This window comes from Streptomyces sp. NPDC050658 (assembly GCF_044457025.1).
Lineage (GTDB): Bacteria > Actinomycetota > Actinomycetes > Streptomycetales > Streptomycetaceae > Streptomyces.
The window spans coordinates 510,761-622,915 of sequence record NZ_JBITGM010000004.1 but is presented as its reverse complement, the minus strand read 5'-3'; the positions used below and the strand labels follow the sequence as shown (position 1 = coordinate 622,915).

101 protein-coding genes (1 of these 101 running past the window's edge) are annotated in these 112,155 nt (G+C 71.6%); 46 read left to right on the top strand and 55 right to left on the bottom strand.

Annotated features, from left to right (window positions below; genetic code table 11):
• Positions 1–140, bottom strand: partial view of a CGNR zinc finger domain-containing protein gene (locus tag ACIBKX_RS18385; RefSeq protein ID WP_363274212.1) — the beginning only. 382 nt of this gene lie to the left of the window's left edge; only the first 140 of its 522 coding nucleotides appear in the window; its start codon is at positions 138–140; its stop codon lies off the left edge, out of view.
• A 26-nt stretch (positions 141–166) separates the two neighbouring features.
• Between ACIBKX_RS18385 and ACIBKX_RS18380 the strand changes: the two genes are divergently transcribed.
• Complete coding sequence (locus ACIBKX_RS18380; RefSeq protein ID WP_363274211.1) at positions 167–646, top strand: GNAT family N-acetyltransferase; 480 nt, start codon at positions 167–169, stop codon at positions 644–646.
• A 43-nt stretch (positions 647–689) separates the two neighbouring features.
• Here the strand turns inward: ACIBKX_RS18380 and ACIBKX_RS18375 are convergent, their stop codons facing one another.
• Entirely contained in the window at positions 690–2,045 is a 1,356-nt protein-coding gene (locus ACIBKX_RS18375) for a dipeptidase (RefSeq protein WP_363274210.1), read from the bottom strand.
• A gap of 135 nt (positions 2,046–2,180) precedes the next feature.
• Between ACIBKX_RS18375 and ACIBKX_RS18370 the strand changes: the two genes are divergently transcribed.
• A complete protein-coding gene (locus tag ACIBKX_RS18370; RefSeq protein ID WP_363274209.1) occupies positions 2,181–3,383 on the top strand; it encodes a geranylgeranyl reductase family protein in 1,203 nt (400 codons plus the stop codon).
• A gap of 81 nt (positions 3,384–3,464) precedes the next feature.
• On the opposite strand, the gene ACIBKX_RS18365 is transcribed toward ACIBKX_RS18370, so the two are convergent.
• Positions 3,465–3,953 (bottom strand): nitroreductase family deazaflavin-dependent oxidoreductase, encoded by a 489-nt coding sequence (locus ACIBKX_RS18365; RefSeq protein WP_363274208.1) that lies wholly within the window; start codon positions 3,951–3,953, stop codon positions 3,465–3,467.
• Positions 3,954–4,133: 180 nt separating this feature from the next.
• Between ACIBKX_RS18365 and ACIBKX_RS18360 the strand changes: the two genes are divergently transcribed.
• Positions 4,134–4,829, top strand: a complete 696-nt coding sequence (locus ACIBKX_RS18360) for a TetR/AcrR family transcriptional regulator (RefSeq protein ID WP_363274207.1) — start codon at positions 4,134–4,136, stop codon at positions 4,827–4,829.
• 24 nt (positions 4,830–4,853) lie between these two features.
• Here ACIBKX_RS18360 and ACIBKX_RS18355 read toward each other — a convergent pair whose 3' ends face one another.
• Positions 4,854–5,699 (bottom strand): AfsR/SARP family transcriptional regulator, encoded by an 846-nt coding sequence (locus tag ACIBKX_RS18355; RefSeq protein ID WP_363274206.1) that lies wholly within the window; start codon positions 5,697–5,699, stop codon positions 4,854–4,856.
• A 133-nt stretch (positions 5,700–5,832) separates the two neighbouring features.
• Here ACIBKX_RS18355 and ACIBKX_RS18350 point away from each other — a divergent pair, with 133 nt between their 5' ends.
• From ACIBKX_RS18350 to ACIBKX_RS18340, 3 genes are read left to right on the top strand one after another with little or no spacing between them, the layout of a single operon-like run.
• A complete protein-coding gene (locus tag ACIBKX_RS18350; RefSeq protein WP_363274204.1) occupies positions 5,833–8,019 on the top strand; it encodes an MMPL family transporter in 2,187 nt (728 codons plus the stop codon).
• A 53-nt stretch (positions 8,020–8,072) separates the two neighbouring features.
• A complete protein-coding gene (locus ACIBKX_RS18345; protein WP_363274203.1) occupies positions 8,073–9,317 on the top strand; it encodes a sensor histidine kinase in 1,245 nt (414 codons plus the stop codon).
• A complete protein-coding gene (locus tag ACIBKX_RS18340) occupies positions 9,314–9,979 on the top strand; it encodes a response regulator transcription factor (RefSeq protein WP_363274202.1) in 666 nt (221 codons plus the stop codon). The genes ACIBKX_RS18345 and ACIBKX_RS18340 overlap by 4 nt, the downstream gene beginning before the upstream one ends.
• Here ACIBKX_RS18340 and ACIBKX_RS18335 read toward each other — a convergent pair.
• Positions 9,940–10,215, bottom strand: coding sequence for a DUF6332 family protein (locus ACIBKX_RS18335; RefSeq protein WP_363274201.1), 276 nt, complete (start codon positions 10,213–10,215; stop codon positions 9,940–9,942). The genes ACIBKX_RS18340 and ACIBKX_RS18335 overlap by 40 nt on opposite strands.
• A gap of 76 nt (positions 10,216–10,291) precedes the next feature.
• Positions 10,292–11,782 (bottom strand): MFS transporter, encoded by a 1,491-nt coding sequence (locus tag ACIBKX_RS18330; protein ID WP_363274199.1) that lies wholly within the window; start codon positions 11,780–11,782, stop codon positions 10,292–10,294.
• Between the two features lie 89 nt (positions 11,783–11,871).
• Here ACIBKX_RS18330 and ACIBKX_RS18325 point away from each other — a divergent pair, with 89 nt between their 5' ends.
• Positions 11,872–12,276, top strand: coding sequence for a MarR family transcriptional regulator (locus tag ACIBKX_RS18325; RefSeq protein ID WP_363274198.1), 405 nt, complete (start codon positions 11,872–11,874; stop codon positions 12,274–12,276).
• Positions 12,277–12,306: 30 nt separating this feature from the next.
• Here the strand turns inward: ACIBKX_RS18325 and ACIBKX_RS18320 are convergent, their stop codons facing one another.
• Entirely contained in the window at positions 12,307–13,035 is a 729-nt protein-coding gene (locus ACIBKX_RS18320; RefSeq protein ID WP_363274197.1) for a maleylpyruvate isomerase family mycothiol-dependent enzyme, read from the bottom strand.
• A 302-nt stretch (positions 13,036–13,337) separates the two neighbouring features.
• Here ACIBKX_RS18320 and ACIBKX_RS18315 point away from each other — a divergent pair, with 302 nt between their 5' ends.
• The 3 genes from ACIBKX_RS18315 (at position 13,338) to ACIBKX_RS18305 (ending at position 16,332) form a co-directional block, all read left to right on the top strand.
• A complete protein-coding gene (locus ACIBKX_RS18315; protein WP_399375826.1) occupies positions 13,338–15,011 on the top strand; it encodes an alpha-L-fucosidase in 1,674 nt (557 codons plus the stop codon).
• A gap of 118 nt (positions 15,012–15,129) precedes the next feature.
• Entirely contained in the window at positions 15,130–15,744 is a 615-nt protein-coding gene (locus ACIBKX_RS18310; protein WP_363274195.1) for a hypothetical protein, read from the top strand.
• 114 nt (positions 15,745–15,858) lie between these two features.
• Positions 15,859–16,332, top strand: coding sequence for a YbaK/EbsC family protein (locus tag ACIBKX_RS18305; RefSeq protein ID WP_363274193.1), 474 nt, complete (start codon positions 15,859–15,861; stop codon positions 16,330–16,332).
• A gap of 28 nt (positions 16,333–16,360) precedes the next feature.
• On the opposite strand, the gene ACIBKX_RS18300 is transcribed toward ACIBKX_RS18305, so the two are convergent.
• Positions 16,361–17,113, bottom strand: coding sequence for a methyltransferase domain-containing protein (locus ACIBKX_RS18300; protein ID WP_363274191.1), 753 nt, complete (start codon positions 17,111–17,113; stop codon positions 16,361–16,363).
• A gap of 222 nt (positions 17,114–17,335) precedes the next feature.
• On the opposite strand from ACIBKX_RS18300, the gene ACIBKX_RS18295 reads away from it, so the two are divergent.
• Positions 17,336–17,950 (top strand): TetR/AcrR family transcriptional regulator, encoded by a 615-nt coding sequence (locus ACIBKX_RS18295; RefSeq protein WP_363274189.1) that lies wholly within the window; start codon positions 17,336–17,338, stop codon positions 17,948–17,950.
• The gene (locus tag ACIBKX_RS18290) at positions 17,947–18,306 is read left to right on the top strand and encodes a DoxX family protein (protein ID WP_363274188.1); all 360 of its coding nucleotides are present in this window, start codon (positions 17,947–17,949) and stop codon (positions 18,304–18,306) included. Before ACIBKX_RS18295 ends, ACIBKX_RS18290 begins: the two co-directional genes overlap by 4 nt.
• 9 nt (positions 18,307–18,315) lie before the next feature.
• Here the strand turns inward: ACIBKX_RS18290 and ACIBKX_RS18285 are convergent, their stop codons facing one another.
• Both ACIBKX_RS18285 and ACIBKX_RS18280 read right to left on the bottom strand, forming a co-directional pair.
• Positions 18,316–18,819, bottom strand: coding sequence for a hypothetical protein (locus ACIBKX_RS18285; protein ID WP_363274187.1), 504 nt, complete (start codon positions 18,817–18,819; stop codon positions 18,316–18,318).
• Positions 18,820–18,911: 92 nt separating this feature from the next.
• On the bottom strand, positions 18,912–19,622 hold the full coding sequence (locus tag ACIBKX_RS18280; protein ID WP_363274186.1) for a DUF4232 domain-containing protein: 711 nt from the start codon (positions 19,620–19,622) through the stop codon (positions 18,912–18,914).
• Positions 19,623–19,831: 209 nt separating this feature from the next.
• Here ACIBKX_RS18280 and ACIBKX_RS18275 point away from each other — a divergent pair, with 209 nt between their 5' ends.
• Positions 19,832–20,482: a hypothetical protein gene (locus ACIBKX_RS18275; protein WP_363274185.1), complete on the top strand. Its 651-nt coding sequence runs from the start codon at positions 19,832–19,834 to the stop codon at positions 20,480–20,482.
• Between the two features lie 28 nt (positions 20,483–20,510).
• Here the strand turns inward: ACIBKX_RS18275 and ACIBKX_RS18270 are convergent, their stop codons facing one another.
• Both ACIBKX_RS18270 and ACIBKX_RS18265 read right to left on the bottom strand, forming a co-directional pair.
• Entirely contained in the window at positions 20,511–21,014 is a 504-nt protein-coding gene (locus tag ACIBKX_RS18270) for a GNAT family N-acetyltransferase (protein WP_363274184.1), read from the bottom strand.
• Between the two features lie 71 nt (positions 21,015–21,085).
• Entirely contained in the window at positions 21,086–21,979 is an 894-nt protein-coding gene (locus ACIBKX_RS18265) for an NADP-dependent oxidoreductase (RefSeq protein WP_363274182.1), read from the bottom strand.
• A 70-nt stretch (positions 21,980–22,049) separates the two neighbouring features.
• Between ACIBKX_RS18265 and ACIBKX_RS18260 the strand changes: the two genes are divergently transcribed.
• Positions 22,050–22,625, top strand: coding sequence for a helix-turn-helix domain-containing protein (locus tag ACIBKX_RS18260; protein WP_363274181.1), 576 nt, complete (start codon positions 22,050–22,052; stop codon positions 22,623–22,625).
• Between the two features lie 58 nt (positions 22,626–22,683).
• Here ACIBKX_RS18260 and ACIBKX_RS18255 read toward each other — a convergent pair whose 3' ends face one another.
• Positions 22,684–30,774 (bottom strand): type I polyketide synthase, encoded by an 8,091-nt coding sequence (locus tag ACIBKX_RS18255; protein ID WP_363274180.1) that lies wholly within the window; start codon positions 30,772–30,774, stop codon positions 22,684–22,686.
• A 118-nt stretch (positions 30,775–30,892) separates the two neighbouring features.
• Positions 30,893–31,735 (bottom strand): NAD(P)H-binding protein, encoded by an 843-nt coding sequence (locus tag ACIBKX_RS18250; protein WP_363274179.1) that lies wholly within the window; start codon positions 31,733–31,735, stop codon positions 30,893–30,895.
• 92 nt (positions 31,736–31,827) lie between these two features.
• On the opposite strand from ACIBKX_RS18250, the gene ACIBKX_RS18245 reads away from it, so the two are divergent.
• The 3 genes from ACIBKX_RS18245 to ACIBKX_RS18235 all read left to right on the top strand — a co-directional run bounded on the left by ACIBKX_RS18245 (position 31,828) and on the right by ACIBKX_RS18235 (position 33,668).
• Positions 31,828–32,199: a winged helix-turn-helix transcriptional regulator gene (locus ACIBKX_RS18245; RefSeq protein ID WP_399375825.1), complete on the top strand. Its 372-nt coding sequence runs from the start codon at positions 31,828–31,830 to the stop codon at positions 32,197–32,199.
• A 145-nt stretch (positions 32,200–32,344) separates the two neighbouring features.
• Positions 32,345–32,947 (top strand): GPP34 family phosphoprotein, encoded by a 603-nt coding sequence (locus ACIBKX_RS18240; protein WP_363274178.1) that lies wholly within the window; start codon positions 32,345–32,347, stop codon positions 32,945–32,947.
• 55 nt (positions 32,948–33,002) lie between these two features.
• Positions 33,003–33,668, top strand: a complete 666-nt coding sequence (locus ACIBKX_RS18235) for a nitroreductase (protein ID WP_363274177.1) — start codon at positions 33,003–33,005, stop codon at positions 33,666–33,668.
• Positions 33,669–33,719: 51 nt separating this feature from the next.
• Here the strand turns inward: ACIBKX_RS18235 and ACIBKX_RS18230 are convergent, their stop codons facing one another.
• Complete coding sequence (locus ACIBKX_RS18230) at positions 33,720–34,556, bottom strand: tetratricopeptide repeat protein (RefSeq protein ID WP_363274176.1); 837 nt, start codon at positions 34,554–34,556, stop codon at positions 33,720–33,722.
• Between the two features lie 149 nt (positions 34,557–34,705).
• Here ACIBKX_RS18230 and ACIBKX_RS18225 point away from each other — a divergent pair, with 149 nt between their 5' ends.
• Positions 34,706–35,218 (top strand): hypothetical protein, encoded by a 513-nt coding sequence (locus tag ACIBKX_RS18225; RefSeq protein WP_363274175.1) that lies wholly within the window; start codon positions 34,706–34,708, stop codon positions 35,216–35,218.
• A gap of 129 nt (positions 35,219–35,347) precedes the next feature.
• On the opposite strand, the gene ACIBKX_RS18220 is transcribed toward ACIBKX_RS18225, so the two are convergent.
• Positions 35,348–35,632 (bottom strand): hypothetical protein, encoded by a 285-nt coding sequence (locus tag ACIBKX_RS18220; RefSeq protein ID WP_363274174.1) that lies wholly within the window; start codon positions 35,630–35,632, stop codon positions 35,348–35,350.
• Positions 35,633–35,872: 240 nt separating this feature from the next.
• Entirely contained in the window at positions 35,873–37,063 is a 1,191-nt protein-coding gene (locus tag ACIBKX_RS18215) for an MFS transporter (RefSeq protein ID WP_363274173.1), read from the bottom strand.
• A 160-nt stretch (positions 37,064–37,223) separates the two neighbouring features.
• Here ACIBKX_RS18215 and ACIBKX_RS18210 point away from each other — a divergent pair, with 160 nt between their 5' ends.
• On the top strand, positions 37,224–38,468 hold the full coding sequence (locus ACIBKX_RS18210; RefSeq protein WP_363274172.1) for an ROK family protein: 1,245 nt from the start codon (positions 37,224–37,226) through the stop codon (positions 38,466–38,468).
• Positions 38,469–38,496: 28 nt separating this feature from the next.
• Here ACIBKX_RS18210 and ACIBKX_RS18205 read toward each other — a convergent pair whose 3' ends face one another.
• The 6 genes from ACIBKX_RS18205 to ACIBKX_RS18180 all read right to left on the bottom strand — a co-directional run bounded on the left by ACIBKX_RS18205 (position 38,497) and on the right by ACIBKX_RS18180 (position 44,090).
• A complete protein-coding gene (locus ACIBKX_RS18205) occupies positions 38,497–39,591 on the bottom strand; it encodes an alanine racemase (RefSeq protein WP_363274171.1) in 1,095 nt (364 codons plus the stop codon).
• 68 nt (positions 39,592–39,659) lie between these two features.
• Complete coding sequence (locus ACIBKX_RS18200) at positions 39,660–40,907, bottom strand: MFS transporter (protein ID WP_363274170.1); 1,248 nt, start codon at positions 40,905–40,907, stop codon at positions 39,660–39,662.
• Positions 40,908–41,079: 172 nt separating this feature from the next.
• Complete coding sequence (locus tag ACIBKX_RS18195) at positions 41,080–41,676, bottom strand: TetR/AcrR family transcriptional regulator (protein ID WP_363274169.1); 597 nt, start codon at positions 41,674–41,676, stop codon at positions 41,080–41,082.
• Between the two features lie 140 nt (positions 41,677–41,816).
• On the bottom strand, positions 41,817–42,749 hold the full coding sequence (locus ACIBKX_RS18190; protein WP_363274168.1) for a phosphotriesterase: 933 nt from the start codon (positions 42,747–42,749) through the stop codon (positions 41,817–41,819).
• A 59-nt stretch (positions 42,750–42,808) separates the two neighbouring features.
• Positions 42,809–43,393 (bottom strand): DUF4865 family protein, encoded by a 585-nt coding sequence (locus ACIBKX_RS18185; protein ID WP_363274167.1) that lies wholly within the window; start codon positions 43,391–43,393, stop codon positions 42,809–42,811.
• Positions 43,394–43,520: 127 nt separating this feature from the next.
• Entirely contained in the window at positions 43,521–44,090 is a 570-nt protein-coding gene (locus ACIBKX_RS18180) for a TetR/AcrR family transcriptional regulator (RefSeq protein ID WP_363274166.1), read from the bottom strand.
• Between the two features lie 241 nt (positions 44,091–44,331).
• On the opposite strand from ACIBKX_RS18180, the gene ACIBKX_RS18175 reads away from it, so the two are divergent.
• The 3 genes from ACIBKX_RS18175 to ACIBKX_RS18165 are packed head-to-tail and all read left to right on the top strand — an operon-like array spanning position 44,332 to position 47,968.
• Complete coding sequence (locus ACIBKX_RS18175) at positions 44,332–44,631, top strand: SHOCT domain-containing protein (protein ID WP_363274164.1); 300 nt, start codon at positions 44,332–44,334, stop codon at positions 44,629–44,631.
• Positions 44,628–45,401: an ABC transporter ATP-binding protein gene (locus ACIBKX_RS18170; protein ID WP_363274162.1), complete on the top strand. Its 774-nt coding sequence runs from the start codon at positions 44,628–44,630 to the stop codon at positions 45,399–45,401. Before ACIBKX_RS18175 ends, ACIBKX_RS18170 begins: the two co-directional genes overlap by 4 nt.
• A gap of 5 nt (positions 45,402–45,406) precedes the next feature.
• Positions 45,407–47,968: an ABC transporter permease gene (locus ACIBKX_RS18165; RefSeq protein ID WP_363274233.1), complete on the top strand. Its 2,562-nt coding sequence runs from the start codon at positions 45,407–45,409 to the stop codon at positions 47,966–47,968.
• A 77-nt stretch (positions 47,969–48,045) separates the two neighbouring features.
• On the opposite strand, the gene ACIBKX_RS18160 is transcribed toward ACIBKX_RS18165, so the two are convergent.
• A complete protein-coding gene (locus ACIBKX_RS18160) occupies positions 48,046–48,579 on the bottom strand; it encodes an ATP-binding protein (protein ID WP_363274161.1) in 534 nt (177 codons plus the stop codon).
• A gap of 201 nt (positions 48,580–48,780) precedes the next feature.
• Positions 48,781–49,110 carry a hypothetical protein gene (locus tag ACIBKX_RS18155; RefSeq protein ID WP_363274160.1) on the bottom strand — a complete coding sequence of 110 codons (330 nt, stop codon included), beginning with the start codon at positions 49,108–49,110 and terminating at the stop codon, positions 48,781–48,783.
• Between the two features lie 326 nt (positions 49,111–49,436).
• Here ACIBKX_RS18155 and ACIBKX_RS18150 point away from each other — a divergent pair, with 326 nt between their 5' ends.
• Complete coding sequence (locus ACIBKX_RS18150) at positions 49,437–50,534, top strand: PLP-dependent cysteine synthase family protein (RefSeq protein ID WP_363274232.1); 1,098 nt, start codon at positions 49,437–49,439, stop codon at positions 50,532–50,534.
• A gap of 24 nt (positions 50,535–50,558) precedes the next feature.
• Here ACIBKX_RS18150 and ACIBKX_RS18145 read toward each other — a convergent pair whose 3' ends face one another.
• On the bottom strand, positions 50,559–51,038 hold the full coding sequence (locus tag ACIBKX_RS18145) for an SRPBCC family protein (RefSeq protein ID WP_363274159.1): 480 nt from the start codon (positions 51,036–51,038) through the stop codon (positions 50,559–50,561).
• Between the two features lie 83 nt (positions 51,039–51,121).
• Positions 51,122–52,012: a DeoR/GlpR family DNA-binding transcription regulator gene (locus ACIBKX_RS18140; protein WP_363274158.1), complete on the bottom strand. Its 891-nt coding sequence runs from the start codon at positions 52,010–52,012 to the stop codon at positions 51,122–51,124.
• 351 nt (positions 52,013–52,363) lie between these two features.
• Here ACIBKX_RS18140 and ACIBKX_RS18135 point away from each other — a divergent pair, with 351 nt between their 5' ends.
• Positions 52,364–54,694, top strand: a complete 2,331-nt coding sequence (locus tag ACIBKX_RS18135; RefSeq protein WP_363274157.1) for a hypothetical protein — start codon at positions 52,364–52,366, stop codon at positions 54,692–54,694.
• Here the strand turns inward: ACIBKX_RS18135 and ACIBKX_RS18130 are convergent.
• The 4 genes from ACIBKX_RS18130 to ACIBKX_RS18115 all read right to left on the bottom strand — a co-directional run bounded on the left by ACIBKX_RS18130 (position 54,654) and on the right by ACIBKX_RS18115 (position 59,289).
• Positions 54,654–57,068, bottom strand: coding sequence for a right-handed parallel beta-helix repeat-containing protein (locus ACIBKX_RS18130; RefSeq protein WP_363274156.1), 2,415 nt, complete (start codon positions 57,066–57,068; stop codon positions 54,654–54,656). The two genes, ACIBKX_RS18135 and ACIBKX_RS18130, sit on opposite strands and share 41 nt — an antisense overlap.
• 153 nt (positions 57,069–57,221) lie before the next feature.
• Positions 57,222–57,827, bottom strand: coding sequence for a hypothetical protein (locus tag ACIBKX_RS18125; protein WP_363274155.1), 606 nt, complete (start codon positions 57,825–57,827; stop codon positions 57,222–57,224).
• Positions 57,828–57,969: 142 nt separating this feature from the next.
• Positions 57,970–58,794, bottom strand: coding sequence for an MOSC N-terminal beta barrel domain-containing protein (locus ACIBKX_RS18120; RefSeq protein ID WP_363274154.1), 825 nt, complete (start codon positions 58,792–58,794; stop codon positions 57,970–57,972).
• Between the two features lie 57 nt (positions 58,795–58,851).
• Positions 58,852–59,289: a DUF6643 family protein gene (locus ACIBKX_RS18115; protein ID WP_363274153.1), complete on the bottom strand. Its 438-nt coding sequence runs from the start codon at positions 59,287–59,289 to the stop codon at positions 58,852–58,854.
• 316 nt (positions 59,290–59,605) lie between these two features.
• On the opposite strand from ACIBKX_RS18115, the gene ACIBKX_RS18110 reads away from it, so the two are divergent.
• Positions 59,606–60,892, top strand: coding sequence for a TerD family protein (locus ACIBKX_RS18110; RefSeq protein WP_363274152.1), 1,287 nt, complete (start codon positions 59,606–59,608; stop codon positions 60,890–60,892).
• Between the two features lie 9 nt (positions 60,893–60,901).
• On the opposite strand, the gene ACIBKX_RS18105 is transcribed toward ACIBKX_RS18110, so the two are convergent.
• Positions 60,902–62,092, bottom strand: coding sequence for a glycosyltransferase (locus ACIBKX_RS18105; protein WP_363274150.1), 1,191 nt, complete (start codon positions 62,090–62,092; stop codon positions 60,902–60,904).
• A gap of 73 nt (positions 62,093–62,165) precedes the next feature.
• Here ACIBKX_RS18105 and ACIBKX_RS18100 point away from each other — a divergent pair, with 73 nt between their 5' ends.
• Together ACIBKX_RS18100 and ACIBKX_RS18095 are read left to right on the top strand one after the other, a co-directional pair.
• Positions 62,166–62,936, top strand: coding sequence for an aspartate/glutamate racemase family protein (locus tag ACIBKX_RS18100; RefSeq protein WP_363274231.1), 771 nt, complete (start codon positions 62,166–62,168; stop codon positions 62,934–62,936).
• A 104-nt stretch (positions 62,937–63,040) separates the two neighbouring features.
• Positions 63,041–63,595, top strand: a complete 555-nt coding sequence (locus tag ACIBKX_RS18095) for a hypothetical protein (protein ID WP_363274148.1) — start codon at positions 63,041–63,043, stop codon at positions 63,593–63,595.
• Here the strand turns inward: ACIBKX_RS18095 and ACIBKX_RS18090 are convergent.
• Positions 63,552–64,640, bottom strand: a complete 1,089-nt coding sequence (locus tag ACIBKX_RS18090) for an O-antigen ligase family protein (protein WP_363274147.1) — start codon at positions 64,638–64,640, stop codon at positions 63,552–63,554. The genes ACIBKX_RS18095 and ACIBKX_RS18090 overlap by 44 nt on opposite strands.
• A 217-nt stretch (positions 64,641–64,857) precedes the next feature.
• On the opposite strand from ACIBKX_RS18090, the gene lnt reads away from it, so the two are divergent.
• The 8 genes from lnt to ACIBKX_RS18050 all read left to right on the top strand — a co-directional run bounded on the left by lnt (position 64,858) and on the right by ACIBKX_RS18050 (position 74,805).
• Positions 64,858–66,465 carry an apolipoprotein N-acyltransferase gene (lnt, locus tag ACIBKX_RS18085; RefSeq protein WP_363274146.1) on the top strand — a complete coding sequence of 536 codons (1,608 nt, stop codon included), beginning with the start codon at positions 64,858–64,860 and terminating at the stop codon, positions 66,463–66,465.
• A 9-nt stretch (positions 66,466–66,474) separates the two neighbouring features.
• On the top strand, positions 66,475–66,948 hold the full coding sequence (locus ACIBKX_RS18080) for an NUDIX domain-containing protein (protein WP_363274145.1): 474 nt from the start codon (positions 66,475–66,477) through the stop codon (positions 66,946–66,948).
• A gap of 272 nt (positions 66,949–67,220) precedes the next feature.
• Positions 67,221–69,668, top strand: coding sequence for a nitrate- and nitrite sensing domain-containing protein (locus tag ACIBKX_RS18075; protein ID WP_363274143.1), 2,448 nt, complete (start codon positions 67,221–67,223; stop codon positions 69,666–69,668).
• Complete coding sequence (locus ACIBKX_RS18070; RefSeq protein ID WP_363274141.1) at positions 69,665–70,084, top strand: roadblock/LC7 domain-containing protein; 420 nt, start codon at positions 69,665–69,667, stop codon at positions 70,082–70,084. The genes ACIBKX_RS18075 and ACIBKX_RS18070 overlap by 4 nt, the downstream gene beginning before the upstream one ends.
• A complete protein-coding gene (locus ACIBKX_RS18065; RefSeq protein WP_363274140.1) occupies positions 70,081–71,304 on the top strand; it encodes an ABC transporter substrate-binding protein in 1,224 nt (407 codons plus the stop codon). The genes ACIBKX_RS18070 and ACIBKX_RS18065 overlap by 4 nt, the downstream gene beginning before the upstream one ends.
• A complete protein-coding gene (locus ACIBKX_RS18060; RefSeq protein WP_363274139.1) occupies positions 71,304–73,331 on the top strand; it encodes an ABC transporter permease in 2,028 nt (675 codons plus the stop codon). Before ACIBKX_RS18065 ends, ACIBKX_RS18060 begins: the two co-directional genes overlap by 1 nt.
• The gene (locus ACIBKX_RS18055; protein WP_363274138.1) at positions 73,328–74,104 is read left to right on the top strand and encodes an ATP-binding cassette domain-containing protein; all 777 of its coding nucleotides are present in this window, start codon (positions 73,328–73,330) and stop codon (positions 74,102–74,104) included. Before ACIBKX_RS18060 ends, ACIBKX_RS18055 begins: the two co-directional genes overlap by 4 nt.
• On the top strand, positions 74,083–74,805 hold the full coding sequence (locus ACIBKX_RS18050; protein ID WP_363274137.1) for an ABC transporter ATP-binding protein: 723 nt from the start codon (positions 74,083–74,085) through the stop codon (positions 74,803–74,805). The genes ACIBKX_RS18055 and ACIBKX_RS18050 overlap by 22 nt, the downstream gene beginning before the upstream one ends.
• Positions 74,806–74,848: 43 nt before the next feature.
• Here the strand turns inward: ACIBKX_RS18050 and ACIBKX_RS18045 are convergent, their stop codons facing one another.
• The 4 genes from ACIBKX_RS18045 to ACIBKX_RS18030 form a co-directional block, all read right to left on the bottom strand.
• Positions 74,849–76,078 (bottom strand): monooxygenase, encoded by a 1,230-nt coding sequence (locus ACIBKX_RS18045; protein ID WP_363274136.1) that lies wholly within the window; start codon positions 76,076–76,078, stop codon positions 74,849–74,851.
• A 140-nt stretch (positions 76,079–76,218) separates the two neighbouring features.
• Positions 76,219–77,781: a GMC family oxidoreductase N-terminal domain-containing protein gene (locus ACIBKX_RS18040; protein WP_363274134.1), complete on the bottom strand. Its 1,563-nt coding sequence runs from the start codon at positions 77,779–77,781 to the stop codon at positions 76,219–76,221.
• Positions 77,782–77,830: 49 nt separating this feature from the next.
• Positions 77,831–79,384, bottom strand: a complete 1,554-nt coding sequence (locus ACIBKX_RS18035; RefSeq protein WP_363274133.1) for an APC family permease — start codon at positions 79,382–79,384, stop codon at positions 77,831–77,833.
• Positions 79,381–80,850 (bottom strand): aldehyde dehydrogenase family protein, encoded by a 1,470-nt coding sequence (locus tag ACIBKX_RS18030; protein ID WP_363274131.1) that lies wholly within the window; start codon positions 80,848–80,850, stop codon positions 79,381–79,383. The genes ACIBKX_RS18035 and ACIBKX_RS18030 overlap by 4 nt, the downstream gene beginning before the upstream one ends.
• Before the next feature lie 279 nt (positions 80,851–81,129).
• Here ACIBKX_RS18030 and ACIBKX_RS18025 point away from each other — a divergent pair, with 279 nt between their 5' ends.
• A complete protein-coding gene (locus ACIBKX_RS18025) occupies positions 81,130–82,332 on the top strand; it encodes a methyltransferase (RefSeq protein ID WP_363274130.1) in 1,203 nt (400 codons plus the stop codon).
• Positions 82,329–83,018 carry an alpha-ketoglutarate-dependent dioxygenase AlkB gene (locus ACIBKX_RS18020; protein WP_363274129.1) on the top strand — a complete coding sequence of 230 codons (690 nt, stop codon included), beginning with the start codon at positions 82,329–82,331 and terminating at the stop codon, positions 83,016–83,018. The genes ACIBKX_RS18025 and ACIBKX_RS18020 overlap by 4 nt, the downstream gene beginning before the upstream one ends.
• Here ACIBKX_RS18020 and ACIBKX_RS18015 read toward each other — a convergent pair.
• The 4 genes from ACIBKX_RS18015 to ACIBKX_RS18000 form a co-directional block, all read right to left on the bottom strand.
• Entirely contained in the window at positions 83,008–83,565 is a 558-nt protein-coding gene (locus ACIBKX_RS18015) for a DUF1097 domain-containing protein (protein WP_363274128.1), read from the bottom strand. The genes ACIBKX_RS18020 and ACIBKX_RS18015 overlap by 11 nt on opposite strands.
• Before the next feature lie 81 nt (positions 83,566–83,646).
• Complete coding sequence (locus ACIBKX_RS18010) at positions 83,647–84,900, bottom strand: amidohydrolase family protein (protein WP_363274127.1); 1,254 nt, start codon at positions 84,898–84,900, stop codon at positions 83,647–83,649.
• Positions 84,901–84,931: 31 nt separating this feature from the next.
• A complete protein-coding gene (locus ACIBKX_RS18005; RefSeq protein WP_363274126.1) occupies positions 84,932–85,990 on the bottom strand; it encodes an acetamidase/formamidase family protein in 1,059 nt (352 codons plus the stop codon).
• A complete protein-coding gene (locus ACIBKX_RS18000; RefSeq protein ID WP_399375824.1) occupies positions 85,990–86,994 on the bottom strand; it encodes a carbamate kinase in 1,005 nt (334 codons plus the stop codon). Before ACIBKX_RS18000 ends, ACIBKX_RS18005 begins: the two co-directional genes overlap by 1 nt.
• Positions 86,995–87,164: 170 nt before the next feature.
• Between ACIBKX_RS18000 and ACIBKX_RS17995 the strand changes: the two genes are divergently transcribed.
• Complete coding sequence (locus ACIBKX_RS17995) at positions 87,165–88,745, top strand: PucR family transcriptional regulator ligand-binding domain-containing protein (protein ID WP_363274123.1); 1,581 nt, start codon at positions 87,165–87,167, stop codon at positions 88,743–88,745.
• On the opposite strand, the gene ACIBKX_RS17990 is transcribed toward ACIBKX_RS17995, so the two are convergent.
• Positions 88,706–90,052 carry a cytosine permease gene (locus ACIBKX_RS17990; protein WP_363274122.1) on the bottom strand — a complete coding sequence of 449 codons (1,347 nt, stop codon included), beginning with the start codon at positions 90,050–90,052 and terminating at the stop codon, positions 88,706–88,708. The two genes, ACIBKX_RS17995 and ACIBKX_RS17990, sit on opposite strands and share 40 nt — an antisense overlap.
• A gap of 185 nt (positions 90,053–90,237) precedes the next feature.
• Between ACIBKX_RS17990 and fdrA the strand changes: the two genes are divergently transcribed.
• Genes fdrA through ACIBKX_RS17975 form a run of 3 tightly spaced genes read left to right on the top strand, consistent with a single transcriptional unit; the run spans position 90,238 to position 94,087 of the window.
• Entirely contained in the window at positions 90,238–91,767 is a 1,530-nt protein-coding gene (gene fdrA, locus ACIBKX_RS17985; RefSeq protein ID WP_363274121.1) for an acyl-CoA synthetase FdrA, read from the top strand.
• A complete protein-coding gene (locus ACIBKX_RS17980) occupies positions 91,767–93,236 on the top strand; it encodes a DUF1116 domain-containing protein (protein ID WP_363274120.1) in 1,470 nt (489 codons plus the stop codon). Before fdrA ends, ACIBKX_RS17980 begins: the two co-directional genes overlap by 1 nt.
• Positions 93,236–94,087 carry a DUF2877 domain-containing protein gene (locus ACIBKX_RS17975; protein WP_363274119.1) on the top strand — a complete coding sequence of 284 codons (852 nt, stop codon included), beginning with the start codon at positions 93,236–93,238 and terminating at the stop codon, positions 94,085–94,087. The genes ACIBKX_RS17980 and ACIBKX_RS17975 overlap by 1 nt, the downstream gene beginning before the upstream one ends.
• Here the strand turns inward: ACIBKX_RS17975 and ACIBKX_RS17970 are convergent.
• From ACIBKX_RS17970 to ACIBKX_RS17930, 9 genes are all read right to left on the bottom strand, one after another.
• On the bottom strand, positions 94,059–94,556 hold the full coding sequence (locus ACIBKX_RS17970; protein WP_363274118.1) for a peptidylprolyl isomerase: 498 nt from the start codon (positions 94,554–94,556) through the stop codon (positions 94,059–94,061). The two genes, ACIBKX_RS17975 and ACIBKX_RS17970, sit on opposite strands and share 29 nt — an antisense overlap.
• 234 nt (positions 94,557–94,790) lie before the next feature.
• Positions 94,791–95,201, bottom strand: coding sequence for a hypothetical protein (locus tag ACIBKX_RS17965; RefSeq protein ID WP_363274117.1), 411 nt, complete (start codon positions 95,199–95,201; stop codon positions 94,791–94,793).
• Positions 95,202–95,283: 82 nt separating this feature from the next.
• Entirely contained in the window at positions 95,284–95,505 is a 222-nt protein-coding gene (locus ACIBKX_RS17960) for a hypothetical protein (RefSeq protein ID WP_363274116.1), read from the bottom strand.
• Positions 95,506–95,832: 327 nt separating this feature from the next.
• The gene (gene mmsB, locus ACIBKX_RS17955) at positions 95,833–97,062 is read right to left on the bottom strand and encodes a multiple monosaccharide ABC transporter permease (RefSeq protein WP_363274115.1); all 1,230 of its coding nucleotides are present in this window, start codon (positions 97,060–97,062) and stop codon (positions 95,833–95,835) included.
• 9 nt (positions 97,063–97,071) lie between these two features.
• Complete coding sequence (gene mmsA, locus ACIBKX_RS17950) at positions 97,072–98,667, bottom strand: multiple monosaccharide ABC transporter ATP-binding protein (RefSeq protein WP_399375823.1); 1,596 nt, start codon at positions 98,665–98,667, stop codon at positions 97,072–97,074.
• A complete protein-coding gene (gene chvE / locus ACIBKX_RS17945) occupies positions 98,664–99,806 on the bottom strand; it encodes a multiple monosaccharide ABC transporter substrate-binding protein (RefSeq protein ID WP_363274114.1) in 1,143 nt (380 codons plus the stop codon). The genes mmsA and chvE overlap by 4 nt, the downstream gene beginning before the upstream one ends.
• A gap of 3 nt (positions 99,807–99,809) precedes the next feature.
• Positions 99,810–100,778: a hypothetical protein gene (locus ACIBKX_RS17940; protein ID WP_363274113.1), complete on the bottom strand. Its 969-nt coding sequence runs from the start codon at positions 100,776–100,778 to the stop codon at positions 99,810–99,812.
• Between the two features lie 136 nt (positions 100,779–100,914).
• Positions 100,915–101,943, bottom strand: a complete 1,029-nt coding sequence (locus ACIBKX_RS17935) for an alcohol dehydrogenase catalytic domain-containing protein (protein ID WP_363274112.1) — start codon at positions 101,941–101,943, stop codon at positions 100,915–100,917.
• The gene (locus ACIBKX_RS17930; protein ID WP_363274110.1) at positions 101,940–103,115 is read right to left on the bottom strand and encodes a mandelate racemase/muconate lactonizing enzyme family protein; all 1,176 of its coding nucleotides are present in this window, start codon (positions 103,113–103,115) and stop codon (positions 101,940–101,942) included. The genes ACIBKX_RS17935 and ACIBKX_RS17930 overlap by 4 nt, the downstream gene beginning before the upstream one ends.
• A 245-nt stretch (positions 103,116–103,360) precedes the next feature.
• On the opposite strand from ACIBKX_RS17930, the gene ACIBKX_RS17925 reads away from it, so the two are divergent.
• Positions 103,361–104,128 (top strand): IclR family transcriptional regulator, encoded by a 768-nt coding sequence (locus ACIBKX_RS17925; RefSeq protein ID WP_363274109.1) that lies wholly within the window; start codon positions 103,361–103,363, stop codon positions 104,126–104,128.
• Positions 104,129–104,160: 32 nt separating this feature from the next.
• Here the strand turns inward: ACIBKX_RS17925 and ACIBKX_RS17920 are convergent, their stop codons facing one another.
• A complete protein-coding gene (locus tag ACIBKX_RS17920) occupies positions 104,161–104,613 on the bottom strand; it encodes a helix-turn-helix domain-containing protein (RefSeq protein WP_363274108.1) in 453 nt (150 codons plus the stop codon).
• A 124-nt stretch (positions 104,614–104,737) separates the two neighbouring features.
• Here ACIBKX_RS17920 and ACIBKX_RS17915 point away from each other — a divergent pair, with 124 nt between their 5' ends.
• Positions 104,738–106,051, top strand: a complete 1,314-nt coding sequence (locus ACIBKX_RS17915) for an MFS transporter (RefSeq protein ID WP_363274107.1) — start codon at positions 104,738–104,740, stop codon at positions 106,049–106,051.
• On the opposite strand, the gene ACIBKX_RS17910 is transcribed toward ACIBKX_RS17915, so the two are convergent.
• Positions 105,990–106,493, bottom strand: coding sequence for a methylated-DNA--[protein]-cysteine S-methyltransferase (locus tag ACIBKX_RS17910; protein WP_363274106.1), 504 nt, complete (start codon positions 106,491–106,493; stop codon positions 105,990–105,992). The genes ACIBKX_RS17915 and ACIBKX_RS17910 overlap by 62 nt on opposite strands.
• 178 nt (positions 106,494–106,671) lie before the next feature.
• Between ACIBKX_RS17910 and ACIBKX_RS17905 the strand changes: the two genes are divergently transcribed.
• The gene (locus ACIBKX_RS17905) at positions 106,672–108,693 is read left to right on the top strand and encodes an NADPH-dependent 2,4-dienoyl-CoA reductase (RefSeq protein ID WP_363274105.1); all 2,022 of its coding nucleotides are present in this window, start codon (positions 106,672–106,674) and stop codon (positions 108,691–108,693) included.
• Positions 108,694–108,734: 41 nt separating this feature from the next.
• Complete coding sequence (locus ACIBKX_RS17900) at positions 108,735–109,274, top strand: PadR family transcriptional regulator (RefSeq protein ID WP_363274104.1); 540 nt, start codon at positions 108,735–108,737, stop codon at positions 109,272–109,274.
• Positions 109,275–109,440: 166 nt separating this feature from the next.
• On the opposite strand, the gene ACIBKX_RS17895 is transcribed toward ACIBKX_RS17900, so the two are convergent.
• Complete coding sequence (locus ACIBKX_RS17895; protein WP_363274103.1) at positions 109,441–109,956, bottom strand: hypothetical protein; 516 nt, start codon at positions 109,954–109,956, stop codon at positions 109,441–109,443.
• 189 nt (positions 109,957–110,145) lie between these two features.
• Positions 110,146–111,147, bottom strand: coding sequence for a fibronectin type III domain-containing protein (locus ACIBKX_RS17890; RefSeq protein WP_363274102.1), 1,002 nt, complete (start codon positions 111,145–111,147; stop codon positions 110,146–110,148).
• A gap of 209 nt (positions 111,148–111,356) precedes the next feature.
• Here ACIBKX_RS17890 and ACIBKX_RS17885 point away from each other — a divergent pair, with 209 nt between their 5' ends.
• Complete coding sequence (locus ACIBKX_RS17885; protein WP_363274101.1) at positions 111,357–112,136, top strand: glycoside hydrolase family 75 protein; 780 nt, start codon at positions 111,357–111,359, stop codon at positions 112,134–112,136.
• Positions 112,137–112,155: the final 19 nt, after the last annotated feature.

Genomic DNA, 112,155 nt, shown 5'->3' with positions numbered 1-112,155 from the left:
TCCCGTGACGTGACCGGGTGTTCCAGCGTCAGACCGGCCGCGCGGCAGCGGTCCGCCAGCTCCTCGGGGTCCACCGGGCGGCGATTGGCCAGCTCCGCGGCCAGATTGACGGCATCCTCGCCGTAAGGGTTGAGGTGCATAAGCCCATTACAGCAGGCTCGTCGGCATGAGACATCGCATCCCCGTACGCGAAGCCGTCGAGGACGACATCGCGGAACTCGTACGCCTCAGGGCCGGGCTCTTCGAAGACCTCGGCGGCGACTACTTCAACCCCCCGTCGGCGGGCGGCGACTGGCGGCACGCCCTGGCCGTCGTACTGAAGGAGAAGCTCGCCTCGGACGACGCGCGGATCCTCGTCGTGGACGGCGAGGACGGGCTCGCCGCCTGCGGCATCGGCACCGTCGACCAGTGGTTCCCCGGCCCGCACTCGCCGAGCGGCCGGGTCGGGCATGTGATCGGCGTGGTCACCGAACCGGCCTACCGGAGGCGCGGGTACAGCCGGGAGATCATGCGGGGCCTGCTCGACTGGTTCCGGGAGCGGGACGTCTCCCGCGTCGACCTGTACGCCTCGGAGGAGGGCGAACCCCTCTATCGCGATCTCGGGTTCGTCGACCACCCCGACCCCGCGCTGTACTGGCGCCCGTGACGGCGGGGGGCGGCCGCGAAACGGAACCGCCCCCGCCGGACGATCAGCTCGCCGCGTACTTCTGGAGGAACAGCGCCTCGGCGACCGAGAGACGCTCCAACTCCTCGGGCGACACACTCTCGTTGACCGCGTGGATCTGTGCCTCGGGCTCGCTCAGGCCGATCAGCAGGATCTCCGCCCGGGGGTAGAGCGCGGCGAGGGTGTTGCACAGCGGGATCGATCCGCCCTGACCCGCGTACTGCATCTCCTCGCCCGGGTACGCCTCGCCCATGGCCTCCGCCATCGCCGCGTACGCCGGGCTCGTGGTGTCCGCGCGGAACGCCTGGCCCTGCCCGATCTGCTCGGTCGTCACCTGCGCGCCCCACGGCGTGTGCGCCTCCAGGTGCGCCTGGAGCAGCTTGGTGGCCTCGGCCGCGTCCACGCCTGGCGGCACCCGCAGGCTGATCAGCGCCCGCGCGCCCGCCTGCACCGACGGTGTCGCGCCGACCACCGGCGGGCAGTCGATGCCGAGGACCGTGACGGCGGGGCGCGCCCAGATGCGGTCGGCGACCGTGCCGCCACCGATCAGCTCCACCCCGTCCAGGACGTTGGCGTCCTTGCGGAAGGCGGCCTCTTCGTACTGAAGTCCGTCCCACACCTCGTCGCCGGTGAGCCCGTCGACCGTCGTCGAACCGTCCTCCGCGCGCAGCGAGTCGAGCACCCGCACCAGCGCGGCGAGCGCGTCCGGGGCCGCGCCGCCGAACTGCCCCGAGTGCAGATTGCCCTCAAGCGTGTCGATCCGGACGCGTACGAGGGTCATGCCGCGCAGGGTCGTGGTGACCGTCGGCAGGCCGACCCGGAAGTTGCCCGCGTCGCCGATCACGATCGTGTCGGCCGTCAGGAGGTCCGGGTGCTGCTCGGCGTACCGCTCCAGACCGCCCGTGCCCTGCTCCTCCGAACCCTCCGCGATCACCTTGACGGTCACCGGGACGCCGCCGTTCGCCTTCAGGGCGCGCAGCGCCAGCAGGTGCATGATCACGCCGCCCTTGCAGTCGGCGCTGCCGCGGCCGTACCAGCGTCCGGCGCGCTCCGTCAGCTCGAACGGCGGGGTCGTCCACGCCGCCTCGTCGAGCGGCGGCTGCACGTCGTAGTGCGCGTACAGCAGCACGGTGGGCGCGCCCTCGGGGCCCGGCAGTACGCCGTACACGGACTGCGTGCCGTCCGGGGTGTCGAGCAGTGCCACGTCCTGGAACCCCTCGGCGCGCAGCGCGTCCGCCACCCAGTTCGCGGCGGCCTCGCTCTCGCTCCTGGGGAACTGGTCGAAGTCCGCCACCGACTTGAAGGCCACCAGTTCAGTGAGCTCCGCCTTCGCCTTCGGCATGAGCGAGGCGACGGTCTCGGCGATCGGATTCGGCGACATGGGCACGCTCCTCGTAGGTGCGACGTTGTACGTGTGTGGGTGCTGTGATCCTCCCACAGGAGGGGGCCGCGAGTGCCCGCCGTAGGATGCCTTGGAAAGCGCGGCCAACAGCTGGATCGGGAGCGGTAGACCAACGTGAGCAGCGAGAACACAGCGGACGACGCGCAGTACGTGTGGGACGTCGTCGTGGTGGGAGCAGGGCCCGCGGGGGCGTCGGCGGCCTACGCGGCGGCGGTCGCGGGGCGCAGCGTCCTCGTCCTGGAGAAGGCCGAACTGCCCCGGTACAAGACGTGCGGCGGCGGCATCATCGGCCCGTCGCGCGACGCCCTGCCGCCCGGCTTCGAGCTGCCCTTCCGGGACCGGGTGCACGCGGTGACGTTCTCCCTCGACGGCAAGTTCGCCCGCACCCGCCGCTCCAAGCAGATGCTCTTCGGGCTCATCAACCGCGCCGAGTTCGACCAGCAGCTGGTCGAGCACGCCCAGAAGGCCGGCGCCGAGGTGCGCACGGGCGTCACCGTCGCACGCGTGGAGCAGCACGGCGCGGCGGTGCCCGACCGGCGCACGGTCGCGGTGGTGCTGCAGGGCGGTGAGACGGTCCTCGCCCGCGCGGTGGTCGGCGCCGACGGCAGCGCGAGCCGCATAGGAGCGCATGTCGGCGTGAAGCTCGACCAGGTCGATCTGGGGCTTGAGGCCGAGATCCCGGTGCCGCCGAGCGTCGCCGAGGACTGGGCGGGCCGGGTGCTCATCGACTGGGGCCCGATGCCGGGCAGTTACGGCTGGGTGTTCCCCAAGGGGGACACGCTCACGGTCGGTGTGATCTCCGCGCGCGGTGAAGGCGCGGCCACCAAGCGGTACTTGGAGGACTTCGTCGGCCGGCTCGGGCTCGCGGGCTTCGAGCCGAGCATCTCCTCCGGCCATCTGACGCGCTGCCGCAGCGACGACTCGCCGCTGTCGCGCGGCCGGGTCGTGGTGTGCGGTGACGCGGCGGGCCTGCTGGAGCCGTGGACCCGCGAGGGCATCTCCTTCGCGCTGCGCTCGGGGCGGCTCGCGGGGGAGTGGGCGGTCCGGATCGGCGAGGCGCACGACGCGGTGGACGCCCGCCGCCAGGCCCTGAACTACGCCTTCGCGGTCAAGGCGGGACTCGGTGTGGAGATGAGTGTGGGGCGGCGCATGCTGGCCGTCTTCGAGAAGCGCCCCGGCGTACTGCACGCGGCGATCACCGGCTTCCGTCCCGCGTGGAACGCGTTCGCGAAGATCACGCGGGGTTCGACGACGCTGGGTGAACTGGTGCGCCACCACCCGGTCGCGCACCGCGCGCTCTCCGCGATGGACCGGTAGGCGGGCAGCAGCAGACACGGACTGTGCGGACGCGGATCGGAACTCCGGGGCGGGGCCCGGCTGCCTTCGGGCGGCCGGGCCTCACTTCGCGACGGTGATCCGGAAGACGGGGTGGTCGGCCGCCGCCGCCTCGATCTCCGCGTCCGTCGACTTGGCGGTGACACCCTTGAAGTACTGGTTGACCTCCCAGCCCCACTTCTCCAGGTAGCCGCGCAGCACCGGCAGCTTCTCGGCGTCGGGGATCTCCACGGCCGTGAAGGTGCGCACCTTGCGCCCCACCCGCAGCTCGCCGCCGCCGGCCGCCCGCATGTTGCGCACCCACTGCGAGTGCCCGCGGGCCGAGACCAGATACTGCCGCCCGCCCTCGTGCGTGAACGGGTTGACCGGTACGCGCTGCATCTGGCCGCTCTTGCGTCCGCGCACGGAGAGTTCGGCGGACCCCATCAGGCTGATGCCGTGCCGCGCGAGCCAGCCGATGACCCCGTTGAGGCGGACGTTCAGCGGGCTGCCCTTGAGGTAGTAGGGGGAGGACGAGCCGTGCGACGAGGGCGACGAAGACGACGAGGACATGGCGACCGCCTAGGGTGAGGAAGATTCCGTTTCCGAGAGCACTGCTCTCGCTTTAGAGCAGTGTGCACCGGATCGGTGCCCCAAAGCAAGAGCAGTGCTCTCGGAAATGAACAGTGCTCTCGAAAATGAACAGCGCTCTCGATTCAGTGCACTGCTCCGAATCCATGGCACACTGTCCGTATGAGCAGTGCCACCAGCGGAGCCAGGGCCCGCGCCCGAGTAGAAGTGACCGCGGCGATCAAGGACGAGGCGCGCAGACAGCTCGCCGCCGACGGCGCCGCCAAGCTCTCCCTGCGCGCCGTGGCCCGCGAGCTGGGCATGGTGTCCTCGGCGCTCTACCGCTACTTCCCCAGCCGCGACGACCTCCTGACCGCCCTGATCATCGACGCCTACAACTCCCTCGGCGAGGCCGCCGAGACCGCGCACGCGAAGGTCGCGTCGGCCGCCCCCGTGCGGCGCTGGACGGTCGTCTGCGAGGCCGTGCGGACCTGGGCCCTCGCGCATCCCCACGAGTACGCCCTCATCTACGGATCGCCCGTCCCCGGCTACAGCGCCCCCAGGACCACCGTCGAAGCGGCCGCGCGCGTCGGGCTGCTGCTGATCGCCATCGTGCGCGACGCCCACCGGACGCGCGGCGTCGCCGTGCCGAAGCTGCCGGGCGGGCTGCGCACGGAGGCCGAGCGGATGGCGGCGGACCTCGCGCCCGATCTGCCGGCCGCGCTGGCCCCGGCGCTGGTCGCGGCCTGGTCCCAGCTGTTCGGGCTCGTCGGTTTCGAGGTGTTCGGGCAGTTCAACCGCGTCGTCGAGGAGCGTCCGGAGTTCTTCTCGTACGCCGCCACTCGACTCGCCCACGGTGTGGGGCTGTTGGAGCAGTAGCGGCGGGGGCGAAGGCGGTCGTCCTCAGGCGGCGGACGCCGGCCCCGTCGCCAGAAGCTCCGGGTCCTGGCGCAGGATCCGCTCATGCAGCGCCCGCAGCGCCGGTCCCGGATCCGCGCCCATCGCCTCCGCGATCCGGCGGCGCGCGTCCTCGTAGGCGAGCAGCGCGTCCGAGGAACGGCCGGTGCGGTACAGGGCGTTCATCAGGAGCTCGACGAGGCGTTCGCGCAAGGGGTGCGCCGCGACCAGCCGGATGAGTTCATGGACGTACTCGAAGGAACGTCCCAGCTCGATCTCGCCCGCGATCCTGGCCTCCAGGACGGTGACGCGCTTCTCGCGCCAGCGCAGTCGCTCGGCCGCCAGATACGGGGCACTCAGTCCCTCGGCGAACTCGCCGCGCCACAACGCCTCGGCCCGGTCGATCAGTTCGCCCGCCCTACGCAGCTGCCCCGCGTCCCGTGCGGCGAGGGCCGCGTCGACGATCCGCCGGCGCTCCCGCAGGTCGTCGACGCACGCACCGGAGAGCCGATAGCCACTGCCGGTCCACGCCAACTCCGGCCCCGGAGCACCAGGAGTACCCGGAGCACCAGAAGCCCCCGGAGTACCTGAAGCACCCAGAGCACCCGAGCCCTCCGCGAAAGCCCGCCGCACCCCCGAAACGTACTTCTGCACGAGATTGCGTACATGGACCGGCGGCTCATCGCCCCACACCGCCTCGACCAGAGCCTCGTACGAGATCGGGCGCCCCTCCTGCAACAGCAGCACCGCGAGCACCGCCCGCTGCTTCGGCGGCCCCAGCGGCACCTCGGTGCCGCCGCGCAACGCCCGCAGCGGACCCAGAAGTTCGAAGCGCATCCCCTCACCGGCCATGGCCCGAGCGTAACCCGGCGCCCGCCTTCCAGTGGATCTTCCAGTGGGTCTTCCAGTGGGTCTTCCAGCGGTGGCCGCGACCCTGGCGGCACCGGATCCCGCACGGGGATCCCGGGAGAGAGGCAGACAGCGAATGCTGACCCGGCTCGGCCGTTTCGTGGTGCGGCACAGCCGCGCCGTACTGATCGGCGTGGTCCTGGCGTTCCTCGGCCTCGGCGCCTACGGAGCGGGCGCCCAGGCCGACCTCGACCTCGCGCGCTGGGACTCGCCCGGCACCGAGTCCGTGCGCGCGGCGGACGTCCTGCGCGAGGAATACGGCACCGGGAACCCCAACCTCGCCCTCCTCGTCACGGCCCGCGACGGCGACGTCGACTCACCCCGCACGACGGCCGCCGCGCGCCGCCTCGCCGCCGAAGTGCGCGGCGTCCCCGGCGTCACGGACGTCAGCGCGTACTGGACCGGCAAGAGCCCCGCCCTGCGCGCCTCCGCCGGCGACCGCGCCCTGATCCTGGCCCGCCTGGAGGGCAGCGCCACCGAGACCCGCGAACGGCTCGCCACCGTCTCGCCCCGACTGGCCCGCACCACCCCGGAGTTGACCGTCGCCGTCGGCGGCCAGGAGGAGATCTCCCGGCAGGTCGGCGAGCAGGCCCGCACGGACTTCCTGCGCGCCGAGGTCCTCGCGCTGCCCGCCGTGGTGCTCCTGCTGATCCTCGTCTACCGGCGCACGGTCGCGGCGCTGCTCACCGTCGGCGTCGGCCTGCTCTCGATCGTCGGCACGCTCGCGGGCCTTCGCGCCCTCGCCCAGTTCACCGAGGTGTCGACGTTCGCGGCCAACCTCGGGCTCGTCCTCGGCCTCGGACTCGGCGTCGACTACAGCCTCTTCGTCATCAACCGCTACCGCGAGGAGCGGCACGCCGGGCACGCGCGGGAGGACGCCGTCGTCCGCGCGACCGCCGCCGCCGGACGCACCGTGATCTTCAGCGGGGTCACGGTGGCGGTGTCGCTCTGCGCGCTGCTCGTGTTCCCGTTCTTCTTCCTCAGCTCGTTCGCGTACGCGGGTGTCCTCGTCGTGGTCACCGCGGTGGCCGGAGCACTGCTCCTGCTGCCCGCCGCGCTCGCCTGCTGGGGCCACCGGGTCGAGCGTCCGCGGACCGACGCGGGCGGCTTCTGGCAGCGGACGGCGGGCGCCGCGATGCGCCGCCCCGTCGCCGCGGGGGCCGCCGTGGTCGGCGTACTGCTGCTCGCCGCGTCGCCCCTGCTCGGCCTGCGCTTCGGCCTTCCGGACGAGCGGACGCTGCCTGCCGACGCCTCGTCGCGTACGACATCCGAGACCATCCACAAGGAGTTCCCCGCCGAGCCGACCGACACGGTCCAGGTCGTGCTCCGGGAGCCGGCGGGGAAGCGGGGAACCGCGGGCGAGCGGGAAATCCAGGAGTACGCCGCCGAACTCTCCCGCATCCAGGGCGTGTTCCAGGTCGACGCGGTCACCGGCAGCTACCGGGACGGCCACCGCACAGGCCCCTCCACCATCAAGCCGAAGGAGAGCGGCGGCTCCCGCCTCGCCGTCATCCCGACCCAGGCGGCGATGTACGGCGACGTACCGGCCTTCGTCGAGCACATCCGCGACACCCCGGCCCCCGCGCCCGCCCTCGTCGGCGGCTACCCGGCCGAGACCTCCGACTTCCGCGCCACGCTTCTGGACCGCCTCCCGTACGCCGTCGGCCTGATCCTCCTCGCGACCTTCGCGGTGCTCTTCCTGATGACCGGCAGCCTGCTGCTGCCCGTCAAGGCGACCGTGCTCAATCTGCTCAGCCTGTCCGTGATGTTCGGCTGCCTGGTGTGGGTCTTCCAGGAGGGACATCTGTCCGGGCTCCTCGGCTTCACCCCCACCGGGTCGATCGAGCCGAGCATTCCGGTGCTGATGTTCTGCGTGGCCTACGGCCTGTCGATGGACTACGAGGTGTTCATGCTGGCCCGCATCAAGGAGGAGTACGAGCGGACCGGCGACACCGAGGCCGCGGTCGTCACCGGCATCCGGCGCAGCGCACCCCTCATCACCGCGGCCGCCGGGATCCTCGCGCTGTCGTTCCTCTCGTACGCGACCGGCGGCGTCGTCTTCCTCAAGGAACTCGGCGTCGGCACGGCCCTGACGATCCTCGTCGACGCCACCCTCATCCGCGTGGTGCTGCTGCCGGTGGCGATGCGGCTCGCGGGCCGCGCCAACTGGTGGGCGCCCGGTCCGCTGCGCAGGCTGCACCGCCGCGTCGGCCTGCGCGAGGCGGCGCCGGAGCCCGTCGTACTCCAGCGGGAGTACGTGTGATCGCCACGCCCGGCTGACGCCCCGCGCACGCCCCGCGGTCTAGCGTGGCCGCCATGGACGAGCAGCGGGAACACGGGCGACTGCCCTGGGGCGGGCCGCCGATGTGGCGGCACGGGCCGCCCTGGTGGCATCAGCGGGACGAGGCAGCGGGGGCCGGCAGGCTGCCCTGGCTGACGACGCTGGCGCTGACGGTGTTCGTGCAGATCGGCTCGAAGTACGCCTCCGAGGGGCAGCTCGACCGGGTGGACCTGGACATCCCGGCCCGGCTGCTGCTCCTCGCGGGGACGGCGTCGCTGCTGCTGCGGCACCGCTGGCCCGTCCCGGTGGCGTACTTCACGGCCGGGACCGCGCTGGTCTATCTGGGCGCGGGATACGCGTACGGCCCGGTCCTGATCACGGTGGCGGTCGGCTGCTTCGCGGCGGTCGTCGCCGGGCACCGGCGCGCGGCCTGGGGCGCCGTCGGGATGCTGTGGGCCGGGCACCTCCTCGTCGCGCACTGGCTGTACAAGTGGCTGCCGCCGGACGGCGACGACGCGCGCACCTGGGGGGAGGAGACCGTCGTCGCCGTCTGGGTCGTCGCGATCATCGCCGTCTCCGAGCTGGCCCGCGTACGCCGTGAGCAGTGGGCGAAGGAGCGCGCCGAGCGGGCGCAGGCCGCCAAGCGGCGGGCCGACGAGGAGCGGCTTCGGATGGCGCGCGAGCTGCACGACGTCCTCGCGCACAGCATCTCCGTCATCAACGTCCAGGCGGGCGTCGGCCTCGCGCTGCTCGACTCCGACCCCGAGCAGGCGCGCACCGCGCTGACCACCATCAAGGCCGCCAGCAAGGAGGCGCTCGGGGAGGTCCGCCAGGTGCTCGACACGCTGCGCGCGCCCGGCGACGCGCCGCGCGCCCCGGCGCCGGGCCTCGACCGGCTGCCCGAGCTGGTGCAGCAGGCGGCGAGTACGGGCCTCACGGTCGAGGTCGAGACGCGGGGCGCCGCGGTGAAGCTGCCGCCCGGCGCCGATCTCGCCGCCTTCCGGATCGTCCAGGAGGCGCTGACGAACGTCGTACGGCATTCCGGTTCGCGCCGCGCGCACGTGCTCGTCCGCCACGAGAAGGCCGCGCTCACCCTGCGGGTGGACGACGACGGGCCCGCCACCGGCGCGGACGCGGGCGGCAGCGGCAACGGTCTTGCCGGGATGCGGGAGCGCGCCGCCGCCCTGGGTGGCACGATCGACGCGGGACCGCGCCCGGACGGAGGCTTCCGGGTCACCGCGGTACTGCCCACTCGCACCGCATCTCAGGAGGACGCGTGATCCGCGTACTGCTCGCCGACGACCAGTCCCTTGTCCGGGCGGGCTTCAAGGCGCTGCTCGACGCCCAGCGGGACATCGAGGTCGCGGGGGAGGCGGCGGACGGCGAGGAGGCGGTCCGCATGGTGCGCGAACTCCGCCCCGACGTCGTCCTGATGGACATCCGCATGCCGGTGCTCGACGGCCTCGCCGCGACCCGCAGGATCAGCGGGGAGCCGGGCCTGGACGAGGTCAAGGTGGTCATGCTGACCACCTTCGAGCTCGACGAGTACGTCTTCGAGGCGATCCGTTCCGGGGCCTCGGGCTTCCTGGTGAAGGACACCGAGCCCGAGGAACTGCTGCGGGCCGTACGGGCGGTGGTCGACGGCGACGCGCTGCTCTCGCCGGGCGTGACGCGCCGTCTCATCGCCGAGTTCGCCGCCCGTTCCAAGGAACCGGCGGCGGCCGAACCGCTCGGCGAGCTGACCGAGCGGGAGCGGGAGGTGATGGCGCTGGTCGGCATCGGCCTCTCCAACGAGGAGATCGCCCGCCGCCTGGTCGTCAGCCCCCTGACCGCCAAGACCCACGTGAGCCGCACCATGGTGAAGCTGGGCGCCCGCGACCGGGCCCAACTGGTCGTCCTGGCCTATGAGTCGGGACTGGTGCGGCCCGGCTGGCTGGGCTGACGCGTCACCCGCCGATGGCGTACGAGGATCGTCACCAGGGATACGACGAAGACGACGGCCCCCGCGATCACGCCGGCCCGGACGAGTGTGCCCTCGCTGGGCGACGTCACCCCGAAGAAGAACGCCGGTGATGCCACGGCCAGGCTCGTGAAACCCCCGAGGGACGTCGCGGCGAAGAGCGCGAAACCGATCTCCACGGTGTCCGCGTCGCGCTCGGCCTGCGTCCTTCGCCCCATCGTCAGAGTGTGCGGTGCGCGCTCCCGGCGGGCAAGCAACTGCGCGCCGGGAGCGGTCCGTTGATCAGCTGGGCGGTCAGTCGCGGACGGCCACCGGCTCCTTCTCGACGGCCTCTTGGGGTGTCGACTTGGTGACGACGACCGTCTCCTGCGTACGCCGCTTCCGTACGCCGGTGAGGGTGATCAGCAGGCCCGCGACGGCGATTGCCGTGACCACGATCAGGCCGGGGCGGTAGCTGTCGAGCACGGCCTGCGGCGAGGAGCCGCCGCCGTCGGCCGACGCGGTGACCACGGCCGTGACGATCGCGAGGAAGATCGCGCCGCCCACCTGGATCGAGGTGTTGAGCAGGCCCGAGACCATGCCCTGCTCGTCGTCGTCCACGCCGTTGGTGGCCTGGATGTTGAGCGACGGGAAGACCAGGGCGCAGGCGAAGCCGAGCAGGATCATCGAGGGCAGCACCATCGACGCGTACGACGGCGTCAGGCTGACCCGCAGGAACAGTACGTACGAGGCGACGAGCAGCGCGAAGCCCGCCACGATGACCCGCGGGGTGCCGAACCGGTCGATGACCGAGCCGACCTTCGTCGAGGAGAGCGCGACGAGCGCGCCGGCCGGCAGGAAGGCGAGCGCCGTCTCCAGGGCCGACCAGCCGAGCAGCGTCTGGAAGTACTGCGTGGCGAGGAACTGGAAGGAGACGTAGCCGCCGAAGAACGTCATCGCGCCGATCTGCGCGCGGAGTTGGGGCCCGGAGCGCAGCACGCCGAGGCGGATCAGCGGGCTCGGGGTGCGCAGTTCGATGCGTACGAAGACGGCGAGCAGCACGGCCGCCGCGAGGAACGAAAGGAGCGTGCGGGCCGATGCCCAGCCGACCTCCGGGGCCTCGACCACGGTGAAGACGAGCAGCAGCATCGTCGCCGTGCCCGTGACGGCGCCCGGCACGTCGTATCCGCCGGTGTTCTTCTCGCGGGCGCTGCGCGGGATCAGCTTGAGCCCGGCGATCAGCGCGATGACGGCGATGGGCGCGGGCAGCAGCATCGTGAGCCGCCAGCTGGCCTCGGTGAGCAGTCCGGAGAGGACCAGGCCCATGGAGAAGCCGGTCGCGGCGCAGGTCGTGTAGATGGTGAGCGCGCGGTTGCGGACCGGGCCCTCGGCGAACGTCGTGGTGATGATGGAGAGACCGGCGGGCGCGGTGAACGCGGCGCTCAGGCCCTTGATGAAGCGGCTGGCGATGAGCAGCGGGCCGGAGTCGACGAATCCGCCGAGCAGCGAGGCTAGCGCGAAGACGGCGAGCGCGATCAGGAAGACCCGCCGCCTGCCGAGCAGGTCGGCGGCGCGACCGCCGAGGAGGAGCAGTCCGCCGTAGCCGAGGATGTAGCCGCTGACGACCCATTGCAGGGTCGAGGTGGAGAGGTTCAGTTCGGAGCCGATGGAGGGCAGGGCGACGCCGACCATCGACACGTCGAGCGCGTCGAGGAACATCGCGGCGCAGAGCACCAGCAAGGTGCCCCACAGACGCGGGGACCAGCGCTCCGGGGACGCGGAGTCAGCTGTGAGCGGTGAAGTCATGCGGAGCAATCTACATGCACATGCATTGACTGCAAGCGCATTTAATTCCGATGCAACAATGGGGGCGTTCTCTGTTATCGTGCGATGTCATGGCGGCGAAGAAGGCCGAGCAGGAGCTCGTGGACCAATGGCGCGACATCCTCGCGGTGCACGCGCGCACTCTGTGCGAACTCGACCGCGCCCTGCATGAGCACGGTCTCGGGGCGAGCGACTTCGAGGTCCTCGACGTCCTCTCCGAGGGCGCCGCGGAGGACGGGAGCGACGCCTATCGCGTCCAGGAGATCGCCGGCCGGGTCCATCTGAGTCAGAGCGCGCTGTCCCGCCTCGTCGGCCGCCTGGAGAAGGACGGCCTCGTCGAGCGCGGGATGTGCAGCGAGGACCGGCGCGGGGTGCGGGTCTGCCTCACGGACAAGGGCCGCACGCTGCATACGCGCGTACGGCCGCTCCAGCGTGAGGTGCTCGGGCGGATGCTGACGGCTCCGGGCGCCCAGTAGTCCGGTGACCGGGCGCCCGGCTCTGCCTGCTCAGACGCCCGACGATTCCCGCCACAGCGTGCTGAGCGCGCTGTCGCCGGTGACCTGCGGGAACGGCGCCCGGTTCCACAGCGACAGATAGAGCTGCTCCGCCGGACCCGAGATCTCGCACTCGGCCTCGCCGGCCTCGCCGCGCTCCGTCACGGGCGGCTCCTGTGTGAGGCGCACCGTCCACACGTCACCCGTGTCCGTCGTCCGTACGCGCAGCGTGCGCGGCTTCTCGGTGCGCACCCTGCTGCGGTCGCGGGCGTGGAACCCGGTCAGCAGCTCGTCGACCCCGTCCGCCGCGAACTCCGCGCCGATCGGAGACGGCTCACCGCCGAGCGCGGACTCGGCGTCCACGCGGTGGATCGTCGTCTCGTTCGCCTGGCGCCGCGCCCAGAACGCGAGCGGCGACGGCGCGGGCAGAAATGCCCAGCACTGTACGTCGGGTGAAGCGTCCCGGAGTGTGGCGACGAGACCGGCGTGGGCCTGCCGGTACCAGTCGACCAGGGCGGCGCCGTCCAGTTCAGGCTCCTCGCCCGGCGCTCTGGGCGAGGTATGCCCCTCGGCGACGAACGCGGCGGCCCACCGGTGTACCACCCCGGTGTGCCGCAGCAGATCGCGCACCTGCCAGTCGGGGCAGGTGGCCACATCGGCGCCGGTCCCGGCCGCTTCGGCGGCGCGGGCCAGCAACTTGCCCTCGGAATCGAGGATGTGAAGGTACTCGGAGATCTTCATGTGGGCATTGTGTCGGATGGGGTAGGGGGGTGAGCGGTGGGTGCTCGCTCCTTGGATAGATGGGATCTTTCCCGTCCCCGCCTGCTGAACTCCCGTATTCCTCAGTGGTATTGACATCAGTTGCCCCGCGCATCGAAGCTTTCGTCCGATGTCTGATGGTGTCTGTGATGTCTGATGATCTCTGACGGTCTCTGATGGTGTCTGAGGGTGAGGGAGTCGGCGTGAGGCGATTGCTTGGACTGAGGACTCTGATCCTGGGCGTGGCGCTCCTTGTCACCCTCGTCGGTGCGGGAGCGGGCTCAGTGGCCGCTGACACGGCGAAGCCCGTGCCCAAGGGGATCCCCGGCGAGATCCCCCGCTCCGCAGACCCCCGCGTCGCCTCCTGGCAGAAGCTGCAGTACGGCATGTTCATCCACTGGGGCCTCTTCTCCGAACTGGGCGGAGTCTGGCAGGACAAGCCCGTCACCAAGGGCTACAGCGAGCAGATCCAGATGTGGGCGAACATCTCGCACACCGACTACGCGAAGGTCGCCGACCGCTTCCGCGCCGAACGCTTCGACCCCAAGGCGATCTGCGGGCTCGCCAAGGACGCCGGCATGAAGTACGTCGTGATCACGGGCAAGCACCACGACGGCTTCTCGATGTTCGACACCAGGACCACCGACTACGACGTCGTCGACCGCACGCCCTACGGCAAGGACCCGCTGAAGCTCCTGGCGGACGAATGCCGCAGCCAGGGGCTGGAGTTCGGCGTCTACTTCTCCCTCGTCGACTGGCACGCGGGCCACGCCTTCGATCCGGACAACAACAATCCGGTCCCCGCCTCCATGGAGCCGCTCATCAAGGGCCAGCTGCGCGAGCTGATGACCGGCTACGGGCCGATCTCCGAGGTGTGGTTCGACATGTCGTCGCCGAACGCCGCGCAGAGCCGCGAGTTCGCCGGGATCGTCCGCGAACTCCAGCCCGACGCGACCGTGAACAGCCGCGTGTGGAACAACCAGGGCGACTTCAGGGTCATGGGAGACAACCAGGTGCCGGACGTCGCCCTCGACGGCGCCTGGCAGACACCCGCCTCCGTCTACCACGAGACCTGGGGATACCGCAGCTGGCAGAAGCGCGAGGACATGCCGGGGAAGATCCGCGACCTGGTGACCGGACTGCTGAGCGTCCGCGCCCGTGGCGGCAACTACCTCCTCAACATCGGCCCCCGCGGCGACGGTTCGGTCGTCGGCTTCGAGGCCGACGTGCTGCGCGGCATCGGCGCCTGGCTCGACCGGCACCCCGGATCGGTCATCGGCGCCTCGGCCACGCGCCTGGGCGGCCAGCCCTGGGGCGAGGTCACCGTCGACGGGCGGAACCTGTACCTGCACGTGACCAAATGGCCCGAGGACGGGAAGCTGCGGCTGCCCGGACTCGCCACCCGCGTCACGAGCGTGACCGCCGACGACGGACGGCGGCTGCCCTGGCGGCAGGAGGGCGCCGACCTGGTCGTCGACGTACCCGAGAAGCCGACCGACTCCGTGGTGCCCGTGCTGCGTGCGCAGTTGCGCGGCCAGCTCCGCGTGATCCCCGCGCACACGCTCACCCCCGGCACGGACGGCGGCTGGACCGCGAGCGGCGATGCGCTGCACAGCGGGCACGGCTATGCAGACCAGGGCAGCTACTACTCGCAGAAGCGGACGACCGTGCGGATCAGCGCGTACGTGGTCTCGCCCGGCCGGCGCGTTCCGGCGGCGACGCTCAGGGTGGCGGGGGAGGCCGACCCGGACACGGAGTACCGCGTGACGGTCGGCGGCCGGTCCCGCACCGTCTCCGGCAACGAACTCATCGGCAGGGAGCTCGGGCCCTTCCCGGTGGCGCGCGACGAGGTCACCGAGGTCACGATCACGCCGGCCGGACCCGCCCACGAGGGCGAGGACCTGAAGGCGAAGGTGGCGTCCCTGACCCTGACGCCCGCGGCTGTCGCCGAACAGTGACAAAAGGTAGGGCAACGGACGCGCGGGTTCGCGGGTCGTATGAGGCGTGAGGGTGAAAGGGCGGCTCCGGCCGCCCTTTCGTCCCGGCCGATCCGATGACCTGGGGGAACCTGTGAAGATGAACGTACGCATGAGCAAGGCGAAGAAGGGTCTGTTCGCCGGGGCAGCGATGGCCGCCACGTCAGCGGTGGCCCTGGCGGCGGTTCCGGCCGCCGCGTCCGACGGCCCGCGGTTCCTCGAGCCCTCCGAACTGCCGCCGCACAAGGCGTCGGAGTGGTTCGCGGGTCCGGTGACGGCCGGTCAGCCCGACCCGCTGCCGATGTGCGTCGGCGACGGTCTGCCGTCGACCTCCGTGCACCGCGCCTACCGCACGGACTACGACACCGGCGCGCTGCAGGTGACCGTGGTCGAGCGCAGCGAGCAGCGGGCCAAGGACTTCGCGGCCCTGCTGCGCAAGAAGCTCGACGGGTGCGCGGCGAAGGTGATGAAGGAGGATCCCGAGACCACCGCGAAGCAGAAGTACTACGGCAAGGTGAACGCCGAGGAGGGCGCCCACGTCTACGGAGTCCACACCGTGACGTCCTGGGGCGCCTCCGACATCAACCTCTTCTCGGTGGGCCGGGACGGCAACACGGTCACGCTCGTGACGTGGGGTCAGATGGGCGGCTTCGCCGACGCGCAGGTCGGCGACTTCAAGAGGACGACCGCGAAGGCCGTCAACAAGCTTTACTGAGGCCCGCCGGGCGCGGGTGCGGGTGCCGTCGACGGAGTTGATCGGAACTCCTGGGGTGGCCCAGACTTTCGGGGAGGCCCGCACCCGCCCCGAACCGAAAGCGGCAGAACTCCCATGAGTACGATCCCCGAGCCGTCCTGGCTGGCTGTGCTCCGCGCGGACGGCGGCGCGTACACCGTCCACGAGCACACCGCCGCGTACAGCGTCGCCGAGCGCCAGGCGCTGCCCTTCCCCTGGTCGCGGGCGGTCAAGACGCTCGCCTTCACCACCGGGGAGATCCCGCTGCTGCTCGTGGCGCTGTGCTCGCAGGACCGCGTGGACTACGCGCGCCTCGCCGCCGCGGCCGGCACCGGACGCTCCCAACTGAGGGCCGCCGACGCCGACTTGCTCCGCGCGGAGGGCCTTGTCCCCGGTGGCGTCCCGCCGATCAGCCACCGGACCGGAGTGCCGTGCCTGATCGACACGGCGGTCGTCGCATCCGGTGAACCGGTGTACTGCGGCGCCGGATCCGCCGACCGTACGCTGCAGGTGTCGCCACAGGTGCTCGCCCGGCTGCCCCGCGCGCAGGTGACGCTCCTGCGCCGGTAGCAGCCGGACCGGACGCCGGGCTCCGCCGTCAGGCGCGGCAGCGCAGCATCTCCAGCGGGGGGTTGGCCAGGGCGTCCGCCCAGTACTCCGCGCCGTGTTCACGCACTCCGGCGTCGGACACCTCCAGCGGCACCCACGTGACGTCGCTGAACCCGGCCGCCTCCAGGCACTTCTCGTAGACCTCGCGGCGCGGGCAGGTGGCGACGAAGCTGATCGGCCCCACCGGCGCTTCGAGCAGTGCCGTCGTGCGGACCCGCGGCCCGCCCTCGGCCTCCTCGCCGGTCAGTTCGGTACGGAAGCCGTACTTGTCCAGCGGCGGCCCGTCGAAGAGGTAGTCGGGGTTCTGGCAGAACACGAAGAACTCGCCGCCGGGCACCAGGCTCCGGTGCACATTGCGGCACATCCGCTCCATGGCGGCGATGTCCTCGGCGTAGTTGAGCAGCTGGACGGCCGCGACGACGTCGTACTGCCGTCCCAGGTCACGCAGTTCGGACGCGTCGCCCACTTCGTAGCGCACGCCCAGCGGGTCGCCCTCCTCCAACGCCTGGGCCACGGCGACCATTTCACCGGAGATGTCGATGCCGAGTACGTCGGTGGCGCCGCGCCGCTTGAACTCCCTGCTGTAGAAGCCGGTGCCGGACGCGAGGTCGAGGACCGACTTGCCGCGCACGTCCCCGACCATGCCCAGGAAGCTGGGCACCTCCCCGTACTGCACCAGCGGAAGGGCCTTGAAGCCCTCGAACGCCTCACCGATCTCGTCGTACTGCTGCGTGCTGCTCATCCTGCTGTCCTCCCCGTGCTCCGTGCTGTCCGTGCTGCGTGCTGCGTGCTTCGTGCTGTGCGCCTCGTGTTTCTGGCGTGCAGTCTTCCCGCGCCCTGCCCGCCACTCGTACTGGCAGAAGCCACGAAGATCCGGACATCGCACCAGCCTTCCGTACGGCGGAACGCGTCGTCGCACAAAGGATCTTGCGCCGCAGAGGCGCCCCGGTATAGCTTTCTGAACATGTTCACTGAACCCGTTCAGTCACGTGCGGCGAAGCGCGAGGCGACGCGACAGAAGGTGCTCGCCGCAGCCGAGCGGCTGTTCCGGGAGCAAGGATTCGGGGCCACGACGGTCCGTCAGATCGCCGCCGACGCGCAGGTCAGCACCGGGACCGTGATGTCGGTCGGCGACAAGGACGCGCTCCTGGTCGCCATCTTCGACCGGTGGATCGACGCCGTGCACCAGGAGCGGTCGAGCGACGACGGCGCGGCCCCCGGCCAGTTGGTCGCGGGCCGCGCCGTCGACACCGTGATGGCTCTCTTCGAGCCGTTCATCCGCTACTTCGCACTCGACGAGGAACTCTCGCGCGAGTACGCGGCGATCATCGTGCGGGGAAAACGCGACTCGGAGATCTTCCGGAACCTCGCGCTCTCGCTGATCTCCGAGATCGACGGGGTGCTCGTACGGACGGGCCTGACCGGCGTCGACGCCGGCCGTGGGGCGCGCGCCGTCTACTTCGCGTATCTCGGCATCCTCATGACCGTCTCCAACGGCGCCATCGGTGAGCAGGACGCAATGGAACAGCTCCATGAGGTGATCTCGGTCGTGATCGCCCATGAAGGAGGAAACGAATGATCGACACGCCCCACCACTGGTGGCTCACGGCACTGCTGGCGCTCGTCCTGTTCGGTGACGCCGTCCTGTCGGTGCGCCCGCCCGTCTTCATCCAGCGGTGCCTCGACGGGGTCCGCCTGCCGCGCGACTGGTGGTGGGCGCTCATCGTCACCAAGCTCATGGCGGCGGCCGGGCTGATAGCCGGCCTCAAGTACCCGGGAGTCGCCTTCGCGGCGAACGCCGGTGTCATCGGGTACTTCTTGTGCGCGTCGTACGCGCACTACCGGGCGCGGTTCCTCAAGCAGGAGTTCTGGGTCAACTGCCTGGGAATGCTGGGCCTGTCGGTGGGAGTCCTCGTGGCGTGCTACGCCGTGTGAGGGAGGCGGCTACTCGATCGACGAGGTGAAGTACCTGACGGTGAGCGTGTCCGGGCCCGGAGTGGCGGGAGACTCGACGCGCTCCACGAAGGCGCCCCCGAAGTGGTACTTCTTTACGACGTTCTCCATGGGGTCGAGCATCTCGACGGTGATGTCCTTGAGGCGCCCCTCGCGTCCCGCAATCGCGTCCTCGATCCAGCGGTCGACCGCGGCACTGCGGGTGCTGCCCCGCATCAGGGTCACCGAGTGGTTGTCGGTGTCGATGCCGGAGACCTCGGTGAGGTACTCGACGGGGGCTCCGTCCATCCGCAGGCGGTAGTTGTGCGCCGACAGGCCGTTGCCCGGATCGAGTTCGGCCGTCGAGACCGTCTCCGTCTTCTTGGCCGTGGTGGTGGGGTCGGCCGACGCGGGGTCGGCGACCGCCGCCGCGGTGGTGCCCGCGAGGGCCAGTAACAGGGCGCCGCCGACGCCCGCCCAGCGAACGGCCCGGCGCCTGGCAAAGGATCCACTCATGACATTCCCCTACTGAAGAAGTGAAGACTGAAGTGCTGCTGGATTTGATGGGGCCAGCGGTGGCCAGCGGTGGCCAGCTTGGCCGGTGTGGTTCAGTCGCCCTGGCCGGCGCTGCCGATCGGGTGGACGTTCACCGGGGAGCCGGAGCCGTCGGTGACGGGCAGCGTCGCGGCGCCCGGCCAGTCGAGGGTGACCGACTTGGTCTCGCCGGGCGGGGTCACGACGAGACCCGTGACGCGGACACCGGAGCCGCCCGAGTCGTTCATCGGGTAACTGATACTGAAGGACACGGACTTGCCGTCCGCAAGGATCATCCGCTCGGCCGGGTCGCCGCTGCGCTGCGCGGACAGTGCTCCCTCGCTGGTCTGCAGGTCGACGCCCGCGAACCCGGACATGGCGCAGTCCCGGCCGCCGCCGTTCTTGAAGGTCACCGCGACGGAGCCTTCGTCGTCGCCGTCGATGGTGGAGTCCAGCGCCGTGACCTCCAGTTCGTCGGTACGGCACTTGCCGGTCGACGTACCGCCCTGGTCCGAGCCGGAACCGGAGCCGGAGCTGGCACCGGCCTCCGTGCCCTGCCCGCCGCTGTTGCCGCCGGAGCTGCTCCCGGCGGTGTCCTTGCCGCCGCCCTGCTCCGAACCGCCGCCCGACGAGGCCTCGCTGGCCGCGGCCGACGGGTCGCCCTGTCCCGTGACGTCGTCGTCGTTGCAGGCCGTGAGCGAGAGGCTCGCGGCGATGGTCAGCGCGGCGGCGGCAACGCGGAGAGTGCGGCGACGAGCGGTGCGGGCAGTGGTGCTGGAGCGCATGGCGGATCCCCCGGAGAAGTAGTGGGTGTCGTTCCGTCCTCGGAACAACACCAACTCTGGGCGAGGCCACTAACGCCCAGCTCCCACCCCACTAACATCCGCCTAACGCCCGCGTGAGCTGGGACGAAGGCCTGGCGGCGGGGCGAGCGGAGCCTCAACCGGGCTTGCCGGCAGGGCTCGTTGTCAGTGCGGCTTGGCATGATGGCGGCATGAGCAAAGTGATCAACTTCAACACCGCGGACCAGGCCGATGTCGTCGGCTTCCTGGGCGCCGCGGAACTCACCGCGGACCAGCAGCGGACGCTCGGCTACATCCGAGAGGCGGCCGACGCCGAGCAGCGTGACCTCGACCGGCAGCGCGTCGACTGGGGTCTGACCGTTCCCGAGGCGCTGGAGCACCTGATAGCCGGACGGGCGGACTCGGACGCGGAGTGCGCGGGCAATGCCTATTACACCGCCCTGCAGAAGATCATCGACATGAACGGCTCAGACCCCAGCACCCTGGGCAGCTACTCCCGCCCGTCCACCTTCTTCGGCCTGCTGGACGAGCAGCTGTCACGGGCGGGCGTGGCCAGGGACCTGCTGCCCTACGACTTCATCTATGCCGGGCCGCCGGAGCAGATCCCCTTCCGCATCCCCACCCCCATCGACGGCTCCCCGGATATCGGCCGCTGGCCGCTCGACAAGGCCAAGCCCGCGGCCGACGCGTATCGCGCGGTCCTGGACCGGATCGACCCCGATTTCCGGTACGACCTCAACGAACTCATCGAGAAGCTGGACTTCGAGGACGAGAACTGGCGGGACATGCAGGACGTCGACTGGTACACGCAGGACACGATCTTCTTCTCGATAGTCGGCTGAGCCGAGCCGAGCAGACCCGCCCGCGCGCCTACACCAACGAGCGTGTCAGCCACACCACTTCACCGTTCTCCTCCATGGAGACGCGATCCCGTTCGAACCCGAGCTTCTCGAGGACGCGGAGGGACGGCGTGTTCCAGGTGGCGACGGTCGACCAGAGCCGCTTCCGGCCGGTGGCGACGGCGGCGTCGAGCACGGCGCGGGCCGCCTCGGTGGCGTACCCGTTCCCATGCACGCGCTGGAACAGCTCGTACGCGATCTCGGGCTCTTCCAGGGTGGAGCGGCCGACGATCAACCCGCAGTAGCCGATGAAGTCGCCCTCGGCGCGGCGCTGGATGGGCAGCAGCGCGATCCCCGTCGTGGCCGTCGCGGCGAGCATGTCCGCGAGGTCCGAGCGGACGGACTCCACCGTGAGCGTTCCCTTGCCGCGTTCGGAGTGCAGGGCACGCATCTCGGCGGCGTCCGACTCGTCCCAGGGCCGCAGTATCAGCCGCTCGGTCTCGAGGTGGTAGGGCATCGTCTCGTAGGTGGTCATGCGCCCACTGTGCCGCATGGGCCATCAGGTGCCGCAGTCGGAGTGCCGGACGGTACAGCCGGAGGGGGTGTTCAGACGATCACGACCCGGCGGCCGCGGGTGTGCCCGGCTTGGCTGTCGATGTGTGCCGCGGCGGCCTCGCTAAGGGAGTACGACCTCTCGACCGGGATGTGCAGCCTTCCCCGTGAGATGAGGTCGGCGGCCTCGGCGAGCGCGTCCGGCACGCTTCCGGCGACGCCGGAGAACCGGACCCCGAACTCGGGGGCGCCGAGATCGGCGATGGAGACGACCTTGCGCGGATCCCCGGTCAGGGCGACGAGTTCGGGGATCACGCCCGAGCCGGCCAGATCGAGGGCCGCGTCGACAGGGCCGAGCCGCCGCACCCGCTCGACCCACCCTTCTCCGTACGTCGTGGCGAGCGCACCGAGGCCGCGCAGATACTCCTGGTTCGCGGCCCCCGCCGTGCCGATCACCGTGATGCCGCGCTCGCGGGCGATCTGCAGCACCGCCGATCCGACCCCACCGGACGCGCCGCTGACCAGCAGCGTCTGCCCGGCCCGCACGCCGGCCTCGCGCAGGACGCGCAGCGCGGTCTCCACGACGGAGGGGTATCCGGCGGCCTCCTCGAAGGTCAGCCCCTCGGGCATGCGGGCCCAGGCCACCAGCACGGCGAACTCGGCATAGGTGTCGACGCCCTCGCCGAACACATGGTCACCGACCTCGACCCCGGTGACGCCTTCACCGACCTCGTCCACCACCCCGGCGGCGTCGAGCCCGACCCCGGAGGGCAGTTGGAGCGGATGGGCCTTCAGGGCCTGGCCTTCGCGGATCCGCCAGTCGACGGGGTTCACGCCCGCCGCCCGCACGGCGACGCGTATCCGGCCGGGGCCCGCGTGGGGCTCCTCGGCGTCTTCGAGTCGCAGGACATCAGGACCGCCGAACTCGGCGAAGCTCACTCTCTTCATGCCGGTGACCATAACGCTAACCGTTAGTGTTTAACAACGGTTACGTCTTTGCATCTGGTAGCGTCGGGCCATGACCGTGCCGACCGGACGCCGCGAGCGCAAGAAGGCCGCGACCCGCCAGAAGATCGCCGACGCCGCCATGCGGCTCTTCCTGGAACGCGGGTACGACGCGGTGGGCATCCGTGACGTGGCCGCCGAGGCGGACGTCGCCGTCACCACGCTCTTCTCCCACTTCGCCTCGAAAGAGGCCCTGGTGTTCGAGCAGGACGGCGACTTCGAGCAGCGCCTCACGCGGGCGGTCGCCGACCGGCCGCCGGGCGAGCCGCTCCTCCCGGCGCTGCGGCAGGAGATCCACGCCCTGGTACGCCACTGCACGGCGGCCGGCGCCGCCCCCGTCTGGCGGATGATCGAGGCTTCCCCCGCCCTGCGGGAGTACGAGGAATCGATGCGGCTGCGCCACGGAGAGGCACTGGCGGCGGCCATGGCCGCCGATCACGACCTGCCGCTCAGTGCGACCGCCTGCCGGACGATCGCGAGGTTCGTGATCGACGCGTACTCACTGGCGCGGGAGGCGGAGGATCCGGGGGCGGCGGTGGACGAGATCTTCGGGATGATCGAGGCGGCCTGGGAGGCCGCCCGCACCTAGCGCGGTCGCGCCGCAGCGCGTCAGGCCCGGCCCGGATGCGGCCCGGTTCCGGCCCTCGTCACGCTCCTCCCTTGCCTGTTCGCGCGTCGATCCAGGAGCGGACGGCCGACGCGGTGGTGGCCGCGTGCTCCCGCATCATCGTCAGATGGTCACCGGGCACGACCATGACGTCATGCGCGGACGGCCAGGACGTCCGCCACTCGTCGTTCCCCGCGGTGGCGTCCCGCGCGGTGGCGTCCCGCGCGGTGGCGGCCATCGCGGCTGTGGGCAGCGAGGCGCGGACCAGGAGCACGGGCGTGGCGACCGGCTCGGGGTCCCAGCCGAGGAAGAGCCGGTTGTAGGCGCCCGTCGCGGCGAGAGCGCTGTCGTCGTCTCCGTCGAACTCGGCGCCCTCAGCCGCCTGTTGTGGTGGGGCGGCAAGGGACAGCAGCCAGTCCTTGCCGCTGTTCTCCGGGGTGATGTGGTACGTGTCGAGCAGCACGAGCCCGGCCGGCGCCCGGCCCACCCGCTCCAGCTCATGAGTCACCAGGTGCGCGACATTGCCGCCCGCCGACCGCCCCACCATCACGAAGGGGCCCTCCCCGACGTGCCGCAGCACGTTCTCGGCCTGCGTACGCGCCAGTGCGGCGCGGTCCGCCGGTACGGCGAGACCGGATCCGATGCCGGGATGCGGGAACTCCAGGACGTCCAGGTCGTCCTGGAAGGCGTCGTGGAAGCGGGGGAAGTCCCCGCCGCCCGGCGCGAGTGAGGGGTGATACGCCGGGAAGTAGGCGAGCGTCGGCCTGCCGGATCCCGGGCGTCCCTGGGTACGTCGGCTCGGGGGCGGGGAGTGGTCGCGGCCCTGGACGGCCGTGAAGGTGGGCACCGCCCAGGACGCGGTGACGAGCAGGTGCATCGCCGCCACCGGCTGCCCGGCGGCGCTCACGGTCCGGAACAGCGAGGAGAGCGTGTGGCTGGGACGCCCGGTATCGGGGGCGGCCGCTTCGCCGCCGTCCAGGTCGAGCAGACCGAGCAGATGCCGGGCGAACTCGTCGGCCGTACGGTGCTCGAACACCGCCGCCACCGGCAACCGGACCTTGAGTGCTGTGCTCAGCCGGTTGCGGATCTGTACGGCGGTGAGGGAGTCGAACCCCAGCTCGGCGAGGGACCTGCCGGTCGGGAGCGCGTCGGCGTGCGGGTATCCGAGCACGGCCGCGACGTCGGCACGCAGCAGCGATACGAGGGTCATCTCCCGCTCGTCTAGCGGCAGTTGGCCAAGGCGCTTCCGCCAGGATCCCGCTTCAAGGACCTCCTGCCCGGAGCCGGAGCCGGAGCCGGAGACTGAGGCCGCCGCCTTCGGCCGATTCCGCGGGGCGAGTCCGTGCAACGGCGGCGGGAGCCGCTCCGCATCGGCCCGTAGAGCGTCCCGGAGCGCGGCCCGGTCCAGCAGGATCGGGGCCACGACGGGCTCCGCGGAACGCCGCGCGGCGTCGAACAGGGCCAGGCCCTGCCGTGTGGACAGCGGCACGAGTACGTCCCTGGGCTCCGGGTGCTGCGGGAGCCGCCCGGTCTCCGGCGCCGCCATCCCGTCGGCGTGCTCCCACGGTCCCCACGCGAGCGAGACGGCGGGCAGTCCCTCGGCGACGCGGCGCAGGGCCAGGGCGTCGAGGAACGCGTTCGCGGCCGCGTAGTTGCCCTGACCCGCCCGGCCCAGCAGACCGGAGACGGAGGAGAACATGACGAACGCCGAGAGGCCCATGTCGCGGGTCAGTTCGTGCAGATGCCAGGCCGCGTCGGCCTTCGGCCGCAGTACGGCTCCCATGCGCTCGGGGGTCAGCGCGTCCAGTGTGCCGTCGTCCAGGACACCGGCGGCATGCACCACGGCGGTGAGCGGCGGCCCGCAGCGCTTGACCACCTCGGCCAGCGCGGCGCGATCGGCCACGTCGCAGGCGACGATGTCGACACTCGCCCCCAACTCCGCCAACTGCGCCCGCAGTTCGGCGGCACCCGGCGCCAGCGGTCCTTGGCGCCCGGCGAGCAGCAGGTGCCGGACGCCGTGCTCGGCGACGAGGTGACGTGCCAGCTCCGAGCCCAACGCGCCGGTGCCGCCGGTGATCAGCACGGTGCCGTCCCCGCCGAAGGCTTCCCCCGCGTCCTGGGCGACACCGGCCGCGCTCAGCCGAGGAACCGTCACCTGCCCGTCCCGCAGGCGCAGTTGTGCCTCCCCGGTGGCGACGGCCGCGGGCAGCCGCCGAAGCGACTCGGGCCGCCCGTCCACGTCCACCAGGACGACACGGCCGGGCAGCTCCGCCTGAGCCGCACGCACCAGACCCCAGACCGCCGCACCCGCCAGGTCGGGCACGGGGGCGGTGGCATCCCTGGTCACCACCACCAGCCGTGCGCCCGCCGCGTCCGGGTCGTCCTGCCAGTCCCGCAGCGCCGCGAGCACCCTGCCGGTCGCCTCGTGCACGGCGGACATCGGATCCGGTCCGGTCGTACGGGCGACGGCCGTCACGACCACGGAATCGGGGTGCGCGGTGGCCGGAAGGAACTCGGTGAGGTGCAGGTCGTCAGGACCGCGCACCGCCCAGGCAGCGGATCCTCCGGCGTCCCCGGAGAGTTCGAGGGGCGCCCATTCCGGGCGCAGCAGAGCCCTTCGTACGATGTCGTCCGGCTGGTCGCGGTACCTCGCGTCGCCAGTGTCACCGTACCCGGCGTCGCCAGCGTCGTCGTACGCCAAGTGCCCTTGCCCGGCCGGGAGTTCCCTGGTCGTCAGGGAGTCCACGTGGGCCACGAGGCGGCCGGTCGGGTCGGCGAGCGTCAGCGAGACCGTGTCCGGGCCGAGCGACGTCACGCGGACCCGCAGTTCGGTGGCCCCCGAGGCATGCAGGCTCACCCCGCTCCAGGCGAACGGCACCCGGACCCCGTCGTTGCCGCCACCGGTCCTGCCCAGCAGCTGCGCGTGCAACGCGGCGTCGAACAGCGCCGGATGGAGTCCGAAGCGGCCCGCGTCCGGGGCGAGCGGCGCGGGCAGGCGGACCTCCGCGAAGATGTCGTCGCCGCGCCGCCAGACCTTGCCGACCCCCTGGAACGCGGGGCCGTAGCCGAGTCCGGCGTCGGCGAGGACGGCGTACCCGTCAGTGAGATCCAGTGCCTCGGCGTCCTGGGGCGGCCATGAGTTCAGCTCACCTCCGGCCGCGCGTTCCCGGCCCAGCTGTCCGGTCGCGTTCAGAGTCCACGGCGCGTCCTCGCCGGACTCGTCCGGCCGCGTATGGATCTCGACCGGGCGTCGGCCCGAGTCGTCCTGCCCGCCCACCACGACCTGGACGCGCACCGCCGCGGAATCGGGCAGGGGGAGCGGCGACAGCAGCGCGAGGTCCTCGACCGTGCCGCAGTCGACCTCGTCGCCCGCCCGCACGGCCATCTCCACGAACATCGTCGCCGGTACGATCACCCGCCCTCCGACGACGTGGTCGGCGAGCCACGGATGGGCCGCGCGGGACAACAGCCCCGTCAGCACGGTCTGTTCCGTGCCGGGCACGGGGAAGGCCGGACCGAGCAGCGCCGGAGCGTCCGCGGCGGCCGTGCGCGGCGTGTCCAGCCAGTAGCGCTGCCGCTGGAACGCGTACGTCGGCAGGTCCACGCGCCGTGCGCCGGAATCCGCGTACACGGCAGCCCAGTCGACGGCGGCTCCCGCTGCGTGCAGCCGTGACACCGCCGACAGGAGCGTCTCCGGTTCGTGGTCGCCGTCCCGGGTGGCCGCCACGGCCAGCGCGGAGTCGCCGGTGGGGGTCGCGCCGAGACAGTCGGAGACCGCCGCGGTGAGGATCGGAGCGGGGCCGAGTTCCAGGTGGGCCGCCACTCCGTCGTCCGCGAGCCGGTGCACGGCGTCGGCGAAGCGCACCGGTTGCCGGGCATGGCGTACCCAGTACTCGGGCGAGCACAGTTCGGCGGCCTCGGCGGGCCGACCCGTCACGGTGGAGACGACCGGGATGCGCGGCGGCCGAAAGCTCAATCCTTCGGCAATGCCCCGGAATTCGTCGAGCATCGGCTCGACCAAGGAGGAGTGGAAGGCATGGCTCACCCGCAACCGCACGGCCCGGCGGCCCCGCGCCTCGAAGTCGGCGGCGACCGCGAGCACCGCGGGTTCCACGCCCGAAATCACCACGGAGCGGGGCCCGTTGACGGACGCGACGGACACCTGAGCCGCCAACTCAGCCCGGAACGCGAGGACTTCCTCCTCGCTCGCGTCCAGCGCCACCATCGCTCCACCCGCCGGCAACGCCTGCATCAGCCGGCCGCGAGCAGCGACGAGCGTCGCCGCGTCGGGCAGATCGAGTACGCCCGCGACATGGGCCGCCGCCAACTCGCCGACGGAGTGGCCCACAAGGCGGTCGGCGCGCACGCCCCACGAGTCGAGCAGCCGGAACAGCGCCACCTCGAAGGCGAAGAGACCGGCCTGCGCGAAGTCCGTCCGGTCCAGGAGAGCCGCGTCCGGCGTGCCCCGGCCGGCGGACAGCACCGCGCCCAGCGGGCGGGGAAGATGCCCGTCCAGCTGTCGGCAGGCCTCGTCGAACGCGTCGGCGAAGACGGGGAAGGCGGCCCGCAGTCCGGCCCCCATCCGGGGGCGCTGGGCGCCCTGCCCGGTGAACAGGAAGGCGGTGCGGATCTCCGGGTCCGCCAGAGCCTGTACGACGCCTCGTGCGTTCCGATCTTGTACGACACCCGGTGCGTCCCCGCCCGCCGCCAATCCGCCGAGTCCGCCGAGCGCGTCCAGCATCCGTGCCCGGTCACCGGCCGGGACCACCGCCCGATGAGGGAGGGCGGGGCGGGAGACCGCGAGGGAGTACCCGATGTCCGAGGCCGACAGGTCCGGCCGGTCCGCCACCGCGGCCCTGAGGCGCCCGGCCTGGGCGCGCAGCGCGGCACCGTCGGCGGCGGACAGCAGCCAGGGCGCGGGCAACGCCGCCGCTGCCTGCCGGGGGATCACCGGCTCGGGCTTCGGCGCCTCCTCCAGGATCACGTGCGCGTTGGTCCCGCCGATCCCGAAGGCCGATACGCCGGCCCGCCGCGGCCGGTCCGATGCCGGCCAGGGGCGGGGTTCGGTCAGCAGCTCGACCCGGCCCGCGGACCAGTCCACGTGCGGCGTCGGCGCGTCGGCGTGCAGGGTCCTCGGCAGCTCGCCGTGGCGCATGGCCTGCACCGTCTTGATGACACCGGCGACCCCGGCAGCCGCCTGCGTGTGCCCGAGGTTGGACTTGACCGAACCGAGCCACAGCGGCTGCTCGCGGTCCTGCCCGTACGTGTCGAGGACGGCCTGCGCCTCAATGGGGTCCCCGAGCCGGGTCCCCGTGCCGTGGGCCTCCACCACGTCCACGTCACCGGCGCGCAGCCCCGCGTCCGCCAGCGCCGTCGCGATCAGCCGCCGCTGCGCCGGGCCGTGCGGCGCGGCAAGTCCGTTGGACGCGCCGTCGGAGTTGACGGCGGAGCCGCGGAGCACGGCGAGCACCGGATGACCGGCGCGCCGCGCGTCGGACATCCGCTCCAGGAGGACGAGCCCCACCCCCTCGGCCCAGGCGGTTCCGTCGGCAGCCGCCGAGAACGACTTGCAGCGCCCGTCCGGCGAAAGCCCGCGCTGCCGGCTGAAGGCGAGGAAGGGCTTGGGCGTCGACATCACCGTGACCCCGCCCGCGAGTGCCAGCGAGCATTCGCCCGAACGCAGCGACCGTGCCGCCCAGTGCAGCGCCACCAGCGAGGACGAGCACGCGGTGTCGAGCGTGATCGCGGGGCCGCGCAGGCCGTACACGTACGAGAGCCGACCGGACGCCACGCTCCCCGTCGAACCCAGGGCCAGCTGCGCCTCCAGCTCGTGGGCCGTGGGGAGACCGGAGGTGTAGTCGCTGTGCATCAGGCCGACGAACACGCCGGTGTCGCTCTCGCGCAGCGACACCGGGTCGATGCCCGCCCGCTCCCACACCTCCCAGGACGTCTCCAGGAGCAGCCGCTGCTGCGGATCCATCGCGAGCGCCTCGCGCGGCGAGATCCCGAAGAGACCGGCGTCGAACTCCGCGGCCTGGTGCAGAAATCCGCCGTGCCGGGTGTACGACGTGCCGACGCGGTCGGGGTCGGGGTCGTAGAGGGCGGCCAGGTCCCAGCCCCGGTCGGCCGGGAACTCCGAGATCGCGTCCCGGCCCTGCGACACCAACTCCCACAGATCGTCCGGGGAGTTGACGTCGCCGGGATAGCGGCAGCCCATCGCGACGATCACGACGGGATCGTCCTCGTGGGGGCGCCCTTGCCCGTCGCTCGACTGTGCGTGCCGTGCGGGATCGCTCGGGAAGAGTGCTCCGAGCAGATGCCGGGCCACTTCGCCCGGCGTCGGGTGGTCGAAGACCAGCGTCGTCGGCAAGGTCAGTCCGGTACGGGCGCTGAGCCGGTCCGTCAGCTCGACCGCGCCCAAGGACGTCATCCCGAGATCGACGAACGGGCTGTCAGGGGAAGGCAGTTGGCCCGAGTGCCGCCCACAGGCCTCCGCGGTCTCGTCGAGTACCGCCTCGCGCAGCACGCGGCCCCGCTCCTCGCGCGGCAGGGCCAGGAGCCGTACGCGCAGGCTCATGCCGGTCGCGCCCTCCCGCGGCGGAGGCGGGACGGTCAACCGGTGCCGGGCGATCTTGCCCGACGCGGTGCGCGGGACGGCGGCGATCTCGTGGAGCGCTGTCGGCACCTTGTAGTCGGCAAGTCGGGACCGGCATTCGGCGAGCACCCTGCGGGCGTCGATCCCGCCCGGACCCGGCACGACGAAGGCGACCGGCACCTCGCCGAGCACGTCGTGCGGTGCCCCCACCACCACGGCGTCGGATACGCCGGGGGACCGCACCAGCGCCTGCTCGATCTCCGTCGGGTGGATGTTCTCCCCGCCGCGGATGATGAGTTCACTGAGCCGACCGGTGAGCCGGAGATGGCCGTGCCCGACCCTGCGGCCGAGGTCACCCGTGCGGTACCAGCCGTCCCGTAGCGCGGCGGCCGTCGCCTCGGGCTGCTGGTGGTATCCGGTCATCAGGCTCGGCCCGCGCACCCAGACCTCGCCCTCGGCTCCGTCCGGGACGTCGGCGCCGCTGTCGGGGTCGACGACGCGTACGTCCATGCCCGGGACGGGCGGCCCGCAGGAGCCGTCGACGTGCGGGCCCTCCGGACGGTTCGCCGTGATCATCCCGCAGGTCTCGGTGCTGCCGTACGCGTCGAGCAGCGGCGCCCCCAGGGACTCCTCCACGGCCGCACGCAGCGCGGAGCCACTGGGCGCACCGGCCACGACACACAGCCGCGGCGCCGGCGGGACCTCACCCGGCGAGTCGACGAGCCGGCGATACGTGGCGGGCACCCCGGCGAGCAGAGTGAAGGGCCCGCCGAGACCGTCGTACGACGTGAGCAGTTCCTGTCGGAGGCCGTGCAGATCCCCGGCGATGCGGGCGCTCGCGCCCACGGCCGTCACACCCAGGATCACCAGCGAGTGACTGAAACTGTGGAACAACGGCAGCGGCCAGAGCAGCCGGTCGCCGGGGGAGAGGCCGAAGACGGGGGCATAGCAGGCGGCCACCGACCACAGCGCGGCCCGCTGCGTGGACAGAACACCCTTGGGGCGGTGGGTGGTCCCGGAGGTGTAGAGCATCCAGGCCGGGTCGTCGAGCCCGAGCGTGTCGATCTCCGCCGCCCCGTCGCTCCGGGCCGCGCTGTCGAACGACCGGACGCCGTCCGGGACGGGGCCGGGCCCGGCGACCAGAACGCCGAGGTCGGCGTACGGCCGTTCCAGGCGGCGGAGTTGGGCAAGGTGGGCGATGTCCGTGATGACGAAGGCGGCGCCGCTGTCCCGGAGGAAGTGGGTCAGTTCGGCGTCGGAGGAACGCGGGTCGAGGGGCACGCCGACCATCCCGGCCCGCAGCACGGCGAGGCAACTCTCCACCATCTCCACGCAGTTGCCGAGACGGATCGCGACGCGGTCGCCGCGACGGAGCCCGGTCCGGGTGAGGTACGTGGCCAGGGCGCGGGTACGCTGCTCCAGTTCGAGGTAGCTGACGCCGCGCCGGGAGTCGGCGTAGGCGACGCGCTGTCCCGCCAGCTCGGCGTGCTCCTTCAGCAGCTCCGCAACCGGCCGGATCAGCTCGTCGCGCCCCATGTCCCCGCCTCTCACATCACCTGCGGTACCTGCGTGTTGAGCCTACGTCAGCACGCGACTTGTCCACTTTTGGAGGCCGGCTCTTGGAGGTCAACTCCTGAAGGCCGGCTCTTGAAGGTCAGCGGAATGCCTCGGCATTCCGGGCGGCCCAGTCGGCGAACGGGCGCGGGGCGCGGCCGAGGACCCGCTGGACGTCCGGGCTGACGCGCAACTCGGCCGGGCTCGGGGAGCCGAGGATGTCCAAGGTGTCATCGGCGAGCTCCACCGGCATGCCCTGGGCCATGGCGGCCCTGGCCTCGTCGCGGGTGAGGTCGTGGAACCGCACGGGGGAGCCCAGCGCGTCCGCGATCGCCTCCGTCTGCCGGCGCGGCGTGATCACCTCCGGCCCTGTCAGCTCGTACACCTCACCGGCGTACCGGCCATCCAGCAGGCAGGCCGCCGCGACCTCGGCGATGTCCGCCGGATCGATGACCGGCACCCCGACGTCGCCGAAGGGCGCGGCGACGGTCCGCCGTACCCGGACGGACTCCGCCCACCACAAGGCGTTGGAGGCGAAGCCGCCCGGCCGCAGGACGGCCCACTCCAGACCGGACTCCCGCAGCGTGTCCTCCAACGCGCGCATCGCGATCCGCGTCGGGCCGAAGGGCCTGGTCGCCACGCCCTGTGTGGAGAGCAGGACGACCCGCCGGACGCCGCCGGCCGCCGCTTGACCGATGACGGACGCCGGATCGGCCCCGGCGGCGTGCAGGTCGCCGGACAGCAGCACGAACAGCGCCTTCGCCCCGTCGAGTGCGGGCTCAAGGGTGGCGGGTTCGGCCAGATCGGCCGCCACATGGCGGACGCCGTCCGGCACCGCCGCCCCCGCACGCCGCGACACCGCCGTCACCTGCTGCCCCGCCTCGGCCAGCGCCCGCGTCAACGGCCGGCCCACATTTCCGGTAGCCCCGGTCACCACGATCATGTTCAGCTCCTTGCTCAACTTCCGTATGTGGCCTGCACGTTAGGAGCCGGGCTAACTCCTGGTAAGGACATACCTCAAGGTAAGCTCACGACGTGACGGGAAGCGTGCAGCACAGAGGAACCGAGACGGGGGACCGGTATGACGTGTTTCACACGGACTGCCCCGCGCGCGATGTGGTCGACCATGTGACCAGCAGATGGGGCGTCTGGGTGCTGATCTCCCTGCGCAGGAACGACCTCCGGTTCTACGAGCTGCGCGAGAGCATCCGGGGCATCAGCGAGAAGATGCTCGCCCAGACCCTGCGTGCGCTGGTCAAGGACGGCCTTGTGTGGCGGGAGGTCGAGCCGACGACGCCGCCCCAAGTCACCTACGGTCTGAGCGACTTCGGCCGGGACATCAGCGAGCCGCTCACCGTGCTGTTCGACCGGATCACACAGCAAATGTCGCCACGCGATGCCGGGTAGCTGGATTGCGCTCGGCGAACGATAGATCGCGTTCGGCGACTGATGAGGCGCATACAGTGCAATCGTCCGAGATGGCAGATGACAGATGACAGAGATCAGATAACAGATAACAGATACCGAAGAACACTGTGACGCGGAGCCGCACATGACCATCGCACGTGACCTGATGCTCGTCGCCCTGGAGGCCACCGGCGACAGCGCCGCCGAACCGGGCGACCTGTCGCTCGCCCTCGCCGGAGCCGAACTGCTCGACCTGCTGGACACCGGGGCCGTCGCGCTGGACCGGGACCTGGTCGTGCCGGGCGAACCGCCGCTGTCGGACGACGGTCTCGTGCGGGAGGCGGTCGCGGAACTCGTGCGGGAGTCCCCGTACGAATCGGTCGACGACTGGCTGTGGCGCAGGGGGCGTGGTCTCGCGGCGCGCTATCTGGCCGCCCTGGAGTCGGACGGGCAGGTCACGCGCGGGCGCCGCCGCCTGCTCCCGTCCCGTCCGGGCGCCACCCTGCCGACGGACTCACCGGCCCGGCGGCAGGCCTTGGACCGCTGGGCCGCCGATGAGCCCGTCCTCGCCGGCCTCGGCGCGGCCGTCCGTATCCGCGAGACACCCGCCGACGGACTGCTGGAGCGTACCGACGAGGCGACGGCGACCGTACTGGCCGCGGTCGACGACGCGGTCACCGAACTGACCGCCGTACGGCAGCGGCGCGCCATCGAGAACGCGGCCTTCGACAACATCTGGCGAGGCTGACGGAGGGTCGGGCCGGTCGCTCGCACCGGTCCCTCGCACGAGAGGGCGCGAAGGCGTGGATGTGTATGAGGCCGTGGACAGTCGTCGGTCCGTGCGCGCGTTCAGCGATGAGCCGGTGCCCAAGGAAGTGCTCGAACGCGTGCTGAACGCGGCGGCGCGGGCCCCGTCGAGCGGGAACCTCCAGCCGTGGCATCTGTACGTCGTGACCGGCGAGCCCTTGGCCGAACTGAAGCGGCGCGCGACCGGCCGGGCACTGACGGGGGACCCGGGTGACGAGCGGGAGTATCCGATGTACCCGGCCGGACTGGCTTCGCCGTATCGGGACCGCTTCTCCGCTGCGGCGGCCCAGCGGTACGCGGCACTGGGGATCGACCGCGACGACCCCGACCGGCCGCGGAAGATCGCTGCCTTGAACACGGACGCGTTCGGGGCGCCGGTCGTCCTGTTCTGCTACCTCGACCGGACGATGGGGCCCGGGCAGTGGGGTGACGCGGGGATGTACCTGCAGACGGTCATGCTGTTGCTGAGGGCGGAGGGCCTGCACAGCTGCCCTCAAGTGATGTGGACCATGTACCGCAAGACCGTCGGTCGAACCGTCGGAGCCGATGAGGAGCAGGTGCTGTTCTGCGGTATGTCGGTGGGGTTCGAGAAGGAAGGCGTGCCGCGGCTGCGTACCGGACGGGCGGACATGACGGAAACGGTGAGCTTCGTCGGGCTGTGACCGAGTCTCGGCACAGGACCGGGACCGAACGCGGCGTCGTACGCGGCCGGTTCAGGCACCGCCGACGCGGTCGAGCAGCGTCCGGGCCTCGACGGTGCGGCGATGGACCGGACCCAAGGTGGCCAGGCAGTCGGCGTGAGCGGCCGCGGCCTGGGCGCGGGCTTCGGCGGCGCGGCCCAGCCCCAGGAGGGCGGTGGCCGTGACGATCTCGACGGCGCCGGACTCCTGGAGGCGCTGCTCCGGGGGCAGCCCGCGGTGCAGTTCGCCGGCGCGCCCGGCCTCGGCGAGGGCCTCCTCGTGGCGGGCCTGACCGTTGAGGCCACGAGCCAGTCCGAGCCGCAGGACCAGGGCCAGCCGGTCCGGTTCGCGAAGGGTGTCCAGGGCTTCACGGGCTAGCGTCTCGGCCTCGACGTGGCGTCCCTGCGCATTGAGGGCGAAGACCAGCCCGTTACTGGCGGCCGCTGCGACGAGCCGCATCTCGGTGCCGGTGCCGGTGCCGGTGCCGGTGCTTGTGGCGCGGGTCGCGGTCCGGACGACGGCCGCGGTCTCCGCCTCACATTCCGCGTGCCGACCGAGCGAGGTCAGCTGCTGGGCGCGGTCCGACCGCAACTTCAGGGTCTGCCAGTGATCGGCTCCATAGACCCTCCGGAAGACCGGCAGGGCTTCGTCGTACGCGGCGAGAGCCTCGGCGTGGCGTCCCTGGGCACCGATCGAGAGCGCGACGATGGTCAGCGCCAGTGGTACGTGTATGTCGTCGCGAGGCAGCGACCGGGCCACGGCGCTGGCCTCAGCCTCCGCCTCGGCATAACGCCCGGACTGGTACAGGTCCCTGGCCAGTGACACGGGGGGCGCCTGCGTGCGTCTGGCGCGCGGTCGGAAGAATTTCATGGCCGGAGCATATGGATACGACGTGAGTGGCCCGGCGAAGGGGTGGGCGACGGACCGCGGAGCCCATCATCACGGCCACGCACCTGGTTCCCTCCCTCCGCGTTCCCATACTCCGCGTTCCTCATACTCCTCGTTCCTATACTCCGCGCATGGCGGAAGCACTCTTCGGCAGCCTCATCGGCACAGTGGCCGGAGCCCTCATCGCGCTGGCCGGGACCTGGATGCTGGTACGGGACGCCAGGCGCGCCAGGGCGGAGGAGCTGCGGAACCAGGCGATGGCGAAGATGGTCAACCTCGTCCAGCGTGACGCCCTTCCCGACGACGCCGCATGGGGCGAACGAGCGGCCTTTGCGGAGCGGTTCACCCTGGCCCTGCTCCAGATTCCCGACGAAGCCCGGCGAAGGCGGATGCAGGATGCCGTCGACTTGCTGGCCCATGGCGCTCACGACGACCACTACTTGCAGGACTTCACCCGGCGCTCCGGATACGAGGTCGCACACCTGGCCCGCACCGATCTGCGCCTGTGCCTGGCACATCGCAACGAGAAGTCCATGCCTGAGCCCGCCCCGGCGTTGCGCGAGGAAGTCCGGTACTTCCGCGACTACGAGAACTTCGTCGAGCGGGACATCGAACGTCAGGAGAGCGGACCGCCGCCCGAGTAGACGATGCGGCGTCAGAGTTCCGGACCCCCCGCCTGCGCCTGCGGGAACTGACCCTCTCGGGCGTGGACGCCGTCCGACAAGCCGAAACGGCCCGCCAGATGTGCTGACGGGCCGTCACGGAGGTTCGGACTAGTACCAGAGGTACAGGAAGTACTTCATCCTGCCGTCGTTGCCCCTCTTGTACTGGCAGTAGTAGTCGCGGCCGCTCTGCTCGCCCACAGCGACGCATGCGCTGTTGGTCCAGTAGGCCGCGTAGAAGCGCCAGCTCATGATGCCGACGTTCTTCTCACCGGCGGAGGCCTTGGCCGAGACCTTCGGCGCGGGCTGTGCGGGCTCGGCCGCCTGGGCCGTCGAAAGCGTGCCCCCAAGAGCGAGCGCGCCCCCCAGGGTGGCGCCTACCAGTGCTTGTCGCATACGCATGATGTTCCCCCTTCTTGACCGTTGTCCGACCTGCGGTGATGTGCTGGAGAAGAAGGTAGAGGCAGGGCTGTGGCGATGTCGTCCAACGCTGGTTTGGTCACCGCGCAAACCTGTGCGGTACGCCTCAGGGGGCCTACGACTGTCGCGGTACGGCACTGCCTGTGCGAGAACGCCGGGGGCAGGACTGCTGTGCTCCAAGACTGGTCCGCCCCCCAGTCGCAGCCCCCTGAGACGTCATCGCCGCGCCGTGTAACCGATCACCGCCGCAAGCCCCGCCAGTACGGCCACGCTGGTGAGCGCCGTCGGCAGGGTGAACCAGTCGGCCATGAAGCCGATCGCCGGTGGGCCCAGGAGCATTCCGCCGTAGCCGAGGGTGGAGGCGGTCGCGACTCCGTTGGGGCCGGCCAGGGTGCCTGCGCGTTCGACTGCGACGGGGAAGATGTTGGCGAGGCCCAGGCCTGTGACGGCGAAGCCGATGAGGGCGAGCCAGACGGTGGGGGCGAGGGCGCCGAGGAGCATGCCGGCGGCGGCCGTGGTGCCGCCGGCGACGAGTATCGGGGTGCGGCCGAGGCGTTCGAGGAGGGTGGTTCCGCTGAGGCGGCCGATGGTCATGGCCAGTGCGAAGCAGGAGTAGCCGGCGGCGGCGATGCCGGGGTGGGCGTGCAGGTCCTGTTCGAGGTGGAGCGCGCCCCAGTCGGCGAGGGCCCCTTCGCCGTACGCCGTGCACAGGGCGATGAGGCCGAAGACGAGGACGAGTGTGCGGGTGCGGGAGTCGAGACGGCGTGGGCCCGCTTCCGTGTCGTGCCGGTCGGCCGGTGGCGCCGGGGGTTCGAGGCGCAGCAGGGTGCGTCCCGCGACCGCGGTGACGACCAGGCCGATCACCGTCAGGGCGAGGAGATGCCGCGTCGGAGACAGGTGCGCCGCGACCAGCCCGCCGAGCCCCGCGCCGACCATGCCGCCCAGGCTGAAGGCCGCGTGGAAGCTGGGCATGACCGGCCGGCGCAGCGCGGCCACCAGGTCGACCGCCGCGCTGTTCATCGCGACGTTGATCCCGCCGTACGCCGCCCCGAACACCAGCAGGACGAGCCCGAGCGCGAGTGCCGAGTGGGTCAGTGGGGGCAGGGCCACGCTCAGTGGCAGCAGGATGCCGCAGGCCACCGTCACCGGATGGCTGCCGAAGCGGCGGCAGAGGCGGCCCGTCAGGGTCATCGTGATCACGGCGCCCGCCGAGACGCCGAGCAGGGCGAGGCCCAGGTCGCTGGCCGATGCGCCGGTCTGGTGCTTGATGGCGGGGATGCGGACGACCCATCCGGCGAAGATGAAGCCGTCGAGGGCGAAGAAGACCGTCAGGGCGATGCGCAGTCGGACCAGGCTCGGGGGAGTGGTCCGCGACGCTGCGGACGTAGGTTTGTTTAGTAGCGGCACAAAGTTAGAGTAGAGGGGCACCCCGGTCGCGTACAAGGCGATGGTTCTCGCGGGGGAGAGGCAGCGGGCGGGTGCTCGTGAGGTGTCGGCGAAGGGCGGGGGAAGAGCGGATGACGGCCGAACGGCGAGGCGGCGTACGGATCATGGGAGACTCGCCCTCATGAACGGCAAGGCTGCCCCCCGTGCCGAGGGGGATCTGTCCACGCGCACGCGCCTGGAGCGAGGGCGCGGCGCGCTCGGTCCCGCCCTCGAACTCGTCCACACCGGACGGGCCCCGACGCGTGCCGTGCTCACCGCCGAGCTGGGTGTCACCCGCGCCACCGCGGGGGCCGTCGCCGCCGAGCTCGAGGCGCTCGGCCTGATCCGGATCGACGCACGGCCGAGCGCGCCCGCGGGTGCCCAGGGCCGGCCTTCGCACGGGCTCTCCGTCGCCGAGGACGGGCCGGTCGTACTCGCCGCTCAGGTGCACTCGGACGGCTTCCGGGCGGCGCTGGTCGGGCTCGGGGGCCGCATCGTCGCCACCGCGCCCGGCTGCGAGACCATCGACGCCGACCCGGCGCAGGTGCTCGGCTCGGTCATCGACGCGGGCGCCCAACTGCTGCGGGACACCGGGCGGCGGTGCGTGGGCGCGGGCCTCGCCGTGCCGTCCGCCGTCGCCGAACCGGAGGGCACCGCGCTCAATCCGCTGCACCTCGCGTGGCCCGCGGGTTCGCAGGTCCGGCAGATCTTCGCGGACTGCGTACGGGAAGCGGAGATCGCGGGACCGGCGTTCGCCGCCAACGACGTCAACCTCGCCGCACTCGCCGAGCACCGGCACGGCGCGGGGCGCGGCGCCCGCGACCTGCTGTGCGTGGCGACCGGCCATCGCGGCGTCGGCGGCGCGCTCGTCCTCGACGGCCGTCTGCACACCGGCAGTTCGGGCCTCGCCCTTGAGGTCGGCCACCTCACCGTCAACCCCGAGGGCCGCCCCTGCCACTGCGGGAGCCGCGGTTGTCTGGACGTCGAGACGGACCCGCTGGCCTTCCTGACCGCCGCCGGTCGCGAACCCGGCCCCGAGGGTCTGCTCCAGCAGGCCCGCGACCTGCTGCGCGACGCGGCCGCCGACCCCTCCGTGCGCGCGGCGACCGAGGAGCTGATCGACCGTCTGGGGCTCGGCCTCGCGGGCCTGGTGAACATCCTCAACCCGGACCGGATCATCCTCGGCGGACTGCACCGCGCCCTCCTGGAGGCCGACCCCGAGCGGCTGCGCGCCGTGGTGGCCGACCGCAGCCTGTGGGGGCGCAGTGGCGGCGTACCGATCCTGGCCTGCACGCTCGACCACAACAGCCTGGTGGGAGCCGCCGAGCTGGCCTGGCAGCCGGTGCTCGACGACCCCCTGAGGGCGCTGGCCGTCCCGAGCGCCTGACCGCCTCCCTTCAAGGTGCGAGGTGCGCTCAGGTGTTGGTGCCCCGCGCCGACACCCGCCAGCGGTCGATCACCTCACGGTCGCGGACGACCAGCAGTTCGTCGGCGAGATTCACCGGCGTACAGATGTGGTTGGGTACGACGGCCACCAGCGACCCGAGTTCCGGTCCCTTCACCCCCTGCGGGAGCCGGACGACGGCGTGGTGCTCCCACAGGCCGCTGATCGTCGCCTCCGGGAACGCGGGCAGATGGCCGTGGCCCGTCACCCACGGCGAGCGGTCGGAGCCGAGCACCTTGCTGCCGATGTCCAGCACGAAGCGGTCGGGGGCCGGCACGCTGATCACGGTGGCCGCGGCGGCCAGTGCGAGGTCCTCGACGGTGCAGGTGCCGATGGCGAGTTGGGTCGCGTCGTTGAACACGTATACGCCGGGCCGCAGTTCATTGACCGCGCCCGGCTGCCACTGCCCCACCGTCGGCGTCGACCCGCCGCTGATGACGTGTACGTCCAGTCCGACGTCCCGCAGGGACTGCGCGGCCTCGACCAGCGTGCGCTCCTCGTCGCGTGCGGCGCGACCACGGGCCCGCGGGTCGTGGCCGTAGCCGTGCCCCGGGAACGTGAAGACGCCTACGACACGCAGTCCGGCGTCCGCCGCCGCACGCCCGACCGCGCCGGCGGCGTGCGGCTCTACGCCGGTGCGGTGGTTGCCGCTGTCGACCTCGACGAGTACCTCGACGGGCCGGGCGCTGCCACGTACGGCGTCACCTAGCCGCCGCGCGCCCTCGGCCGACTCGACGCCGACCCGCAGGGCGACGTCGTCCGCCAGGGCGCGCAGCCGCCGCGCCTTGTCGGCGTCGGGCCACACGGGATAGGCGATGAACAGGTCGTCCACGCCGTCCCGTGCGAAGGCCTCGGCCTCGCTGACCGTGGCCACCGAGAGGCCGGACGCGCCGGCCCTCAGCTGCCGGTCGGCGATCCGCGCGCACTTGTGGCTCTTGGCGTGCGGTCGCAGGGCGAAACCGTGGGACCGCGAGGCCTCGGCCATCCGCGCGATGTTCCTGTCCAGGACATCGGGGTCGACCACCAGCGCCGGAGTGACCAGCCCGTCGGGCAGTGCTGTCGCCATCTCTTGCCTCCCACCATGGAACGGATGGAGATGATCATGGCAGGTCGGCGGCGCGTGACTCCTAGGTCCTAGGCCTTCACGGGCTCAGCAGCCTCCGTCCCCGTCTCCGCCTTCGTCTCCGTCCCCGTCTTCGTCTCCGCCTCCGTCGTGCTGGATTCGGGGTTGGCCGGGGTGCGGGCCGCGCGCAGCCGCCTCAGGTCGGGCAGCAGGGTGACCAGACCGAGCGCCGCCAGGGCGGCGCCGATCCAGAGGGGCGCCCGCAGGCCGAACGTATCGATGGCGGGTCCGCCGACCGATGTCGCGACGATGATGCCGAGCGTGATGAACGAGGAGTGGACGGTGTTGACCAGCGGCCGGGCGTTGCCGACGCGCTGGACGCGGGTCACCAGGGCAGGGTTCATGGTGACCCCGACGAGGCCGACGCCCATCATGAACACCACGGCGGGGAAGGCCAGTTGGGCGAAGACGGCGAAGCCGACGAGGAACGCGAGGTTGAGCAGCAGGCCGGTCAGAAGGACGGGTACGGTCCGCTTGTCGGCGAGCCTGCCCACGACGGTGTTGCCGATGACGGTGGCCGCGCCGTACGCGATGAGCAGCAGCGGGACCGTGCCGGTGGCGAAGCCGGTGACCTCGGTGAGGATCGGGTTGAGATAACTGAAGGCGGAGAACGTCGCACCGATGACGAAGGTGCTGGTGGTGAGGGTCAGCCACAGCCGCGGGCTCCGGAAGGCGCCCAGCTCCTGGCGGAGCCCGCCGCCCTCGTCGGCCCGGTCCAGGCTCGGCACACCGGCGAGCGTCGCGAACGCGGCGAGGACCGTGAGACCGGTGATCGCCCAGAACGCGGCGCGCCAGCCCAGATGTTCACCGATGACGGTGGAGAGCGGAAGCCCGAGCAGGGTGCCGAGCATCAGCCCGTTGAGCGCCACCGCGATGGCCCTGCCGCGGACTTCGGGCCGGGTGATGCGCGCGGCGAGGGAGATGGAGACGCCGAAGAAGGCCTGCGACGCGATGCCGGTGATCACGCGGGCGACCAGCATGGTGCGGTAGTCGGGAGCGACGGCCGCGAGCACGTTGCCCGCCAGGAAGATGGCGAACAGGACCGCGAGTGCGGTCTTCTGACGCAGCTTCAGAACGGCGACGGTGAGGAAGGGGCCGCCGATGGCCATCGCCGCGGCGAAGGCGGTGATCAGATAGCCGATCTCCGGGATGGTGGCGTCGAGCCCTTGGGCCATCTGCGGCATCAGTCCGGCGACCACGAACTCACTGGTCACCATGGCGAAGATGCCGAGGGCCAGTACGTATACGGCGCGGGGCATGGGGCTGCTCCTGTCGGGGGTTGGTTATGAACTGAACGGTACAAAATGAGGGCATGCGAAAGCGGGAGGGCGTGAAGGAGGGAATGCTCAAAGGGGGGGATGATCGGTGGATCGGTGGATCGGTGGATCGGTGGATCGGCGGGATCGGTGGATTGGTGGGTGGGCGGGCGGATCAGCGACTCAACGCATCCAGCGCCGTCTCCGTGATCGCCTCCAGCGTGGCGCGATCGGCGCCGCCCTGCGCGGAGACCCGCATGCCGCCGATGACCGCGTTCAGAAAGCGGGCCAGGTCGGCCGCGTCCCGTGGTGAGGTGATGTCGCCGCTGCTCTGTCCGGCGCGGATGGTGTCCCGGAACGCGGTCAGGCGGATGTCGAGGTCGCGGGCGAGCAGCTCGGCGGCCTCGGGGTCGCGTCCGGCCAGCTCCACGGTGGTGTTGACGGTCAGGCAGCCGATGCTGCGGTCGTCGTCGCGGCACTCGAACTCGGAGTCGATGACCCGTGTGAACAGGGCGCGGATGCGTTCCATGGGGGAGCGTCCGGTGTCCGCCATGATCTCGACCTGGGTGGCGGTCATCACGTCCATGTAGCGGGCGAGGGCCCGCTGGAACAGGTCGTGCTTGCTGCTGAACGTGTTGTAGATGCTGCTGCGGCCCAGGCCGGTGGCGTCGCACAGGTCCTGGGTCGAGGTGGCCTCGTAGCCGTTCGCCCAGAAGGCGCGCATCGCCGCGTCCAGGGCCCGCTCTTCGTCGAAGGTTCTCGGTCGGGCCATGTCGGTACCGTACAGGTTTTGGAACGGGCGGTGCAATATGGGGAATGGGTGTTACCTGTTAAGGGGCAATACTGGTTACGTCGATGGCTCCTGCTTGCGGGGGGGGGCTCAGGGCCGCAAGGTCTACGAGGACAGCCCCATCAACGGCGTGCAGGGGAGACGGCCCGAGGCCGGCTCGTCTCTGCCCACTCCACCCCGAACGCCCGCGCCGGATTCACCGTCAGCATCCGCTCCACCACGTCCGCGCCCACGGCGAGTTCGAGTCGTGGGCGCACCCCGCGCAGCAGGTGGGGCAGGCCGGGACCGCCGCCGATCGACCGTGCCCCGGCCGTCGTCGTGTCGCCACCCAGGAGCAGCCGGTCGGCGAACCCGGCTTCGGCCAGGGCCCCTACGGCGTCCGGCATGCGCCAGTCCGTGGCGTGATGGGCGCGCGACGGGCCGTCGAAGGCGAGGAAGGCGCCGGACGCGGCGGCCTCCCGGTGCACGGTGAGGTCGGGGAAACGGTTCAGGTGGCCGAGGATCACTCGGGCGGGCGGGATCTCCAACTGCCCGCACAGCAGGTCGAGTACGTCCAATGCCGCGGTGCCGAGCTCCAGGTGGACGGCCACCGGCGCGCCCGTCGCGCGGTGCGCCTCGGCCGCGGCCTCCATCGTCCAGCGGGCGTGCGCGTCCAGGCCGTGGAAACCGCCGGCGACCTTGATGAGTCCGGCGCGTACGTCCGTGTCGCCGATGCCCTGCGTGAGTTCCCGCACGAACAGCTCGGCCAGTCCGTCCGCGCGGAGTCGGTCGAGCAACTCCGGTGTGTAGTGGGCAGCTTGGTGAAGTCCCGTCGCGGCCACGACCCGCACGCCCGTCGCGCGGGACAGGCGGGGTAGTTCCGCCGCCCGTCGCCCCATGCCGTGCGGCGTCCACTGCACCAGGCTCCGGCCGCCCGCCTCGCGGAACGCCGCCAGCTCCCCGGCCGCCCCATCGGCCGAGTCCAGCTCCTGGCCCGGGAGTTGAGGGCTGGTCAGGAAGAGGTGGTCGTGCGCGTCGCAGATACCGAGGGACTCGGGGGGTGCATCGCCGAGCACTGTGCGGACCGAACGGACTGAACGGACCGAGCGGGCCGAACGGATCGAACGTGCCGCGCTCACCACTGTCGGCCCCGAGGGATCACGTCCCGCTCCGGTGCTGACAGATGCAGCACCTGGAACACGTCGCCCTCACCCTTGGGCGCCGCGTGGTCCCACACGGAGAAGTGCAGTGCCTCCCAGGTCCGCGGGTCGATGGCCACGGCCGCGTACACGTTCCCTTCCTGCCGCGCCAACCGCTCGGCCTCGTGGGCGAGTTCGGAGGCGAAGCCGCCCAGCCGGGTGCCGGAGGGGATCCGCGTCCGGCGGCGTATCGCGGCCCTGGCGGTGGCGTCGCGCGCGGTACCCTCGGCGAAGGCCAGGCCTGTCCAGTGCTGCACCTCAGGGCGGCCGAAGTCGTCGACGATGCCCTGGAATCCGGGACCCCAGAGGAAGGAGTTCATGGCCTCGGGGGTGTTCCAGAGGTAGAGCGGCGCGTACTGGTTCACGGGGGATCCGTCGACCCCGCGCTCCCGCATCAGATAGGCCTTGGCGCCGAGGCCGGGGAAGTCGTCCAGGAGATGGCCCTTCGTGGCCACGCGGGTGCGGATGATGCCCATGTCGTAATCGGCCGGCAGCGTGACCTCGTACTGCATCGCGTGCATGGTGGGCGGCTCCTCGTTCGGTCAAGTGGCGTACAGGTAGCGGTACTTCAAGCCCTTCAAGCACTCCGAGCACTTCGAGCACTCCAAGCACTCCAAGCACTCCAAGCACTTCGAGCACTTCGGCCGATCAGGAAAGGAGCGACAGGAGTCCGCGTACACCCGCCTCGAAGGCATCCGGCGAACCGGACGCGCGGGCCAGCACATAGCCGCCCTGGACCGTCGCGACCACCGTCGCCGCGATCGCCCGCGGGTCCAGCGAAGCCGCGAACTCGCCCCGCTCCACGCCCTCCTGGACGATCCCGGCGATCCGCTCCCGCAGCCAGTCCAGCGTCTGTGTCACCGGTTCCCGCAACCGGTCGTCCGCGATCACGTCCGGGTCCATCGTCAGCCGCCCGATCGGACAGCCCCGCAGCACATCGCGCTCGCGCAGCAGATACGCCTCGATACGTTCGTACGCCGATCCCGTGCCGCCCAGCGCGGCCTCCGCGGCGGCCCGCATCTCCTCGGCCGTACGCCGGATCGCGGTGAGCGCCAGGTCGGGCTTTCCGCCGGGGAAGTGGTGGTACATGCTGCCCTGCCCCGCGCCGGAGTGCTGCTGGACCGCCTTGGGGCTCGTGCCGACATAACCACGCTCCCACAGCAGCTCGCGCGTGGACTCGATCAGACGCTCCGGAGTGCTCATGGAGCCACTGTACATACTAGTAGGTACAGAGATCCAGAAGCCACCCGTCCAGCCCCAAGAGCAGCGCCGGAACAGCGTCGGAAGCAGCGCCATCCGGCTCGTCTACTCCCCACGTGGTACGCGAGCTGCCGCTGGCCGTACGACGACTCGGACCCCCTCGAAGAGCGAATCTCGAGACATCGCGAACCGCACTCCACAGACATCGCGAACCGCACCGCACAGACATCGCGAACTCGCTCCCGAGGAGATGGACACCATGCAGACCCTGGCTCACTTCGACGGCGGGCCCGGCCCGTGGATCCTGTTCTTCCCGCTCATCTGGGCGGCCGTCGTGATCGGCGGCATCGCCCTCCTGCGCCGCACCGTCTGGCGCGGTCGCCGGGCCCCGTGGCAGCGCGACGGCGGCGAGCGGAACGTACGCGTCGACGAGAACTCGCCCATCGCCGTGCTCGGCCGTCGTTTCGCCTCCGGCGAGATCGACGAGGACGAGTACTGGCGTCGGCTCTCCGTCCTGAACGAGGAGTTCGGGCGCGTCGCCAAGGGCGGTGCGGCATGAGCACCGCCACCGGACAGCGCGGCACCGCCACGCTCGACGCCGCCCGCGTCACCGACGCCGTCAAGGTGTACGGCGGCGGAGACACCGCCGTGCGGGCCCTGGACGGGGTGAGCGTCGGCTTTCCGGCCGGACGCTTCACCGCGATCATGGGCCCGTCGGGCTCGGGCAAGTCCACCCTCATGCACTGCGCCGCGGGCCTCGACACGCTCACGGCCGGCAGCGCCCACATCGGGGACACCGAACTGGGCGCGCTCGACGACCGGCGGCTCACGCTGCTGCGCCGCGACCGTATCGGCTTCGTCTTCCAGGCGTTCAACCTCGTGCCGACGCTCACCGTCGCCGAGAACATCACGCTCCCGATGGACCTCGCGGGGACGAAGGGCGACCGCGAGTGGACCGACGCGCTCATCGACGTGGTCGGACTGCGCGACCGGCTGCACCACCGGCCCGCCGAACTCTCCGGCGGACAGCAGCAACGCGTCGCCGTGGCACGGGCGTTCGCCGGCCGCCCCGACGTCGTCTTCGCCGACGAGCCGACCGGCAACCTCGACTCGCGGTCCGGAGAGGAGGTCCTCGGTCTGCTCGGCCGTGCCGTACGGCAGATGGACCGCACCGTCGTCATGGTCACCCATGACCCGGTGGCGGCGGCCCACGCCGACGAGGTCGTCTTCCTCGCCGACGGCCGCCTCGTCGACCGGATGGAGTCGCCGACGGCGGACAGGGTTCTGGACCGCATGAAGGCCTTCGACGGGAAGGGGCCGGGATCATGAGCTCCCTGAGCGCGTCCGCGCGCATCAGCATGTCCTCGCTGCGCGGCCACAAGCGGCGCTTCGCCGGTACGTTCCTCGCCGTGATGCTCGGCGTCGCCTTCCTGGCGGGCACGCTCGTCATGGGCGACACCCTGCGCGGCAGCTTCGACACGATGTTCGGCAACGCGACCAGCGGCACCGACGCCGTCGTCCGTGGCGCCGACGCCATCACCACGCCCGACGACAGCCAGGGCACCCGGAAGGCCGTCGAGACGTCCCTCGTCGAGAAGATCGAGGGAGTCGACGGCGTCGCTGCCGCCGCGCCCGGCATCCAGGGCGCCGGACAGCTGCTCGGCAAGGACGGCGAGCCCATCGGCGGCGAGGGACCACCCACCCTCGCCGGCAACTGGATCGAGGACCGCGAGCTGAACGCCTACCAACTGGCCGAAGGCCGCGCCCCCGTCAAGACAGGCGAGGTCGTCGTCAACCGCGGAGCCGCCGAGTCCGGCGACCTGAGGATCGGCGACACGACCACGCTGCGCACCCCCGACCCCGTCAAGGTCACCATCGTGGGCCTCGCGACCTTCGGCGGCGAGGACGGCATGGCGCAGACCACCTTCACCGGCATGACGCAGGCCGACGCCGAGAAGTACCTCACCCCCAAGCCCGGCGAGGCCGCGTCCATCCAGGTGCGGGCCGGGCCCGGCGTCACCGAGCAGGAACTCGTCGACGCGCTGACTCCCGTACTCCCCAAGGGAGTTGAGGCCATCACCGGCGAGGCGTCGGCGGCGGAGAACACCGACAACGTCTCCGGTCAGTTCCTGACGCTCTTCACCGGCTTCCTGCTCGTCTTCTCCGGCGTCGCGCTGCTCGTCGCCACCTTCAGCATCCACAACACCTTCGCGATCGTCGTCGCCCAGCGCACCCGCGAGAACGCGCTCCTGCGCGCACTCGGCGCCTCCCGCCGCCAGGTCACCGCGTCGACCCTCGTCGAGGCGAGCGCCGTCGCGGTCGTCGCGTCGGCGGCGGGCCTCGCGGGCGGCATCGGGGTCGCGGCCGGGCTGCAGGCGCTCTTCCCCGCCATCGGATTCCCGTTCCCCGAGGGCGACTTGGTGATCAGCCCGCTGTCGATGCTGCTGCCGCTCGCCGTCGGCATCGTCGTCTGCCTCGGCTCCGCGCTGCTGCCCGCCGTGCGCGCCGGACGCACCGCGCCGCTCGCCGCCCTGCGCGAGACGGCGGTCGACCACTCCGGTGCCTCGCGGGGGCGGGCCGTGACCGGCACGGTCCTCGCACTCACCGCCGTGGGCCTGTCGCTGGTCGGCGTCCTGGTCAGCCCGTCCGTGTGGCTGGCCGGCACGGGGGCGGTGCTCGCACTCGCCGCGTTCGTGGTGCTCGGCCCGGTCGCCTCCTCGCGGGCGGTACGGGTGCTCGGCGGACCCCTCGACCGGCTGCGCGGCGTCACCGGCGGGCTCGCCCGGCGCAACGCGCTGCGCAGCCCGAAGCGGACCGCCGCCACCGCGAGCGCGCTGATGATCGGCGTCGCCGTCGTCTCCCTCTTCACGGTCTTCGGCGCCTCGCTGAAGGCGACCATGGACCAGACGGTGAACCGCTCCTTCGCGGGCGACCTCGCCGTCAGCACCCCCGGCTTCGGCGCGGGCGGCAGCGGACTCAGCCCCAAGCTGGCCCCCGCGCTCGCCGAACGCCCCGAGGTGGAGACCGCCGTCGGGCTCGGCAAGGGCGCGGCGGAGGTCAACGGGGAGGGGCGCGCCCTGACCGTCACCGACCCCGGTCTCTTCGCGAAGTCCTTCGACCTCGGCAAGGTGGACGGGTCGCTCGATGCGCTGGGCACGAACGGCATCGCGATCAACCGTGGGGAAGCCGAGAAGCAGGACCTGAAGGTCGGCTCCCAGGCCGAGATGACCTTCGCCGACGGCAAGAAGGACACCTTCACGGTCCGCGCGCTCTTCGACCGGTCCGAGCTGGCGGGGGACTACGTCATCACCCGCGAGGCCTGGGCGCCGCACCGCGCGCAGGACGCCGACAGCCTCGTCTCCGTCACCCTCAAGGACGGGGTGAGCACGGACGACGGCAAGGCGGCGGTCACCAAGACCGCGCAGGAGTACGGCAATCCCGACGTGCAGACCCGCGACGAGTACGCGCAGTCCGCGGCGGGCGGCATCGACATGATGCTGACTCTGGTCTACGCCCTGCTCGCGCTCGCGGTCCTGATCGCGCTGCTCGGCATCGCCAACACGCTGACCCTCGCGATCCACGAACGTACCCGCGAACTGGGACTGCTGCGGGCCGTCGGACAGACCAGGGCGCAGCTGCGGGCCATGGTCCGCTGGGAGTCGGTGCTGGTCGCCGCGTTCGGCACGGCGGGCGGTCTGGCGCTCGGCGGCTTCCTCGGCTGGGTGCTCGTCAAGGCGTCGGACGGCGCGACGAGCAGTGCCTTCGCGTTCGCGGTGCCGCCGGTCCAGCTCGTGGTGGTCGCCCTGGTGGGCCTGGCGGCGGGAGCCCTCGCGGGTCTGCGTCCGGCACGGCGGGCCGCCCGCCTGGACGTGCTGCGTGCCATCGCCACCGAGTGACGTACGACGTGACGTGGGCCTGCTCGCCGTACGACGTGCTGTACGACGTCGTACGCGCGGGGCCTGTCACCGCCCGGTCAGCCGACAACGGCCGACCGGGCGGGAGCATGTCCGGGCGCGTGCCCGTCGGCGACTGCCTCCGGAGCGGCCAGGTCCGCGAAGGGACCCGCTGTTGCCGCCCCGTACACCGGGTACGTGGGCAGCGCGACCGCGGTGGAGGGTGCCGGGAGGGTGAACCAGACGACCTTGCCGCGGTCCCCGTGCGGGCGGACGCCCCAGCTCTCGCTGACCGCGGCGACCATGGCGAGGCCACGTCCGCAGGTCTCGAAGAGCTCGGCGTCGTGCACCTCGGGGAGGCGGGGGTCGTGGTCGTGCACGGAGACCGTGAGACGGTCGAGCAGCAGCTCGATCTCCACGGTGCACACCTTGTCGGGCTGTGCGTGCCGGTGCACGTTGGTCAGCAGCTCGGTCACACCGAGCGCCGCCTGGTCTATCAAGGGATCGAGATGCCAGTAGCGCAACTGCGCCGATACGATTCTGCGGACCTGGCCGATCCGCGCCGGCAGAGCTTGCAGCTCCACCGTGCAATACCTGCTTGGCTGGCTGATCACGGCTGCGACTCCCCGAATTACGGTCCGGAAGAAGACGACGATCGGATCCAGCAGTGGCCGCGTGGTACGCCGCCTGCTGTATGGCCGGCGGGGCTGGTTCGCAGCGTCATCGCCGGTAAACCCAGAGTGATGTGAGACCAGAGTGACTCAGGGGGTGCGGGCGTGCAACTCGCACCCTGCGCTGCGGACGTCCGGCCCCGCTCAGTCCCGGGGCAGGCGGCCCGCGGCCCTGCGGACGGCGTCGATGAACCCGCGCACCGTCGGTGGTCCAGCCGAGCCGGGCGTCGGGTCGTGCCCGGCGAGGGTGAGCCGGTAGCGGTGGCCGTTGAGTTCGGCCAGTGCCCGGTCGTCGGCGGCGAACCACGGCTTGCCCGCGCGCACCGTCTGCACAGGCGCGCTGTCGATCTCCCTGCCGTAACTGGTCAGCAGCTCGAACCTGCCGTCGCTGATGCGGACTTGACCGGCTCGGGTGAGGGAGCGCAATCGCCGTCCGATGCGCACGCCTGTGGCCGTGAACTCCGGCTCCGCCATGTCGTTCCGCCCCCTCGCGGCTCGGTGTCTCGCTCCGTACGGGACCGCCGTCCCGTGCGGTGCAGTCTGCACGCACGGGGCGTCGAGCACCAGTGCGTATGCAGCCGTCGGCCTCACGGACGACGTGCTGTCCCCAGTGTGCCGTGTGTGCGGCTCCGCCTTGCCGCCAGGTGTGCCTTTGAGCTGCCCAAAGGTGTGTTTATGCAGGTGAGAAGCGTGCGGAAGGTGCTTATGATCGAGGGGTCCGGCCGGCTGTTGGCGTGGCCGGCCCGACCCGGAGGAGCCGCGCGGTGAGCACCACACAACAGGATCGAGCCGACGAGCCGATGGCCACGCTCGACGTCGACCGCAGCGACGCGGAGTACCGGACCTGGCTCAAAGAGGCCGTACGCAAGGTCCAGGCCGACGCCAACCGGTCCGCCGACACCCATCTCCTGCGCTTCCCGCTGCCCGAACAGTGGGGCATCGACCTGTACTTGAAGGACGAGTCGACCCACCCGACCGGCAGCCTCAAGCACCGCCTCGCCCGCTCGCTCTTCCTGTACGGGCTCTGCAACGGCTGGATCCGGCCGGGCCGCCCGGTGATCGAGGCCTCCAGCGGCTCGACGGCCGTCTCCGAGGCGTACTTCGCGAAGCTGATCGGGGTGCCCTTCATCGCGGTGATGCCGCGCACGACCAGCGCCGAGAAGTGCCGCCTGATCGAATTCCACGGCGGCCGGTGCCATTTCGTGGACGACTCGCGCACGATGTACGCCGAGTCGGCCGCCCTCGCCGTCGAGACCGGCGGCCACTACATGGACCAGTTCACCTACGCGGAGCGGGCCACGGACTGGCGCGGCAACAACAACATCGCCGAGTCGATCTATCAGCAGCTGCGGCTCGAGCGCTATCCCGAGCCCGCGTGGATCGTCGCCACGGCGGGCACCGGCGGCACATCGGCGACCATCGCCCGCTACGTCCACTACATGCAGCACGACACCAGGCTCTGCGTCGCCGACCCCGAGAACTCCTGCTTCTTCGACGGCTGGACCCACCACGACCCGGACGCCACCAGCGACTGCGGCTCCCGCATCGAGGGCATCGGCAGGCCCCGCATGGAGCCGAGCTTCGTGCCCGGCGCGATCGACCGCATGATGAAGGTGCCCGACGCGGCGAGCGTCGCCGCCGTGCGCGCCCTGGAGCAGGCCATCGGCCGCAAGGCGGGCGGCTCGACGGGCACCGGCCTGTGGAGCGCCCTGAAGATCGTCGCCGAGATGGTCGCCGCGGGGCACACGGGCAGCGTCGTCACGCTGATCTGTGACCCCGGCGACCGCTATCTGGACAAGTACTACTCGGACGCGTGGCTGGCCGAACAGGGGCTGGACATCACGCCGTACGCGGCTGCCATCAAGTCGCTCCTGGCGACGGGGGCCTGGCCCGAGTAGCGGCCTGAGCCCGTCGGGCCGGGCTCAGGCGTTCGTCGCCGCCAGGCGCCGGTCAAGCGCCGTGACCGCGTCGCGGAAGGCCCGGCCCATGCCCGCCCTGCCCAGCTTCAGGGCGAAGCGGAAGGGGGCCGCGCCGTCCGCGGCGAACGTCCACTGCACGCGCGTTCCGGTGCCGGCCGGGGTAAGCCGCCACTCCTCCACCAGGGCCCGCAGCCCCGGCGCGTTCGTCTCGTCGACCCGGTAGGCGTAGCACTCGGCCGCGTCGGCGGCCACGATCGTCTCCCGGAAGCGCGTGCCGCCCTTCAGCCGGACCTCGCGGCCCGCGCCGCCGTCCGTGGGCCGGCACAGGGTGACCGCCGTGAACCACGCGGGCCAGCCCGCCACGTCGTCGGCCAAGGCGCCGTACACAGCGTCGGGGGCCGCGGCCACCTCACGGGCGAAGACCAGCCGCAGCGGCGCGGACTCGACGAACTCCAGCCCCACGGGCCTCAGTCGGCGTGCCATTGAACTCAGCCCCCAAGCGGAATCGGGTGGTTGACCGGACAGCGGGTTGTTGACCGGGCGTCGACACCATAGCTGGCGGGCCGTCAGATGTCTGCGGGGTGCCCGTCGCTCTCCGCGCGCTCGGTCATTCCGATGTCCTCTGCGGCCGTCGCCTCGGACTCCTCGGGTTCGCCCGTGATCACCAGCCGCCGCAGATGGTCGGAGATCTCCGCCCGCGCGTCCGCCGGCAGGCCGGCGTCCGTCACCAGCGTGTCGACCTGCGCCAGCGTGGCGAACGAACTCAGGCCCACCGTCCCCCACTTGGTGTGGTCGGCGACTACGATGACGCGCCGCGCCGACTGCACCAGACGCCGGTTGGTCTCCGCCTCCGCGAGATTCGGCGTGGACAGACCGGCCTCCGCCGATATGCCGTGCACACCGAGGAAGAGCACGTCGAAGTGGAGCGCCCCGATCGCCTGGTCCGCGACCGGGCCGACCAGCGAGTCCGACGGAGTGCGCACCCCGCCCGTCAGGACCACCGTCGCCGCGCCCTGCCGCTGGCCGGAGGTGCGCTGCGCGGAGTGGAAGACGTCCGCGACCCGCACCGAGTTCGTCACCACCGTCAGGTCCGGCACGTCGAGCAGATGATGCGCGAGCGCGTACGTCGTCGTGCCGCCGGAGAGCGCGATCGCGGTGCCCGGCGCCACCAGCGTGGCCGCCGTGCGCGCGATGTCCTCCTTGGCGCTGAGCTCCAGGCCAGACTTGGCCTCGAACCCCGGCTCGTGCGTGCTCGCCTCGGCCACCGGGACCGCGCCGCCGTGCACCTTCTCCAGGACGCCCTGGCGGGCGAGGGCGTCGAGATCGCGCCGGACCGTCATGTCCGAGACGCCGAGCTTCCTGGTCAGTTCGTTGACCCTGACCCCGCCCCGGCGGCGGACCTCGTCGAGGATCAGGGCGCGGCGCTGCTCCGCGAGGAGGTTCTGATTCTCACTCACGTCAGGCCCGGCCCTTTCGCCTCGTCACGTCCTTCGCGCCCGTCGAGCGCGCTGCCTCATCCTCGCATGCGCCACCGACAGGCTGCCCACCGCCTGACCACCGTCCCACTCGGATCGCCACTCGGTCGCCACGTGGTCGCCACTCGGATCGGGGAGATTGCGTGACGAGGGGTGCGCGCGGGGCGGCGAGCCGAGATCCTTGTCTCCTGACCACGCGCATCGACTACTGACCACGCGCAATTCGGGGGACGCAGAACAGTGGAGCGGTCGACAAGAGAAGACTCGGCAGACACGGCCCGCGCATCGGAAGACACGGCCCGCACAACCGAAGACACGGCCCGCAAAGAAGACATGGCGCTCGAACTCCTCGTCCACGGAGTCGGCGGCACCACACCGGAAGAGATGCTGGGCGACCCGCGGACCGTACGGGTCTCCGGCGACGGGACGGCGGCCGTGTTCCGCCGCACCGAGGACGCCGACGCCGAACAGCGCCCGGAGGACTACCGGGGGAAACCGGTCCCGGAGGCGTACGTCTGGTGCAATCTGACCTCGGGCAACGGCTCCCGGGCCCTGTGGCTCCTGCTGCTGCCCTTCATGGTCGTCAACCTGGCGCACTGGATGCGCCCCACATCGCGGCGCAGGAAACGCACCGTCCGCACCTACGGCCTCCTGGTCCGCCTGACCGGGCTCACCCTCACCGTGCTCCTTGTCGCCGCCGCCTGCGAGGTCGCCATCGACCTGACGGCCTGGCAGTGCGCCGGTACGCCCGAGTGCGCCCAGGGCCGTTCCTGGCTCGGCTTCCTCGCGACCGACGCCTCCGGGCACGGCGGCTGGTGGTCCCAGCCAGGCCGCCGCCTCGCACTCGCCGCGCTCGTGCCGACCGCCCTCACGGTCCTCCTCTGGTACCTCTCGCACCGCACCTGGAGCGCCTACGAGTCCCAGACACCGCTGCCGCACCAGCAGGACCCCGAGGAGGAGACCACCCGGACCGCGCTCGGCAGGCCCGGCTTCTGGTACGGCCGCCGCCTGGTGGCCCGGCTGCGCGCGGCGCACACGGCCGCGGGCCTCCTCACGGTGGCCGCCGCCGTGGGCACGTCGGCCGCGCGCCACGACCGCAGGGACGGCGGGCCCGTGCTGCTCGACGTCCTCGGCTGGATCCTGGACGGCACGCTCATGATCGGCGCCGCCCTGGTGGTCTGGGTGGTGTGCCGCAGGGGCCGCAGCGAGAACAGGCTCGACCGGCACCTCGACGAGAAGCTGATCCGCCGCCTGCCGCTCGGCGCGCTCTCCCTGCTCGTCCTCACTCTCCTGTACGCCGGCTGGTCGCGCCCCGAGTGGACGTCCGAGGGCCGGCTGCCCGGGGACGCGACGTTCGGCGGCATCGCCCTGGTCCAGGGCATCCTGGTCGTCGCCCTCGCCGTCGTCGCCCGCATCCTGTACCGCACCAAGCCCGACCCGCGCACCGCGATCCGCGGCTTCGCCGGCCCCGCCGTCGCCATGCTGTCCTGTGCGCTCGGCGGCGTGATGTCCGGCGGCGGCGCCCAGCGCGTCGCCGACTGGCTGGACGGATCGGGAGCGCCGGGCGCGGGCGGCACGATCGACGGCCCGCCCGTGCTGCTCACCTGGCAGGCGTCCGTGATCCCGCCCCTCCTGATCGTCGTAGCCGTGATCTGCGGCTACCTCGGCGTGCGCACGGTGCGCCACAAGCGCCGCGAGATGGCGAAGGTGAAGGAGGAACACCCCGGCGAGCCCGAGGACTCGGCCCGCACCCGGCGCATCGCGAGCACCCGCGCCCGCGCCGCCCTCACCGACCGGGCACCGCTGATCGTCGGCATCACCTCCGCCGTCACGCTGTTCCTGGGCGCCGGTGCGCTCGTCGGCGCCTGGCTGAGCGAGGAGGTGCCGGGCGAGGCCGCCGAGGGGACCCCCGACTTCGTCGAGGGGGTGGCGCAGACCGCCCAGGCGCTCGGCTCCTGGCTGATCGGCTTCGGCTTCATACTGTTCGTCACCTGGGGCCGCCGCGCCTACAAGGACCCCTCCGCCCGCCGCACCATCGGCATCCTCTGGGACGTCGGCACGTTCTGGCCGCGCGCCGCCCACCCCTTCGCCCCGCCCTGCTACGCCGAGCGCGCCGTCCCCGACCTCACCTGGCGGATGCACACCTGGACCAGCGCCACCAAGGCCAAGGGCGGCAGGCTCGTCATCTCCGGGCACTCGCAGGGCAGCGTCCTCGCCGCCGCTGCCGCCTGGCAGTTGTGGCCCTCCGTACGCAAGCGGGTCGCCCTGCTGACCTACGGCTCACCCCTGGAGCGGCTCTACGGACGCTGGTTCCCGGCGCACTTCGGACCCGCCGCCCTCAGCTCCCTGCACCGCGAGGTCGACTGCTGGCGCAATCTGCACCGCGCCACCGACCCGATCGGCGGCCCCGTCTTCCGGGTCCGCCCCGAGGAGGAAGGGCCGCAGGTCGACCGGGACACCCTCAAGGACCCTCTCGCGTACGGGCGTACGGAGGACCATCCGCTGCCCGCGCCGATCCTGGGCCACGGGGACTACCAGGCCGACCCGGCGTTCGCCGAGGAACGGGCCAGGCTGCTCGCCCGGCTCAGGCCGGGCGTCCCGGCCCAGCGGCCCGAGGCGGACGTCACGGAAGCTCCGGCAGATCCTCCGGGTACAGCAGGGTGAGATCGTCCGTGCTCGGCTCGTCGAGCTGGGCCACCCGCCCCGCGTGCCGCTCGACCATCGCCTCGAAGGTCTGGCGCGCGGTACGGCCGTTGCCGAAGGCGGGGCCCTTGGGAAGTGCCGTGAAGTACTTCAGGAGGGCCTCGCCCGTGCCCGTGTCGAGGCGGTACTCGTGCTCGTCGGCCTGCTGCTCGACGATCCGCAGCAGCTCCTCCGGGGCGTAGTCGCCGAAGGTGATGGTCCGTGAGAAGCGGGACGCCACACCGGGGTTGACCGAGAGGAAGCGCTGCATCTCCGCCGTGTAGCCCGCGACGATCACCACCACCGCCTCGCGGTGGTCCTCCATCAGCTTCACCAGGGTGTCGATGGCCTCCCTGCCGAAGTCACGGCCGGAGTCCTCGGGCGAGAGCGCGTACGCCTCGTCGATGAACAGCACGCCGCCGCGCGCCCGGTCGAACGCCTCCTGCGTGCGAATCGCCGTCGACCCGATGTGCTCGCCGACCAGGTCGACCCGCGACACCTCGACGAGATGCCCGCTCTCCAGGACACCCAGCGACGCCAGGATCTCGCCGTACAGGCGCGCCACGGTCGTCTTGCCGGTGCCGGGGGAGCCGGTGAACACCAGATGCCGGCGGACGGACGCGGCCTTGAGGCCCGCCTGCTGCCGGCGCCGCCCGACCTCGATCATGTCCGTGAGGGCGCGCACCTCGCGCTTGACGCTGTCCAGGCCCACCAGCGCGTCGAGTTCACCGAGTACGACCTTCGACGTACGCGAAGGCTGTTCGGGCGCCGCGGTGGGCTCCGGCTGCCGCTCCGTCGTGCGCTGACCGGGGATCGAGCCGAGCAGCCCGGCCGACTGCGTGGCCGTCTGGACGGCGGGCGCGGCCTCCCGCGCGCTCGTCCGGGGTCCGCCGCTCTCGTCGCTGGTGCAGTCCTCGACGAGCGGACCGTCCTCGGCGAACTCGAAGCCGCCGCGCGCGCACCGCTCTGTACGGCACTTCTTCAGCGTCGTACGACAGCCGTCGATCACATGGAAGCCGTAGCCCCCGCTGTCGGTCACCCGGCAGCCCGTCAGGGTGCCGCGCGCGCCCGCCGAGACGTAGAAGCCCGCTTCGGCGGGCGATGTGACCGTGCAGCGCTCGATCGTGGGGTCGGCGCCCTTGGTGACGATGACGCCTGTCTGGACGGCGTCGACCGTGCAGTTGGCGAGCGTGCCGCCGCTGCCGTGGTCGCGGAACCAGGCGCCGGTCGCGGCCTCCCTGATCCGGCAGTCGTCGAGCTGCGCCGTCGCGCCGTCGCTCACCGACACCGCCGTGTTGCGCACCTGCGAGAGATCACTGTCGACGACGTCGGCGCGCGAGCCGCGGTCCAGGACGAACAGCGCGTCCGGCACGTCGTGCACCCGGCAGGACTCCAGGACGGCCGTCGCGCCGTCGCTGACCCACACGGCCGGATAGTCGCCCGTGCTGTCGTGGATCTCGCACTGGTTGGCGTCCACCCGCGTGCCCGGATCCCACACCGAAAGGCCGTTGCGCCCGAACTGCCGCACCGTGGACCGCGTCAGCGTGAGCACTGAGCGGGAGCGCAGGTCGATCGCGTTCTCGGGGATGTCGTGGATCCGGCAGTCGGCGAGCGTCAGGACGGCGTCCGTGTCGAGCGTGACGCCGTCCGACGTGGTGCGGTGCACGTCGCAGTCCGTGAGGTGCGCGGTGGCCCGGCCGGTGATCTGCACACCGGCGCCCCTGACCTCGTACACCTCGCAGCCGATCGCCTCGAGCCCGGTCTGCTCGCCGGTCGCCGAGAGCCCGGCGCCCGACGCGTGATGCACCCGGCAGCGCTCCAGGCGGGGGTGCGCGCCGCCGCGCACGGCGACGCCCGACTGCCCGGCCGAGACGACCTCGCACTCCTCGAAGACACCACCGCCCCCGTCGAGCACGGCGATGCCGATGCCGCCGGGGTTGTCGACCGTGCACCGGCGCATCGTGGGGCGTGCGCCGCCGCGCACCTCTATCCCGGACGCCGAGCGCGTCACGACGCGTACGTCGACCAGTTCGGGCGCCCCGTCCTCCACAAGGAGGGCGGGCGCCGCCGAGTCCTGGCCCTCGACGTGCAGGTCCTGCACGACCGCGGAGGAGCGGACCGTGAGCGGCACGCCGTCCGACGGTGCGATGCGGACCGAGCCGGGGGAGCCCTCGGGGCCGCGCAGGGTCACCGCGCGCTGCACGACGAGGTTCTCGCGATAGGTGCCGGGTGCGACGGTGAGGACGTCACCGTCGGTCGCGGCCTCCAAGGCTGCGGCGAGCGATGCGTACTCGCCCGTGCGGCGCCGCCACCGCGACGTGCCGGTGTGCGTCACCTGGACCGTGCCCTGTGCCATGGAGTTGCTCTGCCCCCACCTCGTCGTACGCGGGACCTCACGACCTCGCGCAAGGAGCCGAAGAGTTCGGCCGGTCCACCGTAGCGCGCGCGGCGGGGGCGAGTTGACCCGATCGCCAGGCTCTCACCTGGTCATCGCGGGTCTGTCACCTCGTCAGGAGCCGGTGCCGGTACGCCCCCAGTCCGGTCCCGCCTTGTCCCAGGCCTGGTCCCAGCGGTCGTAGCGCCGCTGGACCATACGCCAGACGACCAGCCGCCGTGTGCCCTCGACGATGCCCACGACGGCGATCGCGGCGCCGAATCCGGCCAGTGCGGCATGTGTGGCGGCCGTCACGTCGTCGAGCGGGCGGCCGACGACCTGGCCGCGCTCGTCGGTCCAGATCCGGAACCGGTCGCCCGGCTCCGGCTTTTCGAGGTCGGCGACGACCGTGCCGGAGCGCGTCGAGCCGTCCGGAGCCGTCCAGTTGGCGACCACGCGGCTGTGCGCGTCCCGCGCGGACGAGGTCTCGGGGTCGGGGTCGACCGGAGGTCTGGAGACCTTCCTGACCACGGTGGCGGCGATCTCGTGATGCGTCGCGCGCTGCTCCCGCACCGACTGCAGCAGGGCGTCTCGCGTGAGGCCGCCGACCACGGAGCCGGTCACCGGCGCCGCGACGGCGATGAGCAGGAGGGCCGCGAGGGCCACCCACGCCTCCATCAGGTCGGTCTTCCGGCGCAGCGGATTGTGCCGCCAGCGCCAGAGCCCGACGAGAGCTCGCACAGTCCTGCACCCCCTTCCGCGTCCGTCTTAACCGCGAACGGCACGGCCCACGCGTCGGTGGGAAGAAGAGAGAGGGAAATCACCCTTCTCATCGACGCTCAACGTCCGCGCCTCGCCTTCGAGTTCCCCACCGCGCGGCCGTTCACCCGATGACCGTGAAAGGGTCGCCGATCCGGATCGAACCGGTCGACTCGGGCACCAGGTTCTGGCCGAAGACCAGCTGGTCACCGAAGCGGCGGTGCTTGGCGAGGGTGCGCAGCGGCTCCTTGCCGCGCTCCGACGTCAGCTGGTCGGTGGTGGTCACGACGCAGCGCCCGCACTTCTTGGCCACGCGGAACGTGACGTCGCCGATCGCCACGCGCGACCAGCCGTCCTCGGCCCAGGGCGCGGTGCCGTCCACGACCACATTCGGCCGGAAACGGTTCATGGGGAGCGGGCCCTCGTCGGAGTGGTCGCCCTGGGCTATCAGCGAGTTCAGGGCGTCGAGCGAGGAGAGCGTGGTCAGGAGGAGCGGGAAGCCGTCGGCGAACGAGACCGTCTCGCCGTCCTTCGCGTACGCCGGATCGACGGGGCGCCGGGTCGGGACGTCCAGGTGGGCGAGGCGTACGTCCGTCTCCAGGTAGGTGCTGAACCAGGCGTGCGCCGCCGCGTCGGCAGGCAGTGCCTCGACCTTGTCGCGCCAGATCTCCACCATGACGCTCTCGCCGCCGGGCTCCGGCTCGGCGACCGTCAGCGGCTCGCGTCCGGGCCCGGACAGCCGGATGCCGCCGCCGGGCAGCAGCTCGGCGGCGGCCAACGCGAGGCGCGGATGCGGCCGTTGCGTGACGACTCGTCCCGCGCTGTCCACCAGGGCCCACCGACGGTCACCCGCGAGCCCCCAGGGCTCGACGACGGCCTCACGCGGAGCGTGTCCCCCGACCGCCTTGAGCGGGTAGAAGTGGATCGAGTGCAGCGCTGGATACGGCATGCCGCCATCCTGCCAGCCGCCACTGACAGGGACGCATGCGGGCGATTCAGTACCGGCTCAGTACCCGCGGTAGGGGCGGTTGTACGGGTCCTCGTACGTCGCGGGGGCGGGGCGGGGCGCCGCCGGGCGCATCGCCTCGTAGCCCGTACCGGCCGGCGGGCGCTGCTGTTGCTGCTGGGGCCCCGGGTATCCGCGCGGCGCCGACGGCTGCTGCGGGATGTACGGGGCGGGGGCCTGCTGCAGCGGGGCGGGCTGCGGGGCCGCCGCGTAGCCGTACGCGGGGTTGTGGTGGGAAGGGGCGGCCGGCAGTGCGGGCAGGGCGGCCGGGAGCGCGGGCAGATGGCTGTGACTGCCCGTGTCGTACGCAGGGGAGACCCGGATCGGGGCGATCTGCGGAGTGCCCCGCTCGGCGACGAGCGAGTCGTAGATCGGGGTGTCCGGGAAGGACGGCGCGGAGTAGTAACCGCCGCCATAGGTGGAGCGGGGGGAGGTCATGAGACATAAGTTAAGCCCTTGATGTGCTGGTTGGGGAGACCGATAAGAGGGTTGTTTTACGTGCCGGTAGTGACTGGGCGTCCTCAATGCGAGCGAACTTAGGAAAAATCGGTCGCGAAGCGGCGTAGGAATCGTGTAAAAGCCAAGCTCCGTACGGGTTACCGGCGGTTGACGCAGGGTTGACGAGAAGGCCGTGAGGCGCCGTGTGAAAGGGATCCACGGCGGTCGTGGGCCCGGTGCGCGCCCACGGGTAATAGGTTGGTCATGAACGAGACGGCGGCCCGGCCGGATGTGGCGACTTGCGATGGGGGCGGACATGTCAATGCCTAAAGGATCGAATGTTCCGGTGACCGCACCTGCCGTGCGGGTCGAATTGGGGTGGTCGTCGGGGCCCGGAGTACCGGACGCCGACGCGTCGGCGCTGCTCCTCGCCGCTTCCGGCAAGGTCCGCTCGGACGACGACTTCATCTTCTACAACCAGGCGGTGCACTCCTCGGGGGCCGTCCGGCACGAGGGCAAGAAGACCGAGGGCGGCCGGGTGACCGACGCGCTCTCGGTGGACCTCGCGCGCGTGGAGCCCGCCGTCGAGACGGTGGTGCTCGCCGCGTCGACCGACGGCGGAACGTTCGGGCGGATCCCCGGACTCTTCGTCCGGGTCGTCGACGCGGGCAGCGGCGCGGAGATCGCGCGGTACGACAGCGAAGACGCCACCGTCGAGACGGCGTTCGTCCTCGGCGAGCTCTACCGCCGCCAGGGCGCCTGGAAGTTCCGCGCGGTCGGGCAGGGTTACGGCAGCGGACTCGAGGGCCTGGCCACCGACTACGGCATCACGGTGGACGAACCCCAGCAGGCGGCCCCGGCACCCGCAGCCGCACCCGCCCCGGCCCCGGTGCAGCCCCCGCCGGCCCCGGCGGCGCGGGTGCAGGCACCGCCGCCCCCGCCCCAGGCACCCGCCGCGCAGCCCGTACGCCTCTCGAAGGTCACGCTCACCAAGGAGGCGCCGACCGTCTCGCTGAAGAAGCAGGGCGGCACCTCCGGTGCGATGCGCGTGAACCTCAACTGGGAGGTGCGCAAGCAGTTCAAGGGCTGGGGCGCCAAGCTCGGCCGGGCCGTGGCCATGCACTCCGACCTCGACCTCGACCTGTGCGCCCTGTACGAACTGGCCGACGGCCGCAAGGGAGTCGTCCAGGCGCTCGGCAATGCCTTCGGGTCGCTGGACCAGCCCCCGTACGTGATGCTCGACGGCGACGACCGCACCGGAGCGGTCGCCACCGGTGAGAACCTCACCGTCAACCTCGACCACATCAAGGACTTCAAGCGCATCGTCATCTTCGTGACGATCTACGAGGGTGCGCGCAGCTTCGCCGACCTGAACGCCACGGTGACGCTGCAGCCGCAGCACGGCGCGTCCATCGACTTCTCGCTCGACGAGTGCACGGTGCCCTCGACGGTCTGCGCCCTCGCGCTGCTCACCAACAACGGCGGCGACCTCTTCGTCCAGCGCGAGGCCCGCTATCTCGTCCCCGAACGCGGCGTGAGCCCGCAGCGCACCATCGACTACGCCTACGGGTGGGGCATGAACTGGACGCCCGGCAGGAAGTGATCCCCGGGTTCAGCGCTGCTCCGGAGCGGGATCGGGGCGGGCATACGTCCGCCCCTTCCACGCCGCACCGCGCCCCCTGTAGTGCTGCACCGCCGAATCCACCGTCATGAGGAGGTAGAGGAACGCGGTGAACGGCAGCAGGGGAGCGAGCCACAGCGGCTGCCGGTAGTAGCGCAGCATCGGGACGTACGTACCCGTCATCAGGAGCCACGCGAGGCCGCCGAGCAGGGCCGTGGCCGCACTCCCGGCGGCCAGGCCCGCGATCAGGGCGACCGGCGGCACGAGATAGACCAGGGCGAGCCCCAGGACCGTGCCGAGCAGGACCAGCGGGTTGTGCCGCAGCTGGGCGTAGGCGCTGCGCGAGACCATCCGCCACAGGTCCCCGAGCCGGGGATAGGGGCGCACGCTGTCGACGCGCTCCGCGAGCCCCAGCCAGATGTGGCCGCCCGTACGCTTCACGGCCCGTGCCAGCGACACGTCGTCGATCACCGCGTGCCGGATGGCGTCGGGAATCCGGGCCCGCTCGGCGGCCGTCGCGCTCAGCAGCACACAGCCACCGGCCGCCGCCGCCGTCCGCGACCCTCGGGCCGCGATCCGGCGGAACGGATACAGCTGCGCGAAGAAGTACACGAACGCGGGGACGACGAGCCGCTCCCACACGCTCTCGACGCGCAGCCGCGCCATCTGCGAGACGAGGTCGAAGCCGCCGGTCCCGGCCGCCGCCACCAACTGCCGCAGGCTGTCCGGTTCATGGGCGATGTCCGCGTCGGTGAGCAGCAGATAACGAGGCTCACGCGCGCGTGCCAGACCCATCCCATGGCGTACGGCCCACAGCTTGCCCGTCCAGCCCGCCGGGGGTTCGCCCGGTGAACCCACGGTCAGGGGCAGCCCGCCGTGCCGGTCGGCCAGCGTGCGGGCCAGCTCGCCGGTGCCGTCCGAACTCCCGTCGTCGACAAGGAAGACCTCGGCCCGCCCCGGATAGTCCTGGGCGAGCAGTGAGGGCAGGCTCTCGGGCAGTACGGCGGCCTCGTCGCGCGCGGGGACGACGACGCAGACCGAGGGCCAGCTGTCCGGGCGGCGGCCGTCCGGTTCGCGGAGCGGGGGGAGACGGACGTCCGTGCGCCAGAAGAAGCCCTGCCCCAACAGCAGCCACAGCCACGCTGCAAGCGATCCGGCGGCGATCCACACAACGGCGCTCATCCGCCGCAGTCTGCCCCACGGCGCCGGTCCCAGGAGGCCGATCGACTATGGTGACCGGGTGAAGATCGCGCTCATGGACTCCGGTATCGGACTGCTCGCCGCGGCGGCCGCGGTACGTCGCCTGCGGCCGGACGCCGATCTCGTCCTCTCCTCCGACCCGGACGGACTGCCCTGGGGGCCGCGTTCCGCCGAGGACATCACCGAGCGTTCGCTGGCCATCGCCGAGGCCGCCGCCGCACATCGGCCCGACGCGCTGATCGTGGCCTGCAACACGTCGTCCGTGCACGCCCTGCCCGCCCTGCGGGCCCGGTTCGAGCCCGACCTGCCCGTCATCGGGACGGTGCCGGCGATCAAGCCGGCTGTGGCGGGCGGCGGCCCGATCGCCATCTGGGCCACCCCGGCCACCACCGGAAGCCCCTACCAGCGCAACCTCATCGAGCAGTTCGGTGACGGCGTGGCCGTCACCGAAGTGCCCTGCCCCGGCCTCGCGGACGCCGTCCAGTACGCCGACGAGGAGGCCATCGACAGGACGATCGCCGCCGCGGCGGCCCTCACGCCCCGCGATGTAACGGCCGTCGTCCTGGGCTGCACCCATTACGAGCTGGTGGCGGAACGTATCCGCACCGCCGTCCAGCAGCCGGAACTGCCGCCCCTGGTCCTGCACGGTTCCGCCGGAGCCGTCGCCGCCCAGGCGCTGCGCAGGACCGGAGCGCTCCCCGGAGCGGGCACAGGTGCGGAGGGCGGCCTGACCGTCATCCTGAGCGGCCGCACCGCAGAGCTGCCGCCCGCGGCCCACACGTACGCGGAGGGCCGACTGCTCGCCGCGGCCACCCCGGCGCGCTGAAGCCCGCCCGGAGCTGAACCCGCCCCTGGAGCCGAAGTCCGCCCGGAGCAGTCACGCTCCGCGATGCGGTGCCTTCGCGCCGGAACGTGAGTAGTCTCTTTGGCATGAGGGACCACACCCACGGCGAGTCCGACGGCGCGGCCGGCGCCCCGCCTGAAGTCTGGACCGGCAGTGCGACCAATCGCTTCCAGTGGCTGCTGGCGCTGGCCGGTGCAGCCTGTCTGGCGCTGGGCATCGAGCTTGCCGTCGACAGCATGTGGACGCACGGGATCGCGGCGCTCGCCATGTCCGTCGTGGGGTGCATCGCCGCCGGGCTCCTGATGCTCTTCGGCACCCTCGCGTTCGTCCATGTCGCCGTGCGGGTCGACAAGGACTCCCTGGAGGTGCGCTGCGGCCACATGGGTCTGCCGCGCCGCCGTATCCCGCTCTCCCACGTAGTGGGCGCCGATTTCGCGCAGGCGGTCAGCCCGCGCCAGTGGGGCGGCTGGGGCTACCGCTCGCGGCCCGACATCGGCACCGCCGTCGTGGTCCGGCGCGGCGAGGGCCTGGTGCTCAGGCTGGCGGACGGCCGCAAGTTCACCGTCACCGTCGACCACGCGGAGGCGGCCGTCCGGATCATCCGCGACCGGCTGCCGATGGCGGGGAGCCCGGCGGCCTGAGCCGCGCATCCTGGTCTGCCCGCTCCGCCTCCTCGCCCAGCGGCCGCGCGGTCGCGATGCCCGCCAGATAGCCCGCCCCCGTGGTCACCGCCGTCACGCTCAGCGCGTTGCCGACCGAGGCCACCGCCGCCAGCGCCGTCAGGGCGGCCCCCGCCGACAGGACGACCTGGGTCGAGCGCGGCGAGCGGTACAGGGCGTACAGAAGCCAGCAGAACACCGCCGCGAGCAGCGCCAGGCCCGCGTAGCCCTGCTCCGCCGCCTGCTGCAGGGGTGCGGAGTGCGGTTTGCCGTCCGGGAGCAGATTCTCGGCCACCGTCGGGCTGACGTCCCCGAACCGTCCCGGACCCACCCCGAGCGCGGGCTCCCGGCCCGCCAGGTCCAGGGCGTCCTGCCACAGCCGTATCCGATGCCCGTCGAGCTGCCCCTCCAGGGAGGCGGCCAGTCCGTCCGGCAGTACGTCGTCCGCGATCGCCCAGGTCAGACCGGTCACCAGCGCGGTCGCCAGGGCAAGGCCCGCAAGGCCCAGGGCCCGGCGCCGCAGCAGGATCGCCGAGGCCAGCGAGCAGAGCAGGATGCCGGTGCAGGCGGCGACCCCGGCCATCGAGCCGAGCGCAGCCGCGGCCACCACGACGCCCGCGGCGAGCAGCCGCAGCGCCAGGCGCAGCGCGGGCCGCGGGGCCGCCCACGCGGCGCAGCAGGCCGCCCCCGACGCCAGGATCAGCAGCGCGGCGGTGGCGCCGGTGTGGCCCAGCGGCGCCGTGCTCACCGGGCCCGGCGAGAGCTGTGGGGCGGCCGCGGCCAGGGCGATCCCGGCGAGCGCTCCGGCGAGGGGCGCGGCGACCGGAAGGAGCGTGCCGCAGATCCGGCCGCCCGCGTACCCCGCGGCCACGGCGAGCACCGCGAGCAGGACGCCCTCCGGCTGTCCGCCGCGCACTCCCGCGGTGATCAGCGTCCAGGCGGCGCAGACACCGAGCAGTGCGACGCCCGTCGCGTCGGACGCGCCGCGCCTTTCGTACGTCTCCGCAGGACCGGTCGTCGCAGCCATCCCCGTTGCCCCCACCCCGTCGCCCCCCGATGCGTGACGGGCCCCGATCTCTGTGGCTGGAATGGGCCGCATGTCGGGGACTCGGGCACACCGTAGCCGCTTCGACCAGCTAAAGGGGACAGCTTGCGCAGGAACGTTCCGGCTGTGCGGGGACGATACGACTGCGCGGGAATGATCCGCCGACCCGTGCCGGGGTGACGCGCCGTACACTCCCCGAGTGACCGCCACCACCACCTCCGTAGACGAGTCGGAGCAGCTCGAACCGCAGCCCGCAGCGTCCTCCCGCAAGGCCCGCTTCCTGCGGGGGCTCGTCCCGGCCGGCGCGGCGGCACTCTCCGGAGTGCTGCTCTACGTCAGCTTCCCGCCCCGCACCCTGTGGTGGCTGGCCCTGCCCGCCTTCGCGGTGTTCGCCTGGTGCCTGCGCGGCCGTACCTGGAAGGCGGGCCTCGGGCTCGGCTACCTCTTCGGCCTCGGCTTCCTGCTGCCGCTCCTGGTGTGGACCGGCGTGGAGGTCGGCCCCGGACCGTGGCTTGCGCTCGCCGCGATCGAGGCGATGTTCGTGGCTCTGGTGGGAGCGGGCATCGCCGTCGTGTCACGGCTGCCGGCATTTCCGCTCTGGGCGGCGGCCCTCTGGATCGCCGGCGAGGCGGCACGCGCGCGTGTGCCGTTCAGCGGCTTCCCCTGGGGAAAGATCGCCTTCGGGCAGGCGGACGGCGCGTTCCTGCCGCTGGCCGCACTCGGCGGTACGCCCGTGCTGGGCTTCGCGGTCGTCCTGTGCGGATTCGGCCTGTACGAGGTCGTCCGGCAGGTCCTTGACGCGCGGGGCTCCGGTTCCGTCCGCAGGGGCGCCGCGGTGGCCGCCGCACTGAGCGTGCTCGTCCCGGTTCTCGGCGCCTTCGCCGCGAAGCCGCTCGTCGGCGACGACGCCGAGGACGGCACCGCGACCGTCGCGGCGATCCAGGGCAATGTCCCGCAGGCCGGTCTCGGCTTCAACGCCCAGCGCCGTGCCGTACTCGACCACCATGTGCGCGAGACCGTACGGCTCGCGGACAAGGTGAAGGCGGGCAAGGCGAAGCAGCCCGACTTCGTGCTGTGGCCGGAGAACTCCTCCGACATCGACCCGTTCACCAACCCCGACGCGCGCGCCGCGATCGAGCGCGCCGTCAAGGCGATCAAGGCGCCCATCTCGGTGGGCGGAGTCGTCGAGACCGAGGACGGCAGGCTCTTCAACGAGCAGATCCTGTGGGACCCGAAGAAGGGCCCCACGGACACCTACGACAAGCGGCAGATCCAGCCCTTCGGCGAGTACATTCCGCTGCGCTCCGTCGTCGGCTTCTTCAGCAGCGACGTCGGCATGGTGCGCCAGGACTTCAGCCGCGGCACCGAGCCCGGCGTCTTCACCATGGCGGGCACCAAGGTCGGCCTCGCCACCTGCTACGAAGCGGCCTTCGACTGGGCCGTGCGGGACACCGTCACCCATGGCGCCCAGCTGATCTCCGTACCGAGCAACAACGCGACATTCGACCGCAGCGAGATGACGTACCAGCAGCTCGCCATGTCCCGGATCCGCGCCGTCGAGCACAGCCGCACCGTCACCGTCCCGGTCACCAGCGGTGTCAGCGCGATCATCATGCCGGACGGCGAGGTCTCCCAGAAGACGACGTGGTTCACCGCGGACTCGCTGGTCCAGGAGGTGCCGCTGCGTTCCGAGCGGACCCCCGCCACCCGGCTCGGCGTCCTTCCCGAGGGCGTGCTCGTGCTCATCGCGGCGGGCGGCCTCGGCTGGGCGGTCACGGCGGCCGTGCGGGCCAGGCGCGCCCGTTAGGGTCGACGCATGGCAACTCCTGACTTCATCCGCACCCTCCGGGCCGACATCGGCCACCAGCCGTTGTGGATTCCGGGCGTCACCGCCATCGTCTTCGACGACGAGGGCAGAGTCCTCCTCGGGCGGCGCTCCGACAACGGCAAGTGGTCGGTCATCGGCGGCATCCCGGATCCGGGGGAGCAGCCCGCCGAGTGCGCGGTGCGCGAGGTGTTCGAGGAGACCGCCGTGCACTGCGTGCCCGAGCGGGTGGTTCTGGTCGAGGCGCTCGAACCGATCACGTACCCGAACGGCGACGTCTGTCAGTTCATGGACATCACGATGCGCTGCCGGGCCGTCGGCGGCCAGGCGCGCGTCAACGACGACGAGTCCCTGGAAGTGGGCTGGTTCGCCACCGACGCGCTGCCCGATCTGCACGAGTTCGGCGTTTTCCGGATCAAGCAGGCGATGGCGGAGGAACAGCCCACCTGGTTCGACCGGTCCTGAGGGCGCGCGGTCAGCGGGCACCCGGTTCTGAGGGCATGGCACCCCGGGGGAATTTGGCGATCATTGTCCGAGAAAATGTTGATCAAATATGATCACAATGTGATCTGAATCACGGTCCTGATCAGGCGTTTTCTCGCACAAGGGGGCCTTCCCCTCCTAGCATCGACACGCGCTGCACGGGGGAATCAGCCAACTCGCCACCACCACAGGTGAGTTGGTCCTCTGGGTGTCGCAACCTCCGGACTTCCAACTGCAGTTCAGGTGTCGCTCTGATGTCATTACCCCTGCTCCGACCAAGCAAGGGGCTCATCGGCGGCGTCCGCACCGCCAGGATCTCGCGTCGACTGATCCTGCTGGTAGCGGTGCCGCTCGCCGTAGCTGTCGCCTTCGCCGGGCGGGCCCTCGCCCCATCGACCGGTCAGGCCTTACAGGCCGGTCGCCTCAAGACGGCGATCGAAGTCGCCCAAGCAGCCAGTGATCTGACGTACCGACTTCAGCGCGAACGCGCGGAAGGCTCGGTGCAGCTCACCTCCGCGCAGAAACCCGGTGAGCGTTTCGGTGAGCGCACGCGGGCGACCGACGACAGTGTCGCCCGCTATCGCAAGAGCCGTGCGGAGCTCTCCTCCATGCCGTCCGCCACGAACGCGACCCTGGCCAGGATCGACAAGTCCCTGGACAGACTCGCGTCCCTGCGTGCCCAAGTACGCTCCGGGACCGGCTCCTTGTCCTCCGTGGCCTTCGGCTACCGCATCGCCATCGCCGACCTCATCTCCTTCCGCGACAGCATCGCGCAGGCCGACGGGGTGAACCCCGAGGTGGCCGACCACATCCGGGCCGCCGCCGCCCTGTCGGAAGCGACCGAGCACGTCGCCCAGCAGGAGGTCGCCGTCGTACGGGCGCTGTCCGAGGGCGGTTTCACGCCCGCCTCGCTCCAGACCTTCGAGGCGACCCGGCTCGGCTACACGGACGCGTACCAGACCATCACCACGCTCGGGCCCGCACAGTGGCGCACCTGGATGGAGCGCACCCTGTCCGGGCCCCGGGCGACGGCAGCCGAGAAACTCGCCGCCGAAGCCGCCCGCAGCACCGCCGGACAGAAGCTGACCGTCGGCCGCGCCGACTGGACCGACGCCATGGCCGACCGGCAGCAGCTGCTGCAGTCGGTGGTCGTCCGGGCGGACGACGACGTGCTCGGCTCCGTCACCGACGACCGCACCCGCCTCATCTGGTGGGCGGTGTCCGAACTGGCCCTGGTCGTCCTCATGCTGGTGGGTGTCCTGCTCATCGCCGTGCGGCTCGGCCGCGACCTCGTCCGCAGGCTCCGGGATCTTCGTGATGCCGCGCACGAGGTCGCGCACAAGCGCCTGCCCGAGGAGGTGCGCAAGCTCTCCGAGCCCGGCTCGGCGGGACGTGCCGCTCCCGACGAGATCGCCCTGCGGGCGGGCACGCCGCTGGTGAACCTCGCCGACGACGAGATGGGAGAGGTGGGCCAGGCGTTCAACTCCGTGTACTACGCGGCAGTCCGCCTCGCGGGCGAGCAGGCCCGCTCCCGCGACCGGTTCGCGGAGACCCTGGTGACCGTGGCTCGCCGCGGCGCACGCCTGAACGCCGGGCTGACCGCCCAGCTGAACAAGGTGCAGCGCGACGAGTTGGACCCCAAGCGAATGGAGACGCTGTTCGCGCTCGACCATCTGGCCATCCGGATGGAGCACAACGCCAACAACCTTCTCGTCCTGGGCGGTTCCGGTGGCGGAAAGGTCCGTGCCGCCGACGCGCCCTGCACCTCCGTGATCTACGCCGCGGCCCAGCAGATCGAGCACTACGGCCGGGTGAGCCCCGGCCACGTCGAGCCCACGATCACCATCGCCGCACGCGTCGTCGACGACATCGCGCACATGCTCGCCGAACTCCTCGACAACGCCACGCGGTTCTCACCGCCCGACACCCAGGTCGGTGTGGCCGCCTGGAGCCTGTGGGACCGGGCGGTCCTGCAGATCGTCGACGAGGGCATCGGCATGCCGGACGAGCGCCGCGCGCAGCTCAACGCCGAACTCGCATCCCCGCAGAGCGACATCGCCGCCGTACACACCATGGGTCTCCAGGTCGTGGGCCGTCTCGCGGCCCGGCACGGCATCCAGGTCGAGCTCCGCGAGTCCTCAGGGCCGGGGACGATCGTCGAGGTGGTTCTCCCCAAGGGGGTACTCGCCGAACCCGGCACGGAGACCGCGGCGCCCGTGCCGCCGCCCCTCGGCACCAGGGGTCCGGCAGCCACGCGGGACCACACCGGGCCGCAGGAGAGCGGGGCGGGCCCGGAGCCCGAGCGGGCCCGCTCGCACGACGAGCCGAGCACGGACGGGCCGGGCATGGCCGAGCCGAGCACGGCCGAGCGCGCCCCGGGCGCCGCCGACCCCGTCAAGAGCAGGATCGCCGGGGTCAGCGCCTCCGGCCTGCCGATCCGCAAGCGGGCCGCCGCCGGCGGCGGCCCGACGCCCGACGCGGTGACCCCGGCCCCCGCGAAGGACGTCCCGGCACAGCGTTCCCGCAAGCCGCAGCGCCGTCCGGACTCCCGCCAGGTCTCCGACGTCTACTCCGCCTACGCCAAAGGCATCAGCCGCAGCACACGGCGCGGTTCCCCCGACCGCCAAGCCGGCGACGGCAGCGCCGCAACCGCGCAAACCCCTGGTTCCCCCGACGACGACAACCAACGGAGCACGCGATGACCCAACCCGCCCCAGCCGGATCCCTGGGCTGGCTGCTAGACGACTTCGCCCGCCGCGTCCCCGAAGTCACGCATGCTCTCGCGGTCTCCGTCGACGGACTCGCGCTCGCCTTCACGGGCCTCGACCAGGACGACGCCGACCGTCTCGCCGCGATCTCCTCGGGCCTCGTCAATCTGATGTCCGGCGCGGCGCAGTTGCTGCGGAGCGACCCCGTGGAGCACAGCCTCACCGCGATGGACGGCGGCTACCTCTTCGCGATGGCGGTCTCCAGCGGCGCCTCACTCGTCGTCGTCACCACCCGGGAGGCCGACATCGGCGAGGTCAGCTACTCCATGGCAGAGCTGATCGACCAGGTCGGCGACGCCCTGTCCCCGCAGATCCGCGCTGTCAGCACCCCCTTGGAGCCCTCGTCATGAACCACACCCCCAGAGTCGCTCGCCCCGGCCGCCCCCGAACGCGTACGGCCGGCGCCGCGCTGCTGGCCCTCGCGCTCACCACGGTCGCGGGCTGCAGCGGCAGCGCGGCCTCCGGCGGTGGTGGCGACGACACCCTCAAGGTCGGTGTGCTGGTGTCGCTCTCGGGCACGTACGAGTCGGTCGGCAAGGACATGCGCGACGGATTCCAGCTCTACCTGGACACCCACGGCGACAAGCTCGGCGGCCAGAAGGTGGAACTGGCCATGGGCGACGAGGGCGAGGGGGCACCCACCGCGGTGCCCGCCGCCAACAAGCTCATCAAGAAGGACGGCGTCGACGCGATGGTCGGCATCGTCGGCGGTGGCTCCTTCGCCGCCGTACAGCCGCTGGTCACCAAGAACAAGGTGCCCCTGCTCGCCACCGGCGGGCGCCCCACGAAGACCGACGTGAAGTGGATCTGGAGCACCAGCTTCCTCTCCGAGGAGCCGGGCGCGGCCATCGCCCAGCACATCAAGGACGAGGTGGACGGCCCCGTCTACGCGATAGGCCCCGACTACCAGGGCGGCCACGACGAGATGCGCGGTTTCACCGAGGCCTTCGCCAAGGCCAAGGGCAAGCTCGCCAACCCGGACGGCAAGACCAAGTGGACGCCGTTCCCCAAGACCACCAACTTCACCCCGTACTTCAACGACATCGCCAAGACCGACGCCAAGGCGGTCTACTGCTTCTACGCGGGCAAGGCCGCCATCGACTTCGTGAAGCAGTACAAGCAGTCCGACGTGGCGGACCTGCCGCTGTACTCGCCCGGCTTCCTCACCGAGGGCGGCACCCTGCCCGCCGAGGGCGCGGCGGCCAAGGACATCTACTCCGTGCTCAACTACGCGGCCGACCTCGACAACGCGAGCAACCGTTCGTTCGCCGCCAAGTGGACCGCCAAGCACGACTTGCCGCCCACCACGTACGCGATGTCCGGGTACGACGCCGCCGCCGTGCTCGACAAGGCCGTGGCCGACCTCGACAAGGACGGCAAGGAGATCAACTCCGAGACCATCAACGAGGCCATCGACGACCTCGGGCAGATCGACAGCCCGCGTGGCCCCTGGGAGTTCAGCAAGACCACCCACTCGCCGGTGCAGAAGTGGTATCTGCGCCAAGTGAAGCGCGACGGCAAGCAGTTGGCGAACGTCGTCGTCCAGGACCTGGCGACGCTCGGCAGCTGATGGGCTTCCTCGACGGGTCGCTGGTCCCCGCGGTCGACGGCGTCGCCTACGGTCTGCTGCTGTTCGTGGTGTCCGCGGGGCTGAGCCTGGCCTTCGGCACCGCGGGAGTGCTGAACCTCGCGCACGGCACGCTGTACGCGGTCGGCGCCAGCACGGGTGCCGAACTGAGCGACGGCACCTGGGGCGGGCTGCTGCTCGGCCTGCTCGCGGGCACGGCGGCGGCGGGCGCGGCGGGCGCGCTGCTCTCCGTCGCCGCCGAACCGCTCGCCCGGCGCGGCCATCTCGCCCAGGCGCTGCTGACGTTCGGGCTCGCCCTGATCGGCGGCGACCTGCTCACCCAGGTCTTCGGCTCCGACGAAATGCCGGTACGGGTACCCGAGGCGCTGGACACCTCGGTGCGCCTGTTCGGACACCGGTACCCGGCCTACCGCCTGGTGTTCATCGTGATGGCCGTGCTGCTCGCCGCCTTCGGCACCTGGGTGCTCACCCGTACCCGCGCGGGCGCGGCGGTGCGCGCCGCCGCCGACGACCCGCAGATGCTCGCGGCGATCGGCATCAGCCCCCGGCTCGTGCACGCCGGTGTGCTCATGGCGGCCGGCGCCCTCGCGGGCGCGGCCGGCGTGCTCGGGGCGCCGATCATCGGGCCGGGTCCCGGTACCGCCCAGAACGTGCTGATGCTCTCGCTGGTGGTCGTCGTCCTCGGCGGCCTGCGGTCCCTGTGGGGCACGTTCCTCGCGGCGGTCGCGGTCGGCGAGGTGCAGACCCTGGGGGTCTCGCTCGCCCCGGACCTGGCGCCCTACCTCCTCATGGCCGCGATGGCGGGCGCGCTGATCCTGCGTCCGCGGCGCGCGGCTCCCACACCGGAGCCGACGCACGACGAGCCGTCGTCCGCACGCCGGACGACGCCGTCGACAGCGACCAAGGCGACCGGGGCGACCGGGGCGACCGGGGCGACCAGGGTTCGGCTCGCGGTGGCCCTCCCACGGATTGTCGACCGTACCCCCGCACCCGTGCGCAGCCTCGCCCCCTTGGCGCTGCTGCTCGCCCTGCTCGCGGCCGCGCCCTGGATCGTGGACGTCCACACGCTCTCCTTGTCGAGCTACGCCCTGGCGCTCGGCCTGGTCGCCGTCAGCTCCACCGTCCTGACGGGGTACGCGGGTCTTCCGGTGCTCGGCCAGACGGCACCCTTCGCCGTCGGCGCGTATGTCACCGCGATCGCGGCCGACAAGGGCCTGACCACCGTCGGCCCGGTACAACTCGCCCTGGCCGGTGCCGCCGCGGCCCTGTTCGCGCTCGTCACGGGCCCCGCGGTGATCCGGGCACGGGGCACCACCGTCCTGATGATCACTCTCGCGGTCGGTGAGCTGACGAGTACCGCCGTCGCCCAGATGACGTCCGTCACCGGCGGCACCGACGGCTTCTTCGGCTTCCCCGCGACACGACCGCTGTGGGGCGCCGAGGCACTGGGCGACGAGGTCGGCACGTACCAGTACGTCCTCGCCGCGGCCGCCGTCGTCCTCGTCGCCACGGTGCTCGTACTGCGGTGCAGGGCAGGGCAGTTGCTGACGGGCACCCGCATCGCCGAGCCACGGATGCGCGCGAGCGGCCACCCGGTGTCCCGCTATCTGCTGCTCGCCTACGTCGGTGGCGGCGCCCTCGCGGGCATCGGCGGATCCCTGCTCGTGGTCGCCCAGAGCTACGTCTCGCCCGCGGACGTCGGCTTCGAGATCGCCGCCCTGGCGATGCTCGCCGCCGTGATCGGCGGAACCACCTCCGTCGTGGGCACCCTGCTCGGCGTCGCACTGATCGTGGGCACCCGCGACTGGCTGGCCGGCGCCTGGCCAGGACACGGTCCGCTGCTCCTCGGCGTGCTCTTCGTCCTGTCCGTCTATCTGCTTCCGCGTGGCCTCGCCGGAATGCGGGTGCCGGGGGTGCGGGCACGGACGGCCCCGGCCCCGGAGACCGATGAGACCGATGAGACCGATGAGACCGATGAGACCAAGGAGACACGGGAGGCCGTCTCATGACCGACCGCGACCCCTCGCCCCCGGTGCTCGTCCTGGACGGTCTCACCCGGCGGTACGGCAGCCTGACGGCCCTGGGCGGTGTCGGCCTGCGGCTGCCCGCCGGGGCCCGGCACGCCGTCATCGGCCCCAACGGCGCGGGCAAGACCACCCTGCTCAACCTGATCGCGGGCACGGAACGCCCCGATCACGGCACGATCGTGCTCGGCGGGCGCGACCTCACCCGTACCGCCACCGCGCGCCGGGCGCGGTATGGGATCGCGCGCAGTTTCCAACAGCCCTCCGCCATCGGCGAGTTGACGGTGCTCGACAACATCGTCCTCGCCGCCTGGCGCCACCACCCCCGCCGCGAGCGCGTCCCGGTGGCGCGTGAGCAGCTCGCGGCCGTGGGCCTCGGCGACGTGGCGCACCACCCGGCCGCCGATCTGTCGCACGGCCGGCGCAGACTGCTCGACCTGGCGGCGGCGCTGGTCTGCCGCCCCCGCCTGCTGCTCCTGGACGAGCCCGCCGCCGGACTCACCGACCAGGACATCGGGCGGCTGCTCGACGTACTCGGACAGCTCTCCGGGGAGGTCGCGATGCTCCTCGTCGAACACCACACCGGGGTGGTCGCGCGCCTTGCCGACACCGTCACCGTGCTCAAGGACGGCAAGGCCCTGCTCACCGCGCCCACCGACGTGGCCCTGGGCCACCCGGACGTGCGCGAGGCCTACCTGGGAAAGGGAACCGACTACCTGGGAAAGGGAACCGACCCATGCTCCACATCAGCGGGCTGACCGCGGGCTACCACGGCGGGACCGTGCTGCACGGCGTCGACCTGGAAGTACCGGCCGGCACCGTGCACGCCGTCGTGGGGCACAACGGAGCGGGCAAGAGCACCCTGGTGCACACCGTCGCGGGACTGCTGCGTCCCACTTCGGGGACGGTCCGGCTGAACTCCGTCGACCTGACGGGCCGCAGGGCGCACCATGTGGCGCGGGCGGGCGTCGGCCTTGTCCCGCAGGGCCGCCGGGTCTTCGCGGGGCTCACCGTCGCCGAGCACCTGCGCCTCGCCCACCGGCCGCCCGCGAAGGCAGCGCGCCGGGGCACGGCGTGGACGCCGGAAAGGGTGCTCGATCTGCTGCCCCGGCTTGCCGAACGGAGGACCAACCGGGGCTCGGAACTCTCCGGTGGCGAGCAGCAGATGCTGGCCCTGGCCCGAGCGCTGCTCGGAACCCCCGAGGTGCTGCTGCTCGATGAGCCGACGGAGGGTCTCGCGCCCGTGATCGTCGAGCAGATCCAGGAGTTGATCCGCGCGCTCGCGGGCGAGGGGGTCGCCGCGCTGCTCATGTCGCCGAGCGCGGCGCTCGCCCGGGCCTGCGCGGACACGGTCACGGTCCTCACCTCGGGTGTGGTCGCGGCCCGGTTCGACGGGGACGAGGTCCGCGCCGATCCGGCCGCCCTCCACCGGACGCTCGCCTTGGCGTCCACGGCGTGACCGCGTCAGCCACGCCGTACGAGGTCAGCCGGGACGTACGGGATCAGCCGCCCTTCTTGAGCGCGTGGCCGCCGTAGCCGCTGGTGCGCTCCGAGCCGCCGTTCTGCTCCGTCCACCAGGCCTGGAAGTCCGGGGTGCGCATGGCCTCCCAGTCCGGGGTGTCGACGACCTGGACCTGGCCGAACCTACGGCCCAGGTCGACCATCGAGGCGCCCACGGCGGTCCGGCCGGTGTCGTACGCGGCGGAAGCCGCCGCCCAGTCGTCGTGTGCCCGCCAGGCGTCCTCCAGGACCAGCGCGTCCTGCAGTGCCTTGACCGCCCCGCCGCCGGTGTGCGGCCGGGCGACCGTGGCGGCGTCCCCGACGAGAGCGAGCCGGCCACGGGCGTAGTGCGGCACCTCCAGGTCGTAGATGGGCTGGATGAACGACTCCTCGCGCGGGGTGCGCAGCACGCACTCGGCCCAGTAGGGCGGGAAGTGCTTACGCACCAGATCCCGTGCGAACGCGTCGAGTTCGGCGCTGAGGCCGCCCGGCGGCAGCGAGGTGGGGGTCCGCAGATCCAGCGGGAGCGCCAAGTGCTCGGGCGGGGTGGTGTAGAGCACCCAGTTGACCCGTATGCCGCCAGCGCCGTCCGGTATCCGGTAGATCACGCAGTGACCGCCGGGGAAGACCACCGTACGCAGATCCGTCCACGCGAGGTCCGAGGATCCGCACTCGGGCGCACCCGGCGAGGCGCCGCGCCACCCGATGTACCCCGCGTACGTGGGCTGCAGGCCGGGGAACATGGTGTCCCTGACGACGGAGCGGTAGCCGTCGGCGCCGATGACCATGTCGAAGCGCTCCCGTCCGCCGGAGGCGAAGCCGAGCGTCACGCCGTCGGCGTCCTCCTCCACGGCCGCGACACCGACGCCGGAGCGGTACTCGACCTCGGCGGGCACTCGGCGGCGCAGCTCGCTCCAGAGCGAACCCCAGGAGTACGAGCGAAAGGTGAAGTCCTGCACGGCGATGGCCCGGCCGAGCTCCGCGTCTGAGTCCCGCACCGTCCACACGCGTTGGTCGAGCGGGCTCCACGGCATCGCGGCGTCCACATACCCGGAGGCCTCCAACTCGGTGTAGCGGTCGCGATGCAGGGTCACGCCCACCCCGCGTTCCTGGAGCCGTCCCGCCGCCCGCTCCAGGATGGTGACCTTCTCGGCGCCACCGCGTAACGCCGCCAGGGCCGTCGCGCAGCCCGCGATGCTGCCGCCGATGACCGCGATGTTGCCACCAAACATTTCTGACTCTCCCTCAAGTACCTTTCGGCACCCCCGTGTCAGCGGTCCCGGCCGATCGCGGGCGCCTCGGAGTGCGCGCCCATCCCATCATGATCGGGCGGCCGTGAAGAGGCGGACCGGGCAACGCCGTGTGTGAGGAGTCAGCCCTCCTTGATCATGTCGGCGCACTTCTCGCCGATCATCATCGTGGTGATGCACGGATTGACCGCGGGCAGGAACGGCATGACCGAGGCGTCGGCGACCCGCAGCCCCGTGACTCCCTTCACGCGGAGCTCCGGGTCCAGCGGCGAGTCCGCGTCGTCCACGGCGCCCATCCGCACCGTGCCCGCCGGGTGGTACACGGTGTTGTGGGTCTCGCGGATGTACGCGAAGAGCTCGTCGTCCGTCGTGGCGTCGGGGCCGGGGGCGAGTTCGGCGCCCGCCCAGTCCGCCATCGGGGGCTGCGCGGCGATCTCGCGGGCGAGCCTGAGCCCGTACACCATCACCCGGATGTCGTGCTCGTCCGTGAAGTAGCGCGGGTCGACCTTCGGCTTGTCCCGGAAGTCGCGGCTGCGCAGCCGCACCGTGCCCATGGAGCGGGCCCGGGTGACGTTCGGGGTGAGGCAGAACGCGTTGTCCGTGGTCGGATAGCCGCGCCGGTAGGTGTTCATGTCGAACGGCACCGAGCCGTAGTGGAACATCAGGTCCGGCCGGTCAAGGCCCGGCTCGGTGTCCGCGAAGATGCCGATCTCCCACCACTGCGTGGACTTGGTGACCATGGGCTGCTTCGCCTCCCACATGATCACGCCCTCGGGGTGGTCCTGGAGATGGGCGCCGACGCCGGGTGAGTCGACACGGACGTCCACGCCGACCTCTCGCAGCTGCTCGGCCGGGCCGATACCCGAGAGCATCAGGAGCTTCGGCGAGTCGATGGCCCCGCAGGACACGATCACCTCGCGGCGCGCCCCGACGCTGCCGCTGTGAACGGTGTCGGGCTCCAGGTACTCGACGCCCGTGCAGCGCCGGTTCTCGTCGAAGAGCAGCCGCTTGGCCTGTAGTCCCGTCCGGACCTCAAGGTTCGGCCGTTTGCCGAGAACCGGGTGCAGATACGAGACGGAAGCGGACGAACGGGTGCCGTCCGTACGGGAGTTGATCTGGAACCAGTGGGCGCCGCGCACCACCGTCTTGCCCGTGTTGAACGGGGTGGTGGGGATGCCCGCGTCCGCGCACGCGGCCAACAGGGCGGAGCCGCACGGGTCTTCGGGCGGGACGCTCATGATGTTCACGGGGCCCGAGCGGCCGTGGTGGTCGCCCGGCGCGTCATTCGTCTCCAGGCGCTGGTACAGCGGGAAGCAGTCCGCGGCGCTCCAGCCGGTGCAGCCGAGGGCGCCCCATTCGTCGAGGTCCTCGGCCGGGGCCCAGAAGGCGATGCAGGAGTTGTGCGAGGAGCAGCCGCCGAGCACCTTGGCACGGGCGTGCCGCATGAAGCTGTTGCCGTTCTCCTGCGGCTCCACCGGATAGTCCCAGTCGTAACCGGACTCCAACAGCGCCATCCACCGCGTGAGCTGGAGGATGTTGTCGTCGCCGACGTCGGAGGGTCCGGCCTCCAGCACACAGACGCTGACGTCCGGGTCCTCGGTCAGCCGCGCGGCGACGACGGCGCCTGCCGTACCGCCGCCGACCACCACATAGTCGTACTCGGACAGGGGAGTCTCTGCGGACATGGTGTCTCCAGGTGCGGTGATTCAGGTGCGGTGATTCAGGTGCGGTGGCTCAGGGGGCGGCGGTCTCGGCGCGGTGTTCCTCGAGGACGCCCGTCTTGTGCCGCTGGACGAACCAGTAGTAGGCGAAGCCGCCGAGCGCGACGACGCCGATGAAGAGGAAGGCGCCCCAGCGCAGATACCAGTGCTGCGGGCCGGTCGCGTTGTACACCTCGGCGCGCGGCCAGGCGAGGTTGAGCGACATGGCGGCGCCCCACAGCACGGCGACGATGTTGATGGGCAGTCCGAACCGGCCGAGCGTGAACTTGCCCTCGGCGGGCTTCCATTGACCGCGCAGCCGCTTGATCAGCATCGGCACGGTGACCAGCAGATAGGCCACGTAGATCATGATGATCGCGATGCTGGTGATCACCGAGAAGATCTGCGGCTGATTGATGTTGATCACGAGGATGACGACGCCGACCACACCGATCAGCACGGCGGGGACGACAGGCGTCTGGAACCGTGGGCTGACACGGGCGAGCGCCGAACCGGCGGGGAGGTTGTTGTCCCGCGCCATCGCGAACATCAGCCGGATGCCGGCGCAGTGCACGGCCAGCACACAGACGGTGATGGCGACGACCACGCACCACAGGAAGATCTCGCCGATCGTCGAACCGAGTGTCTCCAGGACGACGTACTGAAGACCGCCCGTCGACAGCTCCTTCGCCGCCAGATCCGGCACCGCCATCAGGGCGAAGAGCAGGATGAGCCCGCCGATCAGGAAGGACGCGACGAGCGCGCGCAGGATCGCGCGGGGCGCGTTGCGGCCCGGATCGTGCGACTCCTCGCCGAGCGAGGACGCCGTGTCGAAGCCGTACATGACGTACGCCGATGCCAGCGACGCGGTCAGGAACGCGCCGAAGTACCCGAGGTTCTGGCCGCTGCCCAGGCCGTACGTCTCGGTCAGGACGGTGCTGGGGCCGCGGGTGATGTGCGCCGCGAGGAAGACGATCAGGGCGACGGCGGCGATCAGCTCGATGAAGACGCCCGCGGAGTTGATCCGGGCCATCAGCTGTACGCCAAAGGCGTTGACCAGGGTGGAGAAGACGATGAGCACGGTGCCGAGGAGTACGGCGTTGGCGGCCGCGTCGTTCTTGCCGGTGCCGTCGCCCACGAACTGGAACCAGTCGTCGATCTGCGGCAGCGTGATCTGGTAGGCGAGCGCCACCGCGGACAGTGTCACCATCGTGGCCGTCATCATCATCCAGCCGCCGAGCCAGCCCACGTGCGGACCGCCCATGGTCTTGGCCCAGTTGTAGACGGACCCCGCGACCGGGTAGCGGGCGGCCAGCTCGCAGAAGCAGAGGGCCACCATCAGCTGGCCGACGAAGACCATCGGCCACGACCACCAGTAGGCGGGGCCGCCGAAGCTGACGCCGAAGTAGAAGAGCTGGAAGGTGCCGGTGAGGATCGAGATGTAGCTGATCCCCGCCGCGAAGGTGTGGAAGTTGCCCAGTGTCCGCTTGAGTTCCGGGCGGTAGCCGAGCTCGCCGAGCGCGTCGTCGTCGTGCTCGCCCTGGGTCTTCTCCGGGACGGCGGGGTCCGGGCCGGTCTCCGTGCTCATTCGAACCACCTCTGCGGGGTCGGTGCGAGATTGCGCCAGATGTGTTTGGCCTCCTGGTACTCGGCGAGTCCCGCCGGGCCCAGCTCACGGCCGAAGCCGGACTGTTTCATGCCGCCCCACTCCGCCTGCGGCACGTACGGATGGAAGTCGTTGATCCACACCGTTCCGGCGCGCATCCGCGACGCCACCCGGTGGCCCCGGCCGGTGTCCTGGGTCCAGACGGCGCCCGCGAGGCCGTAGACGGTGTCGTTGGCGAGCGCGACCGCCTCGTCCTCGTCCCGGAACCGCTCGACGGTGAGCACCGGGCCGAACGACTCGTCGGTGACCACGGACATGCCGGGCGCGCACTCGTCGAGGACGGTCGGCAGGTAGTAGTAGCCGTTCTCCAGCGCCGGGTCGTCGGGGCGGGCGCCGCCGCAGCGCAGCACCGCGCCCTCGGCGAGCCCGGCCGCCACATAGGCCTCGACCTTGTCGCGGTGCGCGGCGGAGATCAGCGGGCCCGTGCGGGCGTTGTCGTCGAAGGGCCCGCCGAGCGGGATCCGCCGGGCGCGCTCGACCACCGCGTCGACGAACGCGTCGTGCAGTTCGTCCTGGACCAGCAGCCGCGCCCCGGCCGAGCAGACCTGCCCGGAGTGCAGGAAGATCGCCATCAGGGCGTAGTCGACGGCCGCCTCGAAGTCCGCGTCGGCGAAGACGATGTTGGGGTTCTTGCCGCCGAGTTCCAGGGCGACCTTCTTCACCGTGGGCGCCGCCGCGGCCATGATGCGGCGCCCGGTGACGAGCCCGCCGGTGAACGACACCAGGTCGACGCGCGGGTCCTCGCTGAGCGGCGCTCCCGCGGTCGGGCCCGCGCCCAGGATCAGATTGGCGGTCCCGTCCGGCAGCCCCGCCTCGGTGAGCAGCCGCATCAGGATGATCGCGGTGTGCGGGGTCAGCTCGCTCGGCTTGAGGACGAAGGCGTTGCCGGCGCCGAGCGCGGGGGCCACCTTCCAGGCGGTCTGCAGCAGCGGATAGTTCCACGGCGTGATCAGCGAGCAGACCCCGACCGGCTCGTGCACCACCCGGCTGTCGACGTCCGGACTGCCCGCGTCGACGATCCGGTCGGTGCCGCCCGCCGCCGTCAGATTGCCGAAGTAGCGGAAGCAGTTCGCGATGTCGTCCATGTCGTACTCGCTCTCCACGAGCCGTTTCCCGGTGTCCAGGGATTCGGCGCGGGCGAGCGCGTCCTTGTCGCGTTCGAGCAGATCGGCGACGCGCAGCAGCAGCCTGCCGCGTTCGGCGGCCGGGGTGTGCGGCCACGGTCCGTCGTCGAAGGCGGTGCGGGCGGCGGCGATCGCGGCGGCCGCGTCCTTCGGCCCCGCCTCGTCGACGGTCGCCACGAGGGTGTTGTCGGCGGGGCAGCGGATCTCCCGAACCTGCCCGTCCACGGCGGCGGTCCACTTCCCGCCGATGAACAGCTCCGGCATGCGTGCTCCTCCGGGTCGGATGCGCGGAGACGACCCGACCGAGGTCCGGCAGGGTTACGCTCCGTGATCCTTGATCGCCGGAACGTGCTCCATCACTAGACGGTAAGGAGCGCGGACCGTACGCGCACCATGGGAGCCGCTGTCCGGAGCTGTGAAATTCCCGTCGGCTCCGCACGTCCCGACCGGTTTCGAGCGGTGGCGGGCGGTGTCGCGGTCGTCGGGGCGGAGGCGATCACCCGGACGCGGGGCCCCGTGCCACTCCGTTAGCCTGAGGGCACGATGAACCGGCTGACCACGTCATGGGGCGCGTACGACCTCACACGATTTCCCGAGGACCCCCGCGACCAGCTGCGGGCCTGGTCCGCCGCCGACGCCTATCTGCTGCGGCACCTCGCGGGCGAGACCGACGAAGCGGCGGCGCCCGTCGACCTCTTTGGCACCGTCGCCGTCGTCGGCGACCGCTGGGGCGCGCTGACCACCGTTCTCGCCGGGCGCGGGCACACGCCCACGCTGATCACCGACTCCTTCCTCGCGCGGGAGGCTACGCGGGCCAACGCGGCGCGCGCCGGTCTCGCGCCGGACGCGGTGCGCCTGACGACGACCAGGGACACCCCGCCGGAGCGGATCGACGTCCTCCTGGTCCGGGTGCCCAAGAGCCTCGCGCTCCTGGAGGACCAGCTGCACCGCCTCGCCCCTTCCCTGCACCCCGGCACGGTCGTCGTCGGCACGGGCATGGTGACCGAGATCCACACCTCCACCCTGGAGCTCTTCGAGCGGATCATCGGCCCCACGCGGACCTCCCTCGCCCGGCAGAAGGCACGGCTCGTCTTCTGTACGCCGGTCTTCGCCACGCAGGATCAGGAGCGGGCGGCCGACGCCGACCCCTGGCCGCGCAGCTACGTCCTCGACAGTGACGCGGGCGCGGGCTCGGGGCTCACCGTCGTGAACCACGCCGGTGTGTTCTGCGCCGAACGCCTCGACATCGGTACGCGGTTCTTCCTGCGCCATCTGCCGACGGGCCGGGGCGGCGCGCACATCGTGGACCTGGGCTGCGGCAACGGCGTGCTCGGCACGGCCGCCGCCGTCGCCGACCCCGACGCCACGGTCACCTTCATCGACGAGTCCTTCCAGGCCGTCGCGTCGGCCGAGGACACCTTCCGCGCGAACGCCGGACCGGACACCAAGGCCGAGTTCGTGGCGGGCGACGCGCTGTCGTCCGTCCCCGCGGGCACCGTCGACCTCGTCCTGAACAACCCGCCCTTCCACAGCCATCAGGCGACCACCGGAGCCACCGCCTGGCGGATGTTCAGCGGCGCACGGGCGGCACTGCGCCCCGGCGGCGAGCTGTGGGTCGTGGGCAACCGCCACCTCGGGTACCACGTGAAGCTGCGCAAGCTCTTCGGCAACTCCCAAGTCGTCGCGAGCGACCCGAAGTTCGTGGTCCTGCGCGCGGTGAAGCGGGACCGCGCGCCGAGCCGATGAGCGGCACCGCGAACGACGAGCTGTTTCCCCGGGCGCGGTCGGAGATCGCCCCCGGGGCCGTGCACGTACCGGACTGGCTGCCCCTCGACGAACAGCGGAAGCTGATCGCCGCGTGCCGCGAGTGGGCGCGGCCCCCGGCCGGGCTGCGGACGGTCAGGACACCGGGCGGCGGCGTGATGACGGCCCGTCAAGTGGGGCTCGGCTGGCACTGGTTCCCCTATGGGTACGCGCGTACGGCGGTGGACGGCGACGGCGCCCCCGTGAAGCCGATGCCGCCGTGGGTCGCGGAGCTGGGCCGCGCGGCGGTCGAAGCGGCTTACGGGAAACGGGAGTTGGCGGCGGCGGGCGATGAGGACGCGTACGACATCGCCCTCATCAACTTCTACGACGCCGACGCCAGGATGGGCATGCACCGGGACGCCGACGAGAAGTCCCCCGCCCCGGTCGTCTCCCTGTCCCTCGGCGACTCGTGCGTCTTCCGCTTCGGCAACACCGAGACGCGCACGAAGCCGTACACGGACATCGAACTGCGCAGCGGGGACCTGGTCGTCTTCGGCGGGCCCTCGCGGCTCGCCTATCACGGTGTGCCCCGCGTCCACGGGGGCACGGCACCTTTGGAGCTGGGCCTCACGGGGCGGCTGAACATCACGCTGCGGGTCAGCGGCCTGCACGGGCTCAACTCGTAGGACTCGACGGGTCGGTGAGACGTACCGCGGGCGCGGACGCCGTCTCCTGGACCGGGAACGTCAGCCTCATCGACAGATAGGCGAAGACCGGGCCGAGGGCGTTCATCGCGACGACGCAGACCCACGCGGCCCACGGGTTGCCCGCGTCGTAGCCGAAGCCCCCGAAGAACGTGGCGAAGTAGCTCGCGAAACCGAAGAACATGCCGGGGATCAGGGACAGTGCCTTGATCCGGCCCGCGTACATCAGCGCGCTGTTGATCACGAGGATCACCAGCGCCTGCATGCAGTTGCGGGCGAACTGGCCCTCGCCGAGCGCCGTCGCCGCATGCTCCTCTACCAGCACGATGATCAGCGCGAAGGTCGAGCCCGCGGGCATCGCGAGCCAGAGCCGCTTGGCGTTGGCGAGGTTCGGGCCGCCGAGCAGGAAGGTCCCGGCCCAGCCGATGAAGATCGCCCACGGCGGCAGATGAAGGGCGGTGCCGCCGATGAACGCCGTGAGTCCGGCGAGTACGGAGGCGACGATTTCGTGGGGGAGGCGTTCGCGCATGAGGACTCCTTGGTCGGGAGGGAGAGGGGTGGGTGCGCAAAGCCGTGCGGGTGCGGGGGGTGTCAGGGGAGTGAAGTGGGCTCAGGGCACGATCAGTTCGCGGGTCCGGGTCGAGCGCGCCACCACCCTTCCGCCCTTGATGACGTACGCCCGCTCGGGCCGGTCGAGCACGATGTCGTCGTACGACGTCGTGTCCAGGACGACGAGATCCGCGCGCGCCCCGACACGGACGCCGTAGTCGGCCCCGACCCCCACGACGCGCGCCGCCTCGTGGGTCACCATGCGCAGCACCCGCCCGAGGTCGTCAGGGCCCGAGAGATGGCCGGTCTGGGCGAGCAGCAGGGCCGTGTCGAGCTGGTCGGCGGTGCCGTACGGGGTGAAGGCGTTGCGGATGTTGTTGGAGGAGCAGGCGGTGAGCACTCCCGCCTCCCACAGCTCGCGCACCGGTGCGACGCCCCGGCGTATCGCCGCCTTGTCGTGCCGGCCGCCCAGATGCAGATCGGTGGCGGGCAGCGGCACGACGGCCACGCCCGCGTCGGCGAGCGCCGCCAGTGCGCGGGAGCGTTCGGCGGGCGGGCGCCCCGCGAGCGAGGTCATGTGGCCGAGCGCGACCCGGCCGCCGAGCCCGCGCCGGGCGGTCTGCCCGGCAATGAACTCGGCCAGGGCGTACCGGGGATCGGACGCGTCGTCGCCGAAGTCGGCGTGCAGATCGGCCGGTACGCCGTGCTCGACCGCCAGGTCGAGGACCAGCTCGACCTGGGCCCGGCAGTCGTCGAGGGTCGCCTCGTTGTAGGTGCAGCCGCCCACCACGTCCGCCCCGGCGGCGAGCGCGGCACGCAGCAGCTTCTCGGTGCCGGGGGAGCGCAGGACGCCCTCCTGGGGGAACGCCACGATCTGCAGGTCCAGCGCGTGCGCGTACTGCGCGCGAAGCTCCAGGAGCACCTCGACGCCGAGCAGCCCCGCGATCGGGTCGACGTCGGGATGCGCGCGGATGACGGTGGTGCCGTTGAGCAGCGCCGACTCGATGACGCGGCGGGCCCGGTCGCGTACGTCGTCACGGGTGAAACCGGCCTTCAGCTCGCCGGTGACGGCGATCGCCCCGGCGAGGGTGCCGTCCGGGTTGGGGCGCACCCCGTCGAGGAGGGCCTTGTCGAGATGGAGATGGGGTTCGACGAAGGCGGGGATGACGACGCGACCGGCGCAGTCGATCTCCTCGTCGGCCGTCAAGTCGGCCGGTACGTCGCCGAGTTCGGTGATGCGGCCGTCGGTGACGACGAGGTCGCGGGGGTGCGCCGAGTCCTCGACGCGGGCGTCGAGCAGGATCAGATCAGCCATGGGTCGTCTCGCTCCCCGGTCGGGTCTCGGGTCAACTGTCGAAGTCGGACTTGCGGATCAGGCAGTGCACGCCCTTGACCTGGTCCACGACCTGGGAGATCTCGAAGTCGGCGGCGGCGCTGAGATACGCGTACGCGGCGTGCCGCTCCATCCCGAACCGCCGGGTGAGGAAGCCGAGGGCGGCGCGGACCGCGTCCCGCATCGCCTCGTCCAGGTCCGCGTGCAGGCCGACCGGAATCCAGTGCGTGTCCGTCTCCGCGAAGGGACGGGCCACCAGGTCCGTCGCCGCGTCCTTGACGACCGTGAGGCGGACCGTGGCCCGCAGCGGCGCCTCGAACGCGGTGAGCGCGACCTCTCCGTTGCCCTGCGCGTAGTGCGGATCGCCGGTGTGGAAGCCCGCGCCCTCTGTCTGCACGGGGAGGTAGAGCGCGCTGCCGGTGACCAGATGACGGATGTCGAGGTTGCCGCCGTGCATGCCGGGCGGCACGGTGTGCGCCGGTGATTCCTCGTCGGTCGCCACGCCGAGGATGCCGAGGAACGGCGCCAGCGGGAAGCGGACCTCGCGCCCACCGCCGTACGCGATGATGCCCCTGTCGGGCCTGCCCGCGCCCCCGGCCTCGGCCCGGCAGAAGGTGAACTCCGGCCCGGTGGCGGCGAATTCACCGGGGAGGGCGCCGCATCCGTGCCGGGTGGAGACGATGCCGTAGTCGGCCCGGCGGCGCAGGCCGAGGATCTCCACCTTGAGGAGGTCGCCGGGCAGCGCCGAACGGACGTGGACGGGGCCGAGGATCACATGCGGGCCGTCGGCGGCCGGGTCGCGGTCGATCGCGGACGCCGCCAGCTCCCGGGCGTCGTCCAGGACTTCGTGCTCCGGTACGCCGTACGAGCCGAAGAAGGCGACCGGGTCGCGGCCCTGGTCCTCCAGGATGCCCTCGTGCGAGACGGTGTCGAAGGTGACGGTGTCGCCGGAGTCGACGGTGAGCACCGCCTTCGTCTCACGGCACGGCAGCCGCCCCCACAGGACGTTCTGTTCGGTGGCCGCCACATGGTGCCGGCCGTCTACGGTGCCTTGGCCTGCCTGCGGTGACATCAGAGTCTCCCTCGGTTCGGTCCGGCGGACGGAGTCAGTGCGCTGGTGGTGGCTGCGATACGGGTGCCGCCGTCCCCGTCGAGCGCCGCCGCGAGCCCCTCCGGCGAGGTGATGAGCACCTCGCGGCCCGGCCCGCCGGACAGGAACTCCAGGGCGGCCCGGATCTTGGGGCCCATGCTGCCCTCGGGGAACTGCCCGTCCGCGAGATGGCGGCGCGCCTCGTCCACGTCGATCCGGTCGAGGAAGCGCCGGCCGGGCCGCCCGTAGTCGACGGCGACCCGGTCCACGCCCGTCGTGACGACGAGCAGCTCCGCGCCGAGCGCGTCGGCGAGCCACGACGAGGTGAAGTCCTTGTCGATGACGGCCTCCACGCCCCTGAGCCCGCCGTCGGCGGCCCGCACCAGCGGAATCCCGCCGCCGCCCCCGGCGATCACCGTGAACCCGGCGGCGGACAACGTGCGTACCGCCTCCGTCTCCAGGACGCGGCGCGGCCGGGGCGAGGGCACCATCCGGCGCCAGCCGCGCCCCGCGTCCTGAGCCACATGCCAGCCGTGCGCGTCGGCGAGCGCTCGGGCCACGGTCTCCGGGTAGAACGCGCCGATCGGCTTGGTCGGCCGGGCGAAGGCGGGGTCTTCCGGGTCCATGAGGGTGTGCGTGACGAGCGCGGTGACCCGCCCGGCGGGCAGTACGCCGCCGAGGGTGCTCGCCAGGATGTAGCCGATGCTGCCCTGCGAGTCGGCCACGCACATGTCCAGGTCGAGGAGCGGGAGTTCGGGGGCCAGCTCCGCCACCAGATCCGAGCGGCGCTTGATGAAGCCGACCTGGGGGCCGTTGCCGTGGGTGAGCACGATCCGCCACCCCGTGCCCGCCAGCGCGGCGATCGGGCGGGCGAGCCGCCGGGCGGCGTCGAACTGTTCGGCGATGGTGGCGTGGCCGCCACCCCGCAGCAGCGCGTTGCCTCCGATGGCAACCACCGCCGTACGGTGCGCTGTTCGGGGAATCATGCCGAAACCGTAGGCGCGGGCCGACCGGCCGGTCATGGGCAGACGGTGCCAGCAGGACACGGCGCCGACTGACACCCGGCGACAACGCGCAGGACGGTGAGCCACGGGAAACACGGAAGTTACGCCGCGGGTATTACCCATGGCACCGAGTCGACGCATAGTGACTGGGCATGACGATATCCGGCATCGGTTCCGCCCAGGACGCCCCGCCCGCACCCGGGGCAGGTCTGACCGTGCGCGAGGCCCTGGCCCTGCCGTCCCTCGGCGGCGCGCGGCTGGTAGCCGGGGCCCGCGGCGACGGCCGCCGAATCCGCGTGGTCAACATCATGGAAGTCCCCGACATCGTCCGCTGGATGCGCGGCGGCGAGCTGCTCCTCACCACCGCCTACGCGGTACGCGACGACGCCGAGGCGCTGTCCGCGCTCGTCCCCGTCCTCGCCGAACGCGGCCTCGCCGGACTCGGCGTGAAGGTCGGCCCCTACCTTCCCGAGCTGCCCGAGCGGATGCTGGCCGCGGCCGACGAACTGGGCTTCCCCATCGTCGAGTTGCCCGGCGCCGTGATGTTCAACGACATCCTCTCCGAGGTCATCGGCACCGTACTGAACCGGCAGGCGCTCGAACTCGAACGGTCCCGCGCGATCCATGAGCGGCTCACTCGCGTCGCGCTCAGCGGCGGCTCCTACCAGGAGCTGATGAACGTCCTGTTCGAACTCTCCGGCTGTGCGGCTGCCGTACTCGACGAGCACGGCTCCATCGTCGCGTCGGCCGGTGCGCCGCCCGCCGAGAGCCCGCCGACCATGGCCCGCACCATCCATGTCGACGGGGCGGCGACGGGCAGCGTCGGCCTGTGGACCACCACCGATGCGGATGCGGGTCGGGGGGACACCCATCAGCAGGTCGCCCTCGAACACGCCACCACCGTCGCGGCCACCGTCGCCGCCCAGGAGCGGGCCGTCGCCAGCCGGCAGCAGCGCTATCGCGCGCTGATGCTGATGGAGCTGGTGTCCCGGCCGCCGCGCGACCGCGCGGAGACGGTGCGGCGCGCCGCCGCCATGGGCTGGAACCCGCATGTGCCGCGGGCCGCCGTCCTCGTCGAGGTGCGCGACGCGTCAGGCCGCCCACCCTGCGCCGAACTCGCCCTGGAGGAACGCCTGTTGTCGCTGGTGCGGCGATCGGTGGGCGCCGACGCCGTCATCTGGGGCAGTCAGAGCGGCCTCGCCATGCTCGTCGAGCCCGGCGATTCGCTCACCGCGAGGTGCCGCGCCGTGCACGCCGCTGTCGCCGCCGCGCGCCCGGACTGGGACGTCGTGGTCGCCGCGGGCACCGTCCGCGAGGACTTCGCGGACTTCCACCGCAGCTACGAGGAGGCCGTGGAGACCCTCACTCTCGGCCGTGAGGTGCACGGCTCCGACTTCGTACGCGGCTACACCGAACTCGGCGTCTACCGCCTGCTCGGCCAGCTGCCCGACGCCGAGCTGCGCCGACTCGTCGACGACGCCCTGGGCCCGCTCCTCGGCTACGACCGGAGCAACGAGGGCAGCCTCGTCGAGACCCTCAGCGCCTACCTCCTGGACGACCGCAATGGCGTCGCGGCGGCGGCCCGGCTGCACGTCCACTACAACACCCTGCGCTATCGGCTCCGCCAGATAGAGCGGCTCACCGGGGGCCTGGAGCGCCACCCGATGAGCCGGTTGCAGACCGAACTCGCCGTTCACGCACGGCGGATGCTGGCCGCGCGCGAGCGGGGATGATCCGCCGCGCGCGGTGCCGTGGAGCGGCCTTCGCGGATCTGCCGTACCGACAGGGCCAGATAGAGGATCACGCCGGTGAGCGGCAGCGCGTGCCACAGCTCGTCGCCAAGTCCGAAGCCGAGCCACAGATTGATGCCGAGCCCGCCGAAGTAGGCGGTCACCGCACGCCAGTTGACGCGCGGCACGCGATCGAGGTCCAGGTCGTAGCGCCCCCGCCGGACCACGAAGTAGTCGGCGATGAGGATGCCGGGGATCAGCGGGATCGCGTACCCGAGATGGCCCAGATACGTCAGGAACGCGTCCAGGATCCCGGCGCTCAGCCCGTAGTACGCGAGGCCCGCGCCGAGCAGGCCCGCCAGGACGTTCACCACGAGCCGGGGCAGGCCCAGCGCGGTCCGCCCGGCGAGGCTCGCCGCGTACATGTTGTTCACCTCGTGCGGAAAGCCCTGCACGAACACGGCCACCGCCGCGAGCCCCGCCACCCCCACGACGGCGAACGCGTCGCCCATGTCGCCGACTCCGACACCGAGGCCGATCAGGATGCCGAGCATGTTGAAGCCGAAGTTGCCGACCACGAACTCGGCGAGCGTCGTCGTCCAGACCGTGCCCGGCGTCTTCCCGAAGCGGGTGATGTCCGGGGTGACCGTCGCGCCCGTCATCCACTTGTTGACGCCGAGCGCGAACATCGTCAGTACGGTGACCTCGCCGCCGCGCACCGGATCGCTCGCCAGGATCGCGCCGATGCCGCCCGCGTGCTCGACCGTCGCCGCGACCGCGACGAGCACGGCGGCCAGCATCAGCGGCACGCTGATCCGGCCCACCCAGGTCAGCCCCTTGCTGAACCCGATGACCGACAGGGCGGTGTAGACGACGCTGAGCAGCACGCAGTACACGAGCCCCGTCACCGGACCGTCGCCGCCGGGCAGCACCCCGGCCGTGATGCCGGTGCTGTAGCCGACGAAGCCCGCCGAGAGGACGGCGATCACCAGGGAGGGGAGGCGGCTGCCGTCCCTGCCGAACGTCAGCTGCATGCCGATCGCGGTCGTCACGCGCTCGCGCTGACCCATCAGGCCGCACAGGATCGACACCGCGCTGACCACGAGCGACGAGCCGAGCGCGATCGCCACGGCGGTCCAGAAGTCGAAGAACAGGCCGAGCGACATCCCGTAGAGCAGATCGGTCGCCGACACCGTGAAGCCCATCCGGACCAGCGTGATGGAGAGGGTGGAGCGGCGTTCGGACTCGGGCAGACGGGAGGCGGCGAAGTCCTCGGTCGCCGCGCTGACGGCACGGGGGTCACGGGGCATGGCGGTCCCTTCGTGTCGGGGGTGTGCGTGCACGGGGGCCAGTGCGGGGGAGGCCGGGGGGAGAGGTCCCATCGTCACGGGGCGGGCGCGGCCGGGTCACTGTCACCTGGTGCCGGTAACCCCTGGTCGGCGCTGGCATCCGGAGCCATGCCGTGCGGCGGGGTGCGCTCCCTACAGTCGATGGCATGGTGCTGCGAAACGCCGTCCACAAGGATCTGTACGCCGATTCCGTCGCCCTGATGAGGGTGGCCGCGCGCCTCGCCGAACGGCCGGGCGTGCTGACCGCGAGCCTGGTGATGGGCACGCCGGCCAACCGGGAGGTGCTCGATCGCGCGGGGCTGCTGACCGACGAGGGCCGTGCGGCGGGGCCCAACGATCTGATCGTCGCGGTGAGTTGTCCGCAGGAGCGGGGTGTGGCCGATGCCGCCCTGTCCGAGGCCCTCACCGCGCTCAGCGAGGCCACTGGGCCGGAACCCGGCCGCCCCGAGGGGGACGTGCCCCTGCGCTCCCTCGCGGGCGCTCCCGCGGACGCCGATCTCGCGCTGATCTCCACGCCGGGCGCCTACGCGACGGCCGAGGCGCTCAAGGCCCTGCGGCGCGGACTGCACGCCTTCGTCTTCAGCGATCACGTACCGGTCGCCGACGAGCTGATGCTCAAACAGGAGGCGGCGGGACGCGGCCTGTTGGTGATGGGACCGGACTGCGGTACTTCCCTGATCGACGGCATCCCGTTGGGCTTCGCCAACTCCGTGCGCCGCGGCGGAGTGGGTCTCGCCGGGGCGTCCGGCACCGGACTCCAGCAGGTGTCGTGCCTGCTGCACGCCATGGGCGCGGGCGTCAGCCACCTCATCGGCACCGGAAGCCGGGACCTCAGCGCCGAGATCGGGGGCCGCACGATGCTCGGGGCACTGGACGCGCTCGCCGCCGACCCGGCCACGGAGGTCGTCGTGCTGGTCTCGAAGCCGCCCGCGCCCGAGGTCGCGGCGCGGGTCCTGGACCGGGCGGCCGGCATCGGCAAGCCGGTGATCGCCTGCTTCCTGGGCTGGGAGGGCACCGCCCCGGCGGGAGTGACGCTCACCCGCACACTGCGGGAAGCGGCACGCGCGGCCGCCGTGCACACCCTCGGCCGCACGGTGCCGGACGAGCCGCTGCCCGAGCCCCCGGCCCCGCGCGCGCCGCGCCGCTGGGTACGCGGTCTGTATGCGGGCGGCACCTTCGCCTACGAGGCGCGGTCGCTCCTTGGTCCCGCACTCGGCGACATCGCACGCGACGCCCCCGGCTACATTCCGGGCGAGGCGCCCCGGCTGCCCGCCCGGCACCTGGTGCTCGACCTGGGCGACGACGCGTACACGGCGGGCCGCCCGCACCCGATGATCGACCCGGCGGTGCGCACCGCTTATCTGCGCGCGGCGCTGGACGACGCGTCGACGGCGGTCGTCCTGCTCGACGTGGTGCTCGGCCACGGCGCCGCGGACGACCCCGCGGGAGAGGTGGCGCGCGTCCTCGCCGAAGGGCGGGCGGAGCGGCCCGTGGTCATCGCCTTCGTGGTCGGCACGGATCGGGACATGCAGCAACTAGCCCTGCAGAAACGGATGTTGGAGGAGGCGGGTGCGGTCGTCGTCGACAGCGGAACGGTCGCTGCGCAGGTGACGGCACGACTGCTGACGCGGGTGGCGGAACCGGCTGGTGCGACGCGGATCGGAGGAGGCCTGTGATGAACTGCGAGAGCCGTGACCCTCATGTGGCGGAGAGGGCTGCGGCGGCACCGGCAAGTCGCGGTCCCGCCACCCTGCTCACCGCCCCACCCCGCATCGTCGCCGTCGGCGTGGACGCCTTCGCGGAGCCCGCCCGTGCCGCCGGTGCCTCCGTGTACGGCGTCGACTGGCGACCGCCCGCTGCGGGTGACGTGGCGCTCGGCGGCAAGCTGGCCCGGCTCACCGGACATCCGGCGATCGAGACCGCGAACGCGCGCGTACTGGAGTCGGTGCTCGCGGTCCAGCCGCTCCTGGTGGACGTGGCGCCCGCGGCCGAGCTGATCCCCGAACTTGCCGCCGAGCGCCTGCTGTTGCATGCCGGTCCCCCCATCGCGTACGACCGGATGTGCGGGCCCATGCGGGCGGCCGTGACCGGAGCGGCGCTGCTCGAAGGGTGGGCGGCGACGCCCGAGGAGGCCGAGCGGCAGGCGGCCGCGGGTGAGATCCGCTTCGAGCCGTGCCACCACCACGACGCGGTCGGCCCGATGGCCGGGATCATCTCGCGGTCCATGCCGCTGCTCGTGGTCGAGGACGCGGGGTCGGGCCGTCGTGCCTACTCCAACCTCAATGAGGGGCAAGGGCGTTGTCTGCGGTACGGCGCGCTCGGTGAGGACGTGATGGCGCGCCTGCGGTGGATGGGGGAGCGGCTGGGGCCGAGCCTGCGTGCCGCGATCCGTGCCAGGGACGAGCCGGTCAACCTCCGTACCGTCACCGCGCAGGCACTCCAGATGGGCGACGAGTGCCACAGCCGCAACACCGCCGCCAGCGCGCTCCTCACCCGTGAACTTGCGGCGGGACTCGCCGAGTTCGCCGGACTTGGCGGCATCGAGGCGCTCGACTTCCTGAGCGGCAACAACTACTGGTTCCTCAACTTCTCCATGGCCGCCAGCAAGTTGGCGATGAACGCGGGGCACGGCGTCGCGCACTCGACGGTGGTGACCGCCTTCGCACGTAATGGCGTGGACGTGGGAATCCGGGTCAGCGGTCTCGGCGACACCTGGTTCCGGGCGCCCGCCGCTTGTGTGGACGGGCTCTACTTCGCCGGGTACGGTCCGGACGACGCCAACCCCGACATCGGCGACAGCGCCATCGCCGAGGTGCACGGCCTCGGCGGCTTCGCGATCGCCGCGGCGCCCGCGATCGTCGGCTTCGTCGGCGGCACCCCCGAGCGGGCCCGCCGGATCAGCCGCGAGATGGCCGCCCTCACCGTCGGCAGGCACCGGGACTATCAGCTGCCGGGCCTCGACTTCGTCGGCAGCCCGGTCGGCATCGACGTACGCAAGGTCGTCGACACCGGCGTCGAGCCCGTCGTCACCACCGGCATCTCGCACCGCGAACCCGGCGTCGGCCAGATCGGCGCGGGCCTGACGGTGGCACCGATGGGCTGCTTCACCGACGCCCTCGAGGCGTTCGCGGAGCCGCCCGCGTGATGCCGACCGGATCGGTGAGCGAGGCCGTCGCGGGCCTCGTGCACGGCCCGGCCCGCACCGGCCACGTGGCCGCCCGCACCCGCCACGCCGTGTACGTGGCCACAGGGCACCCGGAGCTGCCGGCCCTGGCAGTCACCGCCCCCGAAGCGATCCGGGTACCCAACGCGGTCGTCCTCGCCCGGCCGCACCCCGACTGGACGGGCGTACGTGCGGGTGCGCCCGTCCGCTTCGGCGAGGGGCGGGTGGAGCTCGGCGGCGCCCGGTGCGTCGCCGCGGAGGGGTCCTGGGCGCCGCCCCGCGCCCAGGGCCTGCTCGCCGCGCCGGTATGGGCGGTCCGCCGCGCCGAGCTGGAGCGGGCGCTGCCGGCCACGGACGCAGTGCTGGACCCGGCAGACCTGCGCGCCGCCCTGTACGCCGACGACACGGCCCGGATCATCGCGGCGGGCCGCGCCCTCGTCGGCCGGGGTCCGGGCCTGACCCCCTCCGGGGACGACATCCTCTGCGGCGCGCTCCTCGCCCGGCACGCGACGGGCCGCCCGGTCGGGGCCCTGGCGGCAGCCGTGGCGGGGGCCGAGGCGCGTACCCCGCTGGTGTCGGCGGCGCTCCTGCGCCACGCGGTCCGCGGTGAATGCGTACCGCAGGCGGCCGATGTCATCCGGGGCCTTGCCGCCGAATGGCCGCTGGACCTCGCGCCGCTGCTCGCCGTCGGCCACCACTCGGGAGCCGACCTGGCCCGTGGTATCGCGGCGGGCCTGAGCTGCGCCCATGCTCCGGACACGGCTGAGCCCCCGCCTGGCGAGGCGGGGGCTCAGCCGGGGGTGCCTAGAGGGTGCCGGAGGCCGCGATCTTGATCTCGGCCTTGGTGGCGCCGGACTGCGAGCCGAGGCCCTCGATCTTCTTGACGAGGGCCATGCTCTCGTCGTCGGCGACCTCACCGAAGACGACGTGCTTGTTGTCCAGCCAGCTCGTCACGATCGTGGTGATGAAGAACTGCGAGCCGTTGGTGCCCGGGCCGCGGTTGGCCATCGAGAGCAGACCCGGCTTGGTGTGCTTCAGGTCGAAGTTCTCGTCCGGGAACTCGTCGCCGTAGATGCTCTTGCCGCCGGTGCCGTTGCCGGCGGTGAAGTCGCCGCCCTGGAGCATGAACTCCGGGATGACGCGGTGGAACTTCGAGCCCGCGTAACCGAAGCCCTTCTCGCCCGTGGCGAGCGCGCGGAAGTTCTCCACGGTCTTCGGCACGACGTCGTCGAACAGGTTGAACGTGATGCGGCCCTCGGGCTTGCCGTCGATGGTGATGTCGAAATAAGCCTTGATTGTCATGCTCCTCATCCTGTCATTGCCCCCTCCCCGCTCGCCAACCGAACCCCCCGAAGAGATGCCCGGAGCCGCTCTGACCAGGCACGATCCCGTTCGATTGTGTTCGATGTCGAGGGGATCCGGCGGGGTCGGGCCAACCGTCCCGGATCCGCATGAAGGTGATCGAACGGGCCGGGAAGGGGTACGAGGAGGTCCCGGACACGGGTTCAGGGGGATGACGGCGAGTACCGCGACTGATCAGGGCGACTGGGTTCGCCAGGGGACCGCGATCACGAACTGGCGGGTGTCACGCCACACCTTGACCCAGAGCTGCGGAGGATGGTCCGTGCTCGAGGTGTGGACCACCGAGAAGCGGACGGCTTCGCCGGGGTCGAGCTCGCTGCGGGCCGGTGTCAGCGAGACGGCTCCGGGGAGGTCGCGGGAGAGCAGCTCGAATCGAATCGTCTCGTCGCCCAGGTATCGGAGAAGATTCCCGGAGTGGTCCTGCTCGATGCTGAACTCCGCGGCCCTCTGGAGGGCGCTCCTCGCGATGGCGGCAGATCGCTCGGCAGCCTCGGTGCTCCGCTTCGCCGTCTTGAGCATCTGCCGCCCCAGCAAGAGCTGTGCACAGCCCACCGCCACCGAAACGCCGATAGAAACCGGGTCCATGCTTGGCTTCCTCATGTCAGCGTGGATGTTCTGATGCTGACAACGACAAGGACACGCAAGAGCGCTGGGATGCCCGCGGATTTCACTCGGTAGTGGTAGCCCGCTCGGGGTGTTTGACGCCACCGGTCTTCTGTGCGGAAGTGAGCAGGTTCGATGTCACTTCGGCTGATTTCGCGGCCTGTTCGGCGTATCTGGCGCTGTCGCGCGCCGCCGTCACGAGCTTGCGCCCGACAATGATCATCCATGCGGACACGGCCAGAGCGAACGAACTGGCGACTATCGGAGCTAAGTTCCATCCGGCCATTGGGTCCAACTCTCCTTGCCTGCATGCCCGATCCAACAGCAGCGCTGGGAGTGATCGGCCTCCTGATCGTGATTGGGCACGGCTGATCTCTTTTGTTGCGGTACACCAAGAACGATGCCGGAGATCCTTGCGTTACGGGGGCGGGTCGGCGGTTTCCCTCACCCGAATGAATGAAGACGGCGTCATTACACGGGCCACGCCTGCCGACACCGCCCAGCCGTAAGCACCCCGAAGGGGCGCGGGGCTGTGACACCTGCGGCTCCGCCGCGTGGGCGCGACCAGCCACAGCGCGTCCGCAGACGGAGGGCCGGTCGCCCAGCGGAACGCTCAGCGCCCGACCTTGCGCTTGTTCCAGACGTCGAAGCCCACCGCCGCCAGCAGCACGAGCCCCTTGATGACCTGCTGGTAGTCCGTGCCGATGCCGACCAGGGACATGCCGTTGTTCAGGACACCAAGGACCAGGCCGCCGATCACGGCCCCCATCACCGTGCCGACGCCGCCGCTCATCGACGCGCCACCGATGAACGAGGCCGCGATCGCCTCCAGTTCGAAGTTGAGACCGGCCTGCGGCGTGCCCGCGTTCAGCCGTGCCGCGTACACACAGCCCGCGAGCGCCGCGAGGACGCCCATGTTGACGAAGACGAGGAAGGTGACGCGCTTGTCCTTGACGCCGGACAGCTTCGCCGCCGCCTTGTTGCCGCCGAGGGCGTACACATGGCGGCCGACGACGGCGTTGCGCATCACATAGCCGAGGCCGATGAGCAGCGCGCACATCACGAGCATCACGACGGGTACGCCGTGGAAGCTGGCCAGCGTGAGCGTGAACGCCACGACCGCCGCTGTGATCGCCACACACTTGGTGACCCAGAGGCCCGTCGGCAGCACCTCGAGTTCGTACGCCAACTGGCGCCTGCGGTCCCGCCATTCGCGGAACAGGAGGAAGACCACGGCGACCAGACCGATGACCAATGTCGGGTTGTGGTACTGCGTGTACGGGCCCATCTCCGGGATGAACCCCTTGGCCAGGTCCTGGAAGCCGCCGGGGAACGGGGAGAGGGACTGGCCCTCAAGGACGATCTGGGTCAGCCCCCGGAACAGCAGCATCCCGGCCAGCGTCACGATGAACGACGGGATACCGACGTACGCGATGAAGAAGCCCTGCCACGCCCCGGCGACCGCGCCGATCAGGAGGGAGAGGACGAGGGCGAGCACCCAGGGCATGTCGTGCTTGACCATCATCACCGCCGCCATGGCGCCGACGAAGGCCACCAGCGAGCCGACGGACAGATCGATGTGCCCGGCGATGATGACGATCATCATGCCCATGGCCAGGATGAGGATATAGCCGTTCTGCTGGATCAGGTTGGAGACGTTGTTCGGCAGGAGCAGCGTGCCGTCCGTCCAGATCTGGAAGAGGACGACGATGAACGCGAGGGCGATCAGCATGCCGTACTGGCGCATGTTGGTGCGCATGCTCTGCAGGAGCAGCGCTCCCGTCGACCGCTGATCGGTCGGCGCGGGGGACGAGTCCCGCGGGGGAGTGGTCGTGGTAGTCATGGCGGTGCCTCAGCTTCTGGTCATGGTCATATGGCGCATCAGGGCTTCCTGGGTGGCCTCCGCGCGCGTGACCTCACCGGTCAGGCGGCCCTCGGCCATCGTGTAGATCCGGTCGCACATCCCGAGCAGCTCCGGCAGTTCGGAGGAGATGAAGAGCACCGCCTTGCCCTGCGCCGCGAGCCGGTCGATGACCGTGTAGATCTCGTACTTGGCGCCGACGTCGATGCCGCGCGTCGGTTCGTCGAGGATCAGCACCTCGGGATCGGCGTGGATCCACTTGCTGAGTACGACCTTCTGCTGGTTGCCGCCGGAGAGCCGGCCCACCTGCTCCTGGACCGTGGGCGCCTTGATGTTCATCGAGGTGCGGTAGCGCTCGGCGACGGACCGCTCGTGGTGCTCGTCGACCACGCCGCGCCGTCGCATGCCCGGCAGCGAGGCCAGGGAGATGTTGCGGTTGATGTTGTCGATGAGGTTGAGGCCGTAGCGCTTGCGGTCCTCGGTGACGTACGCGATGCCCGCCGCGATGGCCTCCGGCACCGTCCTCGTGCGGACCGCACGCCCGTTGACCTGGATCGTCCCCGCCTCGTACAGCCCGTAGGACCGGCCGAAGAGGGACATCGCGAGTTCCGTCCGGCCCGCGCCCATCAGCCCCGCGATGCCGACGATCTCGCCGCGCCGCACGGTCAGCGTGGCGTCGTCGACGACCTTGCGCTGCTGGTCGATGGGGTGCCGGACCGTCCAGCCCCGCACGGCGAGCGCGAGCTCTCCCGCGTCCCCGCCCTCGTACGCGGTCCGCTCGGGGAAGCGGTGGTCGAGATCGCGCCCGACCATGCCCCGGATGATGCGGTCCTCCGACAACTCCGGTTCGGTGTCCGGAGATTCACGGACCGTCAGGGTCTCGATGGTCCTGCCGTCGCGCAGGATGGTCACCGAGTCGGCGATGGCGCGGATCTCGTTCAGCTTGTGGGAGATGATGATGCTGGCGATGCCCTGCGCGCGCAGCTCCAGGATCAGGCCGAGCAGCTTCGCGCTGTCCTCGTCGTTGAGCGCGGCGGTCGGCTCGTCGAGGATCAGCAGCTTCACCTCCTTCGACAGCGCCTTGGCGATCTCCACGAGCTGCTGCTTGCCCACGCCGATGTCGGCGACGGCGGTCTGCGGGTTCTCCCGCAGCCCCACCCGCTTGAGCAGTCCGTTCGCCCGGCGCAGCGTGTCGTTCCAGTCGATGACGCCGCGCGCGGAGGTCTGCTCGTTGCCGAGGAAGATGTTCTCCGCGATCGACAAGTAGGGGACGAGCGCCAGCTCCTGATGGATGATCACGATTCCGTGCCGCTCGCTCGCACGGATGTCCTTGAACTCCACCGGCTCGCCGTCGAAGTGGATCTCGCCGTCGTAGGAGCCGTGCGGATGGACGCCGCTGAGCACCTTCATCAGGGTCGACTTGCCGGCGCCGTTCTCCCCGCAGACCGCATGGATCTCGCCGGGCCGCACGGTCAGCTCCACCTCGGAGAGGGCCTTCACGCCGGGGAAGGTCTTGGTGATGCCGGCCATCCGCAGGATCGGCCCGTTCGCGACCGCCGCGCCGTCCGTGCCCGCAGCCCCGCTCATGACAGCTGCCTTGCGGTGAAGTAGCCCTCGTCGACGAGGAGTTGCGTGTTCTTCCTGTCGATCGACACCGGCTTCAGCAGATACGACGGCACGGTCTTCACGCCGTTGTTGTAGTCCTTGGTGTTGTTGACCTCCGGCTTCTCGCCGGTGAGGACCGCGTCGCCCATCTGCACGGCCTGCTTGGCGAGTTTGCGCGTGTCCTTGAACACCGTCTGCGTCTGGTCGCCCGCGATGATCGACTTCACCGACGCCAGCTCCGCGTCCTGCCCGGTGACGACCGGCAGCGGATTGTCCTTGGAGCCGTAACCGGCGCTCTTCAGCGCGGAGATGATGCCGATCGAGATCCCGTCGTACGGCGAGAGGACCGCGTCGACCCGCCGGTCGCCGTAGTTCTTGCTGATCAGGTCGTCCATGCGCTTCTGCGCGGTGCCGCCGTCCCAGCGCAGCGTGGTCGCCTGGCTCATCTTCGTCTGCCTGCTGCCCACGACGAGCTGTCCGCTGTCGAGGTACGGCTTCAGCACCTTCATGGCGCCGTTCCAGAAGTACTTGGTGTTGTTGTCGTCGGGCGAGCCCGCGAACAGCTCGACGGTGAACTTGTCGTCGGAGTCCTTCTGAGGCTCCTTGAGCTTCAACTTGTCGAGGATGTACCGGCCTTGGAGCTCGCCGACCCGCTCGTTGTCGAAGGACGCGTAGTAGTCGACGTTCTTCGTCCCCATGATGAGGCGGTCGTACGAGATCACGGGGATGCCCGCCTCGTGCGCCCGGCCCAGGACGTCGGTGAGCGCGGAGCCGTCGATCGCGGCGACCACCAGGAGCCGGTGCCCCTTGGTGATCATGTTCTCCAGCTGGGCGACCTGGTTCTCCACCTTGTCGTCGCCGTACTGGAGGTCCGTCTCGTAACCGGCCTTCTGGAACTGCTTCGCCATGTTCTTGCCGTCGGCGATCCACCGCTCGGATGCCTTGGTGGGCATCGCGAGCCCGACGGTGCCGCCCTTGCCGTCGTCCGGCTTGTAGCGGCTGCCGCCCCGGGCCTCCTGGCCGCAGGCGGTGAGCGAGCCGAGGAGCGTGACGGTGGCGAGGGCGGCTGTGAGGCGTGCCTTTCCGGATATGCGGGTGCTCCTGGATGTGCGGGTGGTCATGGATCAGTCCCCTTCCGGGACGGGGAAGCGCTTGAGCTCGCCCGGCAGCCGCGAGCCGAGCGGCGACATGCCGCCCCGCGCGCCGTGCCGGGCGAGCAGATCGAGGACGAGCCGTCCGCGCCGGACGCGCTCGCGGGCGGTGTCGAGGGTGCGGTCGCGCAGCTGCGCGCCGTAGGGATAGATGCCGGGCGACCTGCTCAGGCCGAACTTCAGATAGAGCGGCGCGCCGCGCCGGATCAGCTCCGCCGCCTCGTACATCCGCACATAGCCGCCGAGGTCGTCGGGGGCCTCCACATACAGGTCCATCGGGGCGCGGCTGACCCGGCGGATCTCCGTGAGGTGGGCGAGCGTGAGGTCGGACGGGATGTTCAGGGAATCGGCGCCGAGCCGCTCGAAGACCGCGTACGAGGCCGGATTGACCGGCCCGATCAGCGCCGACACCTTGAACGTGGTGTCGGCGGGCAGGACACCTTCGGTACGCAGCCGGTGCAGCGTCCACAGCACGCCCTCGTCGGCGACGAGCAGACAGCGCACCCCCAGCTCCGTGGCGCGCACCGCGTCCTCGACGCAGCCGGCGAGTGCGTCGTGACCGCGCGAGCGCAGCCCCGCGCCACCGGAGTCGGTACGGGTCGACGCACCGGTGTCCCAGGTGCCGCGCGGCCCGGTGAACAGGCACAGCTCGATGTCCCGCTCCGCGCAGGCCTCCACCATCTCGGTGATCTCGACGTCGCTGAGCATCCAGACGCCGCTGCCCTGGCTGATCCGGTGGATCGGCACGTCGAGCCGTGAGCTCTCCTTCAGTACGACGCCGAGTGCCTCGGGCCCCTCCACGGAGGGGATCTCGGTGCGCCAGGTGCCGCCGTCCGGGAACGCGTGCGGCGAGGCGTCGGCGGGCACGGGCTCGGGCACGGCGTGTCCGATGCGGGCGAGTGAGTCGACGCCGGGGCGCCGGGGTGCTGAGGGGCTGGTCACGTGACTCCCATGTGCGGTGGTCGAACGTCTGCGGTGTTCGATATTTCGTACGTTGGTCGGAATGGTGGGTGTGCGTCGGCTCGTGGGGCGGCAGAGGGGATGGAGAGGGGCAGAGGCACCGGGCGCCGCCGCACGGTCAGGGGCGAAGGAGCACCTTTCCGGTCTTCGGGTCGCCGCCGCCGACCAGCGCGACGGCCTCCCCGAAGCGTTCGAGGGGGAACTCGTGGGTGATCAGGGGCGCCGGGTCGAGCAGGCCGAGCCCGAACGCCCGTACCGCCTGCGACCAGGCGGCGGACGGCGCCCCGAAGACGCTGCGCACCTCCAGCTGGCTCAGCGAGAGATGCACGGGGTCGATGCCGGTGGCGCCCGGCGTGAACATGCCGGTGAGCACCACCCGGCCGCCCCTGCGCGCGAGCAGACAGGACGAGGCAGCCGTGGTCGGCGCGCCCGCGGTCTCCACGACCAGGTCGAAGCGGCCGTGGGAGGCCTCCGCCTCGCCGGGTGTCAGGCTCTCGCTCGCGCCGAACTCCAGCGCCTGCGCCCCGCGTTCGGACCTCGGGTCGATCACCGTCAGCCCGGCGGGGGAGGAGGCGGCGAGCAGTTGCACCGCGAGCAGCCCGAGGGTGCCCGCGCCGACCACCGCGATCCGCTCGCCCGGCGCAGGGCGGCCGGAGCGCACCGCGCCCGCGATCACCGCGGCGGGCTCCAGGAGGGCGGCGGCGCGCAGGTCCGCGTCGTCGCGCAGGAGGTGCAACAGGCGGGCGGGGACGACGACATGGTCGGCGAAGGCGCCGGGCTCGGTGAACCCCGTCTCCGCGTATCCGCCGGTGCACAGGCTCGTCTCGCCGCACCGGCACCGATCGCACGTCCCGCAGGCCCGGAACCCCTCGGCGACGGCCTTCCGCCCGACGAGCGCCGGGTCGACGCCCGCGCCCACGGCCTCGACCGTGCCGGACCACTCGTGCCCCGGTGTCACGGGATAGCGCACGTACTCCGCGTCCCGACGACCGTCGTACACCTCGCGGTCGCTCATGCAGATGCCTGCGGCGGCCACCCGCACCAGGACGTCGCCGGGCCCGGGTTCGGGCGGCGCGTCGCGTATGTCGAGCCGGTGCGAGCCCGGTTCGTCGACGACGATCGCGCGCGAGGGGCCGGGGGTGGTCACTGCCCCGCTCCCTCGGAATCGCGTCCCTTGGGGTCCCGCTTCTCCCAGCCCTCGGCCCACAGGTCGAACCGGGCCTGCTGCTGCGGGAATTCGGCCGCCGCGTCCGTGTCCAGCTCGACGCCGAGGCCCGGCTCGTGCGACACCTCGAAGTAGCCGTCGACGACCTGCGGTGCCCCCTTGACCACCTTCTTGATCTCCGCGTCCGCGAAGTCGTTGAAGTGCTCCAGGATCTTGAAGTTCGGCGTGCAGGCGGCGACTTGGAGCGATGCCGCGGTGAGCACCGAGCCGCCGACGTTGTGCGGGGCGACCAGCATGTAGTGCGTCTCGGCGGTGGCCGCCAGCTTGCGGGTCTCCAGGATGCCGCCGATATGGCCGACGTCCGGCTGGATGATGTCGGCGGCCTGCGACTCGAACAGCTCGCGGAACTCGATCCGGTCGTGGATGCGTTCACCCGTCGCGATCGGCATGTCCACCTTGGCGGCGACCTTCTCCAGGGCCTTGAGGTTCTCCGGCGGCACCGGCTCCTCCAGCCAGGCGGGCCTGAACGGGGCGAGATCCCGCGCCAGACGCACCGCCGTGGACGGGCTGAACCGCCCGTGCATCTCCAGCATCAGCTCCGCGTCAGGACCGATCGCGTCCCGCACCGCCTCGATCAGCGAGACCGCGTACGACGTACCCGCCTGGTCCAGTTCGTAGTGCCCGGTGCCGAACGGGTCGATCTTCAGGGCCCGGTAGCCCCGCTCCATCACCGCGCGCGCCGCCTTGTGGTACGCCTCCGGGGTGCGCTCGGTGGTGTACCAGCCGTTGGCGTACGCCTTGACCTTGTCGGTGACCTTGCCGCCGAGCAGCTGCCAGACCGGCACGCCGAGGGCCTTGCCCTTGATGTCCCAACAGGCCATCTCCACACAGGCGATGCCGGACATCACGATCTCGCCGGCCCGGCCGTAGTCGCCGTACTTCATGCGCCGCACCAGATCCTCGACGGCGAACGGGTCCGACCCCACGACGTGGTTGGCCGCCGCCTCGCGGAGATAGCCGAGCAGGGCGTCGGTATGACCGAGCATGCGGGTCTCGCCGACACCGGTGAGGCCTTCGTCGGTGTGGACCTGGACGTAGGTGAGATTGCGCCAGGGCGTTCCCACCACGTGCGTGCTGATTCCCGTAATACGCAAGGCAGTTGCCCCTTGGTTGTTCGGTATTTCGTCACACGTTCGAAATGTTGGCGAGACGGTATTCAGGCGCGCGGCAGGGTGTCAATGGGTCGTACGCGATGGTCTTCGCCCCGCACTCGGACCACCCGGAGCGTTGCGCGGTGAACAGGGCTGTGCCTAGCCTGTGTTCGTCATATCGATCGTCGACCGAAGTTTCGGACGCAGCCTCGGGTGCGGCTTCGGGTGCATGGGGTGGGAGGCCGACCATGGGACGACTGGTTCCTGCGGTGACCAGGGCGCTGGACATACTCGAACTGTTCCTGGAGGGCGACGGCACGCTGTCCGCCCCCGAGGTCACCCGCCGGCTCCAGCTGCCCCGCACCACCGTGCACGAACTGCTCACCACTCTGGCCGCCCGTTCCTATCTGGTCCAGATCCCGGACCAGGCGGGCCGCTACCGACTCGGGGTGCGTGCCTACCAGTTGGGCAGCCGGTACGCCGAACAGCTCGACCTGGCCGCCGAGGGGCAGCAGGTCGCCCGCGAGGTCGCCGAGACCTGCGACGAGACAGTGCACGTGGCGGTCCTGGAGGACACCGACGTCATCTACATCGCCAAGGTCGACTCCACGCACGCCGTGCGGATGGTCTCCGCGGCGGGCCGCAAGCTCCCCGCGCACTGCACGTCGGTCGGCAAGATGCTGCTCGCCTCGCTGCCGCCGGCCGAGCTGGAGGCGCGGGTCGCGGGGCGCGAGCTGGCCGCGATGACCCCGAACAGCATCACCGATCCCGAGGCGCTGCTCGCCGCGCTCGCCGAGATCCGGGAGCGCGGCATCGCGGCCGAGCACCGCGAGTCCAACCCGGACGTGAGCTGTGTGGCCGCGCCGGTGCGCGACAGCGCGGGACGGGTCGTCGCGGCGCTCTCCATCTCCGTACCGATGATCCGCTGGAGCGAGGAGCGCGAGTCCGAACTGGCGGCGCTCGCCGCCAAGGGCGCGGGCGATCTGTCGGTGCGGCTCGGGCACCGGGGGCGCTGAGCGGGGCCTCCCCGGCGACCCGCCCCTCCCGACTACTCCGCGGAGACCTTGTGGACGGTGGTGTCGTCCGGGGCGAGGCGACGCCCGTCCGCCGCCAACACCTCCAGCGCGCGCAGGGGTTGGCCCTGCCGCCGGTCGACCAGCTCCGAGTGCTGCTCGCCGGGCGCGAAGAAGTTCTCCTCGCCCCACTGCCGCAGCGCCACGATGACGGGGAAGAGTGACTTGCCCTTCGGGGCCAGTACGTACTCGCGGTAGGCGCTGCCGTCCGACGCGGGGACGGATTCGAGGACACCGCCCGCGACGAGTGTGCGCAGGCGCGAGGTCAGGATGTTCTTCGCGACGCCAAGGCTGCGCTGGAACTCCCCGAAGCGGCGGCTTCCGTCGAAGGCGTCCCGCACGATCAGCAGGGACCACCAGTCGCCGATCGCGTCCACCGACCGGGCGACGGGGCATTCGCTGTCGTCGAACCGCGTCCTCGTGACCATGGGTCCCTCACTCTCACGACGGCCACTGTCATGACGGCCACTTCCATGCTGGTTGCAACATGCTACCAAGAAAGTTACCGTCACCTCTGGTAGCAAGATGAAACCAGAAGGTGGGGGTGTGCCGATGCCCGAAAACTGTGCGACCGCTGCACGACGGCCCGAGGGCCGGAGCGAAGGCCGGACCGCGGACCGGACCGAGGGCCGGGGAACGGAACAACCCGGCTTCGTCCTGTCCCGTGGCGTCGTCCTGCTCTTCGCCGTCGCCTGCGGCGCGGCCGTGGCCAACGTCTACTTCTCCCAGCCGCTCCTCGTGACGATGGGCCAGGACCTCGCCATGAGCCCCGCGCTCGTCGGCAGCGTGGTCACCCTCACGCACGTCGGCTACGGCCTCGGCCTCTTCTTCCTCGTACCGCTCGGCGACATGGCCGACCGCAGAAGACTCGTCGTGGCCCAACTGCTGCTCCTGGTCGGCGCGTTGACCGTGGTGGCCGCCGCCCCGACGGCGGCGCTCCTGCTCGCGGGCATGGCCGCCACGGGACTGCTCGCGGTCGTCACCCAGACGCTGGTGGCCTTCGCGGCATCACTGGCCCCCGCCGCCCGGCGCGGTCGCGTCGTCGGCATGGTCACCAGCGGTGTGGTCGTCGGCATCCTGCTGGCCCGCACCGCGTCCGGCATCATCGCCGACCTCGCGGGCTGGCGCGCCGTCTACCTCGCGTCGGCGACGCTCACCGCGCTGCTCGCCCTCGTCCTGTACAAGGTGCTCCCGCGCCACGGAGCCGTGGCGCGGGCCGACCTCCGCTACGGACAGCTCCTGCGCTCCACGGTCACCCTGTTCGCGCGGGAGCGACTGCTGAGGCAGCGGGCCCTGTTCGGCCTGCTGGTCTTCGCCGCCTTCAGCACCCTGTGGAGCAGCGTCGCGCTGCCGCTCAGTGAGGCCCCGTACTCCTTCTCCCACAGCGAGATCGGGGCGCTGGGGCTCATCGGCGTGGCGGGCGCGCTGGCCGCGACCGTCGCCGGCCGCCTCAACGACCGCGGACTCCCCCGGCGGACCACGGGCATCGCCCTCGCCCTGCTCGCGCTCTCCTGGCTGCCGCTGGCCTTCACCCGCGACTCCCTCTGGGCGCTGTTCCTCGGGGTGATCCTGCTCGACCTCGCCGTGCAGGCGGTCCACGTCACCAACCAGACCCTGATCTACGCGCTGCACCCCGACGCGGGCAGCCGGCTCATCGGCGGTTACATGGTCTTCTACTCCATCGGCAGCGCCACCGGCGCCCTCGCCGCGACCTCCCTCTACGAGGTGGCCGGGTGGGGCGCCGTCTGCGTGCTGGGCGCCGCGTTCAGCTGTCTCGGGCTCGCGCTGTGGGCGTTCACATCGGTCACGCCGACTCCAGGTCCAGGAGCCGCTGCTTGCGCTCAAGACCGCCCGCGTACCCGGTGAGGGAGCCGTCGGCGCCGATCACCCGGTGGCACGGACGCACCACGAGCAGCGGGTTGCGCCCGATGGCCGTGCCGAGCGCGCGCACCGCCGCACGGGAGAGGCCCAGCTGCTCGGCGAGCTTCCCGTACGTGGTGGTCGTACCGTACGGAAGGGTGTCGAGGGCGTGCCAGACCCGCTGCTGGAACTCGGTGCCGGCCCCGCCCGCGTACTCGACGTCGAAACGCGTCAGGCTCCCCGCGAAGTAGGCGTGCAGCTGTGCGGCGATCTCGGCGAAGGCCGCGTCGTCGCGCACCCAGCCGTCCTGGACGACCGCGCCGCCCTTCTGTCCCGGCATGGACAGCGAGGCGAGGGCGGTGCCGCCCTTCGCGGTGGCCGAGGCCTCGCCGACCAGCAGCAGCTCGCCCAGCGGACTGTCGACGGTCGTATAGACGGCCTTGGTCATCGGATGCTCCCTTCTTGGTGCCAGATTCCAGTCTGCGCGGTGCGGGACCGCGCGGCTGGCGGATATCGGACACGGCGCTCACGAGTGGTGCTTGCCACGTCTTTATGCAACTAGTTGCACAACGGGTCGGCGTTCCTCTAGAACTGTCCTGACGACACACCGCGTACGGAGGGCCCGCATGTCCCGCTACCCGAACCTGCTGAAACCGCTCGACCTGGGCTTCACCACGCTGCCCAACCGGGTCCTGATGGGCTCCATGCACGTGGGCCTGGAAGAGGCCCCGAACGGCTTCGAGCGGATGGCGGAGTTCTACGCGACCCGTGCGCGCGGCGGCGTCGGCCTCATCGTCACCGGCGGCATCGCCCCGAACGAGCTCGGCCGCCCCTGGGACGGCGGCGCCAAGCTCACCACGGAGGAGGAGGCCGAGGAGCACAAGGCCATCACCGCCGCCGTGCACGCCGAGGGCGGCAAGATCGCGATGCAGATCCTGCACTTCGGGCGGTACGCCTACCACGAGACGCTGGTCGCGCCGAGCGCACTGCAGGCGCCGATCAGCCCCTTCGTGCCGCGCGCCCTGGAGGACGACGAGGTCGAGCAGACCGTCGAGGACTTCGTGCGCGCCGCCGAGCTGGCCAAGCTCGCCGGTTACGACGGCGTCGAGGTCATGGGCTCCGAGGGCTACCTGATCAACGAGTTCATCGCGGCCCCGACGAACCAGCGCACCGACCGCTGGGGCGGCTCCTACGAGAACCGCATCCGCTTCCCCGTCGAGATCGTCCGCCGCACCCGCGAGCGCCTCGGCGACGACTTCATCATCATCTACCGCCTCTCCATGCTGGACCTCGTCCCCGGCGGCTCGACCCTCGAAGAGGTCGTTCGGCTCGCCAAGGAGATCGAGGCCGCGGGCGCCACCATCATCAACACCGGCATCGGCTGGCACGAGGCGCGCATCCCCACCATCGCCACGTCGGTGCCGCGCGGCGCCTACAGCTTCGTCACGAAGAAGCTCATGGGCGAGGTCTCCGTGCCGCTCGTGACCGTCAACCGCATCAACACCCCCGAGATCGCCGAGCAGTTGCTCGCCGAGGGCGCCGCCGACATGGTGTCCCTGGCCCGCCCGCTCCTCGCCGACCCGGACTTCGTCAACAAGGCCAAGGCCGAGCAGGCCGAGGCCATCAACACCTGCATCGGCTGCAACCAGGCCTGCCTCGACCACACCTTCAACCTGCAGATCACCTCCTGCCTGGTGAACCCGCGCGCCTGCCACGAGACCGAGCTGGTGCTCTCCCCGACCCGCACCAAGAAGCGCGTCGCCGTCGTCGGCGCGGGCCCCGCCGGACTCGCCGCTTCCGTCTCGGCCGCCGAGCGCGGCCACGACGTCACGCTCTTCGACGCCGCCCCCGAGATCGGCGGCCAGCTGAACGTGGCCCGCAAGGTCCCCGGCAAGCAGGAGTTCGACGAGACCCTGCGCTACTTCCGCACCCAGCTCGAACTGCACGGCGTGAGTGTCGAGTTGAACACCGTCGTCACCGCCGACTCCCTCAAGGAAGCGGCGTACGACGAAGTGGTCGTCGCCACCGGCGTCACCCCCCGCACGCCCGAGATCCCCGGCATCGACCACCCCAGCGTGGTCGGTTACCTCGACGTGCTGCGCGACGGCGCGCCCGTGGGGGAGCGCGTCGCGATCATCGGCGCCGGCGGCATCGGCTTCGACGTCGCGGAGTTCCTCACCGACGGCGGCGAGAAGGCGAGCCTCGACCCGGAGACGTACTTCCGGCAGTGGGGCGTCGACATGGACTACCGCGAGCGCGGCGGCCTGGCCAAGCCCGAGCGGCCCACGCCCCCGCGCTCCGTCCATCTCCTCCAGCGCAAGACGTCCAAGGTCGGCCAGGGACTCGGCAAGACCACGGGCTGGATCCACCGCACCGAACTGCGCCACCGTGGCGTCACGATGGTCGCGGGCGCGAGCTACGACCTGATCGACGACGCGGGCCTGCACGTCACGGTCGACGGCACGTCCACGGTCATCCCCGTCGACACGGTCGTCCTCTGCTCCGGCCAGGACCCGCGTCGCGACCTGTACGAGGCGCTGGTCGCCGCCGGGATCGAGGCGCACCTCATCGGCGGCGCGGACGTGGCGGCCGAGCTGGACGCCAAGCGCGCCATCAAGCAGGGGACGGAGCTGGCGGCCGCGCTCTGACGCCGCCGTCCCGCTCCGACCCCGTACGTAGGATGGCCGCCATGTCACTCCCGCACGCGATTCTCACGGCCCTCCTTGAGAAGCCTTCCTCGGGGCTAGAGCTGACCCGCAGGTTCGACAAGTCGATCGGCTACTTCTGGTCGGCCACGCACCAGCAGATCTACCGCGAGCTGGGGAAACTGGAGCGGGACGGGTCCATCAGGGCGCTGCCGCAGGAGCAGGCGACGCGGGGACAGAAGAAGGAGTACGAGGTGCTGCCGGCGGGCCGGGAGGAACTGGCCCGCTGGACCGCCGAGAGCCAGGACCCCAAGCCGATGCGGGACACGCTGCTGCTGCGGCTGAGGGCGGCGGCGGTCGTCGGCACGGCTGGCATCGACGCCGACCTGCGCCGCCATCTCACCCTGCACCGGCGGCAGTTGGCGGAGTACGAGGAGATCGAGAAGCGGGACTTCCCGCCGGGCAAGGACGCGGTGGAGGACCGGCTCCGGCATGTGGTGCTGCGAGCCGGCATCGACCTGGAGACGTTCTGGACCCAGTGGCTGGAGCGGACCCTGGAAGAGCTGGACGTCCCGGAGGCGTGACGCGCCTGATGAGTCTTCCAGGGGTACGCCCGTGCGTTCCGCGTTCCGCCTGATTCCACGGTGGCGCCACAGGGCGGCATGACTCCGCGGCGGCATCACATGGAGGCGGCTGCCGCCGGACCGCTTCGTGTCGGTCCGGCGGCAGCCGCTCTCACCGCGGCCCGGTTCAGGGCCGGGACTGTGCCCCGCGACGGCGCAGATACCAGGCACCACCGCCGGCCGCGGCCACGGCCACGAGGGCCCCGCCCGCGACGAGGGTGAGCGTGCCGTGATCCTCGCTGCCGCCGCCGAGGCCGCCTCTGACACCGCGCGCCGGTGGTGACGTCGCCGTGGACGAAATCGTCGGCGTGGCGGTGACGGTGACCGTCCCCGTACCGGCCGAGGAACCGTCCTGGCAGACCACCGCCACCGTATGCGTGCCGGAGGTGACGTTCCGCCAGGTGGCGGTGCCACCGGTCAGGGCGACCTGCCGTCCTTGGGCGAAGTTCGCCTGGCCGTTGCTCATCAGCGAGGCGTTGCCGCCGTTGGGGCAGGCCGTCGTGGTGGCCGTGACCGTGGATCCGGTGGCGGTCACCGAGATGCCGGCGCCGGCCGAGGCCGACGGGGCGGTGAGCACCAGCGGAAGCGCGGCGGCGGCGAAGACGGTCAGGCCGGAGCGGACGAATATCTGGGTGGTACGCATGAGTCTGCCCTCCGATGGCACGGGAGGCGGTACGTCCCATGCGCCGCCGGAGATAGGGAAGCGCCCGTGCTACCTGAGGACGAGCCAACGTGCCGTCGGCCGGGGCCGCATGCGGACGGCGACCGGGCAGGTGACGGAATCCTTCGTACGGCCGACAGCTGATCCGCCGTCATCGAGGGCGGGCGGTGCTCAGCCGGTGGTGACCGTCCGTTCCGCCGACCAGCCTCCCCACGTCCCGTCGGGAAGCTTGGCCCGGAGCTTCACGCGATGCCGCTCGCCCGCCTTCTTGCCCACGTAGAAGCTGTGCGTGGCCTTTGTCTCAGGGGCCGCGCCGCCGAAGACCAGTGAGGTGGTGGCCCTGCCGTCCAGCAGGATCCGGTACTCCGCCACCGCGCCGCCGGTGCGGGGCGGCGTCCACGCCAGATCGATGTAGTACGCCCCGTCGGCGCGGTGCGTCTTCACGCGGAAGCCGGTGGGCGCCGTGCCCCGCCCGTCGTCCCGGCCCGCCGCCGTGGTGACGCGGACGGTGCGGCTCGCGGGGGAGAAGTTGTCGGCCGCGTCGCGCGCCTTGACGCCGAACGTGTACGTCGTGCCCGGACGCAGCCCCGTGATCAGTGTCGTCGTCTCGCCGCTCCGCACGCTGTGGATCTTCGACGTGCCCTGGTAGATCTCGTACGAGGCGACGCCCCCGTCGTCCTTCGACGCGCCCCAGGACAGCGTCACCGCCCGGCTCCCCTCGGCCGTGCCGCGCGGCGCGCCCGGACGGGACGGGGGCTCGCGGTCCTCTGTGGTCGCGGCCGGCGTGGTCACCGTCAGCTGCTTGCTCGCGGGACCGGCGCCGCCGTCCGCGCCGCGCGCCCGGACGGTGAAGGTGTACGTCGTGTCCGGCTTCAGGCCAGTGACGTCCACCATGTGCTTGCCGCCCGGTACGCGCTCGACCCGTCTGGCCCCCCGGTACACGTCGTACCCGGTGATCTCGGTGCCGTCCGTGGCCCGGTTCCACATGACGTGGGCGGTGGTGGCGCTGCCCGCCTGCACGGTGACGCCGCGCGGGGCGGCGGGCGGCGCGTCCTTCGCGTCGGCCTCGTCGGTCTGCCAGGCGCAGCCGCCGAGGGCGCCGACGGCGGCTGCCGTGAGCAGGGCGGCTATGCGGGTGGAGCGGTGGCGGGACAGGTGGGGGGTCCGTCGCACGGTCGTGCCTTCCACTTGGGCGGCATTGGTCCGGACCTATTTGACACAGTCGGCGGGAGCACATCAAGAGGCCCGCGTGCACCGTCCGGCCCCCGAGCGGTGGCCGGGACGTACGAGCCGGGACAGATTGGGATTTCCGTGTCATCGCGCCTGACGCCGGGTCAGGGGCCGACCGGACGTCAGTTTCCGCCCAGGGAAGGTCCTTTCTCGTGCGTACCAGAACGGCGGCGCTCGCCGTCGCCGCCGGAGCCGCTCTCCTCGCCCCCGCGTCGCTGCCCGCCACCGCACAGGAACGGGGCGAGCGGGCCGCGGAGTCACCCGAGATCGCCGAACCACCTGAGACCAGGGAGAGTTCACTGCCGCGGAGTCCCGCCCGGGAGCCCGGTACGGCCCGCGAGGGCTCCGTCCCCGTGACCGCCGCCGCCCTGCTCGCCAGGACCGGGTCCTGCCGTCAGATCTCCCGCTCCAAGTACCGCAGTGACGACGGCACGCCCGCGAACATCCCCGTCTGCGGCAAACGCGGGGCCGTGTTCTGGAAGGCCGACATGGACATCGACTGCGACGGGCGGCCCGGCAAGGCCTGCAACCGCCGCACCGACCCGCTGTTCTTCCACGCCACCGCGTTCCAGCAGTCCGACGGCCGCCAGCTGAACGCGGAGCGCCTGCCGTACATCGTCGTACCCGGCGCGAGCCGCCGCTGGAACCACGTCGCCCACGGCATCGGCGGCGGCTCCGTCGCCGCCGTGATCCACCGCGGCAAGGTGCTCTACGCGGTGGTCGGCGACACCGGCCCCACCGACCTCATCGGCGAGGCGTCCTACGCGGCGGCCAAGGAACTGGGCATCCGCCCCGACCCAAAGGGCGGCGGCACCGACGGTGGCGTCACCTACCTCGTCTTCAAGGGCCGCGGCGCGTCCCCGATCGAGAACCACCGGGCAGCGGTCGGGAGGGGGGAGGCGCTGGCCCGGCAGTTCTTGCGGGAGAGCTGACGGCTCACCATGTTTGGTG

Bases quoted from the DNA above. Each gene is read 5' to 3' on its own strand.
- ACIBKX_RS18380 (WP_363274211.1), top strand. From the start codon at position 167: ATGAGACATCGCATCCCCGTACGCGAAGCCGTCGAGGACGACATCGCG.
- ACIBKX_RS18375 (WP_363274210.1), bottom strand. From the start codon at position 2,045: ATGTCGCCGAATCCGATCGCCGAGACCGTCGCCTCGCTCATGCCGAAG.
- ACIBKX_RS18365 (WP_363274208.1), bottom strand. From the start codon at position 3,953: ATGTCCTCGTCGTCTTCGTCGCCCTCGTCGCACGGCTCGTCCTCCCCC.
- ACIBKX_RS18360 (WP_363274207.1), top strand. From the start codon at position 4,134: ATGAGCAGTGCCACCAGCGGAGCCAGGGCCCGCGCCCGAGTAGAAGTG.
- ACIBKX_RS18355 (WP_363274206.1), bottom strand. From the start codon at position 5,699: ATGGCCGGTGAGGGGATGCGCTTCGAACTTCTGGGTCCGCTGCGGGCG.
- ACIBKX_RS18350 (WP_363274204.1), top strand. From the start codon at position 5,833: ATGCTGACCCGGCTCGGCCGTTTCGTGGTGCGGCACAGCCGCGCCGTA.
- ACIBKX_RS18345 (WP_363274203.1), top strand. From the start codon at position 8,073: ATGGACGAGCAGCGGGAACACGGGCGACTGCCCTGGGGCGGGCCGCCG.
- ACIBKX_RS18335 (WP_363274201.1), bottom strand. From the start codon at position 10,215: ATGGGGCGAAGGACGCAGGCCGAGCGCGACGCGGACACCGTGGAGATC.
- ACIBKX_RS18330 (WP_363274199.1), bottom strand. From the start codon at position 11,782: ATGACTTCACCGCTCACAGCTGACTCCGCGTCCCCGGAGCGCTGGTCC.
- ACIBKX_RS18325 (WP_363274198.1), top strand. From the start codon at position 11,872: ATGGCGGCGAAGAAGGCCGAGCAGGAGCTCGTGGACCAATGGCGCGAC.
- ACIBKX_RS18320 (WP_363274197.1), bottom strand. From the start codon at position 13,035: ATGAAGATCTCCGAGTACCTTCACATCCTCGATTCCGAGGGCAAGTTG.
- ACIBKX_RS18310 (WP_363274195.1), top strand. From the start codon at position 15,130: ATGAACGTACGCATGAGCAAGGCGAAGAAGGGTCTGTTCGCCGGGGCA.
- ACIBKX_RS18305 (WP_363274193.1), top strand. From the start codon at position 15,859: ATGAGTACGATCCCCGAGCCGTCCTGGCTGGCTGTGCTCCGCGCGGAC.
- ACIBKX_RS18300 (WP_363274191.1), bottom strand. From the start codon at position 17,113: ATGAGCAGCACGCAGCAGTACGACGAGATCGGTGAGGCGTTCGAGGGC.
- ACIBKX_RS18295 (WP_363274189.1), top strand. From the start codon at position 17,336: ATGTTCACTGAACCCGTTCAGTCACGTGCGGCGAAGCGCGAGGCGACG.
- ACIBKX_RS18290 (WP_363274188.1), top strand. From the start codon at position 17,947: ATGATCGACACGCCCCACCACTGGTGGCTCACGGCACTGCTGGCGCTC.
- ACIBKX_RS18285 (WP_363274187.1), bottom strand. From the start codon at position 18,819: ATGAGTGGATCCTTTGCCAGGCGCCGGGCCGTTCGCTGGGCGGGCGTC.
- ACIBKX_RS18280 (WP_363274186.1), bottom strand. From the start codon at position 19,622: ATGCGCTCCAGCACCACTGCCCGCACCGCTCGTCGCCGCACTCTCCGC.
- ACIBKX_RS18275 (WP_363274185.1), top strand. From the start codon at position 19,832: ATGAGCAAAGTGATCAACTTCAACACCGCGGACCAGGCCGATGTCGTC.
- ACIBKX_RS18270 (WP_363274184.1), bottom strand. From the start codon at position 21,014: ATGACCACCTACGAGACGATGCCCTACCACCTCGAGACCGAGCGGCTG.
- ACIBKX_RS18265 (WP_363274182.1), bottom strand. From the start codon at position 21,979: ATGAAGAGAGTGAGCTTCGCCGAGTTCGGCGGTCCTGATGTCCTGCGA.
- ACIBKX_RS18260 (WP_363274181.1), top strand. From the start codon at position 22,050: ATGACCGTGCCGACCGGACGCCGCGAGCGCAAGAAGGCCGCGACCCGC.
- ACIBKX_RS18255 (WP_363274180.1), bottom strand. From the start codon at position 30,774: ATGGGGCGCGACGAGCTGATCCGGCCGGTTGCGGAGCTGCTGAAGGAG.
- ACIBKX_RS18250 (WP_363274179.1), bottom strand. From the start codon at position 31,735: ATGATCGTGGTGACCGGGGCTACCGGAAATGTGGGCCGGCCGTTGACG.
- ACIBKX_RS18240 (WP_363274178.1), top strand. From the start codon at position 32,345: ATGACCATCGCACGTGACCTGATGCTCGTCGCCCTGGAGGCCACCGGC.
- ACIBKX_RS18230 (WP_363274176.1), bottom strand. From the start codon at position 34,556: ATGAAATTCTTCCGACCGCGCGCCAGACGCACGCAGGCGCCCCCCGTG.
- ACIBKX_RS18225 (WP_363274175.1), top strand. From the start codon at position 34,706: ATGGCGGAAGCACTCTTCGGCAGCCTCATCGGCACAGTGGCCGGAGCC.
- ACIBKX_RS18220 (WP_363274174.1), bottom strand. From the start codon at position 35,632: ATGCGACAAGCACTGGTAGGCGCCACCCTGGGGGGCGCGCTCGCTCTT.
- ACIBKX_RS18210 (WP_363274172.1), top strand. From the start codon at position 37,224: ATGAACGGCAAGGCTGCCCCCCGTGCCGAGGGGGATCTGTCCACGCGC.
- ACIBKX_RS18205 (WP_363274171.1), bottom strand. From the start codon at position 39,591: ATGGCGACAGCACTGCCCGACGGGCTGGTCACTCCGGCGCTGGTGGTC.
- ACIBKX_RS18200 (WP_363274170.1), bottom strand. From the start codon at position 40,907: ATGCCCCGCGCCGTATACGTACTGGCCCTCGGCATCTTCGCCATGGTG.
- ACIBKX_RS18195 (WP_363274169.1), bottom strand. From the start codon at position 41,676: ATGGCCCGACCGAGAACCTTCGACGAAGAGCGGGCCCTGGACGCGGCG.
- ACIBKX_RS18185 (WP_363274167.1), bottom strand. From the start codon at position 43,393: ATGCACGCGATGCAGTACGAGGTCACGCTGCCGGCCGATTACGACATG.
- ACIBKX_RS18180 (WP_363274166.1), bottom strand. From the start codon at position 44,090: ATGTACAGTGGCTCCATGAGCACTCCGGAGCGTCTGATCGAGTCCACG.
- ACIBKX_RS18175 (WP_363274164.1), top strand. From the start codon at position 44,332: ATGCAGACCCTGGCTCACTTCGACGGCGGGCCCGGCCCGTGGATCCTG.
- ACIBKX_RS18170 (WP_363274162.1), top strand. From the start codon at position 44,628: ATGAGCACCGCCACCGGACAGCGCGGCACCGCCACGCTCGACGCCGCC.
- ACIBKX_RS18155 (WP_363274160.1), bottom strand. From the start codon at position 49,110: ATGGCGGAGCCGGAGTTCACGGCCACAGGCGTGCGCATCGGACGGCGA.
- ACIBKX_RS18150 (WP_363274232.1), top strand. From the start codon at position 49,437: ATGGCCACGCTCGACGTCGACCGCAGCGACGCGGAGTACCGGACCTGG.
- ACIBKX_RS18145 (WP_363274159.1), bottom strand. From the start codon at position 51,038: ATGGCACGCCGACTGAGGCCCGTGGGGCTGGAGTTCGTCGAGTCCGCG.
- ACIBKX_RS18135 (WP_363274157.1), top strand. From the start codon at position 52,364: ATGGCGCTCGAACTCCTCGTCCACGGAGTCGGCGGCACCACACCGGAA.
- ACIBKX_RS18130 (WP_363274156.1), bottom strand. From the start codon at position 57,068: ATGGCACAGGGCACGGTCCAGGTGACGCACACCGGCACGTCGCGGTGG.
- ACIBKX_RS18120 (WP_363274154.1), bottom strand. From the start codon at position 58,794: ATGCCGTATCCAGCGCTGCACTCGATCCACTTCTACCCGCTCAAGGCG.
- ACIBKX_RS18115 (WP_363274153.1), bottom strand. From the start codon at position 59,289: ATGACCTCCCCCCGCTCCACCTATGGCGGCGGTTACTACTCCGCGCCG.
- ACIBKX_RS18110 (WP_363274152.1), top strand. From the start codon at position 59,606: ATGTCAATGCCTAAAGGATCGAATGTTCCGGTGACCGCACCTGCCGTG.
- ACIBKX_RS18105 (WP_363274150.1), bottom strand. From the start codon at position 62,092: ATGAGCGCCGTTGTGTGGATCGCCGCCGGATCGCTTGCAGCGTGGCTG.
- ACIBKX_RS18100 (WP_363274231.1), top strand. From the start codon at position 62,166: ATGGACTCCGGTATCGGACTGCTCGCCGCGGCGGCCGCGGTACGTCGC.
- ACIBKX_RS18095 (WP_363274148.1), top strand. From the start codon at position 63,041: ATGAGGGACCACACCCACGGCGAGTCCGACGGCGCGGCCGGCGCCCCG.
- ACIBKX_RS18090 (WP_363274147.1), bottom strand. From the start codon at position 64,640: ATGGCTGCGACGACCGGTCCTGCGGAGACGTACGAAAGGCGCGGCGCG.
- ACIBKX_RS18080 (WP_363274145.1), top strand. From the start codon at position 66,475: ATGGCAACTCCTGACTTCATCCGCACCCTCCGGGCCGACATCGGCCAC.
- ACIBKX_RS18075 (WP_363274143.1), top strand. From the start codon at position 67,221: ATGTCATTACCCCTGCTCCGACCAAGCAAGGGGCTCATCGGCGGCGTC.
- ACIBKX_RS18070 (WP_363274141.1), top strand. From the start codon at position 69,665: ATGACCCAACCCGCCCCAGCCGGATCCCTGGGCTGGCTGCTAGACGAC.
- ACIBKX_RS18065 (WP_363274140.1), top strand. From the start codon at position 70,081: ATGAACCACACCCCCAGAGTCGCTCGCCCCGGCCGCCCCCGAACGCGT.
- ACIBKX_RS18060 (WP_363274139.1), top strand. From the start codon at position 71,304: ATGGGCTTCCTCGACGGGTCGCTGGTCCCCGCGGTCGACGGCGTCGCC.
- ACIBKX_RS18055 (WP_363274138.1), top strand. From the start codon at position 73,328: ATGACCGACCGCGACCCCTCGCCCCCGGTGCTCGTCCTGGACGGTCTC.
- ACIBKX_RS18050 (WP_363274137.1), top strand. From the start codon at position 74,083: ATGCTCCACATCAGCGGGCTGACCGCGGGCTACCACGGCGGGACCGTG.
- ACIBKX_RS18045 (WP_363274136.1), bottom strand. From the start codon at position 76,078: ATGTTTGGTGGCAACATCGCGGTCATCGGCGGCAGCATCGCGGGCTGC.
- ACIBKX_RS18040 (WP_363274134.1), bottom strand. From the start codon at position 77,781: ATGTCCGCAGAGACTCCCCTGTCCGAGTACGACTATGTGGTGGTCGGC.
- ACIBKX_RS18035 (WP_363274133.1), bottom strand. From the start codon at position 79,384: ATGAGCACGGAGACCGGCCCGGACCCCGCCGTCCCGGAGAAGACCCAG.
- ACIBKX_RS18030 (WP_363274131.1), bottom strand. From the start codon at position 80,850: ATGCCGGAGCTGTTCATCGGCGGGAAGTGGACCGCCGCCGTGGACGGG.
- ACIBKX_RS18025 (WP_363274130.1), top strand. From the start codon at position 81,130: ATGAACCGGCTGACCACGTCATGGGGCGCGTACGACCTCACACGATTT.
- ACIBKX_RS18020 (WP_363274129.1), top strand. From the start codon at position 82,329: ATGAGCGGCACCGCGAACGACGAGCTGTTTCCCCGGGCGCGGTCGGAG.
- ACIBKX_RS18015 (WP_363274128.1), bottom strand. From the start codon at position 83,565: ATGCGCGAACGCCTCCCCCACGAAATCGTCGCCTCCGTACTCGCCGGA.
- ACIBKX_RS18010 (WP_363274127.1), bottom strand. From the start codon at position 84,900: ATGGCTGATCTGATCCTGCTCGACGCCCGCGTCGAGGACTCGGCGCAC.
- ACIBKX_RS18005 (WP_363274126.1), bottom strand. From the start codon at position 85,990: ATGTCACCGCAGGCAGGCCAAGGCACCGTAGACGGCCGGCACCATGTG.
- ACIBKX_RS18000 (WP_399375824.1), bottom strand. From the start codon at position 86,994: ATGATTCCCCGAACAGCGCACCGTACGGCGGTGGTTGCCATCGGAGGC.
- ACIBKX_RS17995 (WP_363274123.1), top strand. From the start codon at position 87,165: ATGACGATATCCGGCATCGGTTCCGCCCAGGACGCCCCGCCCGCACCC.
- ACIBKX_RS17990 (WP_363274122.1), bottom strand. From the start codon at position 90,052: ATGCCCCGTGACCCCCGTGCCGTCAGCGCGGCGACCGAGGACTTCGCC.
- fdrA (WP_363274121.1), top strand. From the start codon at position 90,238: ATGGTGCTGCGAAACGCCGTCCACAAGGATCTGTACGCCGATTCCGTC.
- ACIBKX_RS17980 (WP_363274120.1), top strand. From the start codon at position 91,767: ATGAACTGCGAGAGCCGTGACCCTCATGTGGCGGAGAGGGCTGCGGCG.
- ACIBKX_RS17975 (WP_363274119.1), top strand. From the start codon at position 93,236: ATGCCGACCGGATCGGTGAGCGAGGCCGTCGCGGGCCTCGTGCACGGC.
- ACIBKX_RS17970 (WP_363274118.1), bottom strand. From the start codon at position 94,556: ATGACAATCAAGGCTTATTTCGACATCACCATCGACGGCAAGCCCGAG.
- ACIBKX_RS17965 (WP_363274117.1), bottom strand. From the start codon at position 95,201: ATGGACCCGGTTTCTATCGGCGTTTCGGTGGCGGTGGGCTGTGCACAG.
- ACIBKX_RS17960 (WP_363274116.1), bottom strand. From the start codon at position 95,505: ATGGCCGGATGGAACTTAGCTCCGATAGTCGCCAGTTCGTTCGCTCTG.
- mmsB (WP_363274115.1), bottom strand. From the start codon at position 97,062: ATGACTACCACGACCACTCCCCCGCGGGACTCGTCCCCCGCGCCGACC.
- mmsA (WP_399375823.1), bottom strand. From the start codon at position 98,667: ATGAGCGGGGCTGCGGGCACGGACGGCGCGGCGGTCGCGAACGGGCCG.
- chvE (WP_363274114.1), bottom strand. From the start codon at position 99,806: ATGACCACCCGCACATCCAGGAGCACCCGCATATCCGGAAAGGCACGC.
- ACIBKX_RS17925 (WP_363274109.1), top strand. From the start codon at position 103,361: ATGGGACGACTGGTTCCTGCGGTGACCAGGGCGCTGGACATACTCGAA.
- ACIBKX_RS17920 (WP_363274108.1), bottom strand. From the start codon at position 104,613: ATGGTCACGAGGACGCGGTTCGACGACAGCGAATGCCCCGTCGCCCGG.
- ACIBKX_RS17915 (WP_363274107.1), top strand. From the start codon at position 104,738: ATGCCCGAAAACTGTGCGACCGCTGCACGACGGCCCGAGGGCCGGAGC.
- ACIBKX_RS17910 (WP_363274106.1), bottom strand. From the start codon at position 106,493: ATGACCAAGGCCGTCTATACGACCGTCGACAGTCCGCTGGGCGAGCTG.
- ACIBKX_RS17905 (WP_363274105.1), top strand. From the start codon at position 106,672: ATGTCCCGCTACCCGAACCTGCTGAAACCGCTCGACCTGGGCTTCACC.
- ACIBKX_RS17900 (WP_363274104.1), top strand. From the start codon at position 108,735: ATGTCACTCCCGCACGCGATTCTCACGGCCCTCCTTGAGAAGCCTTCC.
- ACIBKX_RS17895 (WP_363274103.1), bottom strand. From the start codon at position 109,956: ATGCGTACCACCCAGATATTCGTCCGCTCCGGCCTGACCGTCTTCGCC.